Origin of the sequence: Paenibacillus sp. GCM10027630, from assembly GCF_042676305.1 — a bacterium.
In the GTDB taxonomy this organism is placed as follows: domain Bacteria; phylum Bacillota; class Bacilli; order Paenibacillales; family NBRC-103111; genus Paenibacillus_S.
Map to the genome: position 1 here is coordinate 1 of NZ_JBHTGY010000045.1, position 106,993 is coordinate 106,993.

Annotated in this window: 81 protein-coding genes, 1 pseudogene and 1 riboswitch; of the genes and pseudogenes, 23 read left to right on the forward strand and 59 right to left on the reverse strand. The window is 46.3% G+C overall.

What is annotated here, in order from left to right:
• Positions 1-589 precede the first annotated feature (589 nt).
• The 3 genes from ACFQ0C_RS22115 to ACFQ0C_RS22125 form a co-directional block, all read right to left on the reverse strand.
• Complete coding sequence (locus tag ACFQ0C_RS22115; RefSeq protein WP_379369648.1) at positions 590-1,006, reverse strand: hypothetical protein; 417 nt, start codon at positions 1,004-1,006, stop codon at positions 590-592.
• 119 nt (positions 1,007-1,125) lie between these two features.
• Positions 1,126-4,260: an efflux RND transporter permease subunit gene (locus ACFQ0C_RS22120; protein ID WP_379369650.1), complete on the reverse strand. Its 3,135-nt coding sequence runs from the start codon at positions 4,258-4,260 to the stop codon at positions 1,126-1,128.
• Positions 4,257-4,850, reverse strand: coding sequence for a TetR/AcrR family transcriptional regulator (locus tag ACFQ0C_RS22125; RefSeq protein ID WP_379369652.1), 594 nt, complete (start codon positions 4,848-4,850; stop codon positions 4,257-4,259). The genes ACFQ0C_RS22120 and ACFQ0C_RS22125 overlap by 4 nt, the downstream gene beginning before the upstream one ends.
• A gap of 209 nt (positions 4,851-5,059) precedes the next feature.
• Between ACFQ0C_RS22125 and ACFQ0C_RS22130 the strand changes: the two genes are divergently transcribed.
• Positions 5,060-5,563 carry a GNAT family N-acetyltransferase gene (locus tag ACFQ0C_RS22130; protein ID WP_379369654.1) on the forward strand — a complete coding sequence of 168 codons (504 nt, stop codon included), beginning with the start codon at positions 5,060-5,062 and terminating at the stop codon, positions 5,561-5,563.
• A gap of 14 nt (positions 5,564-5,577) precedes the next feature.
• Here ACFQ0C_RS22130 and ACFQ0C_RS22135 read toward each other — a convergent pair whose 3' ends face one another.
• Together ACFQ0C_RS22135 and ACFQ0C_RS22140 are read right to left on the reverse strand one after the other, a co-directional pair.
• On the reverse strand, positions 5,578-5,955 hold the full coding sequence (locus tag ACFQ0C_RS22135; RefSeq protein WP_379369656.1) for a (2Fe-2S) ferredoxin domain-containing protein: 378 nt from the start codon (positions 5,953-5,955) through the stop codon (positions 5,578-5,580).
• Between the two features lie 608 nt (positions 5,956-6,563).
• Positions 6,564-6,755, reverse strand: a riboswitch (cobalamin riboswitch).
• Between the two features lie 143 nt (positions 6,756-6,898).
• Positions 6,899-7,738 carry a helix-turn-helix transcriptional regulator gene (locus ACFQ0C_RS22140; RefSeq protein ID WP_258216238.1) on the reverse strand — a complete coding sequence of 280 codons (840 nt, stop codon included), beginning with the start codon at positions 7,736-7,738 and terminating at the stop codon, positions 6,899-6,901.
• Positions 7,739-7,899: 161 nt separating this feature from the next.
• Here ACFQ0C_RS22140 and ACFQ0C_RS22145 point away from each other — a divergent pair, with 161 nt between their 5' ends.
• The gene (locus ACFQ0C_RS22145) at positions 7,900-9,276 is read left to right on the forward strand and encodes an MFS transporter (protein ID WP_379369778.1); all 1,377 of its coding nucleotides are present in this window, start codon (positions 7,900-7,902) and stop codon (positions 9,274-9,276) included.
• Positions 9,277-9,379: 103 nt separating this feature from the next.
• Here the strand turns inward: ACFQ0C_RS22145 and ACFQ0C_RS22150 are convergent, their stop codons facing one another.
• From ACFQ0C_RS22150 to citZ, 15 genes are all read right to left on the reverse strand, one after another.
• Positions 9,380-10,507, reverse strand: coding sequence for an NADH:flavin oxidoreductase (locus tag ACFQ0C_RS22150; protein WP_379369659.1), 1,128 nt, complete (start codon positions 10,505-10,507; stop codon positions 9,380-9,382).
• A gap of 266 nt (positions 10,508-10,773) precedes the next feature.
• On the reverse strand, positions 10,774-11,241 hold the full coding sequence (locus tag ACFQ0C_RS22155; protein WP_379369661.1) for a DinB family protein: 468 nt from the start codon (positions 11,239-11,241) through the stop codon (positions 10,774-10,776).
• A 41-nt stretch (positions 11,242-11,282) separates the two neighbouring features.
• The gene (locus ACFQ0C_RS22160) at positions 11,283-13,322 is read right to left on the reverse strand and encodes an ABC transporter ATP-binding protein (RefSeq protein ID WP_379369663.1); all 2,040 of its coding nucleotides are present in this window, start codon (positions 13,320-13,322) and stop codon (positions 11,283-11,285) included.
• A gap of 36 nt (positions 13,323-13,358) precedes the next feature.
• The gene (locus ACFQ0C_RS22165) at positions 13,359-14,255 is read right to left on the reverse strand and encodes an ABC transporter permease (protein WP_379369665.1); all 897 of its coding nucleotides are present in this window, start codon (positions 14,253-14,255) and stop codon (positions 13,359-13,361) included.
• 29 nt (positions 14,256-14,284) lie between these two features.
• Positions 14,285-15,211 carry an ABC transporter permease gene (locus ACFQ0C_RS22170; protein WP_258216234.1) on the reverse strand — a complete coding sequence of 309 codons (927 nt, stop codon included), beginning with the start codon at positions 15,209-15,211 and terminating at the stop codon, positions 14,285-14,287.
• 21 nt (positions 15,212-15,232) lie between these two features.
• Entirely contained in the window at positions 15,233-16,891 is a 1,659-nt protein-coding gene (locus ACFQ0C_RS22175; RefSeq protein ID WP_379369667.1) for an ABC transporter substrate-binding protein, read from the reverse strand.
• 68 nt (positions 16,892-16,959) lie between these two features.
• Positions 16,960-18,342 (reverse strand): LLM class flavin-dependent oxidoreductase, encoded by a 1,383-nt coding sequence (locus ACFQ0C_RS22180; protein ID WP_379369780.1) that lies wholly within the window; start codon positions 18,340-18,342, stop codon positions 16,960-16,962.
• A gap of 30 nt (positions 18,343-18,372) precedes the next feature.
• Positions 18,373-19,389, reverse strand: coding sequence for an LLM class flavin-dependent oxidoreductase (locus ACFQ0C_RS22185; RefSeq protein ID WP_379369669.1), 1,017 nt, complete (start codon positions 19,387-19,389; stop codon positions 18,373-18,375).
• Between the two features lie 137 nt (positions 19,390-19,526).
• The gene (locus tag ACFQ0C_RS22190) at positions 19,527-20,417 is read right to left on the reverse strand and encodes a LysR substrate-binding domain-containing protein (protein ID WP_379369671.1); all 891 of its coding nucleotides are present in this window, start codon (positions 20,415-20,417) and stop codon (positions 19,527-19,529) included.
• A gap of 285 nt (positions 20,418-20,702) precedes the next feature.
• A complete protein-coding gene (locus ACFQ0C_RS22195; protein ID WP_379369673.1) occupies positions 20,703-21,779 on the reverse strand; it encodes an LLM class flavin-dependent oxidoreductase in 1,077 nt (358 codons plus the stop codon).
• A gap of 83 nt (positions 21,780-21,862) precedes the next feature.
• Positions 21,863-23,206 carry an LLM class flavin-dependent oxidoreductase gene (locus tag ACFQ0C_RS22200; protein ID WP_379369675.1) on the reverse strand — a complete coding sequence of 448 codons (1,344 nt, stop codon included), beginning with the start codon at positions 23,204-23,206 and terminating at the stop codon, positions 21,863-21,865.
• A gap of 627 nt (positions 23,207-23,833) precedes the next feature.
• Positions 23,834-24,067: a hypothetical protein gene (locus ACFQ0C_RS22205; protein WP_379369677.1), complete on the reverse strand. Its 234-nt coding sequence runs from the start codon at positions 24,065-24,067 to the stop codon at positions 23,834-23,836.
• A 299-nt stretch (positions 24,068-24,366) separates the two neighbouring features.
• Positions 24,367-25,308 carry a malate dehydrogenase gene (mdh, locus tag ACFQ0C_RS22210; protein ID WP_258216227.1) on the reverse strand — a complete coding sequence of 314 codons (942 nt, stop codon included), beginning with the start codon at positions 25,306-25,308 and terminating at the stop codon, positions 24,367-24,369.
• A 459-nt stretch (positions 25,309-25,767) separates the two neighbouring features.
• Positions 25,768-27,066: an NADP-dependent isocitrate dehydrogenase gene (gene icd / locus ACFQ0C_RS22215; RefSeq protein ID WP_258216226.1), complete on the reverse strand. Its 1,299-nt coding sequence runs from the start codon at positions 27,064-27,066 to the stop codon at positions 25,768-25,770.
• Between the two features lie 140 nt (positions 27,067-27,206).
• Positions 27,207-28,319 (reverse strand): citrate synthase, encoded by a 1,113-nt coding sequence (citZ, locus tag ACFQ0C_RS22220; RefSeq protein WP_379369680.1) that lies wholly within the window; start codon positions 28,317-28,319, stop codon positions 27,207-27,209.
• A 699-nt stretch (positions 28,320-29,018) separates the two neighbouring features.
• Between citZ and ACFQ0C_RS22225 the strand changes: the two genes are divergently transcribed.
• Positions 29,019-30,539: a Ppx/GppA phosphatase family protein gene (locus ACFQ0C_RS22225; RefSeq protein ID WP_379369683.1), complete on the forward strand. Its 1,521-nt coding sequence runs from the start codon at positions 29,019-29,021 to the stop codon at positions 30,537-30,539.
• Here the strand turns inward: ACFQ0C_RS22225 and ACFQ0C_RS22230 are convergent.
• From ACFQ0C_RS22230 to ACFQ0C_RS22265, 8 genes are all read right to left on the reverse strand, one after another.
• Positions 30,527-32,626, reverse strand: a complete 2,100-nt coding sequence (locus tag ACFQ0C_RS22230; RefSeq protein WP_379369782.1) for an RNA degradosome polyphosphate kinase — start codon at positions 32,624-32,626, stop codon at positions 30,527-30,529. The genes ACFQ0C_RS22225 and ACFQ0C_RS22230 overlap by 13 nt on opposite strands.
• A 219-nt stretch (positions 32,627-32,845) precedes the next feature.
• A complete protein-coding gene (locus ACFQ0C_RS22235) occupies positions 32,846-33,262 on the reverse strand; it encodes an acyl-CoA thioesterase (protein WP_379369686.1) in 417 nt (138 codons plus the stop codon).
• 118 nt (positions 33,263-33,380) lie between these two features.
• Entirely contained in the window at positions 33,381-35,138 is a 1,758-nt protein-coding gene (gene pyk, locus ACFQ0C_RS22240) for a pyruvate kinase (RefSeq protein ID WP_258216220.1), read from the reverse strand.
• Positions 35,131-36,111, reverse strand: a complete 981-nt coding sequence (gene accA, locus ACFQ0C_RS22245; RefSeq protein ID WP_379369688.1) for an acetyl-CoA carboxylase carboxyl transferase subunit alpha — start codon at positions 36,109-36,111, stop codon at positions 35,131-35,133. Before accA ends, pyk begins: the two co-directional genes overlap by 8 nt.
• Positions 36,101-37,024 (reverse strand): acetyl-CoA carboxylase, carboxyltransferase subunit beta, encoded by a 924-nt coding sequence (gene accD, locus ACFQ0C_RS22250; protein WP_379369690.1) that lies wholly within the window; start codon positions 37,022-37,024, stop codon positions 36,101-36,103. Before accD ends, accA begins: the two co-directional genes overlap by 11 nt.
• A 42-nt stretch (positions 37,025-37,066) precedes the next feature.
• Positions 37,067-37,258: a glutamate decarboxylase gene (locus ACFQ0C_RS22255; RefSeq protein ID WP_133225429.1), complete on the reverse strand. Its 192-nt coding sequence runs from the start codon at positions 37,256-37,258 to the stop codon at positions 37,067-37,069.
• Between the two features lie 143 nt (positions 37,259-37,401).
• Entirely contained in the window at positions 37,402-37,911 is a 510-nt protein-coding gene (locus tag ACFQ0C_RS22260; RefSeq protein ID WP_379369692.1) for a phosphatidylglycerophosphatase A family protein, read from the reverse strand.
• 128 nt (positions 37,912-38,039) lie between these two features.
• Positions 38,040-41,843, reverse strand: a complete 3,804-nt coding sequence (locus ACFQ0C_RS22265; protein ID WP_379369694.1) for a DNA polymerase III subunit alpha — start codon at positions 41,841-41,843, stop codon at positions 38,040-38,042.
• 136 nt (positions 41,844-41,979) lie between these two features.
• Here ACFQ0C_RS22265 and ACFQ0C_RS22270 point away from each other — a divergent pair, with 136 nt between their 5' ends.
• The 3 genes from ACFQ0C_RS22270 to ACFQ0C_RS22280 all read left to right on the forward strand — a co-directional run bounded on the left by ACFQ0C_RS22270 (position 41,980) and on the right by ACFQ0C_RS22280 (position 43,286).
• Complete coding sequence (locus ACFQ0C_RS22270; protein WP_258216215.1) at positions 41,980-42,312, forward strand: YtrH family sporulation protein; 333 nt, start codon at positions 41,980-41,982, stop codon at positions 42,310-42,312.
• Positions 42,309-42,809 carry a sporulation membrane protein YtrI gene (locus tag ACFQ0C_RS22275; protein ID WP_258216214.1) on the forward strand — a complete coding sequence of 167 codons (501 nt, stop codon included), beginning with the start codon at positions 42,309-42,311 and terminating at the stop codon, positions 42,807-42,809. Before ACFQ0C_RS22270 ends, ACFQ0C_RS22275 begins: the two co-directional genes overlap by 4 nt.
• 189 nt (positions 42,810-42,998) lie before the next feature.
• Positions 42,999-43,286, forward strand: a complete 288-nt coding sequence (locus ACFQ0C_RS22280; RefSeq protein ID WP_258216213.1) for a YtpI family protein — start codon at positions 42,999-43,001, stop codon at positions 43,284-43,286.
• Positions 43,287-43,298: 12 nt separating this feature from the next.
• Here ACFQ0C_RS22280 and ACFQ0C_RS22285 read toward each other — a convergent pair whose 3' ends face one another.
• Positions 43,299-44,636 carry a DRTGG domain-containing protein gene (locus ACFQ0C_RS22285; RefSeq protein ID WP_379369697.1) on the reverse strand — a complete coding sequence of 446 codons (1,338 nt, stop codon included), beginning with the start codon at positions 44,634-44,636 and terminating at the stop codon, positions 43,299-43,301.
• 174 nt (positions 44,637-44,810) lie between these two features.
• Between ACFQ0C_RS22285 and ACFQ0C_RS22290 the strand changes: the two genes are divergently transcribed.
• Complete coding sequence (locus ACFQ0C_RS22290) at positions 44,811-45,119, forward strand: hypothetical protein (protein WP_258216211.1); 309 nt, start codon at positions 44,811-44,813, stop codon at positions 45,117-45,119.
• A gap of 1,136 nt (positions 45,120-46,255) precedes the next feature.
• Here ACFQ0C_RS22290 and ACFQ0C_RS22295 read toward each other — a convergent pair.
• Positions 46,256-46,540: a hypothetical protein gene (locus tag ACFQ0C_RS22295; RefSeq protein ID WP_379369699.1), complete on the reverse strand. Its 285-nt coding sequence runs from the start codon at positions 46,538-46,540 to the stop codon at positions 46,256-46,258.
• A gap of 171 nt (positions 46,541-46,711) precedes the next feature.
• Here ACFQ0C_RS22295 and ACFQ0C_RS22300 point away from each other — a divergent pair, with 171 nt between their 5' ends.
• A complete protein-coding gene (locus tag ACFQ0C_RS22300) occupies positions 46,712-47,962 on the forward strand; it encodes a S8 family peptidase (RefSeq protein WP_379369701.1) in 1,251 nt (416 codons plus the stop codon).
• A gap of 24 nt (positions 47,963-47,986) precedes the next feature.
• Here the strand turns inward: ACFQ0C_RS22300 and ACFQ0C_RS22305 are convergent, their stop codons facing one another.
• Positions 47,987-48,874: a helix-turn-helix domain-containing protein gene (locus tag ACFQ0C_RS22305; RefSeq protein WP_379369703.1), complete on the reverse strand. Its 888-nt coding sequence runs from the start codon at positions 48,872-48,874 to the stop codon at positions 47,987-47,989.
• A 145-nt stretch (positions 48,875-49,019) separates the two neighbouring features.
• Here ACFQ0C_RS22305 and ACFQ0C_RS22310 point away from each other — a divergent pair, with 145 nt between their 5' ends.
• Positions 49,020-51,701 (forward strand): family 78 glycoside hydrolase catalytic domain, encoded by a 2,682-nt coding sequence (locus tag ACFQ0C_RS22310; protein WP_379369705.1) that lies wholly within the window; start codon positions 49,020-49,022, stop codon positions 51,699-51,701.
• Positions 51,702-52,783: 1,082 nt separating this feature from the next.
• On the opposite strand, the gene ACFQ0C_RS22315 is transcribed toward ACFQ0C_RS22310, so the two are convergent.
• Positions 52,784-53,878: an acyltransferase gene (locus ACFQ0C_RS22315; RefSeq protein WP_379369707.1), complete on the reverse strand. Its 1,095-nt coding sequence runs from the start codon at positions 53,876-53,878 to the stop codon at positions 52,784-52,786.
• Between the two features lie 315 nt (positions 53,879-54,193).
• Here ACFQ0C_RS22315 and ACFQ0C_RS22320 point away from each other — a divergent pair, with 315 nt between their 5' ends.
• Both ACFQ0C_RS22320 and ACFQ0C_RS22325 read left to right on the forward strand, forming a co-directional pair.
• Positions 54,194-54,973, forward strand: coding sequence for a DeoR/GlpR family DNA-binding transcription regulator (locus tag ACFQ0C_RS22320; RefSeq protein ID WP_379369709.1), 780 nt, complete (start codon positions 54,194-54,196; stop codon positions 54,971-54,973).
• Complete coding sequence (locus ACFQ0C_RS22325) at positions 54,970-55,761, forward strand: HAD family hydrolase (protein ID WP_379369711.1); 792 nt, start codon at positions 54,970-54,972, stop codon at positions 55,759-55,761. The genes ACFQ0C_RS22320 and ACFQ0C_RS22325 overlap by 4 nt, the downstream gene beginning before the upstream one ends.
• A gap of 65 nt (positions 55,762-55,826) precedes the next feature.
• Here ACFQ0C_RS22325 and ACFQ0C_RS22330 read toward each other — a convergent pair whose 3' ends face one another.
• The 13 genes from ACFQ0C_RS22330 to ACFQ0C_RS22390 all read right to left on the reverse strand — a co-directional run bounded on the left by ACFQ0C_RS22330 (position 55,827) and on the right by ACFQ0C_RS22390 (position 79,605).
• Positions 55,827-56,849, reverse strand: coding sequence for a dienelactone hydrolase family protein (locus ACFQ0C_RS22330; RefSeq protein WP_379369713.1), 1,023 nt, complete (start codon positions 56,847-56,849; stop codon positions 55,827-55,829).
• Between the two features lie 21 nt (positions 56,850-56,870).
• On the reverse strand, positions 56,871-58,091 hold the full coding sequence (locus ACFQ0C_RS22335; RefSeq protein WP_258216200.1) for a mandelate racemase/muconate lactonizing enzyme family protein: 1,221 nt from the start codon (positions 58,089-58,091) through the stop codon (positions 56,871-56,873).
• A gap of 57 nt (positions 58,092-58,148) precedes the next feature.
• Entirely contained in the window at positions 58,149-60,443 is a 2,295-nt protein-coding gene (locus ACFQ0C_RS22340; RefSeq protein ID WP_379369715.1) for a helix-turn-helix domain-containing protein, read from the reverse strand.
• Between the two features lie 137 nt (positions 60,444-60,580).
• Positions 60,581-62,083: an extracellular solute-binding protein gene (locus tag ACFQ0C_RS22345; protein ID WP_379369717.1), complete on the reverse strand. Its 1,503-nt coding sequence runs from the start codon at positions 62,081-62,083 to the stop codon at positions 60,581-60,583.
• A 57-nt stretch (positions 62,084-62,140) separates the two neighbouring features.
• Positions 62,141-63,019, reverse strand: a complete 879-nt coding sequence (locus ACFQ0C_RS22350; protein WP_379369719.1) for a carbohydrate ABC transporter permease — start codon at positions 63,017-63,019, stop codon at positions 62,141-62,143.
• Positions 63,020-63,040: 21 nt separating this feature from the next.
• Positions 63,041-63,898 (reverse strand): ABC transporter permease, encoded by an 858-nt coding sequence (locus ACFQ0C_RS22355; RefSeq protein WP_379369784.1) that lies wholly within the window; start codon positions 63,896-63,898, stop codon positions 63,041-63,043.
• Positions 63,899-63,997: 99 nt separating this feature from the next.
• Complete coding sequence (locus ACFQ0C_RS22360; protein WP_379369721.1) at positions 63,998-65,326, reverse strand: Gfo/Idh/MocA family protein; 1,329 nt, start codon at positions 65,324-65,326, stop codon at positions 63,998-64,000.
• 312 nt (positions 65,327-65,638) lie between these two features.
• Complete coding sequence (locus ACFQ0C_RS22365) at positions 65,639-66,922, reverse strand: WD40/YVTN/BNR-like repeat-containing protein (protein ID WP_379369723.1); 1,284 nt, start codon at positions 66,920-66,922, stop codon at positions 65,639-65,641.
• 158 nt (positions 66,923-67,080) lie between these two features.
• A complete protein-coding gene (locus ACFQ0C_RS22370; protein ID WP_379369725.1) occupies positions 67,081-67,383 on the reverse strand; it encodes a YciI family protein in 303 nt (100 codons plus the stop codon).
• Positions 67,384-68,573: 1,190 nt separating this feature from the next.
• Positions 68,574-76,670, reverse strand: a complete 8,097-nt coding sequence (locus ACFQ0C_RS22375) for an S-layer homology domain-containing protein (protein ID WP_379369727.1) — start codon at positions 76,668-76,670, stop codon at positions 68,574-68,576.
• Positions 76,671-77,017: 347 nt separating this feature from the next.
• Positions 77,018-77,584: a pyridoxamine 5'-phosphate oxidase family protein gene (locus ACFQ0C_RS22380; protein ID WP_379369729.1), complete on the reverse strand. Its 567-nt coding sequence runs from the start codon at positions 77,582-77,584 to the stop codon at positions 77,018-77,020.
• A 56-nt stretch (positions 77,585-77,640) separates the two neighbouring features.
• Positions 77,641-78,570, reverse strand: coding sequence for an alpha/beta hydrolase (locus ACFQ0C_RS22385; RefSeq protein ID WP_379369731.1), 930 nt, complete (start codon positions 78,568-78,570; stop codon positions 77,641-77,643).
• Between the two features lie 63 nt (positions 78,571-78,633).
• On the reverse strand, positions 78,634-79,605 hold the full coding sequence (locus ACFQ0C_RS22390) for an LLM class flavin-dependent oxidoreductase (RefSeq protein ID WP_379369733.1): 972 nt from the start codon (positions 79,603-79,605) through the stop codon (positions 78,634-78,636).
• 260 nt (positions 79,606-79,865) lie between these two features.
• Between ACFQ0C_RS22390 and cysK the strand changes: the two genes are divergently transcribed.
• Positions 79,866-80,810, forward strand: a complete 945-nt coding sequence (gene cysK, locus ACFQ0C_RS22395; RefSeq protein WP_379369786.1) for a cysteine synthase A — start codon at positions 79,866-79,868, stop codon at positions 80,808-80,810.
• 178 nt (positions 80,811-80,988) lie between these two features.
• Here cysK and ACFQ0C_RS22400 read toward each other — a convergent pair whose 3' ends face one another.
• Together ACFQ0C_RS22400 and ACFQ0C_RS22405 are read right to left on the reverse strand one after the other, a co-directional pair.
• The gene (locus tag ACFQ0C_RS22400) at positions 80,989-81,624 is read right to left on the reverse strand and encodes a pentapeptide repeat-containing protein (RefSeq protein WP_379369735.1); all 636 of its coding nucleotides are present in this window, start codon (positions 81,622-81,624) and stop codon (positions 80,989-80,991) included.
• Between the two features lie 60 nt (positions 81,625-81,684).
• Positions 81,685-82,023, reverse strand: coding sequence for a YlbF/YmcA family competence regulator (locus ACFQ0C_RS22405; RefSeq protein WP_258216185.1), 339 nt, complete (start codon positions 82,021-82,023; stop codon positions 81,685-81,687).
• A 175-nt stretch (positions 82,024-82,198) separates the two neighbouring features.
• On the opposite strand from ACFQ0C_RS22405, the gene ACFQ0C_RS22410 reads away from it, so the two are divergent.
• The 5 genes from ACFQ0C_RS22410 to ACFQ0C_RS22430 all read left to right on the forward strand — a co-directional run bounded on the left by ACFQ0C_RS22410 (position 82,199) and on the right by ACFQ0C_RS22430 (position 88,637).
• Complete coding sequence (locus ACFQ0C_RS22410; protein WP_379369738.1) at positions 82,199-83,566, forward strand: YheC/YheD family endospore coat-associated protein; 1,368 nt, start codon at positions 82,199-82,201, stop codon at positions 83,564-83,566.
• A 17-nt stretch (positions 83,567-83,583) separates the two neighbouring features.
• Positions 83,584-84,786 carry a YheC/YheD family endospore coat-associated protein gene (locus ACFQ0C_RS22415; RefSeq protein WP_379369740.1) on the forward strand — a complete coding sequence of 401 codons (1,203 nt, stop codon included), beginning with the start codon at positions 83,584-83,586 and terminating at the stop codon, positions 84,784-84,786.
• A 162-nt stretch (positions 84,787-84,948) separates the two neighbouring features.
• Positions 84,949-86,319 (forward strand): YheC/YheD family endospore coat-associated protein, encoded by a 1,371-nt coding sequence (locus ACFQ0C_RS22420; RefSeq protein ID WP_379369742.1) that lies wholly within the window; start codon positions 84,949-84,951, stop codon positions 86,317-86,319.
• Complete coding sequence (locus tag ACFQ0C_RS22425; RefSeq protein ID WP_379369744.1) at positions 86,320-87,492, forward strand: YheC/YheD family endospore coat-associated protein; 1,173 nt, start codon at positions 86,320-86,322, stop codon at positions 87,490-87,492.
• A 35-nt stretch (positions 87,493-87,527) separates the two neighbouring features.
• On the forward strand, positions 87,528-88,637 hold the full coding sequence (locus ACFQ0C_RS22430; RefSeq protein ID WP_379369746.1) for a YheC/YheD family endospore coat-associated protein: 1,110 nt from the start codon (positions 87,528-87,530) through the stop codon (positions 88,635-88,637).
• Positions 88,638-89,103: 466 nt separating this feature from the next.
• Here ACFQ0C_RS22430 and ACFQ0C_RS22435 read toward each other — a convergent pair whose 3' ends face one another.
• Positions 89,104-89,748 (reverse strand): HAD hydrolase-like protein, encoded by a 645-nt coding sequence (locus ACFQ0C_RS22435; protein WP_379369788.1) that lies wholly within the window; start codon positions 89,746-89,748, stop codon positions 89,104-89,106.
• Between the two features lie 232 nt (positions 89,749-89,980).
• Here ACFQ0C_RS22435 and ACFQ0C_RS22440 point away from each other — a divergent pair, with 232 nt between their 5' ends.
• Positions 89,981-90,403: a DUF6526 family protein gene (locus tag ACFQ0C_RS22440; protein WP_379369748.1), complete on the forward strand. Its 423-nt coding sequence runs from the start codon at positions 89,981-89,983 to the stop codon at positions 90,401-90,403.
• 519 nt (positions 90,404-90,922) lie between these two features.
• On the opposite strand, the gene ACFQ0C_RS22445 is transcribed toward ACFQ0C_RS22440, so the two are convergent.
• The 5 genes and pseudogenes from ACFQ0C_RS22445 to ACFQ0C_RS22465 all read right to left on the reverse strand — a co-directional run bounded on the left by ACFQ0C_RS22445 (position 90,923) and on the right by ACFQ0C_RS22465 (position 93,284).
• Positions 90,923-91,651, reverse strand: a complete 729-nt coding sequence (locus ACFQ0C_RS22445) for a stalk domain-containing protein (RefSeq protein WP_379369750.1) — start codon at positions 91,649-91,651, stop codon at positions 90,923-90,925.
• Between the two features lie 45 nt (positions 91,652-91,696).
• Positions 91,697-91,804: pseudogene (locus tag ACFQ0C_RS22450) on the reverse strand (manganese catalase family protein); the annotation flags it as partial.
• A 373-nt stretch (positions 91,805-92,177) separates the two neighbouring features.
• The gene (locus ACFQ0C_RS22455; RefSeq protein ID WP_379369752.1) at positions 92,178-92,747 is read right to left on the reverse strand and encodes a manganese catalase family protein; all 570 of its coding nucleotides are present in this window, start codon (positions 92,745-92,747) and stop codon (positions 92,178-92,180) included.
• A 47-nt stretch (positions 92,748-92,794) separates the two neighbouring features.
• The gene (locus ACFQ0C_RS22460; RefSeq protein ID WP_379369754.1) at positions 92,795-93,058 is read right to left on the reverse strand and encodes a spore coat protein CotJB; all 264 of its coding nucleotides are present in this window, start codon (positions 93,056-93,058) and stop codon (positions 92,795-92,797) included.
• Between the two features lie 19 nt (positions 93,059-93,077).
• Complete coding sequence (locus tag ACFQ0C_RS22465; RefSeq protein ID WP_258216175.1) at positions 93,078-93,284, reverse strand: spore coat associated protein CotJA; 207 nt, start codon at positions 93,282-93,284, stop codon at positions 93,078-93,080.
• Between the two features lie 268 nt (positions 93,285-93,552).
• Between ACFQ0C_RS22465 and ACFQ0C_RS22470 the strand changes: the two genes are divergently transcribed.
• Positions 93,553-94,569, forward strand: coding sequence for a S66 family peptidase (locus ACFQ0C_RS22470; RefSeq protein WP_379369756.1), 1,017 nt, complete (start codon positions 93,553-93,555; stop codon positions 94,567-94,569).
• Between the two features lie 841 nt (positions 94,570-95,410).
• Here ACFQ0C_RS22470 and ytvI read toward each other — a convergent pair.
• The 3 genes from ytvI to ACFQ0C_RS22485 form a co-directional block, all read right to left on the reverse strand.
• Positions 95,411-96,457 carry a sporulation integral membrane protein YtvI gene (gene ytvI / locus ACFQ0C_RS22475; RefSeq protein ID WP_379369758.1) on the reverse strand — a complete coding sequence of 349 codons (1,047 nt, stop codon included), beginning with the start codon at positions 96,455-96,457 and terminating at the stop codon, positions 95,411-95,413.
• Positions 96,458-96,482: 25 nt separating this feature from the next.
• Complete coding sequence (gene yfkAB, locus ACFQ0C_RS22480) at positions 96,483-97,619, reverse strand: radical SAM/CxCxxxxC motif protein YfkAB (RefSeq protein ID WP_379369760.1); 1,137 nt, start codon at positions 97,617-97,619, stop codon at positions 96,483-96,485.
• A gap of 180 nt (positions 97,620-97,799) precedes the next feature.
• On the reverse strand, positions 97,800-98,897 hold the full coding sequence (locus ACFQ0C_RS22485) for an HD-GYP domain-containing protein (protein WP_379369762.1): 1,098 nt from the start codon (positions 98,895-98,897) through the stop codon (positions 97,800-97,802).
• Positions 98,898-99,275: 378 nt separating this feature from the next.
• Here ACFQ0C_RS22485 and ACFQ0C_RS22490 point away from each other — a divergent pair, with 378 nt between their 5' ends.
• Positions 99,276-100,091, forward strand: coding sequence for an undecaprenyl-diphosphate phosphatase (locus ACFQ0C_RS22490; RefSeq protein ID WP_379369764.1), 816 nt, complete (start codon positions 99,276-99,278; stop codon positions 100,089-100,091).
• Positions 100,092-100,193: 102 nt separating this feature from the next.
• Here the strand turns inward: ACFQ0C_RS22490 and ACFQ0C_RS22495 are convergent, their stop codons facing one another.
• Both ACFQ0C_RS22495 and ACFQ0C_RS22500 read right to left on the reverse strand, forming a co-directional pair.
• Positions 100,194-101,636: a bifunctional metallophosphatase/5'-nucleotidase gene (locus ACFQ0C_RS22495; protein ID WP_379369766.1), complete on the reverse strand. Its 1,443-nt coding sequence runs from the start codon at positions 101,634-101,636 to the stop codon at positions 100,194-100,196.
• A 38-nt stretch (positions 101,637-101,674) separates the two neighbouring features.
• Entirely contained in the window at positions 101,675-102,130 is a 456-nt protein-coding gene (locus ACFQ0C_RS22500) for a molybdopterin-dependent oxidoreductase (protein WP_379369768.1), read from the reverse strand.
• Between the two features lie 158 nt (positions 102,131-102,288).
• Here ACFQ0C_RS22500 and ACFQ0C_RS22505 point away from each other — a divergent pair, with 158 nt between their 5' ends.
• From ACFQ0C_RS22505 to ACFQ0C_RS22515, 3 genes are all read left to right on the forward strand, one after another.
• Positions 102,289-102,978 (forward strand): molybdenum cofactor biosynthesis protein, encoded by a 690-nt coding sequence (locus ACFQ0C_RS22505; RefSeq protein ID WP_379369770.1) that lies wholly within the window; start codon positions 102,289-102,291, stop codon positions 102,976-102,978.
• Between the two features lie 55 nt (positions 102,979-103,033).
• Positions 103,034-104,113 carry a ThiF family adenylyltransferase gene (locus ACFQ0C_RS22510; RefSeq protein ID WP_379369772.1) on the forward strand — a complete coding sequence of 360 codons (1,080 nt, stop codon included), beginning with the start codon at positions 103,034-103,036 and terminating at the stop codon, positions 104,111-104,113.
• Between the two features lie 133 nt (positions 104,114-104,246).
• The gene (locus tag ACFQ0C_RS22515; RefSeq protein WP_379369774.1) at positions 104,247-105,314 is read left to right on the forward strand and encodes an HD-GYP domain-containing protein; all 1,068 of its coding nucleotides are present in this window, start codon (positions 104,247-104,249) and stop codon (positions 105,312-105,314) included.
• 141 nt (positions 105,315-105,455) lie between these two features.
• Here the strand turns inward: ACFQ0C_RS22515 and ACFQ0C_RS22520 are convergent, their stop codons facing one another.
• A complete protein-coding gene (locus tag ACFQ0C_RS22520) occupies positions 105,456-106,592 on the reverse strand; it encodes a C40 family peptidase (protein ID WP_379369776.1) in 1,137 nt (378 codons plus the stop codon).
• Positions 106,593-106,993 lie beyond the last annotated feature (401 nt).

The window sequence follows — 106,993 nt, forward strand, 5'->3', positions numbered from 1 at the left end:
GCTATGTTTCACCGGATCAATACGAGGCCATGTATTACAAAAAGGTTGTGTGATATCTCTTATTTGAGTGTCTACTTTCTTGACAGAGATCCAAATGTCACGTTAATTGCTCCGAAAATAGCGTTTCTAGCCCTTTAACTGGAATTTCTCATGCTAATTCTACCTATTTTGGCTGATATTATCCATATCACCCATATTAGCTGGAGTTTTTCCAGTTATATTGATTGCAAACGAAATCCAGGCTGGATTAACGGGAGGATTTCCATCTAATCCTTTCCTACATGTAATTGAATGCTGGACAATCCCCGAACTCCCATTCGATTAACCTGCATTGAAGAAATTGAAGAAAAAGAAAAAGTTCGCAAATACAGCGAACAAGATCTAGCCAAGCTGGGAGAGGTAGAGGAATGTACCGGCGAGATGCTGAAGCAAGCTGTGAAACAATGCTAGCTGATCCTTTCATAAAGTCCACTTTTGGACAGTAAAGGGGATGTCCTAAAAGTAGCTAATGCTACTCATGGACATCCCCTAGCTGCAATTCCTGTATCCATTCATTATGTAAAAAAACATCTGCTGCTTATATCGCAGCTTAAAAAGGGAACTTCATCATCGTTACAAGCAAGAAGAAAATCACGCCAGAGATGACGCTTATTTTCTTGATTTTGCCTATATGAGCCTTAACACTGGAGCCATTGTCATCAGCCAATGCTTTGCGCATCGCACTTCCAAGCACTCCGGTCAATCCGCCAAGCGCCAAGAACAGAACAACGGCTACAATCATCCAAGCCACCGAGAAACCACTCTTGCTTACCAGATATCCCCCTGAAAGCAGTGCGATGACAAGAGCCAACTGTCCTGAACGGTTTGTTGCGTACAAGACGTTCAAGAATCCTACCTGCGCAGCCCCTGACAATGCCTCGATGCGCATGGACAAGAAAGGAAACATCAGATACACACCCATTAAAATAGCTGATAGTACATGTAAATAAACGAACAAGTTATGCATGGGAACCCTCCGTCTCTGAAACACATTTTACGTTCAGTATACCCGATAAAGCGCCATCTAAGCAAATTATGGAAGGGGATTTGCTCATATTTTTCAAGACAATCCCCTCCAATTGTGGACTAACCGTGAACTGCGGTCTCTCCTCGTTTTGCCGCCCGCTTTTCCCTCCACGTTTCGAGGATTACGAATAGCGACGGAACAACAATTAAGGTGAGTAAGGTCGAATAAATTAACCCCGATATGATCGTAATTCCCATAGGTCTCCATAAATTACCGCCCATAATTGTCATCGGCAATAATCCGCCTATCGCTGTAGCCATCGTAAGCAGGATAGGCCGCAGTCTCGCTTTACCCGCCTCAGCCACTGCTTCATGCAAGGCTAATCCGCGTTTTCTTGCCTGCTCAATAAACTCGATTAATATGATGCCGTTCCTTACCACAATCCCTGCCAAGCTGACTAATCCCATCAATGCCATAAAGCCGATAGGGGAATTTGTTAGATACAAGCCGATTACAGCTCCGCCAGCCGCCAAATAAACGGTGGATAGAATCAAGAGAGGTATGGACAAGGAATAAAATTGCATAACCATTAAAATATAAATTAACAAAACAACAATGATGGATAGCTTTCCAATAGCAGCAAAGGCATCGTTTCTTTCTTCATTTTCCCCGCCATATTCCACCGTATATCCAACCGGTATCGGGTAACGGCTCATCTGTTCTTTTACTTCCTTTACGACATCGTCTGGAAGACGATTCTCCGTATAGCTTCTGACAATAACCGTTCGTGTCTGATTGCGGTGATGAATAGATTTAATCATTTGACCGCTGCGGATATCACCAAGCTCGCGTACAGATACGGTACCGCCTTTTTGCATAGGGACGTACATTTTTTTCATCGTTTCCTGAGGGTCGGCACTATGTTCTTTTGCATAAAGAGTTACATCAAGCAGATCCTCCTCTTTTTGCATCGTTGTGACCGTCAGCCCCTCTGTTGCGATGCGTATCGTTTGTGACAAATCCTTCTCGCTAACTCCATAAAGCTGAAGCTTGGCGGGGTCCGGCAGCAATTGGAATGTATTCATATCTGTTCCCACATCATCCGAAACGCTGATTGTCCCTGGAATTCCCTTGAGAATGTCTTGAACATCATGGGACAGCTGTCTTAACTGAAGCAGATCGCCACCACTAATACGAATAGCAATCGGTGCCCCAACCGGAGGCCCCTGCTCAAGCTCCCGTGGCGTTATTTCTACATCCTCTGGAAAAAGTTTTTTTAGCTCCTGTCTCCAGGTGCTTATTACCTTCTGAGTATGTATCACCTTGGGGTCCGTTTTGACGAACAGCTGGCCAATCTCTGTCCCTGTCCGATCTGACTCGGAATAGTAGAAACGTGGCGTAGTTCTGCCCGAATAGCTGGATACGAACACAACGCCAGGCTGCTGCTGCATCCAATCGGCCGCTTTTTGCAGCGTGTATTCCGTTTCGGCGAGAGTACGGCCCGTCGGAAGCTTGAAATCAATCAGCATCTCAGCTTTCTCCGCAGGCGGGAAATACTGTACGCCGAGCAAGGGAAGCAAGCCGAAGCTGCTAGTTCCAATCAATAAGGCTGCTGTGCCTGTCAAAAGCGGGCGTTTGAGGAAGCGATGTATCTGCTTGCCATAAAACACACTCAAACGTTGGATCGGCTTGCCCAGCAGTCCAGGTGTCATTGATGCACCTTGTACATCGCTCTCATGGAGCCTCATATCAGCGGAGGCTGCAAGCCCCGGCTTTTTTTTACGAAGCGCGCGTTCACCTGCCCATTGACGGAAGATGGGGATGATCGTCAAGGACATCGCCATTGAAGCCGCCAGGGTTAGCGATATAACAACAGGCAAGGGCCGAATAAAGCTGCCAATATTACCTTTTAAGAAGAACAGTGGCAGAAATGCTGCCGCAGTAGCAATGGTAGCTGTAAGTATAGAGATGGCTACATCCCGACTGCCTTCAAGTGATGCTACTGCAGGCGAATCGCCCAGCTGCAAACGCCGTTGAATATTGTCATTTACAACAATCGCATCATCCACTAATATGCCAAGCACAATAACAATCGCAACAACCGTAATCTGGTTAAGATCTATCCCCATCAGCTCTACCGGAATAAAACCTACTGTGATAGAAATAGGAATCGCCAGCGCAACAATCCAGGATGTACCAAAGGTGAGCCCCATGGAGCAGACAAGAATAACGGCAGCAATACCAATCAATAACTCCCGTCCCAGCTCCTTGAACAAGTGATCAAGGCTTTCCTTCTGCGAGAACAAGGATTCCATCTGCACTTCACTCGGAAGCTGCTTGCTCAGCTCAGAGGCCTTTGCATCAATCAAATGCTGCAGTGCTGGAATATCGGCTCCTTTTTTCGCATTAATAACTAAATCAAGCGTCGGTTTGCCGTTATGCAAAATGCTGACTTCTGATTCCTTGGGACGCAGCTTCACATTCGCAACATCCCGGATTTTTAAAGCACTGCCTGCCGGAAGCCCCAGAAGCTCCGTATTGGCAATATTCTCAGCCGTCTTCCATTCCCCGGACATATCGACGTAGAAGGATTTAGCACCTTTTTCTACCGTTCCCAAAGGAACCCGATCATGCTTGGTCATGAGCGATTGCGCAACAATCCCCCAAGGCAGCTTGAACGTATCCAGCTTATCTGTATCGAGAATAACGGCTACTTCCTGCTCAGGGAGTCCGATGATATCTACATCGCTAACCCCAGGAACCGCACTAAGCTGAGTTTTCCAAATTTCCATCATTGGCCTCAGAGGCTCCAGTTGCTCCTTCTTATCTACGACAAAGTGAAGTATTTGCTCCGCAATCTTGCTCATATCGTCGTTGACGACAGGCTTTTCCGCCTCAGCTGGAAGCTCGCTCTCCGCGGATTGTACCTTTTGCCTCAACGTATCCCAGGTTCGTTTAATGTCCGTATCCGGCTTGATCTCCACATTGATGACCGAGACATTAGCCATGGAGGTCGAGCTCATAATGGAAATGTCGCTCATTTCCTTAATCTTTTTTTCCAGCGGACGCGTAACCAATTGTTCTACCTTCTCAGGCGAAGCACCCGGATAAATCGTCTTGACAAGCGCAACGGTCACATCAATTTCCGGATTTTCCCTTTGCTTCAGCGTAAGTACATTGACAATTCCCAGAAGCATAGCCATGCAAAAGAACAGGAGCGTCACTTTACGGTACTTTAGCAATTTAGCAATCATTCGCCACCTGCATCCATAGGCCCCAACTCGCATGGCGCATTTATACCCGTGAGAATTTGTGCTAACGATTCGATATGGGTTTCATCATACTTCTGGATAATAAAATATTGATAAGCAACCATCTCTACCATCCCTATTTTCGAAAAGGCCATAACCTCCAGCTGCTGCTCTGAATAGTTTGGAAAAGCTCCCCATTCCATTAACGATTGCTTAATGACCAGCATAATCCTCCGGTAAAAAGCATCCGAAATATCCCCAATTTCTGAGGAAGCCGACCCGTGCTGCTTCAAAATTTTCAAAATGCTTTTATTATAATAATACACACGAAGCGTATCTTGCATCATGCGGTAAAATGCCTCATCCTTGACGTTCCCTGTGCAGTTTTGTTTAATGGTTACAGCGATTTCATCCAGACATGACTCAGCAATGCTGCGGAACAAATCCTCTTTACTCTTGAAATACAAATAAAAGGTCCCCTGGGCAACACCTGCTTCACGTACAATATCCGATACCTTGGTAGTATGATAGCCTTGCTCCTCGAAGAGCTTTAACGCGGCTTCTATAATGCCTTCTTTCTTGTCCTCACCCATGCGCCTAACCCACCATTCCCACTTATTTACTTATGACTGACTGATCAGTCATTTTTATATTAACATCATTATCCAATCCATGCAACTCGTGCTGAGGGTATTATTTTCTACAGAATACTACTCCTTATAAAGCCTTGTTTCATTGACACAGCGGATGTATAATTGTAACAATTTACTTGAATAATCGCTGTTAGAATGGAGCTGCGCCAATGAACATTCGCTGTTTAAATCCCGCAGATGCCGAGATTTATCGGGAGATCCGACTCAAGTCTCTTAAAGAAAATCCTGAAGCTTTTTTAACAACCTATGAAATACAATTAAATAAGCCTATTGAAGAATTCCAGCAAAATCTAGAGCAGACAGAATTAAAGTTTACTCTGGGCTGCTTTAGCAAAGCTAATGAGCTGGCGGGAATCGTTACCTTCGTGCGAGAAAGCAATCCCAAAATTACACATAAAGGTACTATTTATGCCATGTATGTGAGCCCTGAATTCCGTGGTATGCGAGTGGGCTATGCCCTACTGACCGAATTAATACAACGAGCCAAACAATTTCCAGGCTTGGAGCAAATTAAATTAACAGTTGTATCCAACAATCTTGCAGCCAAAAAACTTTATGAGTCCATTGGTTTCACTACGTATGGAACAGAACGAAACGCTATGAAAACGAACGGACAATACTGGGACGATGATATGATGGTCATAACCTTTTAAACCCAGTTGATCCTCTAGTTCTTCGCCTGGCTTCTGGCTTTAGTCACGCCCGTGCTCCCTACTCCGGTTGCTTTGAAGCTCTCACTGTAAGAATATACCATCCTGTCTTGCAGCGGGTTGCCTTCAAGTAAATGCTCCCGAACTATACGTCGTCCAACATCCGGTGTTACGTCTTTATACCAAACCCCTTCGGGATATACCATAACTACGCATGCATCCTCGCAGCGCCCATTGCATCTCGTTCTTGTTGTATGTATTCGTCCGTCCGCATCCAATGCCGCAATTTCTGCACGAATTGCCGTTGTAACCTCCTCCCCGTGCTGTCGCAGGCAGCTGCCTCCATTGCAAATAAATACATGATGCGTTACATCGGATAAATTCCAAGTAGTCATTTTTATTAAGCCTCTCTTTCCTAATTCCCAATCCCAATAAAAAAGCTTCTGATCGAAGTTTCAAATCAGTGCTTAACTCTCCTCCGACCATCTATCCTCACAAATTCCTGCAAATAAGCAGTTATTTTCTAGCGAAATCGCGATTTGGAGAAAAGACCTGCAAATGTACATCAATTCTCATGGAAATCGCTCCGTTTCAGCTAAGGATGAAAAAATAAATGCACATTCGCATGAATTCAAGAATTCGGCCGATATGCAAATCAAATGGATGTATAGATGCAGGTTTTTCGGGAGAAGACAATGGCTCGAATCGAATAATTCAAATAAAGTTGTGTGCGCTGTCGTTGCTGTTCTTTAAGTTGTCTAAAGCTGAGCTGGGCAAAGGAGACGAAATCGAATGACTTCGTCAATCTCTGATTTCAGTTTTGAGCCAAATTTTATACTTGGTACAAGCTTGTAGAAAAGCCTTCTATTCCAAGCCTTTTCGACAAAAACAAAAAAGACATCTAAACCCCTCAGCAAGAAAAATGCATGAAAAGGTAAGATGCCATTAGCTGCTGTGAGCATACGACGGCCGTCTTTAACACTTCCCTATCTCCCGTAGGTTAGCAGTGTTGTCAGAACAGGCAGGTCTCCTGGCTCCGGAATTTAACTCGCAGCTGCCTTCCCAATTCAAGAAACAGAATCAGTGGCATGATAGCAGCGATTATTCCGATACAGTGGCGGGACCGCGTCGGCATTCAACCGAACTTCCCTATTACGCTCCATTGAATGGAGCACCTTGTTCCCACAATTTACAGTTATGATTGAACAACACTGATCATACATGAATATTAAGTTTTTAACAATTAAAATAACTTATAAATAGTAATAATTACTATTTATAAGTTAAAGAATAGTTTATATTCGCAGCAACGTCAAGTGTTCTAGAAAAATTAAATAATTACTCTAATAGAAGCTTGCGCAGCTTGGAGATCGTATCATCATCATTTGACGGTATATTGATCGTGACGGTAAGGTGGGGAGCATCCGATACAAGAAATGAAATTTGATCGAATACGATCAGTCCGACCGTTGGATGATAATTGATTTTCCTTCCTTCAGGTCCGTTCAGAACATCATGCTCCGGCCACCATGTCCTGAATTCCTCGCTTGCTCGATTTAATTCATCGATGAGCTCCATCCACCAAGGATCTCCCGCGAATTTCCCGTAGTTGGCGCGAAACTGAGCTAACCGGTGTCGCGCATGAGTTTCCCATGTTTCCTGGAGTAACTGCCGGATATACGGTGATGTGAACGTCCGCCAGACAGAGTTGCGCTCGCGCATCGACATAACCTCATAATTTCCGTAAATCATGCTTGCAACCTTGTTCCATGCAACAACATTCAGGCGCTGATCAGTAACGATGGCCGGACTCGTACCCTGCAGATCAAGGAAGCTCTGCAACTTTGGGCTAATTATGCTTTCGCTTGGGATCAGATCAGCTGGCAGCTGCTGAAGGGCCAGCAGAAATAAATGTTTGCGCTCATTCGAATCAAGTTGGAGAGCCCGCACAATACTCTCCAGCACTTGAGCGGATACCTGAATGTTTCGCGCTTGCTCCAGCCACGTATACCAATCCACACTGATGCCCGAGAGCGCCGCTACTTCCCCACGCCGAAGTCCTGGCGTCCGCCGCCGACCTCTGTTAGGCAAGCCGGCCTGCTCGGGTGAAATACGGGCGCGCCGCGACTGCAAAAACTTAGCCAGCTCATGTAATCGTTCATTGGCTGATTGTTCCATTGTTCAACACCCGCTTCCCTTGTCGGATTCTTATAGTAGGAGAATTAATCCTATGATAAACTCTCATCTCGTTCTAGTATACGATCTATTCTACACTTACTATTACAGGAAATAGCGAATAATTCAATCTTGTAATGAAAGGGGAATTGAGTTTGGAAAAAGTGATGCAAGTACAGTCTAACAGTTCCGGTAAGCTGACAAAAGCGTTACTGCTTCTAGGACTTTCTCTAGGATACTTTATGGTACTCCTGGATATGACAGTTGTAAGTGTCGCATTACCTGCTATTCGTGCCGATTTGGGCGGAGGGATAGCCGGCCTTCAATGGGTGGTCAACGCCTACACGATCGTTTTTGCGGGCTTGCTGTTGTCGATGGGTACAATTGCCGACAAATTGGGGGCCAAACGAGTCTATATTAGCGGTCTAGTGCTATTTCTCATCGCATCGGCCATTTCGACAGCTGTTCCGTCTCTTGGTGCACTTATCGGCTTGCGGGCGATACTCGGGGTGGGAGGTGCAGCCCTGTTGCCAGCCTCGCTCACCCTCTTTGCCCATACTTTCCCTGAACCAGCCCAACGTGCTCGGGCTCTAGGCATATGGGCAGCGGTAACGGGAATAGCGATGGCCGCAGGACCTGTCATCGGCGGACTGTTGGTCGATTCACTCGGTTGGCGCAGCATTTTTCTTCTCAATGTGCCGCTTGCTGTCATTAGTTTGATCATGACTTCGCAGTTCGTCAACGAAACCATCCGAAATCCGCGGCAAAGCTTTGACCTAGCAGGCCAAGTCTCGGCTATTACCGCCATTGTCGCTTTGTCCTTCGCTCTCATGGAGGGAGAAGCATACGGCTGGAATTCCCCTGTTATTTGGGGGGCATTTAGTTTGGCACTGTTATGCGCCATCGTATTCTTGATGGTGGAGGCAAAAGGCAAAACACCGCTGCTTCCTCTGCGGCTATTCAGAAATCCCACCGTAACGGCGGGGATGATTGCCGGGATGGCGATAAACATCGGCATGTCGGGGATTCTGTTCATACTGCCATTATTCTTTCAACAGCTGCGCGGATTATCGGCTCATATGGCAGGATTAGCACTCCTTCCGATGATGATTCCAATGGCCTTCAATCCGATTTTCGCCGGTCGAATCGTCGGTCGAATCGGAGCAAGAATACCGATGACGATCGGGTTTAGTCTTGCTGCTCTGGGTACACTTCTGCAAGTATGGGTAGATGTGACTACAAGTTATGCACTTACCCTGATTGGTTTGCTCCTCATCGGTTTCGGAATGTCCTTTACGATTCCATCATTGATGGCAGCCGTTATCTCTTCTGTCCCTAAGGAACAGACCGGTGCAGCTTCGGGAGCGCTGAATTCAAGCCGACAGCTTGGCGCGACGCTGGGCGTTGCCATCCTCGGCTCGATTCTAAACGGCAACGAATCTTTTATTGCCGGAATGCATATGTCACTCGTCGTTACAACCGTTATTTTGTTCGGCGGCAGCATACTCTCGTTCGCGTTTATTGGCCGCACAATCCGTTGAAAACTAATAAAGTCTGCTATTATTGCTAATATAAACAAGACCGGAGAACCTTGAATCCAAGGTATTCCGGTCTTGTTTACTGAGTTCATCTTTACTTAAACTATCAAGATAATGTTCCCAAAGCCTGAGGAGTAAATACTTTCAGTTCATCCGTCCGGCCATCGCGAATTTTAGCTGCCCAAGCAGGATCTACGAGCAAAGCGCGACCGACAGCAACCAGGTCAAATTCATTTTTGCTTAGCTTTTCAATTAATGCATCCACGTTGGCCGTACCTGCGCTTTCACCTTTAAAAGAAGATATAAACTCATTGTCCAGTCCAACAGAACCTACAGTAATGGTAGGCTTTCCTGTTAATTTTTTGACCCAGCCGGCAAAGTTAAGGTCTGAGCCTTCAAATTCGGGCTCCCAGAAGCGACGTGTAGAGCAATGAAACACATCAACCCCTGCCTCCACTAAAGGTGAAAGAAACTGGGAGAGCTGCTCCGGATTTTGTGCTAATTTCGCTTGGTAATCACTTGATTTCCATTGCGATATACGTATGATAATAGGGAAATCCGGACCTACCGCACGACGGCATGCTTCCACAATTTCAGCGGCAAACCGAGTTCTTCTCACGAGATCACCGCCGTAATTGTCGTTGCGTTGATTGGTTTTCTCCCAGAAAAATTGGTCGATCAAATAACCATGTGCTCCATGCAGCTCGATTCCGTCAAAACCAATTCGCTTGGCATCTGCCGCTGCCTGTGCGTATGCTGCGATTACGGAAGCGATTCTGGCTTCGCTCATCGGCTCATTTACTTTCTCTCCTGTAGCAATGTCCAGACCAGAAGGACCGATTGGCAATTCTTCAGGATTAGGAATAGCACCAATCTTACGATCCGTACCGATATGCCACAGCTGCGGCATAATAAGTCCACCCGCTTCGTGAACCTGCGAGACAACATTAGCCCAGCCGTTCAATGCATCCTCACCATGGAAATTGGGTATATTAGGATTGTTCGTTGCTGCCGGATCATTAATTAAAGTGCCCTCCGTAATAATGAGGCCTACGCCATTCTCTGCACGGCGGCGATAATAAGCAGCCACATCTGGACCGGGCACTCCTCCAGGAGAGAAGGCTCTGGTCATAGGAGCCATTACGATACGGTTCTTCACCTTCAGGTTCCCTATTGTAAAGGGTTCAAACAACGGCCCTACCTTTGGGGTTGATTGTGTCTCTTGATTGTTCATTCCTTATTACCTCCAATGCAATATTAATATTCCTATAAAACTGCCACATAACGAACTGTCATATTATTTATTACAGTTAACAAAAATAACTATATCACACTTTTTCTTAAACCGCTACTACTGACTTCATGTAAAAAGAAAGAACGTTAACCGAAGTATTAACGTTCTTTTATCCTATAGTAACCTTAATGTCCAATGCCTGCCCAATTGAAATAGCTGCATTACTATCTTTCTCCTTTTACGAGCCATTCAGATGTAATGTAGCTCTACTGATACGCGTTTTTAATCCTGTCAATTTGCAGTAAATGAGTGTCCACATGTTTAATAAACGATTGGAAGGACTGAAGAAGCGTTACCGTCTCTCCTTTAAAATTGATGCCTGTTTTACTCCAAGCCTCTGCAGGCAGCCGATCAAAGAGTAGACTATTATAAGTAAGAAGAACTCCGAATACATCAAGAATGTCGTTCGCCGAGCCCTCGTTCGCCTTGCTCTCGCTGACCCAGGGATCCTGCTGAAACGGCGGCAATTGTACAGCCTCTTCAGAAATAAGCTTTCGGATACGAAATGAAAATACGATGCTGTGATCCGTCAAATGAGACAGAACCTCGGTTACACTCCATTTATCAGGGGCAGCTTTCCATTTCAGCTGATCTTCCGTTAATCCTTCTGTAGCTGACTTCAGCTTATGATACGTGTCCTTATAGCTTTGAATATCAATTGTCGTCTGGCTCATTATACATTCCTCCATTTATAATAATAAAGCTTTCGCTCATGCTAGCATGGATAATGACATGCAGCCCAATGGCCCTGCCGAAGCTCCTGAAGCTCCGGCTGAATTTCCTTGCATCTTGCCGTGGCCGCCGGGCAGCGGGTATGAAACCGGCAGCCTGAAGGCGGGTTGGCCGGAGAGGGAATTTCCCCCTGCAGCTCGGCAAACTCACTTTTACGAGCGGGGTCAGGTAAAGGAATCGAAGCAATTAGCGCCTTTGTATAATGATGCGCCGGATGCAGGAACAACTCCTCGCTTGGAGCGATCTCTACCAGTTTACCAAGATACATAACTCCAATGCGGTTGGAAATATGGCGGACAATTTGCAGCCCATGAGCAATGAACAGGTAAGTAAGCCCCATCCTGCTTTGCAAATCCTGCAGCAGATTGACGATTTGCGATTGAACGGATACGTCGAGTGCAGATACAGCTTCATCAGCCATAATAAATTTGGGATTAAGCGCAATGGCTCTTGCTATTCCAATTCTTTGCCGCTGTCCTCCTGAAAATTCATGAGGATACCGGTTATACCATGACGCGCTTAAACCTACCCATTCAAGCAGCTCCTCGACACGCGCTCTCCTCTCCTTTCCTTTCAACAGGTTATGCACCTCAAGAGGCTCACCTATAATATCTCCGACCTTCCAACGGGGACTAAGAGATCCGTACGGGTCCTGAAATATCATTTGCATGTCTCGCCGTGTTTTACGCAGCTCATCTCCATGTTGGAGAGTTAAATCATTTCCTTGGAACAGCACTTTGCCTGCCGTTGCTTTTTCCAGCTGAAGAAGCACCCGTCCTAGCGTCGATTTCCCGCTCCCGGATTCCCCTACTAGACCGAATACCTCTCCTTGTTGAATAGAAAAAGAAACATCATCCACAGCGCGGATGAACATACTGTTTTTATTGAAAATCCCTTTCTTGGCTTTATAAAACTTTTGCAATCCTCTTACTTCAAATAAATTACGCTGGGCGGCAGCTTCACTCAGATCAGTATCCACTGTATCCTCATTGGTTATAATCGCTTGGGCAGCCGGAAAAGACAGATTACACTGCTGAGCTCCCCGTCGTGTCTCAACCAGCTCTTCGGCATGCCAGCAGGCCACTTCCCGCCCGTTGATCTCTTGCAGCGGAGGATTGAATCTTACGCACTTATCCGTAGCATAGGAGCAGCGCGGATGAAACCGGCAGCCTTCCGGAAGCTCCGTCAGGCTCGGAATCGATCCTTCGATCGAATACAATCTTTTATCCCGGTTGCCTTCCAACGTAAGAATCGATTGCAGCAAAGCTTTCGTATAGGGGTGGTAAGGCTGTCGAAAGAGCTCGATGGCTGCTGCTTGCTCCATGACCCTGCCTGCATACATAACAACAATCCGATCCGCTAATTGTGCGGCAATGCCCATGTCATGCGTAATTAACAAAATAGACATGTTATATTCGGCTTTCAATTCTTGCAGCAGCTGCAAAATTTGCGCCTGAATGGTCACATCCAGTGCCGTAGTAGGCTCATCAGCAATGAGCAGCTCGGGCTCGCAGGACAAAGCCATTGCAATCATTGCACGCTGCAGCATACCGCCGGAAAGCTCGTTTGGATATTGGCGCATCCTCAGCTCAGGCTCCGGTATGCCTACTCTGTACAGCAGTTGGATGGACTGCTGCGCGGCAGCCTGTTTGCTCACTCGTTTATGCTGAACAATATTATCCGCAATCTGGCTGCCTATTGTAAAAACAGGGTCGAAAGCTGCCATAGGCTCCTGAAAGATCATCGCTATCTTTTTGCCACGCAGCACACGTAACTGCTCCTGGGATAAGGCGGCTAGATCGACTCCATCCAGCAGTATGCTGCCTTTGGAGATTACGCCGTTCTCATAATCAATCAACCTCATTATCGACTTGGAAGCTACCGTCTTGCCGCTTCCCGATTCTCCAACCAGGCACACGGTTTCGCCAGCTTTAATGGAAAGTGATACATCCGTAATCGCAGTAAGCAGCCCATGTTTTGTGGCAAAATCGACGGTCAAATGTTGAATATCGAGAAGTGTCAAGTCAATCCCTCCTGGAAAGATATCTTTAAGTGTAAATTAAATTCTTTTTTTCTTAGGGTCCAAGTGATCTCTGAACTTATCGCCGATTAAATTAACAGAAAGAACAAACAAAGTTATGGCCAACCCTGGAAAGCTCGCCATCCACCAAGCAACCGTTAAATACCCTCTTCCCTGGGACAGCAGCGTACCCCAATCCGGTATTTCTCTAAATACACCTAGACCAAGAAAGCTGAGCCCGGAGCCTATGAGAATGGAAGAGCCTACTCCAATCGTCCCCATAACAAGCAAAGGGGATAACGAATTCGGCAATATATGGCGCGTAAATATATGCCAGTGATTGGAGCCTATCGAATAGGAGGCGGTAATAAAAGGACGCCCTTTCATCGCAATCGCTTGACTCCTCATGACTCTGGCATAGCCCGGAATAGCGGAAACACTGACAGCTAACACCACATTGAAAAAGCTTGGACCAAGGGCAGCAGCAATGGCGAGTGCCAGCAAAAGACCGGGAATGGTCATAAGGACATCGACAATCCGCATAAGAACCCCATCGATCCAGCCTCCAATATAGCCGGACAACGCTCCCATGGTGCCTCCGGTTATCCCGCCGATAAGTACGGAGACAACTCCGATAAACAAGGAGTCACGGCTTCCGAATACGACTAAGGAAAATACGTCCCTGCCGTAATAATCGGTACCGAACAGATGCGCCGCACTCGGCGGCTTCAAGATGGCATTAGCCATCATTTGTGTGGGGGCGTAAGGTGCAATCCATTGCGGAAAAAGAGCGCATATACTAATTAGCAGGATGATAAGTCCGGCTATATAGACTAATGAATCCGTAATGGACAGCTTTTTATTGCCAATTTTAAGTAGGGATAGATGCAGCCTTTTTCCAGGCAATACAACTTCTGCTGACGCGGCATGCTTCACAAACCATTCTCCTTTCCTCAAAAAAGCTTCTACGCTGATCGTCTTACCCTGGGATCAATCGCAGAGTATGACACGTCAACCAGTAAATTTACAAGAACATACATAACGGCCGTGAACAAAATAATCCCTTGAACGACGGGCAAATCCTTGGCAGTAATGGCGTCCGCCAGCAACCGGCCGACGCCCTGACGGGAAAACACGGTTTCGATGACAACGGCTCCGGCTAGCAGCTCCCCTATCTGCACACCCAGCATCGTAATGGCGGGAATGAGAGCATTGCGCAGCGCATGACGATACATAATGATGCGTTCAGGCAGCCCTTTGGAACGGAGCGTCACAATGAACTGCTCGTGAATGACATCCAGCATACTGTTTCTTACCATCCGAACGATAAAGCCGGAGGTAACAAATCCAAGCGCCAAGGCAGGAAGCACCAGCGTGCTGAATCCATCCGACCCCATAGCCGGGAACCAATGAAGCTGAACGGAAAATATGAGAATCAACAGGATTCCTGACCAAAACGTTGGCGTCGATATGCCGAATAAGCTGATGATCCTTGCGATAATGTCAATAAACCGGTTATGGTGAACCGCTGAGAGCACTCCCAACAGAACGCCTATTACTATTGACACCAGCGAGCTGGCTAGAGTTAAAGCAACCGTCGATGGAAGCTGCTCCCAAATCTTAGGCAATACCGGATCTCCATTTACGAGCGATTTGCCAAAGTCGCCTCGAATCATATCCCAGAAGTAATGAGCGAATTGTATGCCCAAAGGTTTATCCAAGCCTAGCTGCTGGCGCAGATTTTGCACGGCTTCCGGGCTGGCGCTCACTCCATCTAGCATCGCCAGGACCGGGTCACCGGGAAGCAGGTACAGAATAAAGAAAACGAGCACCAGCGACCCGATAATGACCAGAAGGGAAGTGAAAGCCCTACGGATAATGGCTGAAGCCATAGCGATCCTTCCTTTCGAGGCTTATTTTTTCACCACATATGCATCATAGAACAGCGGATAACCTAGTGCGTCAAATTTCAAGCCTTTGGCCGTTTTTGCCGAGGCCACCGTGTAAGGGAATATATAAATGGGAAATCCGATCGCATTTTCCACTACATAGCTTTGAATTTTTTTGTAAACTTCGCTCCGCTTTTGAGGGTCCTGCTCCTTTAGACCTTCTTCCAACCATTTGTCTAGCTGCGGATCGGACAGATGGGTATGATTATGCCCCCAACGGCCTTCCTTCGGTATCGCATTAGTATGGAAAAAGCTGCGCAGAATATCAGGATCACCTGTCACATTGCTGACTCCGTACAAATCATTAGTTCCTTTGTCCATGACGATTGTTTGGGCATTCGTACTGGTCGTAATTTCAACATTAACTTGGATCCCCACCTGCTTAAGCTGCTGCTGGATCATCGCTGCGATATCATTACGTTTCTCGCGGTTTGGCGTGCTTGTCACGAAATACAGGCTCAACGGCTTTCCATTCTTCGCCCGTATCCCATCAGCTCCGCGCACCCATCCCAACTCGTCAAGCAGCTGATTCGCTTTGGGGATATCCGGCTTAATTGAATTTTCAAGTGAAGTGTTATAACCAAGTACAGACGGCGTGAGAGGCGACCATGCCCGCTTATAAGTACCCAGATAAAGTGTTTTAACGATTGTGTCGACATCTATGGCCAACTGCACCGCTTTCCTCGCTTTCAGCTCATTCCAGGGCGCGTGGTCCTGATTGAGCATCAAAGTGAAAGGAATGCCGGCCGATTCTGCTTCTATTAAAGTAATGTTCGGATCATTTTTGAGCGAAATCAGATTCTGAGGCGGCACCGTTTCTACCGCAGAAATTTGCCCGCTCTGCACGGAACCGATCCTGGTTGCTTCCTCCGGAATGATTTTGAACGTCAGCTTGTCGATGTAGGCGGCACCCTTGTTTTGCGCTATTGGCGGACCCCAGTTGTAATCCGGGTTTCTATCAAGCGTAATTGCTGCATTTTCAACCCAGCTAACGAATTTAAACGGTCCTGTACCGACCGGGTTCTTGGCGAGATTCTCGCCATATTTCTGAGCGGCCGCCGGGGAAACAATACCAAGGAACGCTTGGCTCAAGCTGCTCAAAAAAGCGCTGTACGGCGATTTCAAATTCACCTTTACTGTAAACTCATCTATCACTTCTGAAGATTCATACGGTCCGATTAACGTTACGGCAAACCTCGACTTCGTGTCGGGATTCACAATCCGGTCAAAATTGTATTTAACAGCAGCCGCATTAAACGGGGTTCCGTCATGGAATTTCACGTCTTTACGCAGCTTAAAGGTGTAGCTTTTCGCATCCGGTGAAACGGTCCATTCCGTAGCCAGCCATGGCTTGAATGTCTGATCCGGCATCTGCACGATCAAGCTGTCAAAGATCGACCGCATAATTCGGTAATCCCCGGCACCTGGAAACACATTGGGGTCAAGCCCTCCCGGCGATGCAGCTACGCCAAATGTCAGCTCACCGCCCTTGGTGACGGCCTCCTGCTGATTGGCCCCCTGTACTGCAGTCGGAGCCACATTACTCTTATCTCCTGCGCAGCCTGCCGCAACCAGCATCAGCGTTGTAAATATCGTCAATCTTTTCAATAAATTGCCCCTCATTGGAAGCCCCCCGTCCCTCTATAAATGTTTAAAATGAGTTCTATTCTTCCGCAGGTTCTTCAGCTGCTTTATTTGCCGACTGCATCAGCGATTGCATCAGCTACTGTCTCAACGGCCGTCTCTTTATTCGATCTTGCCAAAGTGTACCGATTTTCCGGGAACGGAAGCCCCAGATTGCCTCGCAAAGTATCATGCTCATAGTCAGTACGGAACAAGCCTCGTTCTTGTAAGATAGGAACGACATGATCAACAAAATCATTTAGCCCCGTTGGAAGTACAGCACTCCCGATCATAAATCCGTCAGCTGCCCCCTCTTCAAACCAACGCTGTATCGTATCCGCTATTTGTACAGGCGTTCCTGTAAAACCGCTTCTCGGTGAAGTGACTCTAAGCGCCAGCTGCCGTAATGTCAGATTTTCTTCTTTTGCCATTTTTTTAATGCGCTCGCTTGTGCTCTTAAAGCCTTCACTTCCCAAATCTCCGAGATCGGGCAAGGGTTCGTCCAGAGGGAACTGTTTAAAATCAAAATGGTCAAAAAACCGCCCCAAGTAATGTAAAGCAACGTCAATATCAACAAGATTGGCAATTTGCTCGTACTTTGCTTTGGCCTCTTCCTCAGTAGAACCTACAATCGGGCTAATGCCCGGGAATATCAATACATCGCCAGCCGCACGTCCGAATTTCACGGCTCTCCTTTTCACATCCTGATAAAAGCTCTTAGCTTCTTCTATCGTTTCGTGCCCGGTAAATACCGCATCCGCTTCTTTGGCTGCCAAATCTTTGCCTGCATCTGACGATCCCGCTTGAAAAATTAGAGGCTGCCCCTGCCTCGATCTTGCAATATTTAGCGGACCCTGAACCGAATAAAACTCGCCCTTATGGTTTAAACGATGCATTTTAGAAGGATCTATAAATTGACCGGATTCCTTATCGCGTACAAAAGCATCATCCTCCCATGAATCCCACAGCCCTTTTGCTATCTGCAAGTACTCTTCGGCGATTCGATACCGCAGTTCATGTGACGGATGCTCTGTTTTGCTGTAGTTTAAAGCCGAGCCCTCCAAAGGAGAAGTTACCGCATTCCAGCCCGCACGACCTCCACTGATCATATCGATCGTTGCGAATTGTCTTGCGACCGTGTACGGTTCGCTGTAAGAGGTGGAAAGTGTCCCGACAAGTCCAATGTGTGAGCTTACTCCAGCCAAAGCCGATAAAACCGCAACCGGTTCAAACCGGTTCAAAAAGTTCGGATGCGAGATTTCGTTAATATACAAGCCGTCTGCCACAAAAACCAAATCAAGCTTACCCGCCTCAGCCTTCTGAACAAGCTGCTTATAAAATTCAAAGTTTACACTGGCATCGGCAACGGCTTCAGGATGTCTCCAGGCCGCCATATGCCCGCCCGCTCCGTGCAGCATCGCGCCAATTTTCAACTTTCTTTGCTGTGTAATGGCAATCCCCTCCCAATGTTATATAGACTACTAAACGGTCAGCTCTGAAAAAGCATCCTGCAGCAGCTCATAAGCATAAAGCCGCTTTGAAAATTCAGGTAATGCAACACTAATAATAAGCTCGTCAATTTGATATTTGTGCTGAATGGCGATCAGCTTCTGACGAACTGTTTCTTTGGAACCGTAAATGATATTGGCCTTCGTTTCCTCAATCGTATAAGGCTCCGTTGTTTGCCGCCCGTATTCCTCTATCTGCTCTATACTTCTCACCGTCAACGTCCGTCCGCTTTCCAACCGAATTTTGAAAATCTTCGAATTAGCTGCGGCTAGCTGCTCCGCTTCTTCGTCTGTATTCGTCAAGATGACAGATAAAGCGAGAATAGCTTGGGGCTGCTTCAAGTTCCCTGGCTGGAACTGCGAACGATAGAGCTCAAATGCTTCGCTTATAGTCCTCTCCTCACCGTTGATCGACTGTGAGAATACATAAGGGATTCCCAAACTAGCCGCCAGCCCAGCGCTCTCTATACTGGCGCCAAGCAAATACAAGTCTGCTGCTTTCTGCGGAAATGGCGTTGCTCTCACACCATGAAGCGGATCATTAACTTCCAGCTCGTTAGCCAGAAATTGCTTCAATTCCACAAGCTTTTCTCCTAGCGACTTGCTGTTCCCATAAGCATTCTGTTGCAGCGCTCTGGTCGAACGCGGCAATCCTCCTGGCGCTCTGCCTATGCCAAGGTCGACACGTCCTGGTTCGAGTGAAGCAAGAACATTAAAGTTCTCTGCCACCTTATAAGGGCTATAATGCTGCAGCATCACACCACCCGATCCTACACGAATCTTTTGGGTTTTGGCCAATAAGTAAGAAATCAGCACCTCCGGCGAGGAACCTGCGAGCCTATCCGAATCGTGATGCTCGGATACCCAGAAACGGTAATAGCCCAGTTCCTCCGCCTTCTGCGCAAGCTTAATCGTATTCTGAAATGCCTCGCTGGCCGTTTCCTTTTCTCCAATCGGGCTTTGGTCCAAGATGCTTAGCCGGAGTCCCATTATTTACACGCTCCCAATTAAATTATTTCCTATAGGTTTTGTTGGTATTAACTCTTATTAAAACTGTAACACTGCCTCTAGACACCGTCAATCGGTCGGATAATAGGTTCTTTCTATCCATTAATTTAATAATTCTATTAGAAGCTTGTTTTGAAATTTATTCCTTTGATCGTTTCCTGAAACAATTTATGCCAATGTAAGCTTTCCCCGTTCAGCGAGATCAGGTTGGTACGAAGTGAGAGGCTATTTAAAGTCGGAAGCTCGATAGGAACCAGCAGGTTATCCTGAACCTCCTTTTGAACACAGAGCTCGGGAAGAAAGCTGATACCTACTCCCTTGAGCACCAGCTTTTTGGCTGTCTCCAGATTATCGATATGGTACACAATATTAGGGGGGAGATGCAGCGAATCGAACAGCCTGTGAATTTTCATCCAATCCAGAGAGCCGCATTCAAAAAATACCAATGGCTCATTAACAACATCCTCTACAGTCACAGCATCCATCCTTGCGAAAGCATGCTCCTGACGTACAAAAAGACGTATAGGATCCTCATAAAACTTAACGGAATGGATATGGGGATGAGCAATGTTACGAACAAGTCCTAAGTCGATCTCTTTGCTTAACAATTTTTCTAATAAAGTTTCGGATGGAGCGGTGGTCAGCTTTATTTGAACATCGGGTACCCGCTCTTTCAGCAAAGGAAGTATTTCGGGAATCAAATAATTCGAAACGGATACCGTACATCCAATTCTCAACTCATCAAGCGAAGTACTCTTATGCTGCAGCTGCTGCTTACCCTTTTTATAAGATTGCAAAATTTGCTGGGCGTAGGGCAAAAACTGTTTTCCTTTATCCGTTAAGCTGAAATGCTTGCCTTCTCTGTCAAAAAGCAGAGCATTTAATTCTCTTTCCAATGATTGAATTCGGGCTGAAATCGATGGTTGGGATAGAAACAAAGCGTCGGCAGCTTTATTGAAGCTGTTGAAATGGATTACATACACGAAAGCTTCCAGATTATCAATATTCATTCCATCATCCCTTTTCTTATAAAAATTTCATCTCCTCAACAATCCTGCTGTTCCCCGAAAACAAACAGAGATACACCCGCCTCAAGTAGAGGAATGATGTATCTCCTGGTAATCCGGTAGATAATTGATTATTCCGATATGTTTAGTATATTTAAAATATAGACCACCACAACTGTTATGTCAATGCATATATTCTTCTGTCATTAACTCAAAAAAGCTGCAGACAGCCGCAGCTTTAATATACCTCTAAAGGCAATCATAGGATAAACAAGCCCTTAATCACCATTAAAAATTGGCAATCAAACCTTGCGTTAAAGCGGATGATTTATTGTCCCACACCGTGCTTGGAATAAACCGCCGCAGTACGGGGGCAACTTCGGAAGCAAACCGTTCGACCTGCTCCAGCTGCTCCGATTCCGTCAACCCATCCACGCTGATACTAAGCACCTGATGCCCATAAGCGGAATGATAATTCAAAATCTTCTCAATCACGCTCTCAGGGCTGCCTACCAGAATGGGGCCGTTCTCTATGTTATCCTCCAGATTTTTGAAAGGCGTATGGTTGTGCTTGGCTGATGCTGTAGATTGAAAAGCGTTGTAGTAAGGCCGGAAGCGATTGATTGCTTCTTCCTTAGTATTAGCCAGGTACAAGCTGCCCGCACCCGATCCGACGAGCGCCTTCGCAGGGTCATGTCCATAATACTCCAAACGTTCCCGATAATGATCGATTAACGCTTTATATTTAGCCTGCGGGTGAAAAGTATTCGATGAGAAGATAGGCTCTCCATATTTGGCAGCCAGCTCGGTTGATAAGGTGCTTGATGCACTGCCGTGCCACACGGGGATAGGCAGCTGAAAAGGCCTTGGCTGCGTCGTTACATTGTCCAGCGGCGAGCGATAACGCCCCTGCCATGTGACATTTTCCTCATTCCACAAGCGTTTGAGAAGAGCGTACCGCTCAGCGAGCGATTCCCACTGCTCCTCCTCTGAAATCCCAAATAGCGGATAGTGACGCGGATCATTTCCTTTGCCAATGATCAGTTCAATGCGTCCGCCTGAGAGATGATCAAGAGTCGCATAGTCCTCAGCAACACGGACAGGGTCCAGCACACTTAAAACTGTAACCGTCGTTAACAGCCGAATCCTGGAGGTTCTCGCGGCAATAGCGCTCAGGACAACCGGTGGCGAGGAAGACAAGAAAGGCTCTCCATGCCGCTCGCCTACACCATATGCCTCAAATCCCAGCCGTTCAGCAAGTATCGCCTGCTTCAGAACGTTCTCAAACTTTTGCTGCGTGGTCAAAGCTTCACCCGTCACAGCATTGGGCAAATTCATCATCAGGCTAAACAATGCGAATTTCATCTTGCATGGGCCCCCTCGTCAAAAGTTCTGTTTTCGGTGAATTCCATATTTGAAGCCGCTCCTATTCATGGGAGGCATTCCCATTATCGCGTAGGCTCTAGTGCTTGTTTCGACTCTGCGGCATAGCGGTTCACCGGAATGGTGAGTCCTAAATTTTCTCGCAAAGTATTATGCTCATATTCCGTTCTAAAGAGGCCGCGTTCTTGCAATATAGGCACGACTAGCTCAACAAAATCAGCTAATCCCCCGGGCACCACGGTGCGAATATTAAAGCCATCGGCGGCTTCCTCCTCGAACCATTGCTGGATCAGGTCAGCGATCTTCTCCGGTGTGCCTATAAACGCGCCCCTTGGCGTTGATGCACGAATGGCAACCTGGCGAAGTGTCAGGTTTTGCTCTTTCGCTTCTTTTTTTATTCGGTCAGTTGTACTGCGAAAGCTGTTGCTTCCGAACTCCCCTAGATCAGGAAACGGCTCATCAAGCGGAAATTGGGAGAAATCGAAATGCTCGAAGTAGCGGCCCAAATAATCAAGTGCACTTTCAATAGTAACTAGCTCTGCCACCTCCTTGTATTTGCGCTCGACCTCCTCTTCCGTACGTCCAACAATCGGTCCGATACCCGGGAAAATAAGGATATCCTCTGCGGAACGCCCATACAATTTAGCTCTGGATTTGACATCCCGGTAAAAAAGCTTCGCTTCCTCAATAGAATCATGTCCCGTATAAACGGCATCTGCCGATTTCGCTGCTAACTCCTTGCCCGATTCAGATGAACCCGCTTGGAAAACGACTGGATAGCCTTGCTTGGAGCGGGTGATATTAAGAGGGCCTTGCACAGAAAAGAATTGCCCTTGATGATTTAACCGATGCATTTTCTCCGGATTAAAAAACACGCCGCTCTTTTTATCTGCTACAAAAGCATCGTCCTCCCAGGAGTCCCACAGCCCTTTTACAACCTCTAGAAATTCCTCCGCTATTTGATAGCGTAAAGCATGAGACGGGTGCTCATCCTTACTGAAATTTTTCGCTGAGCCTTCAAGTGGTGAGGTCACGACGTTCCATCCCGCCCTGCCTCCGCTTAATTTATCAAGTGAACCAAACTGGCGGGCAACCGTAAAGGGCTCGCTATAAGATGAGGAAAGCGTTGCAACAAGACCAATCTTGGAAGTGACTGCGCTTAAAGCAGACAATATAGTAAGCGGCTCGAATCTGTTTAAAAAATGGGGGTTGGATTTTTCATTGATATAGAGGCCATCCGCAATAAAAAGAAGATCGAATTTTCCTGCCTCCGCAATTAATGCCTGCTGTCTATAGAACTCAAAATCAACACTCGCTTCGGTTGACACCTGTGGATGCTTCCAATAGGACATACTATTGCCAACACCATTAATATTTGCACCCAGCTTCAACATTCGTTGTTTAGACATATTCGCACTCCTTAGCTTATAGTTTATTTGTTAATACCAATTATTCTTATAGGAATTAATTAAAATCTTACTTTATCTCTCGCAGTTAGTCTAATAGACAATTTCTATTTAAAAATCTAAAAATCTGATCCATATGACATTTTCAGAACGAAAGCTGTACATCAGCGTGGGGCGTGGGGAGCAGCGTAAGAAGAACCGTCAGTGCTGTGAACGATAATAGCGGAAGTGTTATTCCTTTATCACCCGGAAATCGCAAAAAACAGAGTGATAAGGGAACAGTTAGTTCCGTTATCACTCTGTTTTTATGCAAATTGCGCTTATTTGTCCAAAATAACGGAATCCCGACTTCCGCTATGGTCTCAAATTGGGGGCGGCTGACAAAATAACGGAAATGTCTGTTCCGTTTCGTAACACGCAGCACTCCAGCGCTTGCGCTGTGACAATGCATGGCAGTCGGTCGAACACCACGCAGCATCCCGGAAGCGAACGATAATAGTGGAAGCGTTGTTCCTTTATCGCCCGAATATCCCGAAAAACAGAGTGATAAGGGAACAGCTAGTTCCGTTATCTCTCTGGTTTTGTGCAAATTGCACTTATTTGTTCAGAATAACGGAATACCGACTTCCGCTATGGTCTCAAATTGGGGGCGGCAGACAAAATAACGGAAATGTCTGTTCCGTTTCGTACCATGCAGCACTCCAGCGCTTGCTCTGTGACAATGCATGGCGATCGTCGAACACCACGCAGCATCCTGGAAGCGAACGATAATAGCGGAAGCGTTGTTCCTTTATCGCGCGGAAAGCCCATAAAACAGAGCGACAACGGAACGACTAGTTCCGTTATCTCTCTGTTTTTGTGCATATTGCACCTATTCATCCGAAATAACGGAATCCCGACTTCCGCTATGGGCTCAAATTTCAGGCGGCAGTCAAAATAACGGAAATGTCTGTTCCGTTTCGCACCGCGTGCAGCGATTCAGCACGCGGTGTGGCGCTGCATGACCGTCGATCAGCTGCAACTTTCCTACTGAACTCCAGGTTGCTTCGCGCTTCGCTTCGATGCTATCCACAAACCCCTCTGATCATCGAGCAAGTTAAACACAAAAAAACCAGCTCAGCCTCAAAGGCCTCACTGGTTTATGTAAAGATCTATTTACAGGATTAAGCAGATACCACTTTGATCACGTTGCGAACGGAATCAGCGGATTTATCAAGAGCTGTCTTCTCTTCAGGCAGAAGCTCCAATTCGAAAATTTTCTCGATGCCTTCGCCGCCCAACAATGTAGGTACGCCCATGAACAAGTTGTCATAGCCATATTCGCCTTGAAGCAATGCGATAGCAGGGATAATACGCTTCTTGTCCTTGATGATAGCTTCAGCCATTTGAACAAGGGAAGCTGCAGGTGCATAGTACGCGCTGCCGTTGCCCAACAGGTTAACGATTTCGCCGCCGCCTGTACGAGTCCGTTGTACAATAGCTTCGATACGATCAGCAGGAATCAATTTTTCGATTGGAATACCACCAACATTGGAGTAACGTACCAAAGGAACCATGTCATCACCATGACCGCCCAATACGAAGCCGCGCACATCTTCAACAGATACGTTCAACTCTTGAGCGATAAATGTGCAATAACGTGCTGTATCCAATACGCCGGATTGGCCGATTACGCGTTCTTTTGGGAAACCCAAAGCTTGGTAAGCCACATAAGTCATAGCATCAACCGGGTTGCTCAAAATGATTACGATGGAATTAGGGCTCGTTCTTTTTACGTTTTCGCAAACGGATCTTACGATGCCTGCATTCGTGTTAACGAGATCATCACGGCTCATACCCGGTTTACGAGCGATACCTGCAGTGATGATAACGATATCGGAGTTAGCTGTATCGTCGTAGTTGGAAGTACCAACGATGTTGCTGTCGAAGCCTTGAACAGGCGAAGCTTCCAGCATGTCCAAAGCTTTACCTTTTGTAGGGTTTTCCAGCTGTGGGATGTCCAGCAATACAACGTCTCCCAATTCTTTTTGAGCTGCTAGAAACGCAGTAGTAGCTCCAGTAAAACCAGCTCCGACAACAGTTATCTTCTTACGTGCGATTGCCATGATTAATTACCTCCTGAAATGTAGTTTCTAAAGATTCAAAAAGTGAGCTAACCAGGATTAAGGATGTGCCTCCGGCGCTGTTGAAAGTGTGTTCCTTTTACTAGACTATGCGGGGTGAATACATTTTCAAAGGCGGCACGTAAACTCTCCGACACATTTCCTGAACCCTTATCACTCTTTTTGAAAAATTGTAAAAGCAACCTTTCACTCGGTTGAGTGTGCTCTCGCTGACGTACGCGTTGCTTTCTACTCACAGCTAACTTCGAACCAATTTCACATATACGCTAAAAGCGTGTCAGCGAGACGCTTGGGCGTTAGCCTCAAGCTCTCGCTGACGTACGCGCTCCACGCTCCCCAAGTCCCATCGAAGCTCCTCACTCCCGCCACGGACAACCTTTCGTGGTCCAGGGGGCGAAACCTCTGGGGTCCCCCTTACTAAGGGGGATTTAGGGGGATGTGTTACGCCATATGCTTGATGATTTGGTCAGCGAACTCGGAGCATTTTACTTCAGTAGCGCCTTCCATCAAACGTGCAAAGTCATAAGTAACGGTTTTGTTGTTGATCGATGTTTCCATACCTTTGTAGATCAACTCAACAGCTTCCAACCAGCCCAGGTGTTCAAGCATCATAACGCCGGACAAGATTACGGAACCAGGGTTTACTACGTCCAAGCCAGCATACTTAGGAGCAGTACCATGAGTAGCTTCGAAGATCGCATGTCCAGTTACATAGTTAATATTTGCTCCTGGAGCAATACCAATACCGCCAACTTGTGCAGCCAATGCATCGGACAAGTAGTCGCCGTTCAGGTTCAATGTAGCGATAACGTCGAAATCAGTAGGACGAGTCAAAACTTGCTGCAACGCGATATCCGCGATAGCGTCTTTTACGATAACTTTGCCAGCTGCTTCAGCATCTTTTTGTGCTTGATTTGCAGCATCTGTACCTTGCTCAGCTTTGATTCTATCGTATTGTGCCCAAGTGAAAGTTTTATCGCCGAATTCTCTTTCAGCTAGCTCATAACCCCAGTTCTTGAATGCACCTTCAGTAAATTTCATGATGTTGCCTTTGTGTACCAAAGTCAATGTTTTACGGTTGTGCTTGATTGCGTACTCGATTGCAGCGCGAACCAAACGCTCAGTACCTTCGGAGGAAACAGGCTTAACACCGATACCGGAAGTTTCAGGGAAACGGATTTTCTTAACGCCCATTTCATTTTGCAAGAAATCGATCACTTTCTTAACTTCAGCGGAACCAGCTTCCCACTCGATACCTGCATAGATATCTTCTGTATTTTCACGGAAAATAACCATGTCAACAAGCTCAGGACGTTTAACAGGGGATGGTACGCCGTTGAAATAACGAACTGGACGAGAGCATACATACAGATCAAGCTCTTGACGAAGTGCTACGTTCAAAGAACGGATACCGCCGCCGATTGGAGTTGTCAAAGGACCTTTGATAGCTACGATGTATTCGCGAATAGCTGTCAAAGTGTCATTTGGCAACCAGCTGTTGTATTTATTAAAAGCTTTTTCGCCGGCATATACTTCGTACCATGCGATTTTCTTTTCGCCTTTGTATGCTTTTTCTACAGCTGCATCCAATACGCGTTTGGAAGCTGCCCAGATGTCAGGACCTGTTCCGTCGCCTTCGATAAAAGGAATGATAGGGTTGTTAGGTACGTTTAGCTTGCCGTCCGTGATAGTAATTTTTTCGCCTTCAGTAGGTGCGCTAAAGTTTTCGAATTGAGTCATGATTTCATTTGCCTCCTTAAAATTGGGAAAGTATAAACACAAAATTGAACGGGAGCCACGGCGCTTGTCCAGTTCAAAAGAACCAGACTTGGATCACGCTGTAACAACCCGTTGGTTGCAATAGACTTTATTGAAATCGATTAACGATTATCAATCGGAACATATTTTTGGTTGGAAAGACCTGTGTATTCAGCGCGAGGACGGATCAAACGATTGTTCTCGAACTGCTCAAGAATGTGAGCTGTCCATCCGGATGTACGGCTTACCGCAAAAATCGGTGTGAACAAATCACGAGGAATCTCCAGAGAAGTATAAACGGAAGCGGAGTAAAAGTCCACATTTGGCTTTAAGCCTTTTTGTCCGGTTACGATTTCTTCAATCTTAATTGACATATTATACCAGTTCATATTACCTGTAATTTTGCCCAGCTGTTCGGACATTTTTTGCAAATGCTTGGCACGTGGATCGCCGTTTTTGTATACGCGGTGACCAAAGCCCATAATTTTTTCTTTATTAGCCAGCTTCTCGTTGACATAGGACTCTGCTTTTTCAAAAGTACCGATATCCTCAAGCATAGCCATAACCGCTTCATTCGCACCGCCATGTAGGGGTCCTTTAAGAGCTCCGATAGCAGAAGTTACGCCGGAATAAATGTCGGACAATGTAGCTACGGTAACGCGAGCCGCGAAAGTTGATGCGTTCAATTCATGGTCTGCATGCAGCACCAAAGCTTTATCCAATGCTTCGATTGCCACTTTATCCGGGTCTTTGCCAATCAGCATGTATAGGAAATTCTCGGCAACGGAATCGCTTTGCTTAGGAGCAATCGGCTCTTTGCCTTCACGAATACGAGCAAATGCAGCAATGATAGTAGGAATTTGAGCTTGCAATTTAATCGCTTTGCGCAGGTTGGATTCCGGCGACATGTCGTTGGCTTCTTCGTCATACAAGGCTAGACTGGAAACAGCCGTACGAAGTGCAGCCATCGAATTCGTATCCTTAGGATACGTTCTGATTTGATCGATCACTTGACTTGGTACAGCTGCATATTGATTTAGATCTTTAACCAATTGAGCCAATTCGGAACGGTTAGGCAGCTTGCCATACCATAGTAAATAAGCTACCTCTTCAAATGTCGCATTTTCAGCCAAATCATCAATATCATAGCCGCGGTAAGTTAAAACACCGTCAATAATGGAGCTGATCGAGGACGTTGTAGCAACAATGCCTTCTAAACCTTTAGTAGCAGTCAAAACAATCTCTCCTTTACTTTACATGTTCGTATAATAACTACTATATCATAAATTACTGTTCACAAGAAAAACTCCTGATCGAAGTCCTTTTCGAAGAAATACATTCGTTACGGTATCATTCATTTTACCCAAGGTCGAATGTTTATTACTCTACTATAATTGATTTGGCAAACAATGTGAACAAAACAAGACATAAAAATTCATTATCAGCACAATAAACTTATGCTATCCCTTAGTATTAGGATTGACTCCAAACACTCGATGCTACGGGCTTATTCTTTCCATTATCCGCTTAATGAACCCTAATAAATCATGGTGAATGAATCATATTGCGTGAAAAATGCAGGCGGATCTAATTAGTTATTCGTAAGCCCCAGACAAAAAAAGACTCTCAATCCATAAGGAAAGAGAGCTATGTTCAACAGCAATTGCTCCCCATTCAAACAACACTCGCGTTGGAGCCATCAATAAGATTCAGCTCCAACGATGGTATGACTGGAAAGGACAAATAACACAGAAACCCTAGGTTAATTGAACGTCATTCCTGCAATGATGTTTCCCTCGTGCACAAAACTGTTAAATTATTATTAGAAATTTTGCTCTCACTGAAATAGGTGGTAAAATAGTGCTTATATGCCAAAAAAAATTAATGTTCACTAAAAGCGATATGCTACAATGTGCACACTATGGAGGAGTCTTATGCCAAACAGCCGCAGAATCGGCATCATTGATATCGGTTCCAATTCCATACGTCTTGTTATTTATGAAATAAATCCGCTAAATGCCTATAGAGTTATTGGTGAATTCAAGCAATCCGCCCGGTTAAGCCAAAGAATTGGTCCTGACAATACTTTGCCTACTGACGATGTTCAAGCTATTGTCGGGATTTTATCGCATTTCAAACAAATATGTAATGCTAATCAGGTGACGGAAATTCGTGCAGCGGCGACAGCTGCCATACGTAATGCTGCTAATTCTCAAGCTATCATTCGAACGTTGCATATTCAGTCCGGCATACAAGTTGAGCTTCTATCCGGCGAGGACGAAGCAAGGCTCGGTTTTCTTGGCATGATTCATTCATTGGATATTCCAGATGGTATCGTTATCGATATTGGTGGCGGAAGCACAGAGGTTACGATATTCCGCAACCGCACAAGATTGAAAAGTGTCTCGTTTCCATTTGGAGCGGTAAATACAGGCCGCAGATTTGCTACCAACGGTGATTGCAGCGAAGAGCAATTAAAACTAATTCGCCACATGGTTCAAGAGGCCGTCGCTAACGAGCCATGGATCAAAATGCATCCCGGATTGCCTCTCATAGGGCTAGGTGGAACGATCCGCAGCCTTTGCAAGATCAATCAAAAAAGGCAAAAGTACTCACTTCCGGTTACACATAATTACCCTATTTCCTCCATGGATATGGATGAGTTAATGCAATGGCTGTCCTCCCTTCCAAGTGATAAGAGAAAGAAAGTGGATGGACTATCCAAAGAGCGCTTCGACATCATTGTTCCTGGAATGATCCTTTTGCAAACCTTGTTCGAAGCAACAGGCTCCTCCCATTATGTGATTAGCGGCGCAGGCTTGCGCGACGGGCTGTTCATTGAAACTTTTTTACCTGATCATTTTGCTTCTATGAGCCTTCTGGAGCATAGCACACGCAACCTTCTTGCCCTTCATTCCACAGCCCCTGTCGCCCATCTGGAGCAGGTTACAGCGAATGCTGAAGTGCTGTTTAACGCTCTGCAAAGCATACATGAATTGGACGGTCGCAGCCTGCAAGTTTTGCGTGCTGCCGCCTTATTGCACCGTATCGGCGTGGCCGTAAATTATTATCATTTTGTTAAGCATTCCTTTTATTTAATTGCCCATTCCCGTCTCGACGGACTATCTCACAGAGAAACTCTTGTATGCGCAGCTGCCGCTTCCTATAAAACCAAAAACAAAGCCCAGCAGGTTTGTTTGCAGCATAAGGATATACTGTCCGAGGTCGATTTGGATGTAATTACAAAGCTCGGAACGATTCTCCAACTGGCAATAGCTTTGGATATTTCCGAAACGCAATCAATATCGTCGATCACCGCCGATATTGATCCCAAAAGCTTACTTATCCATGCTCAATTGAAAAAAGACCCCTCTTTCGAATTAAGAGAGGCCGAATCTGTACAAAAGGAATTCAGCAAAATTTGGGGCTTGAAGCCGGTTATTCATACTTCTTGATGCTGCGGCTTCTTTTTCCATGATTTAATTTTCATTGCTTCAAACTGGCTGCGCAGCGGTTTCTTATCATTGACTATCCGTGAATATAAGCCGCTCGGCTGCAGCAGGCGTGCCTTGACGTTATCCCCCAAGCTTAGCTCCAGTATCCGGATCAGCGTTTCCTGAAGATGCTTGTCAAACACTGGACAAATAAGCTCGATTCTCCGAGTTAAATTCCGCGTCATCCAATCCGCACTGGAAATATACACTTCTGGCTCTTGATCGTTTTGGAAATATAAAATACGCGAATGCTCCAAAAACCTGTCGACTATGCTAATAACCTGAATATTTTCGCTTAATCCCGGTACGCCCGGACGCAAGCAGCAAACACCACGTATGATTAAATCTATCTTGACTCCGGCTTTGGAAGCCTCGTACAGCTCCTCCACCATCTGTTGATTCGATAAGGAATTTAGCTTGGCAATAATATGAGCCGGCTTGCCCTCTAAGGCATGCTGGGCTTCACGGCGTATTTTCTCGAACAGCTTATCCTTCAAGTCTGTGGGCGCGACCCCAAATGCCTTCCAATTATGCGGTGCGGAATAACCCGTAACTTCATTAAAGAGCGCAGACGCATCCTCTCCAATGATCATATGGGATGTGAACAGACCTACATCTGTGTACAGCCTCGCAGTGCTGTCATTATAATTGCCTGTCCCTACATGCACATAACGCCGCAATCCGTCCTGTTCCTGACGCACTACCAATGTGATTTTTGCATGTGTTTTCAAGCCAACCAGACCATATACAACATGGCACCCAGCCTGTTCAAGCTTTCTGGCCCAAGCAATATTACGCTCCTCGTCAAACCGCGCCTTCAGCTCAACCACAACCGTAACCTGCTTGCCGGACTCCGCAGCACTTGCCAAAGCTTGAATCAACGGTGAATTTCCGCTGACCCGATACAACGTCATTTTGATAGCCAAAACTTGACTATCGTAGGCCGCTTGGCATATAAAATCAGTTACAGCATCAAAAGATTCATAAGGATGATAGAGCAGAACATCCTGATGCTTCAGCTTATTAAAAATATCTTCCGTATCAGCCAATTCATGAGGATAAGCTGCCTCAACCGGTTTATACCTCAATTGCTCATAACCTTTTAAAGTACCTGCCAGCTTCATAAAATAAGTCAAATCCAAAGGACCATCGATTTCAAAAATATTGTCCATAATTTCGAATTCATCCTGAAGTACATTGAGCGCATACGGATGAATTCCCTTCTGCACCTCCAGACGAACCGGAGAGCCCCAGCGCCGGCGGCGCAGCTCCTTCTCAATTTCCTCCAACAGATCCTCCGCGCCTTCTTCATTCAAGGTTAAATCGGCATTGCGCGTCAATCTGAAGCCATGTACGGAAATAGGTGTGTAGCCGGAAAACAACGTATGGATATGCTGCTCAATTAAATCCTCCAGCAAAACGAATTCGTGCTTCTTGCTGTTGGATCGTGCAGGCACCTCAATACAACGCGACAAATTAGAGGGAACCTGAACAATGGCAAAATAAGGCTCGTCCTCTGGGTCATCGCCTTCCTTCATCAGAACTACCGCTAAATATACAGCTTGAGTATGTACCAAGGGAAATGGACGGCTCTGATCGACTGCCATAGGGGTCAGCACTGGAAATACGATTTCATGATAGTAAGAATCCATCGCTTTGCGCTGATTCATATTGAGGTCTTCGTAATCCGTAAAGAGAATGCCTTCTTTGGCCAGCTGCCTGGTAACATCACGATATGATTTGTATTGTTCCGCTACCATTTTGGCCGACCGCTTCATGATACGTTTGAATAAACCTGCCGGTGTATAGCCGGTGAAATCCTTTTTCACGTACCCGGCTTTAATCTGATCTTTGACCCCAGCAACACGAACGCTCATAAATTCATCCAAATTGGATGAAACGATGGCAAGGAATTTCACCCTTTCCAGCAACGGTGTATCGGCATCCTGAGCTTCCTCAAGCACCCTCCAGTTAAACTCGATCCAGCTCAAGTCGCGATTGATATAGTTTGATGAAGCTTCTCTTTCTCTTTGCGCCATCTCTTTCATATTGTCCTCGTAACCTCCATAGGATTCGACCGTTTTCGCGAATGAAATAAACAAATGCGAGCTTATTATCATTCATCTATCTTCATGGTAGTTCGACAATGTAATCAGAAGATGTGAAGTTTGTAAATTCTATGTAAAGATGAGAAAAGCTTTTTCGATTAAGATACATTCATGTCTTTGTAAGCATTTCTTTCTATAAACAGCTTATCGTTGAATATTTTATTGCATTTGCAGTAATTTATACAGCTCAGGAGCCGTTTTGTCGATACGCGTAGGCTTCCAATCCCGATTCACCCACACATGCCGCGTGCTTCCACTAACGAGCAGCTCCGTTCCGCGTCTAATTTCTGAACTAAAATGCACTCGCAAATGAGTATATTCTTCAATCCTCGTACATATGGTTATCAAATCATCGTATTTAGCCGGAAGCTTGAACTGCATTTGTGCATCCACTAAAGGCAGCAGTAAACCTTGCTCTTCGATTTTATGATAAGGCATGCCAAGGGTGCGAATTAACTCAGTCCTGCCTATTTCAAACCAATTCAAATAATTCGCATGATAAACGACACCCATTTGATCCGTCTCTTGATAACGAACCCTAATCGTATGCTCAAACCATGGTGATGAAGAAGACATAGGAACCCCCTTAGAGATATCGCAAGAAATCTATTGGTCATGAGTAAAAAAAAAGAGTGAAACCGATGTATAGACTCGACTTCACTCTTGGGGGGAAGCTACAACGCCCTAGCTTCTATTATAGGACGCGTGCACGACCCGAATAGATTACGCCTACTTCCGGATAGATCGATACCTCTACACCGTCTCTGATGAGCTCCAAAGCGCCATCAACACCAACAATAACAGGCTTGCTCAAGCTGATTCCGACAACTGCCGCGTGGGAAGTAATGCCGCCTGTCTCTGTAATGATTGCGGAAGCTTTCTCAATGGCAGGGATGTATTCCTTGTCCGTAGTTAAAGTAACAAGAATGCAGCCTTCCACCGCTTTGGCGTTAGCTTCTTGTGCAGTGCGGGCAACGACAACCTTGCCGGTAGCGATTTGTGTTCCAATACCTTGACCCTTGGCGATCATTTCACCAATTTGGTGAACTTTAATTATGTTTGTTGTTCCCGAGCGGCCTACAGGTACGCCTGCCGTAATGACAACTGTATCGCCAAGGCTAACATGGCCGGCTTTTACACTGCTGTCTACTGCATGCTCGAACAGCTCGTCCGTCGTTTTGCAGTCTTCACCTTTAATTGGCACAACACCCCATACCAACGATAAACGGCGCAAAACATGATCAATTGGAGTAACGGCAATGATTGGAGCTTTCGGACGGTATTTGGATACCATACGTGCCGTATATCCGCTCTCCGTAGCTGTCAAAATCGCTCTCGCTTCCAAATCCAAAGCTGAGCTGGCTACCGCTTGACTGATTGCTTCGGTAACTGTTTTTTGCTGTGCATTGCTTTGACGAATGAAAATTTCGCGATGCTCAAGCGCCGCTTCTGCACGCTCAGAAATTTTGGCCATAGTCAAAACGGACTCAATCGGATATTTCCCAGCAGCCGTTTCGCCTGACAGCATAACAGCATCCGTTCCATCAAAAATCGCATTCGCCACGTCACTTGCTTCCGCACGAGTCGGACGCGGGTTGCGCTGCATGGAATCCAACATCATAGTAGCTGTAATAACCGGTTTACCCGCTTGGTTACATTTTTTGATCATTGCCTTTTGTACGATCGGCACATCTTCAGCAGGAATCTCAACTCCAAGGTCTCCACGCGCTACCATCAAACCATCCGAAACCTCAAGGATTTCATCCAAATTATCGACACCCTCTTGGTTTTCGATTTTGGAAATAATCTGAATATGGTTCGCATTGTGACGCTCCAGAATCTCACGAATCTCAATAACGTCACTCGCTTTGCGCACGAATGAAGCAGCGATGAAATCTACCCCCTGCTCAATACCAAACACTATATCATTAGCGTCCTTTTCTGTAATACCAGGCAAATTGATTTTCACGCCAGGTACATTAACGCCCTTCTTACCGCCCAACAGACCCCCGTTAACGATACGGCATTTGATTTCGGTGCTGTTCACATCCGCAACTTCCAAACCGATCAAACCATCGTCAATCAAAATGGTCGCGCCAATTTTAACATCCTTCGGCAAATCTTTATACGTAATATGAACACGCTCAGCGTCCCCAACAATTTCTTCTGTTGTCAGTGTAATAAAGTTGTCTTGAACAAGCTCAACCTTTTGATCATCCTTCAGCTTGCCTGTACGAATCTCCGGTCCCTTGGTATCCAACAGGATGGCTACGATTTTATCCAATTCCTGAGAAGCTTGGCGTACATTCTTGATCCGGTTGCCGTGCTCTTCAAAGTCCCCATGTGAGAAGTTCAGTCTAGCTACGTTCATACCTGCATTTATAAGCTTTTTGAACATGTCCAGTGATTCACTCACCGGACCGATTGTACATACAATTTTCGTTTTACGCATGATTATGATTACCCTCCTGAATGTAAGTAAACCTTCCGATTTGTCTGAACTTTTTATACCGATCTTCGACTAGTTCTTTCTCTGTAAGAGCCGTTAGTTCCTGCAAATGCTTTATTAAGGTTTGTTTAATCTCCAGAGCCAATGATTGGACATCACGGTGGGCTCCTCCGCGCGGTTCCTGGATAATCCCGTCAATAACGCCAAGATTTAAAATATGCTCCGCAGTGATTTTCATTGCATCAGCTGCTTCCCCTGACCTTGAAGCATCTTTATATAGGATCGATGAAGCCGCCTCAGGCGTGCTAACTGAATAAATCGCGTTCTCCAGCATAAAGACCCGGTTGCCTACTCCTAATGCAAGCGCACCTCCGCTTCCGCCTTCCCCGATAACTACACATAGAATTGGAACTCCAAAAGAAGCCATTTCCATTAAATTTCTGGCAATTGCTTCGCTTTGTCCACGCTCTTCAGCTGCGCTGCCGGGATAAGCTCCAGGCGTATCGATAAAAGTAATGATAGGACGTTTAAACTTGTTCGCTTGCTTCATTAATCGCAAGCCTTTACGCAGTCCGTCAGGATGAGGCATACCGAAGTGTCTTGCAATATTATCCTTCGTATCCTTACCCTTTTGATGGCCGACCACCGTTACCGGTATTCCGTTCAAACGCGCCAATCCACCGACGATAGCCAAGTCGTCACCATATAACCTATCGCCATGCAGCTCCATAAAATCTGTAAAAATAAGCTGTATGTAGTCCAAAGTCGTTGGACGCTGAGGATGACGAGCCAGCTGCATTTTCTCGGAGGTCGACATGCTGCTGTATAGCTGAGCAGCCAACTGCTCGTAGCGCTGCTCCAATCGGGCTATTTCATCCGAGAAGTCCATTTGCTTATCAGAGCCGAATTTCCTAAGCTCCTCAATTTTGGACTTTAGCTCAAGAAGCGGCTGCTCAAAGGGCAATTCACCCGCCATTTGCCACATCCCCCTTCACTACGTGCATATCCAATAATCTAACTAGCGTGCCTTTAATTTCCTTACGGGCAACTACCATATCCACATGCCCGTGCTTTAAGTTGAACTCTGCAGTCTGGAAGTTATCCGGAAGCTTCTGACGGATCGTCTGTTCAATAACCCGGCGCCCGGTAAAACCGAAGGCTGCTCCAGGCTCAGCAATAATGTAATCACCTAGCATCGCATAACTAGCCGAAACGCCACCGAAGGTCGGATCTGTAATTACCGAAATAAACAAGCCGCCTTGTTCATTCAACTGAGCTATGGCTGCGCTTGTCTTGGCCATTTGCATCAAGCTGAGTATACTCTCCTGCATGCGGGCTCCCCCGGAGGTGGAGAATACAATCAACGGATATTTCTTCTGAATGGCATGCTCAATAGCTATAGTTACTTTCTCACCGACAACAGAACCAAGGGAGCCGCCCATAAAATCGAAGCTCATTACAGCAACGATGACCGGAAAACCGCCTATAGTTCCTTCGCCTGTAATAACCGCGTCACTCATACCAGTAGCTTCCGTAGCTTTATTGTATTTGTTCACATAATCCGGAAATTCAAGCGGATCCTCTGAAATCATTTCACTATCATATTCAAAAAAACGGCCCTCATCCATAACCAACTGAATGCGCTCGACCGCATTTAATTTGAAATGATAACCACAGGCTGTACAAACCTTAAGGTTTTTGTCCAATTCCTTAGTAAATTGAATGGTGGCGCACTTCGGACATTTATTCATTAAGCCTTCAGGAATTTCCCTTCTTGGCTTGTCCTCAGGAACTATTTCCACACCATCCGCCGCACGCTGAACAGGTCTATCCGAGCCTGGTATTGTGGCGTACTTTCTCTTCTTCTGAAATAAATCTTTAAATTGCACGATCTGCACCTCGCTTGCGGTTGATGTTCAAATGCGGTCCATCTAAGATCTATGCAAAATGGAATTCAGCACATCTTGAACCTCTTCCAGTTCACCTTCAGGGACTACAATTTCAAACTGGTTTTTCGTCATATTAATGGCCCGCACCTGGACAAGAAAGCCCTCTTCTGTCAGTTTCGTCTTGATTCTATCCGCAATTTTCGCTGTCGGAGCTATATAAATAACGGTCCACATGAAAAAAGACCTCCTGAACATAATGCACTAATAATATCATATCTTCTCTTTTTCCCGCAACAAAGGCTTATTGCTAATTAAAATGTGTATGGAAATACCGAGGCCAGCTCCCGTCAGAGCGGCCGCAGGTATATAATATCCCTTTATGTTGGTTCGTCTTTCGTATCCGGCACATCCAGATCCATTTCATCTTGATGCCTGTGAGCTATACGTGCGGATGCTGCAGCGGCAAGGCCGGCAACTAAATCATCAAGAAATACATGAATACCGCTCGGGTGGTCATTGAGCTCCCGTATAATGCCCATCTTTTCTTTATCCAAATAGCCAAAGCTGGTTAGGCCAATCATACCATAGACATGTACAATACCGAGAGCCAACGTCTCATCGACGCCATACAAGGATTCATCACGTTCCATAATGGATTGCAGCGGCTCAGGAAGCAGCTTTTGTTCAGCCAGTTCATCCAAAGCAATGCCTGTATATAAGGTATATTGCACTTCTCGCTTTTTCAAAACGGTAAGGACGCTGTCGATGCAGTCTTCCTTTTGCAGCTGCGGATTGTAAGGAAACTGCAGCTTGTAAACGATATCGGCCACCTTCTCAACGGTGACTCCCCGTCTTCCCAAGCTTTCCACTATGTGCTGATGGGACATGTGACATCGCCTCCTCCATAACTCGGAATGACCTTCCGGGTTACTAAATGTATGCGGAGGAGCAGCGATTTATAATATCATAATTTATTAGTTTATTGCGAAGCTCAACGATTTTGTAAGTAAAAAAATTATTTCACTTTTACGGATTCTTTGCCAAGCAGCTCTTCAATGGCCTGGAACAGCTTCGGTGAAGGCTTCACTTTATATTGATCGCTCAAGCCCAACGTTTTTTGGCTTTTCTCATAATACAGGATAACGGACAAGGGTCCTCCTTGCTCTGCAAGCAGCTGCTTCAGAGCTGTCAATACTTGCGGCTGCTCATGATCAGCCGAGATCTTGACATATACCCGCTGCGGACGCGAGGCCGTCGATGAGGACGTGCCTACCGGAGCGGCCGATCTGGTCGGCTGGGCAGCGGACGCGGGACTTACTGCTCGGCCCGGCGAATTCGGCCGTGCAGCGGAGCCAGACTGAGGCGGGCGCGCCGTCTGGCCGGACGAAGCCACGCGCGGCGCGGCAGCACCTTCGCGGGCCTGTGGCTGCAGCGAAGCTTGCGCTTGGCGGCTGGGAGCCGCAGAGCGGCCCCCAGCGCCGGCAGGAGCTGGGTGATCGCCACCAGTGCGGGCGGAAGCATTATGCCCAGCAGGGCGGCGCACAGCCTTCAGCTGCAGCTGAGGATCACTCAGCGCTACCAGCTGATCGGCAAGCAGCTTAATATCCTCGTCCCCCTGCTGCAGCTTGGCCCGGACCAGAACGGGATTCCCCTTCTGGACGAGTGGCGCGAACTGCTTCCAAGCTTCCGGAAACAATACGACCTCCACCTTGGCTACACGGTCCTCCAGCTCCATGAAAGCCATGGGCTGGCCTTTCTTGGTCACAATCGTCTTGTTGGACAGCACCAACCCCGCTACAATCACCTCGCTGTTGTCAGGCAGCTCCTGCAGCTGATGGAGCATATCAACCTCAATCACCCGCAGCACCGCTTCATAGTCATCCAACGGACTGCCAGAGATGTAAAGTCCCAACAGTTCTCGCTCCAGCTCCAGCTGCTGGGTCATTGTAAAGGGTCGAATCTCCGGATATTCGACCTCCCAGTGAACATCCTCGACGAACCCGAACAAATGGAGCTGCAAATCATCCCGCTCCTTACGCCATTTGACAGCAGCTTCAATCGTCTCTTCGAGCATCGCCAGCTGCTGAGCCCGGTGTCCGGTCAGCGAGTCGGCGGCTCCGCCTTGAATAAGCGACTCAAGCACCCGCTTGTTGCACACTCGCAGATCGACCCGCCGGCACAGGTCGAGCAAGCTCTTGTAGGGGCCGCTGCCGCGCTCCTGCATGATCGACTCGATCGCATGCGTGCCGACGTTCTTGATCGCGGCGAGTCCGAAGCGAATCGCTCCCGCACGCGATTGCGCTGCAGCTGCATCCGCGCCAGCAGCGGCACTGCCGCCAGCGAGGCCCGGCTGCGCCGCAGGCGTAAACACGACGCCGCTCTCATTGACGTCGGGCGGCAGCACGACGATGCCCATGCGGCGGCATTCGTCCACATATTCAGCCACCTTATTGTGGCTGCCCATTACGGCTGTCAGCATAGCAGCCATAAATTGGACCGGATAATGCGCCTTCAAATAAGCGGTCTGAAACGCTAGAACGCCGTAAGCTGTCGCATGAGCTCGGGGGAAGCCATAGTCAGCGAAGCGTACGATCATGTCGTACACCTTGTTCGCCTCCGCTTCACTAAAGCCTTCGCTCACGCTGCCTTTTACGAAATGCGCGCGCTCCTCGTCCAGCACCTCGCGCTTCTTCTTGCTGACCGCACGCCGCAGCAGATCGGCCTCTCCGAGGCTGAACCCCGCCATTTTGGAAGCAATCTGCATGATTTGCTCCTGATACACGATAATCCCGTACGTATCTCCAAGAATCGGCTCCAATAAAGGATGTGGATACTCCACTTCCAGCTCGCCATGCTTGCACCCGATGTACCGTGGAATAAAATCCATTGGACCTGGTCGATATAACGCTACCACTGAAATAATATCCTCGAAATCCGAAGGCCTCAAATCCTTCAGCACCCGGCGTACTCCAGCCGACTCCAGCTGAAATACACCTGTCGTGTCGCCACGGCTTAGCAGCTCATAGGTTGCAGGGTCATCCATGGGAATCTTGTGGAAATCTACAGATTCCCCTGTCTGCTCCTTGATCCATTGGAGCGTACGCTCGATAATAGACAAGGTTCGCAAGCCAAGAAAATCCATTTTGAGCAGTCCAATGGCTTCCAAATGCTCCATTGAATACTGGGTCAATGCAGTCTGCTCATTGCCTTCCTGCAGCGGTACATATTGTGTCAGCGGCTCCCGGGAAATAATTACTCCTGCTGCGTGTGTAGAAGCATGCCGGGGCATCCCCTCAACCTTCATCGCAATCTCAAGCAATTGCGCTGTCTTCGGCTGTCTCGCGGCAAGAGCTTTCAAGTCGGGATTGGCTTCGATAGCCTCCGCCAATGTCATCCCGAGCTGAGACGGTATCATCTTGGCAGCGCGATCCACTTCTCCATAAGGAATATTCAGCACTCTGCCCACATCGCGAACAGCCGCCTTTGCCGCCATAGTTCCGAATGTAATAATTTGGGCTACCCGATCGCGTCCATATTTATCCACCACATAATCTATAACCTCGTCACGGCGCAAATCGCTAAAATCAATATCAATATCGGGCATCGAAATCCGTTCCGGATTAAGGAATCGTTCAAACAATAATTGATAACGGATCGGGTCTACATCCGTGATCTTCAGTACATACGCTACCAGGCTGCCGGCAGAGGAACCCCGGCCCGGCCCTGTTACGATGCCTTGCTGATGAGCAAAACGGATAAAATCCCAAACAATTAAAAAATAATCGGAAAAGCCCATTCGTTCAATTACAGATAACTCATATTGGAGTCTTTCCTCAAGCTGCTTGCGGTAGCTGTTATCCTCTGATTCTAACCACGCTTCGACATTCCCATAACGCTCCTCAAGCCCTGTCCGACACAATTCAGCAAGATAACTGCCTGCTGTCGCATTGGGTGGAATAGGCTCGAACTGCGGCAGGATCGAACGGCCGAATTCGAGCTCCAGCTCACATCGTTCCGCCACGATTCGACTATTTTCTATCGCCTGCGGCACATGAGGGAACAGACGCTTCATCTCTTCTTCGCTTTTCAAATACAGCTGGCTTGAGTGGAAGCGCAACCGTTCCGTATCGTCCACCGTCTTGCCTGTCCCTATGCAAATCAGAATATCCTGGACCGCATGATCCGGCTCACGAACATAGTGAACGTCATTGGTCGCGATCAACGGAATGCCTGTATCCTCGCTCAATTGGAGCATGCTTTGCATCACTTTTTTCTGCTCCATCAACCCATGATCCTGAAGCTCCAAGAAAAAATCATCACCAAAAATGTCCTTGTAACGAAGCGCAGCAAGCTTGGCCTCCTCGTAACGGTCATGAAGCAAGTGCTGGGAAACTTCACTTCCAAGACATGAGCTGGTGCAAATAAGCCCTTCCGAATATTCAGCCAAATGCTTAGGGTCAATCCGGGGCTTGTAATGATGTCCCTCCAAATGTCCTATTGAGCACAGCTTCATCAGGTTTTGATAGCCGGTATGATTCTTGGCGAGCAATATTAAATGATAAATCGGCTGGTCCTTCCGAGCCCCTTTATCCCGAAGCGAGCCTGCCGTGTAGTAAACCTCGCAGCCGATAATCGGCTTGATGCCGCGCTGCTTGCAAGCTTTATAGAAAGGTATGGCTCCATACATGACGCCATGGTCGGTCAACGCCAATGCCTTCATTCCGAGGTCGGCCGCCCGTCCAACCAGATCATCGATGCGCGCCGCACCATCCAGCAAACTATATTCGCTATGTACATGCAGATGGACAAAATCGCTCACCCGCTCCACCCCCTTGTTGGTAATCCTTATGCCGCCAAAAATATTTCTTTTATTTTATCATAATACGAACACTTGTACCATAGATTAGACAAGCAGGACATCATGCGTGGTAATAAAGGAAGGATGGGAACGAGGAATGTCAAGCTTTTTAACAAAATGCGTAGTCGATTTTTTTGTGGCGTTCGGAGTTGTTCTTGGAGGAACTATGCTTGGCGGCATAGCAGCCGTATTTATTATGGAACCGCCTACAACCCGAATGCTGCTAATCTCGGAGCAGATCAAAATCTGGGCGCTGGTAGCTGCAGTAGGCGGGACGATCGACCCCATTCGTGTAATCGAGAGCAACTTGGTTGAAGGCTATATGTCGCCCGCGATCAAACAAATTTTATATATCGTATTTGCTTTTATAGGAGCCCACTCAGGCACGACACTGATTCAATGGATTTGTAAAGGAGGCAGCGGCAATTGAAGGTACCGCCCTTTGAACAGTTTACCGGGCTGATGAAAGCAACGGGCCTGCTTATTGCCGGGGGCATTATCGGCTGCGCTGTATTTACTGCAATTTACCATCACCATCTTAATACGGTACTTATAAAAAATAAAGAGCTCCAGGCTGAGAATGAAAAGCTTATTCAAGACAATAATTCGTATAAAAAAAGCAAAAATCAGCAAAGCACAATCAATCAAATTGATGTCACCGTGGAATCGGGAGATCTCGATCCTCTCGATAAGGTAACCGAGCAAGAAATCGAACGCCGCCTGCGCAATGATCTCAGTGTCGTCAAAGGGCAAAAAATAACTTATTTTGCGGAATCGCCCCATGTGTATCAACGACTGCTGGCCCAGAAAACGTACCATGCCATTCAGGATAAGGATTATACCGTCAATGTTAAAATCATGCTGTTAATCCATACAGAGCTTAAGGTCTGGGTCACGGCAAAGGAATGGAGGCGCACCGTCCCATAGACAATATTGAGAACACAAAAATGAGAACTGCTTTAGCGGGAGTCGCGGATCACTGCAGCCACTCTTTATTAGCCAGCCTCGTTGCATTTCCCAACAAAAATCGTTACATTAATAAAGATCCCGTTTGGACGTCATTTCTGCGCCACACCATGGATACAACTAAGAAATGAATAAAAGGATGTGCCTGTGATGGAAATTCTCCAAGCTTTGTTACCTATATTTATTTTTGTCCCATTAATTTTATCGGTCTATTACAGCTTTCGGTCAAGGAGAAACCAGGATCCCAAGCTTCGCGGGATTTATGCGGCACGCATGAACATCGCGATGGGCGCAATGCTTGTTGTTATCGCTGTTTCCCAGCTGTTTTTCTTTACAGATTCCAACCTGCGCCGCGTTTTTGGCACCATTTGCTTCCTGCTTGGCCTGTTTAACCTGTTCGCGGGTCTGCGCAATCATAGCGCTTATAGCAAGCTGTAGACATTCCCGAGCTTAAACCTGATCGATGAATTGGGCGGTCAGCATCGCTTTGGCTACCAATGTCGGACCGTGATAAATTCCCACATCAATTTTGCCGAATTTGCGGCTGACCTCAATTATTTTGGGATGGATTTCGATTTGGCTGTCGATTTGCACCGGCTTTACAAAATAAGAGGACATGTTGTCCATCACGAGGTCGCCCTTCTTCACATTCTGTACAACATGATAAGCCGCTTGCGTCATCAGAATCGTCAATACCCCCTCTGAGACTGTCCCGAGCTGATTCGTCATCTGAGGCGTAATCAAGCCCCGGTAAACCGTCTGCCCTTCCTTGCTTCGCTCCTCCTCAAACCCGGACCAGATCAAATCCTCAAACGTTTCGCCGTTTTGCGGCTGGCGTTGGATTTGCTGCATCGCTTTAAGCACGTCCTTGCGACTGATAACCGCCATTACTTTGCGATTCGTATCAATCACCGGCAGCAGATCTATACCCTCCCACACCATCATATGGGCAGCAGAGGCTACTGAAGTGTTAAGAGCAGCTGTCAACGGGTTGCGGGTCATCAGCTTATCCATCGTCTGCTCCGGCAGTGCTCCAATCAAATCCTTGGAGGTTATCATCCCTGTCAACCGGTTCCATTCATCAACTACGGGAAATCGGCTATGTCCTGTCTGTTCGTGAAGCTGCTGCCAATCCTTCAGCATATGATGACCCTTAAGAACCATAACCTGCATTTGCGGAGGTACAATATCCTCGATAAGCAGTATTTTTTTCTTGATGAGACGGTCATAAATAGCTCTATTAATCATCGATGCCACTGTATAAGTGTCATAGCTGCTCGATATTATTGGCAGATCCAGCTCGTCCGCCAGCTTTTTCACCTCATCGCTAGTGCCGAAACCTCCTGTAATTAACACACCCGCCCCTTGCTCCAGTGCACATGTATGGGCTTTACTGCGGTTTCCTACAATGAGCAAGCTGCCCGGATCAATATAGCGCATCATAGCATCCTGCTGCATCGCCCCGATAACAAACTTGTTCAATGTCTTTTGCAGTCCATCCAGACCACCGAGCACTTCCCCGTCCACGATATTAACAACCTCAGCAAAGGTTAGCTTGTCTATGTTATCACGCAGTTTTTTTTCTACACGGATGGTTCCGACCCTCTCTTTGGTACTGACTAGACCAAGATTATCCGCTTCCTTTATGGCACGGTAGGCTGTTCCTTCACTAACCTCAAGCTTTTCAGCTATTTTTCGAACCGAGATTTTGGAACCTATCTTAAGACCCTCGATATATTTTAAAATTTGTTCATGCTTGGTAGCTGCTTCCTGCGTTGATTGCTCCAAAACTGTTACACCCCGTTTCACAATACTGTATTATTCTGTATCACTTATTATAAGCTCTATTTAAATGAAACAAAAGCACTTGTAATTATCAAATTGGTCATTTCGTTAAAAATATGAACCAAAACTAGGCATTCGCATAGGATGGAGTAGAAACTTTTGGAGGTGCACGACCGAATGTATAATCAACCAACAGCTGTACAGAATCAACCGTTGTATCAAATGGACCCTACAGTGTGGGAGTCTATGAACAAATTGAAAGATCATGTCCATGGGCTTTGCGCCAAACACATGAACCATCCGGTTCAGGTACAAACGGTTCAAGGGCAAGTGTACCATGGTTATATCATCCATTTCGATGACTCCCACTTATACTTACGGCCACTGGAAGGACATGTGCGCGCATTCGCCAATCCTTACGCTTATAACAACGTAATTCTTCCTCTGGTATTGTACAATCTACTCGCGATCACTTTATTGCTCTGAGAAGAAGCCCTTTCATTATCACAAATAAGAAAAGCTTCTGATCGTAGCCCTTTCGAGAAAGATACACTCGTGTCTAAATTGTAGCTTTTCTTGCAATATCAGGCTTGTTCAGCTCCGCTGAAAACTATAAAGTCTGATATTATAAGAAAAAGCCTTACGGAGTCCTTGGTGTACGACCTACGTTTGTGTGCTTTGGAGAGATGGGTGTGGGATTACGGCCGCTGTTGAAGTCGTATTCCTTTGAATGGAATGCTTGGCATCAGGAGGAACACGAGCTTCAAAGGTAGGTCGCATACCCAGCAGTCACCGGAGGTGACGACCAGAGCGGACACTTACGCTCCTCCACACCCATTCCCTCTTTTGCTCTACTCTGTCCTTTGCGCCGCTCCCTTACTCCCCTAAGCCGGTCTTCGAGCCGTTAATGATAGCCATGAACTTCTCTGCTGGTGTTCCATGTACGGTTAGCTTCGCTATATTTTAGCACAGAGATCAACTGCACATAATCCTAAACAACACGCCAGTACTGCATCCACGGAAGTGAAGGGGAATGCGGAAGTAATTGTTCCTTTATCGCCTGAAAAGTCCAAAAAACAGAGGGATACGGGAACAGCTAGTTCCGTTATTGCTCTGTTTTTGTGCATAAATGCTCCATTCAGCCAACATAACGGAATTCCCACTTCCGCTATCGCCCCAGATTGGCGGCGGCAGATGGAATAACGGAACTTTCAGTTCCGTACAAAATCCTCCAGGGCTTATCGTCTCTATCCATATAAAAATCCCCTTGATCATGGGGTGTATTAAAGATCTTAAGCTCTACTGTAGCTCTAATGTAGCTCTAATGTAGATCTAATTTAGCTCTAATCTAAGCAAGGTAGGAAAGTTACTCGCTCATTCTTCATTCCTTCGAAAAGCTTTCTGATCGAAACTCTTTCATTCAGGATACATTTCAATCTTGAAGGCAGCTTGTCTTGCGAGATACATAGGGTACCCTCGGCAAACTTATATTAGAAGGGCACCTTACTTCAGTGCTCTAAAGCACTTGAACATTCTTGTATGTAAAATAAGCCGTATTCCCGTAAATCCAGGGAAACGGCTTTTTTCCTATGTTCCTATTTGTTGCTTTTGTTGTTTTTCGCTCAGCGCATTTTTTTAAATTGCAGCATTTTGCGTTTTCCTTGAAGCATCTGCTCCAGCTGCCATTTTTTCATATGCCTAACCTTCGCCATCTCCCGTTTGGACTCGTCATCAACTCCAAGAATTTCATGCAGATGCGCAGCAATGATTACAAGGGCAAAAAGCACCCAGACGATTCCGAAAATGGTCGGCAGTGTAAATCCCGAGTGAATATCCAATTTAGGGACGGCAAAAAACAGCATGCCTAACGCCAGCCCCATATACATAATATTTTTCGTTCCATTCAATCGATCATCCCTCCCTTTCATTACAACTTGTACGATACATTGTATGAGAGATCCATACAAAATAGCACCACGGCTCGACGCAACAATTGGGCAGGTCGATCCGGTAATCGGGATAGAACATCACACGCAAGCTGCATATTTTGAAGGCATAAGAAGGAGGATGAATTCACCTTGAAAAAACACCCTGCTATGACACATTCCCTGCATCGTGCAGTTGCTGAGTGCAAAAGATCTAAAACCCGCACCACCATTCCGGTAATCGTTCAATTTGCGGGCACCCATCCGGACTCTCACAGGAAGCATCAGTCCAAGCTTATGAAAAAGCTGTGCCTGCACAAGCATCACTTTCTGGATAAAGGAGGATTATGGCTGGTAGGTGGCTGGTCCGCTCATGTTTCTCCTTCCTGCTTGGATGTTATATGTAACCATAAAGGTGTTTCCAAGGTCGTTTTGGACCGAAAAAACAACACCAGGCTTAACATCGCAGCTCCTGCAGTCGGCGCTACCACCTTGCAGCGAAAACGACTGACCGGCCAAGGGGTAACTATTGCGGTTCTTGATACAGGTGTCGCTCCCCATCCGGATTTGACGAAGCCTTACAACCGGATTAAGGCTTTTAAAGATTTTATTCGCAATAAAAAAAAACCGTATGACGACAACGGCCATGGAACTCATGTAGTTGGAGATGCTGCCGGTAACGGCTATTTAAGCAAAGGGAAGTATAAAGGAACGGCGCCAAAAGCCAAAATCGTCGCTGTAAAGGTACTCGATAATCAAGGCGGCGGCTTCGATTCAACCATCATCAGAGGCATTCAATGGTGCATTGCGAATCGTAAGAAACTTGGTATCCGCGTCCTGAATTTATCTCTTGGTAAGCTGGCTTTGGAGCCATGCAAAAACGACCCGTTATGCCAAGCGATCGAGAAAGCAGTCAAAGCCGGTATCGTTGTTACCGTTGCAGCCGGAAATTCAGGCCCAGGCAAAGGCTCCATCACTTCGCCGGGAACTAGCCCCTTGGCGATAACGGTAGGAGCGGTGGATGATCGGCGTACGGTCAAGCAATCAGATGACCGAATTGCTGGATTTTCAGGCCGCGGACCGGCTAAAGGCGGCTTAATTAAGCCGGATACGGTAGCACCTGGCGTCAATATCGTTTCGCTACGGGCTCCTGGATCTCTCCTCAGTCGATTATCTCCACAAGGAAACCTGCCCAAAGGATATATGCGGCTGACCGGCACCAGCTTTGCTGCACCGATTACGGCGGGAACAGTTGCCCAGCTGCTGCAGAAGAATCCACGGCTTCGCCCGTCACAGATCAAAACATTGATTAAGCGAAATTCATTCTCCTTGAGATTGCCTTCCAACACGCAAGGCACCGGTGAATTAAATATGCGTTTTGCTGCGGGCTCAAGGAAAAGATAAGCTTATCCAGCAGAAATTTCAGCCTCATGGCATAACCGATTGCTTGCGGAATTGCTGCGGCGACATTCCTGTTATCCTCTTGAATAGCGAGTGAAAATATTTCATATCTTGATATCCCACCTGCTCGGCAATTTCACTTATTTTACTATTCGTTCTGTTCAGCAGCTCGCAGCATTTTTGAATTCTAACGTTATGCAAATACTCCGTATAGGTTTGCCCCGTCGCCTGCTTGATCAGTCGGTGGAATTGCCTTGGACCTACGTTAATTTGAGCGGCGATTTCAGGCAGCGACGGCGGGTTATGAAGCTGCTGCTGAATATATCCAAGTGCCTCGTCCATTCTATTGTTCTCCGGCAACGAATCGGACCACGGCCCTGCTGGATGTCTGGAGCGGTATAGCAAAACCAGCAGCTGCATGACATAGGATAGCAGCATGAAGCGCCGCGCCGCCTTGGCCTGTGAGAATTCGATATGCAGGCGGCTCATCAATACTCCGATATCCCCGAACTGCTCTTTTTGCTGGAACCATGTCGTTTCTTTTTGCAATGCAAAAAGAACGTCTCTATCACCCGAAGTCAGAAGCTCCGAATAGTTACGCGACATTTGTTCAAACAACTGCTCATGAAAAAGACAATTATATACAATGAGCCTGTCCTTCGCCGCTGCATGCGCAGGCCTGAATACATGCGAGGTGCCAACAGGAATGAAAAATACATCACCTTTTTGGACAGCAATGATCTCATCCCTTATATAATGAAATCCTTTTCCTTCGCTTACATACGTAATTTCCACAAAATCATGCGAATGCTCCAGCAATTCAAACGACTCGCTTGCCCTGTTCACATACAAGGGAAAGCCGGGTTCGAAAAACATTTGTCCATGCATCGATTCAATCGTTCTACGAATGGTCATCGGCTCATAATCTCCTTAAAAACCCCCAATTTGTAAAGGGTTACAATGTCAGTATAGCCCTATAACTATGTCTATAACAACCCATTAACTTAATCACTTGTCATAATAAAATGAAAGACAAATCCTATCCAAGAGAGGTGTCCTCATGCATGATTTAATTGTTAAGAAGCTTAGATGTGAATATCGCAATAATCCTGTCGGGATCGATGTAGTAAAGCCCAGGCTAAGCTGGCAGCTGGCAGCGAGCGGGAGAAATGTGAAGCAAGCTGCTTACCAAATCCAGGTTTCGACTGATAATACCGGAGCCTTCACAGGGCCTCTCGTATGGGACTCAGGAAAGATAATTTCCGACCGTTCCGTCCATGTGGAGTACGAGGGAGATCAACTGCGCTCCAGCACCCGATATTCGTACCGGGTACGGGTTTGGAGCTCACTCGATGAGGAAAGCCTATGGAGCGAGACTGCATACTGGATAACCGGACTTTTAAGCTCGGACGAATGGAAAGCACAATGGATCTCCGGAATGTACGGTCAACCGACTGAGCAGTCCGAGCCTGCAGACCTGCTGCGTAAAGCATTCGATATTACCGCTGAAGTAAAATCAGCCGTAGCCTATGTCACTTCCTTGGGCTTGTATGAGCTGCAACTCAATGGACAGCGAGTTGGCGATTGGCTGCTTACACCAGGATGGACTAGCTATACGAAAAGGCAGCCCTATCAAACGTATGATGTTACTAAACTGCTGCAAGCAGGCGGCAACGCCATCGGACTGATGCTTGCCGACGGCTGGTACAGAGGCAACCTGGGCTGGAAGGAGCAGCGCAACTCCTTCGGTGAATACCGTGCCGGGCTTCTGCAGCTTCATATCGTGTACGTAGACGGCAGCGAGCAGACCCTATCCACAGATGCCAGTTGGAAAGCATCGGAAGGGCCTATCAGGATGGCAGAGCTGTACCACGGCGAGACGTATGACGCTCGGATGGAGGTAACCGGATGGAGCACCTCCAGCTATGATGACATGAACTGGAAAGCCGTTACTCTTGTGGATTCACCTCTGGAGTTGCTAATCGCACAAGAAAATGAACCTATGAGGATCGCAGAGGAGATTCGTCCGGTTCAAGTGCTGCATACACCAACCGGTGAAACCGTACTTGATATGGGACAAAACATGGTTGGGTGGATGCGATTTACGGTAAAGGGCGAAGCTGGGCAAACGATCACGCTGAAGCATGCGGAGGTGCTGGATAAGGACGGAAACTTTTATACAGGCAATTTGAGATCTGCGAAGCAAACCGTAACCTATATATGCAAAGGTGACGGAACGGAAAGCTACGAGCCCCGCTTCACCTTCCAAGGCTTTCAATACGTCAAGGTGGAGGGCTATCCGGGCGAGGTGCTTCCTGAGCATTTTACAGGCTGCGTCATTCATTCCGACATGGAACAAACAGGCAGCTTTGAATGTTCGCATCCTTTGATTAATCAGCTTCAGCACAACATTCTGTGGGGGCAAAAAGGGAATTTTGTCGATGTCCCGACGGATTGCCCGCAAAGAGACGAACGATTGGGCTGGACTGGCGATGCTCAGGTATTTGTACGCACATCGGCGTTCAATATGAATGTAGCATCTTTTTTCACCAAATGGGTTCGAGATTTGAAAGCGGATCAATTCCCTGATGGAGGGGTTCCCTTTGTAATTCCCGATGTTCTTTCAAAGGATAATCATTCCTCATCCGCATGGGGAGATGCAGCCGTCATATGTCCATGGACGCTGTACTTATGCTATGGAGACACGCGCATTCTTGCTGAGCAATATGACAGCATGAAGGGCTGGGTAGAATACATACGCAGCCAAGGGACCAACTCCTTATTGTGGAATACCGGCTTCCACTTCGGGGATTGGCTCGGTCTGGATGCACGGGAAGACAGCTACACGGGCTCAACGCCCAAAGATTTGATCGCTTCAGCATTTTATTATTATTCCACTAGCTTGCTGAGCCTTGCTGCCGAAGCGCTCGGCAAACGTGAGGATGCGGAAAGCTACCGCAGCTTAGGTGATAAGATTAAAGAGCAGTTCCGCCAAGAATTCATTACTCCTGCAGGCAGGCTTATTGCGCCTACTCAAACCGCTCATGTTCTGGTGCTTATGTTCGGGCTCGTAGAAGGAGAAACGCTCAGCCGCGTGATCCGTACACTGGTGGAATTGATTGAGGAACAGCAGTTCCATCTGACAACCGGTTTTGTCGGAACTCCCTATTTATGCCATGTACTTTCGGAGAACGGTTACCATGACGTAGCGCTTAAACTTGTATTGCAGGAAAGCTATCCTTCCTGGCTGTTCCCTGTAACAAAAGGCGCGACAACGATGTGGGAGCATTGGGATGGAATTAAGACGGACGGAAGCTTCTGGAGCGATGATATGAATTCATTCAATCATTACGCATATGGGGCTATTGGAGATTGGCTGTACCAGGTTGTAGCTGGCATCGATACAGATCACAAGCAAGCGGGCTATAAGCATATTCACATTCGCCCCAAGGCAGGTTACGGGTTCGATTATGTGAAAGCAAGATATGAATCGATTTACGGAGAGATTCGCTCAGAGTGGGCGCTGTCTGAGGATGGCGAGCTGACCATTACTATCACAATACCGCCTAATACATCAGCTACGGTGCAGCTGCCCGATGCGCGGCTGGAATCATTGACGGAAGGAGAAACCTCCGTTCAGTTCGCGGAAGGTATTCATGTTCAAGAGCAAACAGCGGAAGGTGTTACGATGCTGGTCGGATCGGGCAGCTATCGATTTCAATATTTGCAGCAGCGCCGTTGAACAGCCCTTTAAGATAAGCAGCCGCCTAATATCCAACGGCCCTAGGTAAGTTCAGTTCTCGAATGGGGCGGTCGGCAATGGGGTCGGCAGCCTCCAAATATCACCTATCCTATTGTGATGTGCTTCGACAATTTCAAACGCTGATATGGACGCTGCCTTCTGGCTGGTCAATGTCAAGAAAGAACAAGCAAATCGGCAGCAAGAAAAAGTAGTCGCCGATCATAAGCTTGCTATGCTGCAGGATCCGAGCTTCCGCTTATAGCGAATAAAGGGCTGAACCCCCATATGACTATTGGCTATACCGCGCTCTGACCGATGTATAGGCTTCTTTACCCTTTTGAGATAGCCCTTCCTTGGTATTCTCAGTGAATAGCAGAAATGAGGTCACCTTCCAACGAGTGCTAATCGCGGGTATCGGGGTTTCGGGTTTCGGGTTTCGGGTTTCGGGTTTCGGGTTTCGGGTTTCGGGTTTCGGGTTTCGGGTTTCGGGTTTCGGGTTTCGGGTTTCGGGTTTCGGGTTTCGGGTTTCGGGTTTCGGGTTTCGGGTTTCGGGTTTCGGGTTTCGGGTTTCGGGTTTCGGGTTTCGGGTNCGTAACCAGCATGGCATGGCAGCCCAGCGGCCCCCAAGCAATTATCAGGAAAATGTCACGTTATTTTCTACCAAAATAGCGTTTCAAGCCCTATAACTGGAATTCCTCCTGCTAATTGTAAGAATTTTGGCTAATCTCAGCCATACTACCTAAATTAGCAGGAGTTTTTCCAGTTAGCTTACTTTCAAACGATTTCCAGGCTGGATTAACGGGAGGATTTCCATCTATCGTCTTTCTTCCGGCAGCAGTCAGAGTATCCTGGTCTCCTTTACAATGAAAGCAACCTTTGAACATCTGTTCTCACTTCATGACTTAAGCAACGTAAGAGGGGATATTCCCACTTTAGCACTGTAAAGCACTTGATTTTTTATATATCTAAAAAACCTCTAGACCCACATATAGAAGTGGAGGATAGAGGTTTCTTTGCAATGCAATCATCGATAAGAAGGCGAGAGCCCTCATCACTTTTAGGACAGCCCTCTCCTGCTGCTCTTAAGCTGCACCACGCTGCGGCGGGCGATTGCGGGAGGAGCGCAGCGATTTTCGGATTCGCCCATAGACGGAAATGACCACCCAAGGGACAAGCAGGCTGAGCAGAAAAGCACTGATCGTATAGGCATAATAATCCAGCATACTTCCGCTGCCGATCACTGCATGTGTACGCCAATAGGTAAGTACGGCCGGATGCATCAAGTAGATGCCGAACGATACCGCGCCCAGCGAGAGCAGCGACTTACTCACTCTAGGCCAGTGCTGTAGAAGCTTGCGGCCAATCCATATAAAGCTCATAGCTGCGAACATCGGATATATGTTAAACAACAGAGTGTACCAAGTATTATCCAGAACCGCCTTCGTCATTACCTCCAGCAGGAACAAGCCCATAAAGCCCAAGCCAAGCAGAATCGTTAAAGGCAGCACCCACCGAATATGCCTGGAAATCCATGCTGCAAAGGCGTCGTAATTCATGCCAATATATCCGCCCAAAGTAAATAGGCTGAAATAGGTTACACATAGCGATGCCGTATGGTTTAACGGCTCGATCCAATGGTTGTAGCTGTAGAAAGCCACCTGAATCGCAATGCCGATAAAAAACAAGCTTTTACGAAAGCCGCTCCACGCCCTGCAAAGCCAGACCAACAGCGGGAACAACAAGTAAAACTGAACAATAATAACCATAAAATACAGATGGTACGAGGCATCTGCCCACGGCAGCAAGTCAAGAAACTGGCCCCAATCCCAGTGCAGCTGTTTTGGTGTGAACACCCACTGATTATACAAATAATAAAACGCCGACCAAATCAAATAAGGAAATAAAATTTGCTTGACGCGTTTCAAATAAAAGGTAACCGCTTGTTTACCGCTCCAATCATCGATGTAACGGTAAAAGAGCACCAATCCGCTAAGGAGAATAAATAGGGGAACTGCAAAATTGCTCAGCTTATTAACAGCAAGAAATAATGCTTGTGAGCCTGATCCGACAGGCAATTCTACGGTCGCCTCGGATGTGCCATGAATAATAAGCACTGCTAGTATGGCGAAGGCTCTTACGATGTCCAGCTCCACCAGTTTCGATTTCTTTTTGACCAATGCTATTCCAATCCTTCCGTCCTTAATTCATGTTATAAGAGGTTATTCTGTAATTCAGTAAGCCTCCTATGGATTACGAAGTTTCCCAGATGATAAGGTTATCTTCAAGCATTGTACCACATTTAGGTATGCCTGTATCAAGGGTTAAGCAACCGTTTACATTTATGCAAAAATACTTATGATTACTTAAACATATTTTAAAATAACTGATAATTAGCTTATTATTACTTAATTAATATTGCAGATTAGCTGATTACCACTTATAATTCCACTTATACAGTAGATTCGATACCTTATCTTAGGGGGACTGGAACGGTGTATCAAGAAGAACGGCTGATTGAAATCGTACAATATTTAGAGAAACACAAACGGATCAGCACTGAGAACATATGCGGATTGTTCGACGTTTCACGTGATACTGCGCGCCGGGACATTATTAAGCTGGAGGAGCAAGGCCATATATTGCGGACCCGAGGCGGAGCTATATTGTCTACTTTGTCCAAATCGATCGCCAATTACGACGACAGGCTTCTGGACGAAACTACAACCGAATCGAAAAAAGCGATCGGCAAGCTTGCCGCCTCTCTGCTTCATGACGGTGAATATTTGCTGCTGGATGCCTCAACCACCGTACAAAGCGCGGCAGAGCAAATCTATACCAGAGGTCATGTTGTAGTTACGAACTCAATAGACATTGCCGGTATTTTGAATCAAAAAGAAGGTATTTCCGTCCATCTGCTCGGAGGCTTACTCCATCAGGAGCATCGGTTTATTTACGGTTCCCGCGCTATTGAAATGCTCAGTGATTATTATGTGCATAAGCTTTTTTTGGGAGTTTGCGCGATTACAGCCGAGGGCATAACTACACCAAATGAGGAGGACGGCTACATTCTGAGAGAAATGATGCGCCGTGCCGATCAGGTCATTTTGTTGGTTGACCATACGAAGTTCGGCAAACGTCAATTCCACCGTATAGCCGGTTTGGAGATGATCGATATTCTCATTACCGATCAGGAGCCGGATGAACGATTGAAGGAAGCTCTGCTTCTGCATGAAATAGACATCATGATAGCCAAAGGAGAGACTCAACCATGATCAAGCTGATAGTTAGCGACTTGGACGGCACTTTGATGCAAAAGGATCATACCGTTCGGATAGAAGACCAGGAGGCTTTAAGAAAAGCTATCGAAAGCGGCATTATTATTACCTTCGCTTCCGGTCGTATGTATCCTGAAATCCGTCATGTTATGGATTTAATCGACCTGGAGGTACATGCTGTATCGCAGAACGGCGCTTACGTGCACACCTCTGGGAAAAACTTGATCCGGCACGACAGCTTTGAAACGGAGCTGATTCGTCAGCTTGCTGTTGCCGCGCAGGAAACTCCTTTTTATACCGTGATGTGCAGTCCCGATACTTATGTGGTCACCACCCATAGCGCTGAAAATGAAAAGGTCCAACAAAATTTGTTGGCCCCTCTCATAGTAATGCCCCACGCTCTGGAAGCGCTCGGCAGTGAATTGATGTGCTGTAAAATTACTTACTTGGGTGATGTAGAGAAGCTGTTGACGTTCAAAGAACAATTGCTGGCGGTTCATGGTGATAAGATTGATGCCTATATAGCCGACGTCAACTGTCTGGATGTCATGCCGAGGCATGTTTCCAAAGGAGCAGGTCTGCAGGCGCTGCAAGCACATCTAGGCATTCGGCCTGAGGAAACCATCTGTATTGGCGATTCGTTCAATGACGTATCGATGTTCCGAACCACGCCGCACAGCTTCGCCATGAGCTCCAGCCATTCGGATGTGAAGTCACAGGCTGCTTATGTTGTGAATAGTGTCGCCGATGCCATTGATTGGGCATTGAAGGCGGGCCGCAGCTAAGTGAATGATTAAGGGAAAGGCTGCTGCCTGTATTTACTGATGGGCAGCAGCCTTTATCTGTCCCCTCACACGGATAAATGAGCTTTAAGCCAATCAAAGGCTACTCGGCCGGAAACCTCATGCTGCCCTGGATGGATGTCCTTATCAAGCTTATCATCCGCATTTGCTGCATGATAAATTGCTTTCAGTTGATCGATCGCCTTGAACGTACCATGAATCGGAAATCCCTTATCCTCTTGACCGGACTCTATAAGCAGAGGGCGAGGAGCGATCAAACCGAAAACATCGGGCATCTCGGCAGCATTAAAAAGTCCTGGGATATAATTATCCGAGCAATGAGGCTTCGCAAGAATGCTATCCCTGTAAGTATTCGTGTAGCCGCTGATGACGGCTGCACGTATTCTTTCATCGATAGCAGCCGTTAGTGCCATGACCAGCCCGCCCCCGGAGAATCCCATACAACCTATCCGGTCCGATGCCGTATCGCTGCGGGACTGTAAATAGTCTACGCAGCGCATCATCTCATGCACCCGGTATCCGGCAAGTGTCTTTCCGGCCATAAGCAGGTTCGTCGATAACCGGAAGCATGAATTTTCCTTGGGCTCCTTAGCCCTGTCCTGCTCCAGCCTTCTATCCCCTAAGCCGAGTAATTCAGGCACTATCACCATAAATCCACGCTTAGCCAGCTCAATGGGGAAATCCTTGTATATCCCCGCTTCCCCGGGCCGGACACTTCCATCCGGGAGCAGCCCCGTTAACTCCTTATACCCATAGCCATGACCGGGACAAGCCACGATAGCAGGGTAGGGCTGCGAACCGTTCTTGGGGATTAACAAATAAAACGGCATTAACAAATGCGGAGCTGTAGTAAGCTGTATATGCTCCCGAATATAATCTCCGCAATCAACCCTTTCCAAAAGAACCGGATCCAATTCAGTGTCTGATTTAGGCGGTAAAACTAGCGATTGTATAAGCACTTCCTTTAAACGGGTTCTCCATTCAGCCCATTCATCATAGGTTCCCGCTTGAAAGGCGTACGCAGGAGTCTCCTTATACAATTGTGCAAGAAAATCATCCGGATTCCACATGTCAGCTGCATCCCCTTTTCCCTAGACCGTATAAGCTTTGCGGAGCACGCTTGTAACAACCGAGTCGTCCATACCCAGACCCGGGCCTGTAGGAGCATTTATAACCCCATCCTTGACTTCCATTTGCGGCGAAAATAAGAAGCGGGTATCTTTAACTCCCGTTTTGTTTTCCTGGAACTTGCCTATATTAGGAATATAAGAGGCAAAATGAAGCACATAAACGTACCCATATCCGCTGGATATATGCGGTGTTACCGGTATTCCTTTTAGAGCAGCCATCCTTGCAATCCTTGTGTTCCGAATAAAACCGCCGTTATATTGCAAATCCGGTTGTACTACCTGTGCTGCGTCATTAGCGATGATCCATCTGAAGCGCCTCATGCTTGTTTCCTGTTCTCCGAATGCCATAGGAATTCTTAAAGCATCGGCCACTTCCTTCGTATCCTCCAGATGCTCGAAGGGACAAGGCTCTTCATAGAAGAATGCGTTGATTTCCTCCAGCATTTTGCCATATTCGATAGCCATAGGAGGGTCATAGGAGCCGTTGCCGTCCGCATGAATGCTCATCTCATCACCGAAAATTTTGCGCGTCATATAAATAAGGCTCTCGGAACGTCCGTGAATAGAGTCGGTATTTTTACTCATCCGGCCCCCTACCTTGAATTTAATTGCCTTTGCGCCGGTATCGGCTACCTTTTCTTGGAGTACCGCGATTTCCTCTTCAGGCGTTGTTCCTCTGTTACCGCTCGCCACATAAATAGGAACCTCGTTGCGAATAACTCCTCCCAGGAGATCCCCTACCGACTTGCCGCTTATTTGGCCCAGCAGATCAAGCAGGCTTGCTTCTACCCACGAAATGCAACACCATAATGCTAGCCCCGACAGCTTATAGTTATTTTCATAAACATAGACGCCGTCTAAGAGCGCTTCCAAATCCCTTGCATCCTTGCCTATAAAAAACGGGATAATCAGCTGCTTAAGAAGCGGATGCAAATATTCCGCCCTCTCGCTTGCCACTGACACTCCTACAGACCCGTCCTTTGACCTGGTGCGCAGGAAATATAAACCGTTGTTAAACAGAAGCTCCATCGATTCTATAATTACAGGAGATTTAATTTCATCAGCCTGCAGCACCTTGGAAGTAGCCGCGGCCTCTAAATCATCCAGGGTAACATCCTTTTGTGCTTGAGTTAGAGCGCCATTCAAATGCAAATAAGACAGGTCCGAATATTGGTTTCCCATAGTTACAGCTCCTTATTGTTTATAAAATAGTACTTTACACGAACGGTACATAACAGGTTATGCCCCGCTTTCGTTTTTTAACCACATGTCCCGATACTGCCCCGGCGTCATGCCTGTCGTTTTTTTGAAATAACGGATAAAATTTTGCGGGTTATTATATTGGAGCTTCTGAGCCATATCCGAAATTTTCATTTCCGTTTCCACCAGCCATTTCTTGGCAACTTCCATCCGGTACGTAAGCAAATAATCAGTAAAATTAATGTCCAAGCTCTTCTTCAATGCGCGACGGATATAGCTGGAATGATAGTTAAGCCTTGAAGCACATTCCTCGAGCGTTAGCTCGCGGTCATATTCACTCTGAATAATGCGGATAACCTCATTGGATATTTTATTGTACGGCGCTTCATTGCTTTGTTCTCCCGAGCGAATGATGGGCTCAATGATTTGCTGTGTAAACCATTGCTCGATTTCTTGAACGGTATTAAGCCTTTTCAGCTGTACATACAGAGGTATGGCATTCGTATCAAGAGAAGAGAAGGCGGTATCCGGCAGCTCCGGAATGTACAGCAAATCCAGCAAAAGCTTCATCAGCCAGTTCTGCATTTGGTTGTGCGTCAGCTCCCGGTTGGACAAAATCTGCAAAAATTCCTTCAGCAAGGCAGAAGCCCGTCTCTCATCCGAGAACTTTACTGCCTCGACAAGCTGCTTCTCCAAATGCTCGGGAAAATACACCATTTGCGTCTCCGGCTCTTCATTCTCGATAAAAAGAATCGTCTCGGTATCCTTCGTAATACGGTATTTCAAAGCGTCCAGACCTTCAGCATACGCTTTCGGCGTACTATCGTAGTTTGAATACGGGCGGCTAATCCCTGCGCTGACAGGCAGACCAAGAAAGGCCAGCACATTTTCCTGAACCTGCTTGATTGTATCGTACATGAATACCTTGAAAGCTTCAACCGATTCATGATCTCCGCTAAAGACAGTCACCTGCGATTGTTCAATGACAACAGGACTCAAGCGATGCTCCGGCGGAACCGTGTCCTCGACAATGTTACTGATTGCAAACAACAGCAAATCGCGGTCGCTTTCCAAATAACGAGTTTGCTCCAACGTGTCGATCTGAATGGCTACCACGGCAAGCCAGCGAAATTTCCGCGAAAATCCGAATAATTGAAGCTGCTCCTCGATTTCCTTATGCGTCAATTCTCCCTGCACCAGCTTGAATATCATAAACGGTTTCAGCTGCTGCCTCAGCCTCTGCACGTGACTGGTCATATGAATGTAATTCTGCGACATCTTCTCCATTCGCCGCTCGATTGCTTGGAACTCATCCTGCGGCTCCTGAGGATCGGAAGCATCATCTGAACCAGCCGTCTTCTGATACAAGCTGCGCAAGGGGGAATAAAGCTTGTTTGCTCCCTGCATTGACAGCAGAATAATCAGGACAATGATAATGACACTTGCCCAAATGGTAGCCCATCCGATTGATTTCGACTCGCGCGTAATACTGTCTATTGAGACAATAGACAGATAGGTCCAACCGTTATAGGAACTTTTGCGGAAGGTAAAGCCATATTCCTCTGAACCGATTTGACCGATTCGATAGCCGCTGGCTTCCGATGTCTGCTTTACATCGCCAAATAATGGCGAATTTCGCAAGGCCGAATCAAATCCGGACTTCAGACTGTTGGTAATGATCTCCCCATTCTCATCGAGAATGACCAGGGATCCCAGCTCACTGCTTTTCGGCAGCAGCCTAAACAGCTCTTGATTGGACATTTGAGTGACTAATAATGCAGATGGATTGCCCGAATAGCTAGGAAACCGTTTTACCAAGGTTATACTCGTAGCCATGGACTCCCCGTTCCGGTCATCCGATACTTGAGTAACCCATTTGAAGGGCTTGTCCAGCAGCTTGTAAGAAGAGAGTCGGTTCGCATCCGAAAACTCATCCAGCTTAACATAGCCTTTGTTGCTAATGACCCATTGATATTCCAGGTTAATTAACTGAATATCCCTAATCCCAAGCTCGTAGATTTGAATACGCTGCAGCGTTTCAAGCAATTTATCAACCAATGGAAAATCCTTTGCTTGGATCGGCGTTTGAAGAACATCGCTTACTGCCTGTGAGCTCGCCACCTGAAAGATCGAAAAATCAATGATTTTCAAAGTATTTTCAAGCTGGGTTTGTGTTTGCAGCAGCAATTGATCATTCCCCTGCAGCACCTTGCTTTCAATAATGCTGGAGGATTTGAGATACGAAAAAATGCCCAGGACTATAACAGGGATAGCTCCAAACAACAGGCATAAGGTGAATAATTTAATCTGATAGCGGGACAAGCTCAGCTTCATGGCGTTCTCTCTTTCTTATGTCCATAGGGAGATAATTCTGCCACCATTATCGCACAGAGCTTGATGAAATCATATAATCATCAGCGAGACATTTGAAAGAAAAGTGAAGGGGAACCCGCTGCGGCCCCCCTTTACCATTACTTTTTCATCGTTTTCTCATAATCGCTCTTATATTCACTGATCACTTGGTCGCCGCCATTTTTCTGCCAATTCGCCACCGCCTGCTCAAAGCCCTTCTCATCGAGTTCACCTATAATGAATTTAGTTCTGGCATCGGTAATCACCTGATCAAGCTGCTTTCCTTTTTCCATGTACGTTTTGGAGAGGAGAGGCAGAGCCGGATTTGGAACGGCATATTTCTCGTTTTCCTGAATCAGCTTATTGAATTTGGCTACGCTTGGATCGACATTGCCTGCAATAGCCTTGCTGCCATCAAATACCATTAACTGGAATAACGTGTTGTACACCTCATCTGTGAAAACCTTCTCGTCGATACGGACAGCTTTACCATTTTCTACCTTATAGTGTTTGCCTTCAATTCCCCAAGTCATCAAATTTTGTACTTTTTCATCGCCAAGCTTGTCGATAAAGGTTAATACCTGCTTGAGCTCAGCCTCTGTTTTTACACTCGTTTTGGGAATCATGAACACACTATTATAGCCGGTGCCCCCTTGTACCTTGATGCCGTTAGGACCGCTTACGTTCGGGATGGTGTCCAGCTTCGCGTTCGGGTTCGATTTGAATAAATCGGTAAATCTCGCATTCAAATCATCATAAGCCCCGATGTAGACACCTGCTTTACCTTGATTCAGCAGTACCGTACGGTCTTTAACTACAGGGAAATCACTGTTGAATACTTTATCTGCATACATTTGCTTAAGCAGCTTAAGAGTATCCACGTAAGGCTTGGTCATGAAATCCGGCGTCATGCGGCCGTCTTTATACTCCCAAGTGTTAGGTGCCCCCAAAATGGACAGAAAGTGATAAAATTGTGCGCTGTTGGCGTCAAATGCAATGCCGAATGTATCGTTCTTTCCATTCTTGTCCGGATCATTATAAGTGAATGCTTTGAACACATTCAATAATTCCTCTATCGTTTTGGGCTCCTGAAGACCCAGGTTATCCAGCCAATCCTTACGGATAATTAGACCGTTACGTGCAATCGCTCTCCACCGGAATATACCGTAAACTTTGCCGTCAATGGAAATGTTATTCAATCGGGCTGCATCCAGCGTTTTCAAGTTCGGGTAATCCTTCAGATAAGGCCCTACCTCCCAGAATAAGCCAGCCCGCGCCGCCTCGATGATAGCCGGATTGCGATCGTCCTTGACCAGCAGCACCTTCGGCAAATCTCCTGCCACAGCAATGGAAGCCGTAACCTTCTCACTGTAGCTAGCGCTTGGCACCCAAGTCACGTTCAGCTTAGTGTTGGTATATTCCTGCAGCAGCTTCATCGGCTCACTGTCCATTTTGGGCGGCTCAGCAGTCAAATACTGGTTCATCATCGTAATTTCGATCGGACCGGCTGGAGCGGCGCCACTTGGTTTCTTTTCTCCTTCATTTGCACATGCCGAAGTGATGACGAGTGATAAGGCTCCTGCGGTAAGCAGACCCTTTTTGAATAAACGTTTTGTATCCATTTATATGCCTCCTGATATCATTGTATATTAGTAATTCGTTCAAAGAATCGATTCCGCCTAACCTTTGACAGAGCCGAGCAATACTCCTTTGGCAAAATGCTTTTGCAAAAACGGATACACAAGCAAAATCGGCACCGTCGAGACTACGATAACCGCCATCTTGATCACTTCGCCGGGAGGTGCAACATAGTCGCTGCCCATTTGCTGGGAATCCCCAATTCCCCCTTGGGATAAAATGACAATTTGGCGAAGCCATACTTGAATGGGCCATTTTGTATTATCGTTGATGTACAGAATAGCACTAAAAAATGTATTCCAGTGCCCGACTGAATAAAATAAGGCAAAGGTAGCCATTGCTGGTAGCGAAAGCGGCAGCACAATTCGGATTAAAATCTGAAAATCATTGCAGCCATCGATTTTGGCCGATTCCTCCAGCCCGTCTGGAAGCTGCTGAAAGAAATTCCTCAGTATAATCAGGTTAAACGCGCTTATAGCACCCGGAATCAGCAGCGACCAATAACTATTTAGCATCCCAAACGATTTGACGACAAGAAATGTCGGAATCATCCCTCCGCTGAACAGCATCGTAAACAGTACGAGCAGCATGATAGGCCGGCGCCCGACAAATTCATTTCTCGCGAGCGGATAAGCCGTCAAAGTTGTGAAAAAAAGATTGATCAATGTCCCTGTAACGGTGATGAAGATCGTCACGCCTAGACTCCACAAAATTGTTTTTGTTGAAAAAATATACCGGTAACCATCCAGAGAGAATTGAGTCGGAAATAAGACAACTCCGCGCTTGACCAACTCTTCTGAAGCTGTAAGCGAGCCTGACAGTACGAATAAAAATGGAACGACTGCAAATAAAGCAACTGCGATCAGGATACCGGCATTAACTATATCAAAAAAGCGTGAACCGAGCGATTGGCGAACCATGGCAACAGCCTCCTTTCCACATTAGTAAACTCCCTGCTCTCCCATCTTCTTGGCCAATTTGTTAGCTGCAAGCACCATGGCCAAGCCTACTAACGACTTAAACAAGCCGACCGCTGTGCTGAAGCTGAATTGTCCTTGTTGTACACCATTGGAGTATACATAAGTATCAAATACCTCTCCTACTTCCCTATTGGTAGAATTGAGCATCAGGAAGATTTGTTCGAAGCCGGTATCGAGAAAATTGCCGAGACGAAGTATGAATAAGATGACAATAGTGCTGCGAATAGCCGGCAATGTGATATGCCATAGCTGTCTTAAGCGGCTAGCCCCGTCCATCTTGGCAGCTTCATACAGAGTTGGATCCACCCCTGAGAGTGCAGCCAGAAAAATAATCGTTCCCCAACCGGATTCCTTCCATATGACCTCAAGAATGATCATCGGACGGAACCAGTCGTTAGACATCAAGAAATTGATTTTGCCCATTCCGGCATCGACGAGCATATTGGTGATGATGCCCCCCTCTGTTGAGAAGAAGGTATACACCATCCCGACAACGACTACCCACGATACGAAATGCGGAATGTAGATAGCTGTCTGGATCGACCTTTTAAACCATTCCAGCCGAAGCTCATTAAGCATCAACGCAATTACTATCGGGATTGGAAAGAAGAAAGCGATATTATAGATAGCCAGTATAAATGTATTTTTAAACAGCAGCCAGAACACCGGGTCATGGAAAAAACGGTCAAAATGCTTGAAGCCTACCCAAGGGCTGTTCCAAAACCCGCGAAACGGGAGATAATCCTTGAAAGCAATTAAGACCCCCCACATCGGTAAATATTTGAACAAGGCGAAATACAACAAGCCCGGAGTAACCATCACATACAAGTAGCGGCTTTTGACAATCCGGCTCCAGAGGAGGCTTGCCTTACGGCTGTAATTAGTCTGTGCCGCGTTCGTTACCTGAGTTTTCAATCTTCATCCTCCCGTCTTGTTGTTTAACAGTTCATGTGGATTCATACCAAGCACATCTTCAATACGAATCGGGCGGTTCTCCTGGACCGATCTCCAGACGGCTTCACCTGCAGCTACTGAATAAGCGCCATCCATCGATCCTGACAAAATTGGGTACGCCCGCTTCGGATCGGAGCCGAGGAAAATATCCTCCAGCAAGGCCGGATCTCCCCCGCCGTGACCACCTTCCCTATGTACGACATGTATCGTTTCCTTCGATCCGAATAACGGGAAGTAATCGATAGTTTGTTCCGGCACCGGGAACGGTACTCTTCCAGAGGAATGGTATTCCATCGTTTCGATGCGGCCCTTCGTTCCATTAATGGCAAGGCGATAACCTTCGTAAGGAAGCGAGAAATTGACGGAGTAGGACAACAGCGCTCCGCCGTCATATTTGACGTTCGTTGAATAGGTATCTTCGATATTGATTTCCGAATCGAAGATACAGGCATCAGCCCGATAAAGGCTGTACGGTGCTTTAGCATTTGCGTCTGCCGGACCTTCTGTACCGATATGGTCATCTTTCACATGAACTTCCTTGCTTCGGGATGACCAACGCATAAAATAGCTGCAATCCTGTTTGACATCACAGGTTGCACAATAGCGTCCGTCCTCCTTTTTCGGATTCATGGCTCCATCAGTCCCGTAATAGTTGCGCGCTCCATAAGCAAACACTTCTTTCGGCTTCTGGCCAATCCACCAATTCACCAAATCGAAATGATGGGAGCTCTTATGAATGGACAGCCCTCCGGAATGCTCGCGAATACGATTCCACCGTTTAAAGTAGCTGGCTCCATGGTAGGTGTCGATGTACCAATTTAAATCCACAGAGGTCACTCTGCCGACCTTTCCTTCCAGCACCATTTCTTTAATGCGGCTGTGAATCGGAGCGTAACGGTAATTAAATGTAACGGTGACCGTCCCTTTACTCCTTGCTTCCGCCTCCATAATTTTGCGGCAATCATCGCCGGTTGTAGCCATCGGCTTCTCGGACAGCACATCCAGATCATGCTCCAGCGCTTGGATAATGTATCCGGCATGAGTATCGTCCCGTCCGACTACGATTATCACATCCGGCTTTGTCCTTTCAACCATCAAAGCGAATTCGGACGGATTGTATTCAGGTACAGCCGCTAATTCCGGGTATTTGATTTTGCAAACCTCAAACCGTCTGGGATCGCTATCCAGCAATCCAACGATGTCAGCTTGATTCGAAAAGGTTTTGAGCATCGGGCCGATAAACATTTTCATGCTTCGATTACTGACCCCGCATATGGCGTATCTTTTTCTCATGCAGCACCTCATTTGTAATAATGAACTTCAGGTCGACCGTTGAACCTGACTCTATTATTTATTACAGCACTAATAACTGGCTACAATCCTCAAAGCGACAATTGAATGGCTGACATGCGAAAAGCGTGCTGCGGCGGGCATTTAGGACCCGATAATCCTAAGCGCTGCTTTTAGTAATCTTTATAGATACAACGTGTAATTGAGCGTGGAAATTGGGAAATTGAGGAGTTAGGGAGTGGGATGGATAAACAAAGAACCTGAGGCTCAGCCCCAGGTTCTTGTTATCAAGTATGTTGTGTCACCTTTGTTTCCTTATGAGCCGAAGGAGTACAGCTTGCTCCATTGCTTGCCGCCATCCGTTGTTTTATACAAAACGGATGGCTTGGAGTACGCATACGTTAGCAGCCAGCCTTGTTTGTCATCCACGAACGATGCAACGGCATCCTGCCCGGGAAGCTTCTGGCTTCCATTCGTCCAGTTCGTTCCCGCGTCAAGCGTCCAGCCAACGGATACCTCACCCGCATCTCCGCATGCGCGGCAATAACCCAGCATGAAAGCAGCTTGTGGAGATAGCGGCAGCAGCTGTCCCGGACTATTGCCTGGACCTTTAGGTACGTTTTCACTGCCGGATTGATACCCGGGAGCCGGTCCGCCCCCTGCCGTAGAATTGGCCACAACAGGGATCCATTTATTCCCGCCGTCCTTACTATGCAGCAACGAATAAGAGGTCTGTGTCATACCTGAATCTCCAATAAGCTGAATCCAAACATCATCTTTGTTTGTCGATCGGATCACAGCCCCATTCAATATGCTCCCGACGGGTTGGCTATACACGGATTGCCACGTTTTCCCCCCGTCCTTTGTATGTTCAATTTGGAACTTATCCCCATTGTTTACTACAGCCCAGCCAACTGAACTGGAATTAAAGTAAGCTTCGCCGGATATTTCAGCAGGAACAGGAAGCTCCTTCCATGTTTTTCCGCCATCCTGCGTAGTTTTATTTCCGCTGAAGCCTTCTTGCTCGGATATAAAATGAATTTCCTTACCTAATGCAGCCGATGGATTAATGACCGTCCAGCTTGCACCTCCGTCAACCGTATGAAGAAGGTTGCTTTTCTTCGGGCTTCCGGCTGGAGAGCCTGCCCCAGGGCCATTCATTTCGCCTTCATAGGCCCAGCCTACTTTCGGCTTATCGCTTAAAAATGAAAACAAAGCAATATTCCCTGTTCCTGAATATTGTTTATCCCAATGCTGCCCCCCATCTGTTGTATGGGAGATAAAGCCATTGCCGCCTGCCCAGCCTTCGGTTGCACTAACGAAAGCAACCGCTGTTGCAGCGGCCTTGGACTTCGTCTGATCAGAATTCGCCGGATTTCCTTGCGAAGGGTCCTGAGGCTTGGAAGAAGGCACAGAGCCTGTTCCATCCGATGGTTTGGCTGCCGGATCCGTCCCCGGTGCCGGTTGGCTGATTGCCGGTGCTGTCGGTTCTGGCTTCACAGCCGCGCCTCCAGCAGCAGGTTTATCGTCACATCCGGCAGTTATCAAGAGAACGATGGTCGAGAGCAGAGCCAGCTGCGTTATTCGTAAGTATCTCATCTCTATTCCTCCCTGTTCTAATGGATTTAGCGATTTAATTTGCTTGCTTGTGTCCGACCTTATAGACGATACTTAAACAAATTAAGTTACAACTATTTTAGACAAAATAAAGAAGGCTGAATCAGTTCAGCCTCCACATTCATTATTTTTTATATGGTTTAGTCGCGACCTTGCAGCTTCAATACTTTGTATGGATGCAGCTCCGCATCAACCACATCAGCGATAACAACAGGATCATTATCAAAAATACGGCGCGCTTCTTCCTCTGAATCCGCTTTAAAAACAACCATGCCATATGCGCCGTCCGTACATGCCCCCGACATTATGAGAATGCCTTCAGCCTGCAGCCCGTTACAATAATCGAAGTGAGCGCCCATCGCTGTCATTTCTACAAGCGTTAACGTTTGCAGGAAATCCTTACGCCTCGGTTTAAAAATATAAACAAATTCCAACTGTTCCATTGATCCTTATCTCCTTTTGCTAACGCTTCTTTAACGAAAATACTTATAATAGTCATTCACATAGTAATTGAACTTTTGACGATGTGTCAAGCCATTGAGCCAGTAAGACAAGCCATCATCCTATGGATTCGGCTTTTCCTCCAAAATAAACGAGCAGGCATTCTAGCGGGAAAAACTCCTGCTAATTCTAGGCCGCGCGACCCATTCGTCATAAACAACTGGAAAAACTCCTGTTAATTCCATAATTTAGGTCATTTCCCCCTAATGATGGCTATTATAGCTGGAGCTTTTCCCGTTAAGTTCCTTATCCAGGACGTAACGGGAGAAATAGCTCCTTAAATTCCAGTTAAGTTTCTTACCTAGGACGTAACGGGTGATAGCTCCTTAAATTCCAGTTAAGTTCCTTAACCAGGACTTAACGGATGATAGCTCCTCAAATTCCAGTTAAACCATCCGCCGCTAGAGACCTAACCAGCTATCGCCCCTCCACCCCACATCCATACAGGCGACTAATTGTTCCCATAAAGAATTGGTCAAGCATTAGCGGAAGGAAACTTCCTCTATGACATGGAAAGCACAAAAAACAGAGAGATAGCGGAAGACTTATTTCCGTTATATCTCTGTTTTGTACATCATACTCATCATTCGGCCCAAATAGCGGAATTCTGACTTCCGTTATCGTCTTAAATTAGAGACGATAGATTAAATAACGGAATTTCCAGTTCCGTTCAGGACCTTCAGAGCGTATAGCTGCTTCCCCGCTATCCGAATATGATAAAGAAACTTACCTGATTGAATACGTAAAAAATCGTAGATGTTAAGAATTTAGAAAAGGTACCCCTGTAAAAAATTAAACTTTGTAAAATATGAATGAAAAACGGCCGAGGCGTCCTCGTGGGAATGAGCGCGTTTGGCAAGATTGAGCGAAGAAAAGTACAAAAATATATGCGGCTATCTCAAAAGTCATTTTGGAATTTTCATTCCCTATTTTAATCCTTAACCCGATTAATACACGAAAACAAACATCCCATTCCACTTTCATAGCGGTTTGGGATGTTTGTTTACTATGTTTTTAGGACTGAATCATCGGTATTACATTACCCTTTGGGACAGCCCCTTTCGTTTAACCATCAATGGCTTCCAGCTAAACCGGATGCTGCTCCTGTTAATAACGGGGAGCTTCGCGTATCCTACCAGCGGAACGATTGGCAGCCTTTCACCTTAAGGGCAGCTTCAGCCCTTACGGAAATGTTTCCGCCATTGCCTCCATAATCTTTGTTTTTGAACATATCCCGCGTGGATGTGCCAGGCTTTTTCTTCCATGCTGCTTTACTTTTATCCAGCAGGTCTACCTTGGCCGGTCCCAGCTCCGCTTTAAGAATGCCGCCAGCTTCCGGACATCCTCCGTCCCAGCTATTGCTCGCTTTGACCCCGAATGTCAGTGATGCAGGGCCATGTGCTAACTTACCGGTCAGCTCTGCGCTAATTCCATCTTTAGAAAGATCTTCAAATGGGCTGATTTCCAATCCGCCCCCTACACCGAATCCGGCCTCAAGGCAGGAGGAGAAGCCTTCATCCGTTACACAAACCTTGCCGCCGCCGCCAATTCCTTCGTAAGCGGAAGCTCCAACGCAGAACATACCGCATGGATCGCGAAGCAGAACCGGGTTGTTGTTAACATAGGCATACAGATTCGCTTGACCACTCTCGAAGAGCACCGGATCGCGCGCCGTCCATCTTCCTGAGGCAGAATCGTAATCTCTCGCCCCGAAACGGACTAACCCAGTTGCCCTGTCCTCCAAGCCTCCTGCGAACCCGATAAGAAGTTCAAAGGCCGGGTTGGAGTCGGAAAGCAGCACCCCATAGCTGTCATAACGCAGCTTCTTCACTTCGGCGCCTGCCGCGTTGAGCACCAGCTCAGGCGTACCGACATTGTCCGTAATGACATAATAACGTTGTCCGCCTCGTTCAAAGCCAATCAGTAAGGAATCTTCATTATAGTAGTAATTGGTTACCTCACCATTCGTGCCGACCGAAGCGGTAAGCATCTGCAACGAATGAGGATGGCCGTATAAATATTGGATTGTTTTTCCTGTTCCATCATCCCTTGCCGTTCTCCGGCCTAGAGCATCGTACGTGTACGTATACGTCGAGCCGCTCACCGTAGCCTCTAGCAGCTCTCCCCTCACACCGTAACGGAATCTGTCGCTGCCGCGCTGCTTCAAGAAGCCGTCCGCATCAAACACATAGGCTGTTACCCCTGCCTGTTTAAGCAGGTCATTAGCATCATACAGACTCAGCTCCTCAGGCTTGCCCGTTATAGAGCGGCTGGTGCGGTTTTTATTGACATCATAGCTGTAGGTTTCTGTGAATCCCCCGCCAGCCCTCGCAGATGAGAGCAATTGGCCGTCCCGATCGTATTCATAATGGATAAGATCTGCTGCCCCGCCAGCCATTGAAACCGTGCGATCTGTAACAAAACCTCTACTGTCATAGTCATACTCCGCGCCATATACAGACCGGCCATTCAATAGGTACTTCCGCTGCTGCAGCCGGCCAAGATCATCATAGGTGTTTTCCATGCTGAGCGCTCCGTCGCTGACAGTTGCTGCCCGACCTCCAGGACCGCTAAGTGTGAAATTAAAAGGACCAAACCGGGTCATTTGGTTATCCTTATTCCAGCCAATAGCGGTATCATAGACTACATTCGTCACGTTTCCGTATACTTGCTGTGTAACCGACATATGAATATTCGTCAGGTTGGAAAGATTGTCGTACGTATAGTCAAACGTACCGGCTGCCTTTCCTTTATAAGCGATCTTTTTAACATCCGATCCGCTGTACGTATATTCAATCGTTTGCTTTAAAGCGGCATTGCCGGTTTGCTCGCTCACAATACTGCTTACACGGTCCGTTGCATCCGAATAGGTGAAGCTTCGTTTTACATCGGGATCATTCATAGCAGTGATTCGTTTACCACCGCTGGACTCATAGCCATAATCGACATTTCTTCCACTTGGTAGCGAAGCTTTGTTAAGCCGTTCTCCGTTGTCATAATTCAATGTAACCCAAGGAGAAACGCCATCTGGCGCAAAGCTTTTAAATTGCCCCAGCTCATTAAATTGCTGATTGTATTTCATACCGTTCGGCATCGTTAAGCCGGTCAATTGATCGTTACTGTCATAGTTGTAGCTGTATACTTGGCCATTCGGGCTTTTCACAGAAGTGAGCTGATCAGCATCATTGTAAGTAAATTCCTTTTTACTGCCGAATGCATCGGTCATAGAAACGAGCCGGTTACGGTCATCATAAGCATATTGAACCAATTGCTCACCCTGCTTAACTAGCCTCAATCGTCCCTTCGCGTCATATTCGTATTGGACAGGCTGAAGATTTTGGCCGGGATATTCTTCTCTGAACACCCGATCGGCAGCATCCAAATAGGTTTTGACCACTTTACCTTCCGCACTCGTCTCCGTATAGGTTTTAGTTGCCGAATCGAAGGTGACGGTTGAAGTATTGCCGTTTACCTTATACGTGTGCGTCAAAGTTTTGAGGCTGCTATCTTGATTTAACTGGAACGTGCGCGTTTCCGTGACAGTTGTAGTGCGCCCGTCCGGAGTATTAATCTTCAATTCCACCAACATAGGAACATTTTTACCGTACCGCGGATCTTCTCCTATCGTTTTCGTTGTCACTGTCCCGTCCGGCAGCTCCACCTGCTGGCTCCCGTCAAAGCGGAGCGTTGACTTAATCTTTGCGCCTGCAGGGTCTGTTGTGGTGCGAATAATATTTCCGCTGGATTGTTTCACTTCATATACGGTCTTCTTATTCTCTGGGTCTGTAAAGACAACCTGGTAACCATTCTGGATTTTGGTGCGGGCAAGTGTTTTGACGCCTTCAGCAGCATTTTTCGCCTGAATGAGCATTCCTTCGCTGTCATATTCGTATTCGCTCATTTGCTGTTTAGGATCGGTAAACTGGGTCAGCAGCCCGCTTGCATCATAACTCATCTTGTAGCTGTCCCCGGATAGAAGCGTTACATTTTTTAGCTGTCCGGATCCGTCAACTGCAAGTGATGTCCGCTGCCCGCCAGGTGCGACAATCGCCGTCGGCAGCCCTTGAGCATCCCGCTCAATAATCGTTTTGTTCCCGTCCCGATCCTCGATCGATTGCAGGCGTCCCTCTGTATCATATCCGAAGCTCTCCACCACGGTGCCTGTCAATGAATGAAGGGTATCCGTATGACGGCCAGTATCTGCATCGAATTGATATAAAAATACTCCATCATCGCTTGGAACCGTGGTTCTATCGCCAAATAGCGTTGCTTTGTAGAAGCGGTACTCACCATATTTGGCCCCATCCCGCGAGCTTACGATTAAATTCCCCTTTGAATCCACATTCGAGAGATACAAATCGGTCGTCTTGTATTCTTCTTTAACCTTCTTAAGGGTGTATGGATTAACCTGCTCCACAATCCCATTGAACGAAATCTTGTAGAAATCTCCTGTAGGTCCCCCAAATTGATAATAGGTTTGGAAATATATATTGCCAAGTCCATCTATTTCGAAGTTTGTCGTATAGAAGCTCGATTCAAGCGCTAGTTGGCCATTTGCAATTGCCGACTTCGTAGGAGGACCTGCATAAAGCTTCATCGTGCCGTCCGGATAAATGCGACGAATCCAGGCCCTAGCCCCATAAAAATAACCGTAGGTGTCAAGTACATATAAGCTTCCGTCAGGACCGATTTGCATTTTTTCTATAGAACCGATTGTCTGTTTGTTAGCAATTCCGTTATCAGCTCCACTCCCAGGGTGGTTCACCTTAAACTCGTTCATGGCAACAACTCGCCCGTCGCTTCCGACTTTATACAAATCCTCTGAAATCCCTATAAAATATAGATTCCCGTTAGCATCTCCCTTTATATCTGTTACATAATAAATTTCAGCTTCAGTTGCCTTGATTCCATCAGGAATTAAGGCACTCGGTTGTCCTTTGATCCCATTACCTACAACCACAGTCCACTCCGTTTCCGAAATCTTCTTTCTAAATAGTTTATATTGATTACTAAAGAAGACATATACGCTCCCATCTAAGCCTATAGCTAGCCGATTCAGTTCATAATCCATAGGAAAGCTTCCGACTTTATTCAGTTTATTAGTAGGGTCCAGCCTCAAAATCAGAAGCTCTTGGGTTGTATAATTGGATGCCGCATAATACAGTTCACCACCCGCCCCTGTTGCAGTATAGCTTGAGAAAACTCTAGATTGAAGGTGGTTATCCCGTTCATAATTGCCTGGTATACTAGGATCACCGCGCAGATTCAAAGACTTAAGAGGATACGTATTTTTCTGCGATCGGGAGCCATTCCCCATGTACAAGGTATCACTGTCCTTATTAAAAAAATGATGCGTATTCAGGCTCCATCCGGCAATACCCATCGTTTCATACGGATTCGAAGGGCTCGAAATATGTCCGTCCCATACTTTGGAGGAAGTGATATAAGTCGTTTGCCGGCCTCCGCCAATGACGGTGTTGCTGCCTTTCCCTATTCTTCCGAAGCTTTGATAAAAATCTCCATCTGATTCGTAATAGACAGGTGTGTAATGGTAAATCACTGTAACTCGATACGGATATTCACCGCCAGCCAGCATACGCCCATAAACGTCTTTACCATCCCAAAGGTACGTATGCGTTTGGTTCGGGGCCGAATTGAATACTGTGCTGATAGACTTGCCCGCAATCTCAATTTTCACTGTAATGAATTTTAAAGACGAAGGCGTTGTTGCATCGCTTACAGGAATAGTGATCTTCGATTTCTTCACATACCCTGGAGTGCGCTCACTATCATGGTAAAGTGAATATGAGGTTCCTGAAATCGGGATGATCTCACCTAAGCTCTGATTTTCACATCCGATAATGGAACCCTTTTGCTTGCAGGGGTCCTCGTTATCGGTATCGTCTTCGTTAGGCTTCCTGTTCGGAGGATCGGTAGCATCGTCAGGTGGACCGTAAGGCCAGTTGCAATCCCATGGTGTGAAATGCGCAACCGGTGAACGCCACAAGCTATGTCCCGGCTGATACATCCCGGCTAATTTCTTGCGTTCATCCACGGTAAGACCTAGAGCATTCAGCTTGGTATCATCATCCGCCACACCATCACCATCTGTATCAATGGTGGCAATTCCTCCCTGATTGCTGATGATAGCAATAACTTTTCCGTTATCGGATGGAACCCACTGACCCATTTTGCGATCGTAATACCCAACTGGAACGGTCTCACCGACCGGGAAATTCAAATAATTATCCACATAATAATATAAGGGCTTATTAAAAGTAACCTCTGTCGCTCCCGCCTCGATAGCTTCATCCGCTGATAGCTCCACAGCATGGGTATAACCGACGAATGTCGGCAAATCGCCCGGCATGGACTGCTGCCCCTTCTCGCCAACGGTATACTCGGTCGCACGGAAATGAATCTCATTAAGCGGCACCGTCGTGCCATCTGCAAGCTTCATCGTTGCTGTAGTGCCTTGAGGCACTAGGATGGTCGGTGTACGTGTTCCGTCTGCATCGACAACGGCGCTGCCCTGTGCAGCCTGCATCTCCTGGGCATTCATAAGGTTAATCGCCGTCACCTTCGTATCGTAAAGCTTCAATACTACATCTTCCATTGTAGTGTAGTCGCCCCATGTGACGGTATGCTTGCGCTGTACACTCATGTAACCGTCTTTACTTGACACTACGGTCAAGCTGCCAATACCGGTTACTGCCATATCGAACATCCCGTCCGTACGGGTCAGCGTCTGCCCCCACTCGCTATGATTCAAAATAGTAATCTTGACTCCAGACAGCGGATTCCCTGCTTCATCAAGCACTTTCCCCCGAAGCACTGCGGCCCGCTGCGGTTCGATAGCATTCGGTGCAACACCGGTCTGAACCGGATTGCTGCCCTTGTAAAGGAACTCGGTCATGGACGAAAAAGAGGGCTGGCTCGCCAATGATACCGGAGTTGCTACCTGACTCGGATCGGGCGGCAGATTGCCTGTGCCTTGATTTGCAGGCACAACTGAGACCGCAGCCGTTTTCTGCGATTCATTGCCATTTGTATCATAGGCAGTGATTGCCAGATGATACGTGGTTCCGTTCGTCAGCCCAGCCACTGTATAGCTCGTAGCATTACCTACTTGAATAGCAGGATTCCAATGCGCTCCTCCGTCTGAAGACACATACACCTTGTAACCGGCCAGATCGTTTTCATTGTTTGCCGTCCAGCTCAATGCTGCCGCACTGTCACCCGGTGTCGCCGTTAGCCCGCTTGGAACCGCTGGCGGTGTCCGATCAGGCGTCTCGCTGCTGCGCGGTACAGCAGTGACCGCAGCCGTTTTCTGCGATTCATTGCCAGTGGCATCATAGGCAGTGATTGCCAAATGATACGTGGTTCCGTTCGTCAGTCCGGCCACTGTGAAGCTCGTTACGTTTCCCGCGTTAACAGCGGGATTCCAATGGGCTCCTCCGTCTGAAGACACATACACTTTGTAGCCAGCCAAATCTTGCTCATTGTTCGCCGTCCACGTCAGTGCAGCCTTTCCATCACCCGCCACACTCGTTAATCCGGCTGGAATGGCAGGCGGTGTCCGATCAGGCGGCGGGTTCTCACCTGATTCAGGTGTAACGTTTACAGCAGCAGACTTCTGCGATTCATTGCCGTTAGAATCATAAGCTGTCACGGCTATTTTATAGGTTGTGCCGTTAGTCAATCCATCCACCGTATACCCTGTTGCCTTACCTGCATCCGTGCCCAGGCTCCAATTAGCCCCTCCGTCTGCAGAGACATATACCTTATAACCGGCCAAATCGCTTTCGCCATTAGCTGTCCATACTAACACTGCCTTCCCGTTCCCGGCAGTACCAATTAATCCTGCCGGCACTGCAGGCGGAGTGATGTCAGCAGGCGGTGTATTTCCGCTGTTGCTACTGCGTCTCCCGCCTCCACCAACAGGCACTGCAGCACCTACAATGGAATGGGAGCCTGTTTCCAATGACTCACCAGCGGCAGGAGACTTAAACGTCTCCGGTGCATCAAACTTGCTGCAATTGCAGCCGGGGAGCTCTGTCAGTTCGGAGTCAAGCAAAACCACATCCTTCAGCAGATGCTCATTGCGGAATACGGTTTCCGCATTCGTTCCCAATCCCTTCAGTTCTGAGACTTCAAGGTAGGAAAGCCGGTAAGTACGGTCCGGCAGGACATAAGCTTTGTATGAACCGTCCGCTCCTGAAACGGCGTAAAATGTCGGGTTAGTCGTAAAAGACAGAACTACACCTTCAGCCGGCTTATTGTCTTTGTCCACCAATTTGCCTGTAAAAGCCGCTGCTTTCTCAGCGGTAATATGAAGTGATGCCGTGTCACTCTTATATTCCACAGACTGATAAGCGATTACACCGTCACCAACCACATGTATATCGTAAGCACCTAAGGCCAAATCCTTGGTGGAAAATTGTCCTTGTGCATCGGTACGGTCCCAAATGCTGTACGCTCTCTTGCCCTTGATATGTATAAATACAGAAGCGTCTTTGAGCGGGCTGCCATCCGGCGCCGTAACGGAAATGGCTAACGGGTTAGACTTCTGCTCCGCTTTAGCATCGCTCCATCGCTTCCAAACCCGGTGAACCAACACAGCTGCTTCCGCCCGGGTCAGCTTTCTATCCCCATGGAAAGCCCCATCGTTATAACCTTGGATAACACCCGCCTTGTGCAGCGCTGAAACTGCCGGAGAAGCCCATTCGGGAATGAGTCCTTTATCTGTAAAAGACTGATCGTTCGGATCGGCCAGCTTCAGCATGCGGTTCAGCATAACAGCTATTTCGAACCGATTTACGTCGTCATTAGGATGAAAATTTCCATCTGCATAACCTATAATAATTCCGAGGCTTGCGGCCTGGTTCACATCGGGAGCGAACCATTGATCCGAAACGTCGGGGAATATGCTGTTTTTATTGTCCTTGGCATTGCCAGTCAGCCGAGCCAACCATACCGCAGTTTCCGCTCGTGTGACGGCTCTGTCGGGTTGAAATGTCCCGTCCTCGAAGCCTTGAATAATTCCTTCATTCACAAGTCCGTTGATTTCCTGCTCAGCCCATGCAGGCAGCTTATCTGTTAGCTTCAGCCCGCTATTCCCTTTTGAAGCCGCAGGCTGATCAGCCGCGCTCACTGGTGCAACAGCCTGAAGAAGCAAAATAAATATCATGAACTGCAAAAAAACTTTCTTAAAAGAGCGATAGCCCATATTTTAAATCCTCCTTCTTAATCCATGTGACAAATTCGATAAGAATGATACACTTTGTATCTAACCTAATAAAACTCTACCTTCTTTCAGCTAAAGCAGCCCTTTTCCCGAGCCAATTTCCCTCCGTTTCTTTACAGCATTCCCCTCTACTATCTTCCTAGAGAGCAAGAATTTCAGACAGAGCCTATAATCCCTTTTTTCAAAATGACTAAGTAATATATTTAGTGTGAGCAAGTAACAAGTAACTGAAAGTTAACTAACTGTATCTCATTACCCCAATGCCGCTCCTGTAAAAAAGAAAAGACGCACCTCCATATTGGAAGTACGTCCTTGTATAGGTCGAGGATCTAGACTTTTCCCGATGCGGCTTGCCCTAACGTAGTGATAAGTCCGTCCATGCTCGTCGTATTTTTTTCATGCTGATATTGGGCAAGCTCGGACTCTCCTTTTTTCTCAGCCCATTTCTTAAGCGTGTCACGCTCACCTGAATAGGAATAATAAGGAATGCTATAGCCGCAGGAGGTTTTCACTGCATGAAGCTCTGCACATATGATTTGGCGAGTGCCTGGTAGAAGCTCAAATTGTGGCACCCAATGATTCCATTCCTCTGTCCCGGGTAAAATAACGCGCCCCTTACCATACAACCGCAATATCATCGGCGGGCCTTCCAATGCTATGAACATAAAGGTAATTCTTCTGTTCTCCTCAATGTGGGCACTCGTTTCGTTCCCGCTTCCCGTCAAGTCCAAATAAGCGACTTCCGTTGGTGAAAATATCCGAAGCGCATCATACCCTTTTGGCGATATGTTGACATGCCCTTCTTCATGAAGTGGAGCTGTCCCTACAAAAAACATCCTTTGCTTTTGAATAAACTCCCGATGCTCAGGCAGTAGTGCTGTAAACAGTTTCCCCATTTTTCCCCACCCATCCCTTCATCTTAATATTTACTCAATCCGGCTCATTCAGATGCTCAGCTGGTTTTGTCATTTAGCCACAGCACCACGTCCTGCATAACCTCTTCGCGATTTGTTTCGTTCAACATTTCATGTCGGCCGCCAGGATACAGCTTGTAAGAAACCTCCTCCATACCAAGCTTGTTATACATACTTACGAGTTGCATGATGCCTTTGCCCATTCCTCCTACCGGGTCGCGGTCACCTGATAGTATAAGAACCGGCAGATGCTTGGGAATGCGCTCCATATGCTGAAGACGGTGAATATCTACCAGCCCATGAAAAAAATCTCTAAAAAAGCCTGCTGAGAACACTCCCCCGCAAAATGAATCCTGTATATAACGGTCTACCTCTGCTTCATCGCGGCTTAGCCAGTCACTCTCCGTACGATTCGGCTGAAATTTTTTGTTGTAGCTGCCAAAAGATATCGACATCAACAACGAGCTGCGATGATCATCCCCTTTCATAGAGGCTATAAGCTCTGCAAGGACTATCCCTGCTCGTATCGCTTGAGATTGTCTGCCGTTTGTGCCCGACAGCACGACTCCGCTTATTTTTGCAGGGTAACGATACATATATTGCTGCGACAAAAAAGAACCCATGCTGTGGCCGAATAAATAGATGGGCAATCCTGGGTGGCTCTCTGCTATGGTATCCGTCAGTTTGGCCATCGTATTCGTCATCTGGGAGAAGCTGTTCTTCGGTGTCAAACCTACCCGATCAGGCTTCCCTGCCGTCAGACCGTGTCCTATATGATCGTTAGCGTATACTATATAACCCGCATCCGTTAAAACTTTGGCAAACCGTTCATAGCGCTCCGCGTTTTCCGCCATCCCGTGCGAAATCTGTATCGCCGCTCTCGGTGTTCCTGCACCTGCTTTGCTCCAACGATAAACGAAAATCTCTTTTGATTCCGCATCCAAAAAAGTAAAGATTTCTTTATGCAATGAGAACCGCTCCTCACTTTTGCTTCAATCTTATTATCACGATTCCATTCAATAATTCAACTTCTACCGTTCTATAAAACAGGAGCCAAGCAGCTCGTAAGAGCGAAGCCGCTTCTCATAATCAGGAATTACCGAGATGACCAGAAACTCATCCACACCGTATCGAGCGCTCATCTCCTCCAACCGAGCTTTCACCTGTTGCGGAGTACCAGCCACCAGCTTGCGCTGCTGAATAGCTCTCTCTTCTTGCTCTTCTTGCCGCTCCTTCTCTCGCTCCTGCACCGGCTCAGCCTGTCCTTGTGGTCTAAACCATGCTGATGCCTCCGAGGCCAACTGCTTGGCTTCCTCTTGAGTTTCGGCACAAATAACGCCAATGGCTACAATTACGCGAGGCTCCGCTTGAAGCCGTGAAGGCTTAAACTTTTGCCGGTACTCCGTTACTATTTCCAGCCCATCCCTATCGCTCATAAATTGTCCAAACACGTAGCCGGTCCCGAACTGAGCTGCATAAGAAGCACTTTTACTATTTGTTCCAAGCATCCAGACCTCAGGAGGAATAGGCGGGAGAGGACGCGCAATTACCGGTTGGCCTTCTATTTGGTAGTTATGAACCAGCATATCCATTAAAGCCTGCAAGGAATCCGGTAAATAACGAACATTTTCCAGAAAATTGCCGCTCAAAGCCATACTTACGTGTGCAGAGCCGCCCGGAGCACGCCCGATGCCCAGATCGATCCGTCCCGGGCATAAGCTGGCTAGCAGATGAAAGGTCTCGGCTACCTTTATCGGTTTATAATGAGGCAGTAATAAAGCGCCTGTTCCCAGTCGTATCCGTTCTGTACGGGCACCGATATAGGCTAGCAAAACCTCAGGGGATGTGCATGCAAGACCTTCCATATCATGATGCTCGGCAACCCAATACCTGTGATAGCCGTGCTGCTCTGCCATGCGTGCGAGCTGAACAGCCTGTTCCAAAGCGGCTACAGAGCCTGCGTTCTTAAAAACCGGCACAAGATCCAGCACACTTAGCTGCATATCCCGTAACTCCTTTCCTACTGTTATTCATTATTCAGGAAACGTCTGTAGCAAGCAAGCCAATCTATCTAAAGGTGAATTCATAAAATTGTCCTTTTGGCAGAAAAATAAATAAACTGAGGTAAATAATGTAAATATAACATAATGTGCACAGTTTAGATAAGAAGTAATGATTTGTCTCGGGTCAGCCTCTATGGTAGGTTTAAATAAACGACTAAGCTGATAGGATAAATAATAAATAAAGAAGGAGTGTTATAATGATGTCCAAAATTGCCAAAAATCTGACCGAGCTAATCGGCAACACCCCTCTGCTCGAGCTTGCAAACTTCAATCGTATGAATGACCTTGCTGCTACACTCATTGCTAAATTGGAATATCTTAACCCCGCAGGCAGCGTCAAGGACCGCATTGGATATGCCATGATACAGGATGCGGAGGACAAGGGACTTCTGACCAAAGATTCGGTAATCATTGAAGCTACGAGCGGGAATGCAGGCATTGCTCTTGCTTTTGTAGCGGCAGCAAAAGGCTATAAGCTTATCATCGCATTGCCGGATAATTTTAGCTTGGAGCGCAGAAATCTGCTGAACGCACTTGGAGCGGAGCTGGTGCTGACTCCCGGGAATGAGGGAATGCCAGGTGCGATGAGAAAAGCTGAAGAGCTCGCTGCCACGATCCCGAACTCATTCATGCCGCAGCAGTTCGATAATCCCGCTAACCCTCAAATACACCGTCAGACAACGGCAGAGGAAATTTGGCGGGATACCGGCGGTACCGTTGATATCTTCGTCAGCGGTGTAGGGACCGGCGGGACTGTGACCGGTGTCGGAGAAAGATTAAAACAGTTGAAGCCAGACGTACAAATAATCGCTGTGGAACCTTTCGACTCTCCGGTACTTTCAGGAGGGGCCAAAGGACCGCATAAACTCCAAGGTCTTGGCTCAGGCTTTGTTCCGTCTGTATTCAACAGGTCCGTTATTGATGAGATTGTAACAGTAAAAAGCGATGCTGCGTTCAATACGGTTCGAATGCTGGCCAAAGCCGAAGGACTGGTTGCAGGAATCTCATCTGGAGCTGCCCTATCCGCAGCCGTTCAAATTGCTAAACGAGCGGAGAATAAAGGCAAAACTATCGTAGTATTGCTGCCCGACTCAGGTGAACGTTATTTATCGACCTCTCTATTTCAAGACAGTCAGCTGCCGTGACGGTATGTCTTCTTGCAGCATATTGTGTTAGGAAGTTCACAATTGGGGCAAGGGGGAAATGCCTTCTCCATTAACGCTTCTGAAGTGGCAGTTGTCCGAATTCGTCCGGGTCAGCAGTAAATAAAAAACAGGCTGTGGAATCGTCAACTCTATGACGTATCCCCAGCCTATTTTGTTTTCACTCTTTAATGACAAGACCGAAAATATTTGCAAATAAAGAGGCTTGTTCCCGAGAGATGATGCAGCCCCTCAAATCCTCAACCTCCACACCTAATCCTGTAAACCTGCAATCACTTATATCAATACCTTCCAGCTTCGTCCCCGAGAATTGTGCTTGATCGATATTCGAGCTATTCAAGTAAACCTTCTGCAAAGTAGAGTTGTAAAAATCTGCTTTGCATAACGAACAGCCATGGAAATCAACCTGTCTTAGGTTGGCAAAGCGGAAAGTTGCGTAATCACCGAAACAGCTATGAAAGAGCACATTTCTTAAAGTCGCCGCCGTAAAATCTAACCCGACTATTTTACAATTTCTAAATTCCGTCCGATGCAGGGTTGAATCACTGAAGTCCGCATTGGACAAATCGCATTTTTCAAAAATGACATCGGTAAGTTCAAGGTCCTTCAACGATGTTTGTGTAAAAGTTACATTTTGAAAAATGATCTTCTCAAAGGAAACTTTATTTGCATTTTGATTATCCATGCTGCAATCCGCGATTATCCCCATATTGAAATAGTCATTCGATTGCACACCAAATTCCGGAATCTCGATATTGGACAAGCCTGTTGGGATTTTGGGTAATTCTATTTTCAAGTTTTTTTCTTATTGGTCATGAGGGGGGCCTCCCTCTCGAAAGTGAGTTCATCCTACCGATTACGACTTCATTACATCCTGCAGAGGTTCGGAAATGATCCGCTGAACATCCTCCATAATAACGCCCAACCTGCGCTCAGCATCAAATAAACGGCGAAGCGACGGATTTAAATTAATGACTTCATACAGCTTCTCCATCTTTTGCATCTCTTCTTGGGACGGCATTTCTCCGGACATCATTTTTTGCTGCAGCTCCGTTTGGCGTTGACGGAAGTCGTCGAGCATTCTTTTGCTGTCCGCATCACCTTTAATCAGCTCATTAATTTCCTTGATCTCCTTAAGCTCGCTGCTTTCGCGAAGCGCTCTAGCCAATTCATAAGCTTTGTCATACATATTCATGGGTAATTCTCTCCTTTTAAATGATTTAATAGACTATAAAAAATAGACGGATGAGCTAACTTGCTTTTCATGGACGTTTCGCCAGTTTCTTTTCACAAAGGGTAAAACGCCCTCATATGATGAAGTAGTTCACTTGATGATTCATGCAAGTCGGCGCTGGGAAGGAGTTGCAAGAGTGAAAAGAACGAAGGTCAAGATTCAGGTTCAACATGCCGGCATGTACCCTGACGATCGAGTCATTATGCTTAGCGATGCGTTGGTGAAGAAATGGAAAATACCTACAAACACAACGCTTGCACTACGCTTTGGTTCCGCTAAACATGAGGTGAAGGTCGTTCCCATTCAGCAAGCAGGCGCCCTTCGGATCAACGACTCCATAGCAGCCAAATGGGGATTGTCAATCGGCAGTTCACTGTGCCTTCAGTATAAACCAACGAGCCGTGCGCTTCACATCGGGCCGTTAATTGGCGTTATGATCAGTCGTGCATATTCGGGTAAACCGGATAGACCTTTTGGAGCCATAACTACATTTTGCCGAGAACTGGATGAAGCTTGTAAATTGTACGGCGCAGCTGTGTACTACGTTACCCCTGATGATCTTAGCGGGCAAGGCGATACGGTCAAAGGCTGGCATTACGCAGGCAGATGGGTAAAACGAACATTTCCGCTGCCCCATGTCATCTATAACCGGCTGACCTCTCGCAGGCTGGAAAACCGCTCCAATGTTCAGCAATTTCTTCGGCATGCCAAAACACATTATCATTCAGCTCTTTTCAATGAAAAATACTTGAACAAAACTGAAGTTTTCGATGCGCTGCGTAAAGAAAATAGTCTCCAAATTTACCTTCCGGAGTCCTATCTGCTGAAAAATTTGCAGACATTGAAATCGATGTGCACCAAGTATCCCACTGTGTTTTTAAAGCCCATTACAGGAAGCCTCGGAAAAGGGATCATTCGAATTAAACGGCAGGCTGACAACTCATTTACTTGTCATTTTACCAATCTTGGCGGCGTCCGTAAACAGTCTTATGGAAATCTAAGCCAGATGTGTGCAGCCCTATCCGGTAAAATCAAGCAGCAGCGCTATCAGATTCAGCAAGGTCTTACGCTTATTTCTGTCGGAGATCGGCCGGTAGACTTTAGAGCGTTAGTGCAGCGCGATGAGCAGGGACAGTGGAGCATCACTTCCATTGTAGCCCGAATCGCCGGAAGTCATCACTTTGTATCTAATTTAGCCAGAGGAGGCACCTTGTCTACGGTTAAAGAAGCTTTGGCACGTTCCAACTCTACCGCAAGCTCTGGGGGAGCGGTTAAATTACGGCGGGCGGCAATCGCAATTGCCAGAGGCATTGAAACACAAATTCAAGGACATTTTGCCGAATTAGGCGTAGATCTGGCTCTGGATATGCAAGGGCGTGTGTGGCTGATAGAAGTCAATTCCAAACCATCCAAGGATGATAATACTCAGCTAACAGGTGAGAACAAGCTGCGTCCTTCCGTCAAGCAGCTTATTCAATACTCCCGTTACGTAGCCAAATTTTAAATGATTGAGGTGATCTCATGATGACATCGTCGTCTCCTTACGCATTGGGCATCATGACCACGCAAATCGAAGGAAATCCGCCATTCTTAAACCGCGGCTTTTACCGCCGACTAACATTGGCCGGCATCCATGCCGGATTTACGGTTTTTGTGTTTTCACCTCAATCCATCGACTGGCTCACAGGGAAAGTGAGAGGCTACGCTTACGATTCCACAACAAATCAATGGCTATCCCGGTATTCCCCATTTCCCAACGTTGTGTATGACCGCTGCTTCTTCACCAACCGGCAGCAGTACAACGAACATCGTACCGCTGTCCGCAGACTTCGGGAGCAGCACAGGTCTGTTTTTTTCTTAGGCTATGGCCTAAGAGGCAAATGGGAGGTGCAGCACATGCTTGAGCAGGACGGCAGCTTCAACAGCTACCTTCCACGGACCGAAGCGATGCGCAGCTTGCGCTCTGTCGCTGACTGGCTGCGGGCAGACGACGAAGTGCTGCTCAAGCCGCAGAGCGGCTCGCAGGGCCGCGGGGTGCTGCTCGTGCAGCGCTGCGGTACCGGCGCTGCGGACGCGCAGGCAACGGCCGGCGCCGCGGCCCAAGCAGGGGCGTCCGCGCCTGCCGCGGCGCCCGCGTTCACCGTGCGCGGACGCGACGCGCACAACCGCCACGTCGGGCGCAGCTTCGCTGACGCGCCCGCGCTGCTGCGCTGGCTGCGCCGCTTCACGGCGCAGCGAAGCTACCTGCTGCAGCAGTACTTGCTGCTGCAGACCCGCACCGGCGATGCGTACGACGTACGCTCGCTTGTGCAAAAGAACGGCGCCGGCCTCTGGCAGGTGACCGGCATGGCAGTTCGCCGAGGTCAAGGCGGCAGCTTGACCTCGAATCTTCACGGCGGCGGCATCGTAGAATTAGCGGTTCCGTTCCTGACCCGCCAATTCGATCCCGATACAGCGAGCAGCATCGTGAACAAGCTTCACGATCTTTCGTTATTAATACCTGAAGCACTGGAGAAGTATCACGGGCGGCTAGCCGAGCTAGGTATTGACTTCGGTATCGATGTCGAAGGAAAAATATGGATACTGGAAGTTAATTCCAAGCCAGGCCGTTCCATCTTTACTTATCTTCAGGATAACCATGCACGCATTAAAGCTTTAACTCATCCAATCCGTTATGCTCGCTACTTACTTCAAAATGCTCATCAGCGGGCTGTGAAGGAGTAGTTTTATGATAGGCTTAGTCCGGTTCAACCAAAAAAGCTCTTTCTAACTGCTTTTTTAACGAAAAGCTTAGTTTACGCTTACGATACCAGCTTTTCTAGCGAAAAGCTTAGCACATGCTTACGAAGCCAGTTTCGCTGAAGCGAAACTCATAGGAGGAAAACCATGAGTTTGACCACTTGCACGATTCATGTGACGCAGAGACAGGAAAGAGTCATCTACTTGACCAGTGAATTGGCGAGATCCCTCAAGCTGTCAAAGACTAAATCCGTAACCCTGCACCTGGGCAGCAAAAGTGTCACCGCAGGCCTGCGTTTACTGAAAAAAACCGGGAATCATCTACATGTGCCGCTATCTATCATGTCTCAACTGCATATCCCTTATCTGGGTACAAGTACGATAGTGTGCCACAATGGCAAGGACATCCGAATTGGTCCATTGATCGGGGTTCTTACAAGCGTTAATGGGAGCACTTCCGCTCCATTCGGCTCAAGAACCGAATTCATCCGGCAATTTATGCGGGTAGGGGCTGAGAAGTCGTATTACTTTGGCTTTTCCCCACGCGATGTGAACTGGTCCCAGCAGACGGTTACAGGAACCTTTCAGCGCAGAGAGGGTGGCGGATGGTATCGCAAAACGGTACCGTTACCCGATGTTGTATATAATCGATTGCCCAGCCGCCAAGCGGAGAAGCTGGCTTCCATGAATGCATTCAAGCAGCGGTTTGTACGAAAAAATATTCCGCTTTTTAACTGGGCTTTCTTTGATAAATGGGATGTTTATAATTTACTCGAAGGCAGCGATGCTTTTCGCTATGTGCCAGAATCGCATATCAACCCCTCCTCCAGCCAGATCAAGGAAATGCTCGATAGACACAAATTTATTTATCTCAAGCCTACAGGAGGAAGCCTGGGAATTGGCATTTACCGGCTGACCTACAACCCCAAACGCGGCTACTATGCCCGTTTCCGTCGTTCCGGTAAAAATGTTCTGCTCCGTTTCAGCAAGTTCGAATCGTTGATGTCCTTGTTGAACCGCAGCAATGGACGTCTCAACCATTATGTGGCTCAGCAGGGAATTCGCTTGATTGAGCTTGACAGCTGCCCTATCGATTTCCGCTTCCATCTGACTAAGAACATCAACAATAACTGGGTTGTAGCTGGAATAGGCGCTAAAAAAGCCGGGAAAGGCAGTGTAACGACACATGTCCGCTCCGGTGGGCAATTGATGACTCCGGACCAGGTGCTTCGACAAATTTTTGGCTCCAGAGCAGATCAAGTATTAAGCAATGCGAAAGAAACCGCAATTACACTTGCTGAAGCCATAGAACGAAATGATAAGCATCTTTTGGGTGAGCTTGGCTTTGATATTGGAATTGACCAAAATGAGCGCATATGGATGTTCGAAGCAAACTCCAAACCAGGCAGATCTATATTCAAACATCCCGCCCTTAAAGGAGAAGGTAAAGCAGCTTTGCAATATGTATACGACTACTGCTTATACCTCAGCCGATTTCGAGCAAGGAGGGATTCCTAAATGGAACCACTCTTACACCAAAAGCCGCCACGGCCTACACTGGCCATTCTCACATATGCCGATGAAACACGGGTTTTTAGAGGAAATAAAGAAAATTTTGTCGATTTAATTCGCGTCGGTGAAGAAAGAGGTGTTACTGTTTATGTCGTAACTACCTCTGATTTCAAGCTCACCGATCAAACAATGGTCGGATACTCTTATAATTTTCAGACTAAAACGTGGAAAAAAGGGCAGCAGCCCCTGCCGCATGTCGTTTATAATCGTATTCCTTACCGGAAATTCGAGCTGCTCCCCGATGTGCAGCTAATCATTCAAACCTGTATGAGACATGGGCAAATTCGCTTCTTCAATCCTTCATTTTTTAATAAATGGACTCTGTTCGAATGGCTGAACAAATCCAAGGAAACACAGACCTTCATTCCAACAACACAGAAGCTGACTTCCGGAGATGATCTGGAGCAGCTTTTGCAAAAGCATTCCAACCTTTATTTAAAGCCGGTCAAGGGCAAGGCAGGCAAAGGCATTATGAAGGTTAGCAGGCTTTCGGATAAACAAGCCAAATCACGTAAATATCAATTGAGCATACAAGAAAAAACCAAGAGCCACATCTCCCGCTACACGAATGTCCCTCAGCTCTGGACGCAAATAAGGCAGATGGTAGGATCGAAGGACTATATCATGCAGCAGGGTATTGCGCTATCGAATTACAAACAGCGTCCATTTGATCTTCGTGTTCTCGTACAGAAAAACAGCAAGGGGCTGTGGACCGTTGCCGGAGTTGGAGCTCGGCTTGCAGGCAAGTCGAGCATAACGACACATGTCCCCCGGGGAGGGTCCATTGATGACCCCTCCAAGCTGCTTGAAGCAGGCTTCGGATCGCTTACCAGCAAGAAAATTTTGAACCGTACCAAGCAGACGGCTTTGATTCTCGCCAAACAGATTGAGAAAGCAAGCGGAACCTCGCTGGGTGAAATGTCCCTGGATTTAGGAGTAGATACGACAGGCCAGATCTGGTTTTTCGAAGCCAACTCCAAGCCTATGAAATTCGATGAGCCCCATATCCGTAGAAGATCGCTGGATAACCTGATCCGATACTGTATCCATTTATCTAAGTTATCCCCTAGAAAAGAAGTACGGTCTGCTGTTCGCGCCAAGAAAAAAGCTGCCAATTAGACTGACCATAAAGCAAGATAAGCAGGTGACAAGTGATGAGCATTTATCAATTAGGTGTTTTGGCCATGTATTTGCCTGGAAGAAAGCTCGAAGAGCTTTCCTTCTTTCGCAAATTGAGTGTACACGGGCAAAAGCTTGGGATTGAAGTGCTTGTATTTACTCCCGACGATTTGGACGAATCCATGAATAAAATCAATGCTCTGTTCTTTCATTCTCCTACTCAGCAATGGCGCCGCAAATGGATACCGTTTCCTGGTCTGATCTATGACCGTTGCCGCTACCATGGGATCGACAATTTTCACAAAATCAGTAAATTCCGTTCCCAGAACAGCAAGCTTCGTTACCTGAGTAAACCTTTAGCTAACAAATGGACTATGTATCAAATTTTATCGGAAAAACCAGAGATTGCCGCTCATCTTCCGGCAACCGTCCGCTACAATGGGGATAAAGAGTTAATCAAATTTTTGAAGCAGCACCGGCGCGTGTTTTTAAAACCTCGCAATGGTACCGGAGGACGTGGAATCGTTCGACTTCAGAGCATGAGTGATTCATTATTCATTCTCCAGGGACGTGACCCTCAGAGAAGAATCATAAACGCCCAGAAGGTCAATGCGAACCAAATATCTGCAAGGTTAAGCGGTTGGAAGCTGGAAGGACGTTATATCGTTCAGCAAGGCATTCCTCTTACATTGAAGGATGGACGCGTCCATGATTTCCGTATGTTGGTGCAAAAAAATGGCAAGGGCCAATGGCAAATTACCGGTTGCGCCGGTCGGGTGGGACCGAAAAATTCGGTCACCTCAAACCTTCATGGGGGTGGCTCCGCCATTCCTATGGAAGCGCTCCTTAAGAGGCGTTTTGCCGATCATGCCAAGATCAATGCCATTAAAAATGATGCCTATGAGCTAGGGATGCAGGTTGCCCATTTCACCGAAGAAAAATTCGGAATCCAATGTGAGATAGGCATTGACCTGGCGGTTGATCCTAGTGGCAAGGTGTGGCTTTTGGAGGTTAACCCGAAACCATCGCGGGAAGTCTTTTATCGGATAGGCGAGCGTGAAATTTACCGCAATGCCATTGTCCGTCCTCTGGAGTACGCCCTTTGGCTGTTTAAGAAAAAACCGTCAGATAGCAAGGAACAATGAATACAGAAGAGCCCCCTCCGTGTAATTGGAACACGTGAAGGAGCTCTTTTCGTTTGGTCAGGTTCTTAGTATGCTTCATCCGTAGTCTAATTTCAAAAACCCGAATTAAATCCATCCCTAACCGACTTTTACTGGGAGATCAACAGCATCGGGGTTCTGTAAGAATTACAGGAAGCTTTAGTTCCGTTATCTCTTCATTTTGGGCATAAAAAGGCTCGCAACACCCTAATAACGGAATTGCAGCTTCCGCTATCATCTCAAATTAAGCAAGATTGAATAAATAACGGAACTTTCAGCTCCGCTATGGTACTTTGGTAGTTTACAGCCGTTTATCCCGTGTAACACCAGAAGTCTACGGTACTCGCTTAGACCCAAACCCACGTAGTAGCGTTACATGGCGATCGGTCGAACCCACGCGGGTTGTCCAAGTTTATTACTTATACCTTCTGTTCGCCTGATGCCCCTTTTAACGTTCAATCAGTTCCAAAAGCTGGCTAAATTGTTTGATTCGAACATGGGCATCCTCTAATTCTCCACCGCTTTTGAAATCAGCGTAATCGCAGCCAATGACTGTCAAGCCATTCTTCAGTCCGGCTTCCACATCAGAGGAGCGATCGCCAACCATCCAGGCTGTACGAATACCGTAGGTGTCCAGCAGCATCCTGACTAGATCAACCTTGGAGCGCGTTTGAAACTCACCCGCACTGTACAGGCCTTCGAACAACGGTCCGATGCTCTTATGTGCTACGACCTCTTTTACATAAGTCTCCAGGCCGTTACTTGCGACAAACAATCGAACGCCTTGCTGATGGAGCGCAGTTAAGGTTTCCGCCACACCTTCGTACAAGACTCCTTCTCCGCCAGCTAAACCATTTAACTGGTAGTCCAATAGCAGAACATCAGCACGCCTATGCACGGCTTTATCTGAATCAGGCATTACCTTCTGCCAAATATGCTCAAGCAGCATTCCCAGGCTGCCTAGAATCACACTTTCCGGCGGTGTATCGCCGCTATAAAGCTTCTCTGAACGCAGCTGATCGAACGTTGCATGATAGGCTGGCAAAAGAAGCGTTTCCGTTTGAAATAATGTTCCGTCCAAATCAAATATCATGGCTTCCGGCTTTTGAAATGTTGGTAACAAACCCTGATCCCTCCCAATTTGACTAATCACGTTCTATACAACCATGATTCTCTAGTATTGTCAAACAAGACTTGTACCTCACAAACACGGATAGATTAACAAATAGATCAGCTCAAAGTCTTTTTTCTGTTGCCCCCGCTGAATGCAAGTGACATAATAAATTTAAGAAATCATCTCATCCCTTTAGGAGGACTGCCAATTTATGCAGCAGCAAAATTACAGCAATCACCGCAAGATGGATCCGCCTTATCATTATGTCCTGTCTTTTCTATGTCTGCTTATTCTAATTGGCTCCATCTGGTTTTTAATTGCATCAGGCAAAGTTTTTGAAGGCTTGCTCTTCCTTGGAATAGCTCTAGCGCTGCTGATCTTATTTCTTAAAGTCCGAGGCTATGGGTTGAGGGCACAGGACCGCGCTATTCGCGCCGAGGAGAACCTGCGGCATTTCATTCTTACCGGTATGCCTCACGACTCCAGACTAACGATAGGCCAGATCATAGCTCTAAGATTTGCAAGCGATAAGGAATTTCCTCAATTGTCTCGTAAAGCGGCAGAAAATAATATGAAGCCAGACGACATCAAAAAAGCCATTACCAGCTGGCGTGCTGATCATAATCGGCTTTGAAAACTTACACAAAAAACCGTCGCACCTATTCAATCATGCTTGATTGGACAGGTATGGCGGCCTTTTTTTCGTTCAAATTGCTCCTATCTTTTGCAATGGCATCATTTACCACATCACCAAATAGAGAGTTTGCAACAGCCATGTAGAATGTATAGTTTATTGAAACTTTTTTTAGGGGGGCCTACTTATGTTCTTCTTTTTAAACGAGCTTTACTGCAACCGGTACATCAAAAAAATGCTATACATATTTGTGGCTATCGACATTGGTATCCTTGTTGGGCTTATCGGCAAATAATACAACGAATCCCCTAACTACAACCTTGCTACATATAAAAGCCCCTTGACTTTGAAATGACGATTGGGGCTTTTTGGATTTCACATAGCGCCTGTAGATTCAATCTTTTGTTCTGGGGACTACTTTAATTTTCTAACTTTTTCGGCATTGAGATATCTTCACATTCAAATGTCTATCTTAAAAAAGAGGTGATGGATAAGTATCCAGTAGAATTAATTTATTATTTATTCTATAGTAATCTCGATCTCTGTACTTAATGTTTTTGTATCTTTATAAGCATGATTGAGGAAGTAACGGGCTTCTACCCCGATTTTGTAAGTGCCGGCCGGAAGGTTGTTAGGAAGCAATCGCGTATCATGTATTTTATTGTCAGGATTATGATAGTCATAATTATACTGCTGCAGCAGCCACTGAGGGAAGATTCGATGGTATTCATCCCCGGGCTTTACTGTTAAAGGAAAGAGAGCTAAAGTTCCTCCTAGATCTGACCGTTTTCCCTTCTGATCCTCGATATAGAAACCCATAAATTGACCAGAATACTCAAGAGCGAGATTTGAGTCACCCTTGTACCGTAAATCTGCTCGAATATTCATAAATTCATTCTTCTTATAAGATGCTTTCTCTGAAAACAGGAACAGGCTAAATATATCTTTTTCTTTATTTGAGTGTACATCCGATTTAACTTCTAAAAACGATGGAAATTGCACGTTAATTGTTTTGTCCGATTCATCATACGCAATATTGGAACGCATATTTTCAACCAAAAAACGTGTCGGCACATAAGTGTCCCCATCAATATTTAACGTCTTGTAATTCGATGGAAGCGCTCGTTCTTGGCCATTAAACGTATATTTAACTGGAAATAAAATAGCTTTAATAGTTTCCGAAGCATATGCAATGTTACAAATAGATATAAGCAAACCAAAGATTAGACCGACAAAAAACTTTTTCATACAAATCCTCCTGCTTATTAAAAATCTATCTGCCTAGAATCAGGCAGCGTAGTAATCATCCATTCCGGCAGACTTCAATTGCTCCATGTTCGCGTCTTTTGTGAGCTTATAGACCTTAGTCGCTATCATCTCAAGGTGTGCAAATTCTTTAGTACATCATAGATGTAGGTGATAACTGAGCCTTGAATTACTTAATACTGATTTTAGACGATATCCTCTCTTTAAACACAAGACCGTAGAACTTATTTTAACGGGCTTTCTTAAATAATGCGAATATTAAGATATAGACGAAAAATCAATGTGTACTATACATACATTAGGCAGGTAGATCACCCAACAACCTCCTACCCTCAAAAAAATAAATTTTTGAAGACTGAAATTGAGATTGAAGTAAAATAAGCAAGATTGGTTTGGTAGATTCCTATATATAGTATATTATGGAATTTTCGATCTAGTCCCCAACGTTCATAGACAAATTCAAAGTAGAAGCCCTCAATCCCGAAATGAAGGAAAGAGGGCTTATGTTTTAAAATACCTTTTTCACATCCTGCTCCGATTTCAGTATCTCTACCGCCTCACGAAAGCGCAGCGAATGAATAATCTCCCTTTCCCGCAAAAATTTAAGTCCATCCTGCAAATCCACATCATCCGTCAAGTCGATCAACCACTGATATGTAGCCCTCGCCTTCTCTTCCGCAGCGATGTCCTCGTACAAGTCCGCTATTGGGTCTCCCTTCGCTTGAATGTATGCAGCTGTCCAAGGTACTCCGGAAGCATTGTTGTAGAACAATGCCCTATCATGGGCAGCGTAGTGATCATCCATTCCGGCAGCCTTCAACTGCTCCATAGTCGCGTCTTTTGTAAGCTTATAAACCATAGTAGCGATCATCTCAAGATGTGCAAATTCCTCAGTCGAGATATCCGTCAATAATCCAACCACTTTATTAGGGATCGAATAGCGTTGATTCATATAACGAAGTGCGGCTGCAAGCTCTCCGTCAGCCCCTCCGTACTGCTCCATTAACAGCTTAGCCATCCTTGGATCGCATTTGCTGACTCTTACTGGATATTGCAGCTTTTTCTCATAAATCCACATGCTTTTGCTCCTCTCCCTTCGCTAGCAATCTGCATCTTCTAACGGATTTACACCTGCCATGGCCAAGGTGTTTCAACCCACTGCCACGGATGCCGGGAATAACTTCGTCCATAGCTCTGCAAAGGGCCGAATGCCGATTCAAACTCATGCGCGAGCCGCATCCTAGTATGAGCGCATTGATTGTATTGTTTAAGAGCTTGAACGTCGTTCGGATGGGTATCCAAATACAAAGTCAATTCGACCAAAACAAAATCAACCGCCTGCAGCTCTTGCAGCTTCGTATAGTACTGCTCAGGCAACTGTTGTTCCATGAAACCAGCTCCTTTCAAATTAACATTTTGAATCGTACGGGCTGTATAGCATAGGCCATAGCGTACCTAGTTTTAATGCTTCCATCGGAGAAAATTGAGGCAAATTCATTGGCTGAAATTGAATGTACAATTGCGGAGGTGTACTATACGTTTTCATTCTGATGGGCGGACAGGGATCGAACGGACCAATAAACGGATACCATACTTTTTCTTGAGACGGCAACATGGCTGATAACCTCCTTAGAGCTTTAGCGGGACTTGCTTCAACAGCTTGCATTTTGGGGATAAGGAACTGCTATTTATACATACTTATCTGGTTATCTCGTCCTTTATGAGTAGAAATTGAAAAACATATTAGTGAAAGGGTATATCAATGATCGTCAAAAAAGACCCGGTATTATATCTATTTGACTCTATAAAATGCTTGTCAGTGCCGCAATTGTTATAATGTTCATACAGGCTTATAAGAGTATCGGCGGGGGGAGACGAGACGTATGATCATTTATCCGATTTTAGAAGAAGGAGCAACAATAGGAGTAACAGCGCCCTCATCCGGGGTAAAAGCTGAACTGCATGATTTGCTTAAACTTTCATGCAGCCGTATCCAGACCAAAGGATTCAATGTCATTTGTGGAGATACTGCTTGGACTCAAGAAAAGGCCAAATCATCACCTGCCAAAATACGGGCTAAAGAGTTCAATGCTATGATGCGTGATGATAAGATTAATATGATCATTCCTCCTTGGGGTGGAGAGTTGTTAATTGAGATCCTTGAATATATTGATTTTGAAAATTTAAAGTGCAAATGGATACTAGGGTATTCAGATACAAGTGTATTGTTAATGGCAATCACGATAAAGACAGGCATAGCGACTGCTCATGGCACGAATCTTATGGATTTAAGAGGCGAATATTCGGATCACACCACAGCGATGTGGCAAGCTGTCTTATCAACTAAAACTGGCGAGTCAATCCTCCAGCATTCTTCACTAAAATATCAAAAAGAGTGGGATTACACGGCTCCTTCGCCATGCGTCTTCCATTTAACGGAACCAACATATTGGAAAGCTGTTTCAAATATTGATGTGAAAATAAAGGGTCGTCTGCTCGGAGGATGTATTGATGTGATAAGACATTTAATTGGCACACAATATGGCGATGTGCGGCATTTCCAAAAACAATTTATTCATAATGACCCCATATTGTGGTATTTAGAAAATTGTGAGCTGACGACAACAGATTTGCGCAGGTCATTAGTTCAAATGAAATTAGCAGGATGGTTTGAAAATTGTTCAGGTCTTATGTTCGGTAGAAGTAATGCCAATCAGCCTGTTGATAATTATACAGTTGAAGATATTTATAAGGAGCTTTCCGAGGAGCTTCAAATACCAGTTATCTACGATATGGATTGCGGTCATGTTCCTCCACAAATGACGCTCATTAATGGGGCATATGCAGAAATAGAAATAGAAAATGGCAAAGGGTCGGTCATGCAATATTTTCATCCATAGCGACCTTATTGTTGTAACTGCAATAGTTCAAGGGGTACCCCTATAAGAGGCAGTCCCAAAAGGGTATCAGTGAATGAATCAGTCCCAAACTATGTACAAAAACGCCACCAAAACCACCATGTAAGCGGAAATGGAAGCGTCTTTTTTGTAGGAAAATTCACATCAGAGCGGGGGTTCGAAAATCGAAAAATGAGTCCGGCCGCTTTTTGGATGTTACTTAAGTGATGGGGCGAGAAGCGATGTTCAAAGGCTGCTCTCAACCTAGAGGAGAAGATGATTTGTCGGGGCCGCTGCGGAAGGAAAGAAAATAGATGGAAATTGTAACGCTAATCCAGCGTGGATATCGCCTGAAATCAATCTAACTGGAAAAACTAACTCTAATAGAGGTGAAATGGTGGATATCAGCCAAAATACGTAGAATTAGCAGGAGGAATTCCAGCTATAAGACTTGGAACGCTATTTTCGGAGTAACTAACTTGACATTTTCCTGATAATTGCACGGAGTGCGCCAGACTGCCATGCAATGCCGTAACCGAACCACGAGCCACGAACCACGAACCCGATACCCGCGATGAGTACGCGCTGGAAAGCGACCTCATCTTATTCATCACTAAGCATACACAAGAATGTGCAAAAAAGCCTTCAACTATTAAAGTGGAATTGAGGGCTCTTTTGCAACCATCTATTCAGGATAAAATGGTGGAGGGATTGTCTCAAAATGACTTTTGGGACAGCCCCTTTTTCCTAAATAGGTCAATTATCATGTAAATACGTTTTTTCCACCCGAAAGGAGTACACTTGGTAAGCATATCCACTAAATCTTATGTATTTTAAACCTGCTTTAATCCAGCTTAATATTGATTTGCAGAAGCCCTACGCGGCGCAGCGCTTGATATACAATAATCAGTACAGGTCCGAGAAACAACCCTACTACACCGACCAGCTTAAAGCCTAAATACATGCTCATGAGCGCTGCCAACGCATTGATTCCAACGGCATTTCCGATAATTTTGGGTTCAATCAATCTTCGGAATAGCATAATGATCACAAGTAGAATCAAAAGTCCAACACCTAGAAACACATTGCCCACCAGCATACAATATAAAGCCCACGGCACCAAAACAGCGCTCGTACCTAGAACCGGCAGCAAATCAACGACAACTATCAGCAATGCTACCGCCAAAGGGTACTCAACTCTCAAGAACAGCAGACCAATTAATGTAACGATATAGGTAAGCAAGCTGATTAGAAGCTGTGCAAACATAAACCCAAGAAGCGCACGCCGCAGATCAGCCAGCACACTGATAACCTTAGCCTGCGATTTGTTCTCAAATAACTGCAGGAAGGATTTTCTAAGCATGGGCAAACCATAAGAAATCAAATACAAGCCAATCACAAACACCACAAAAAATACGAATAAATTCGGTATCGTCTTTGCAACTCCTAGGAAATAGCCGGATACCGCAGTTACAATGTCTTTAATATTTTCCGTAACCGTATTAACTCCAGTCTCCACCAGACTTTGTAACTGCTCGGCAAGCCCTGACGGAAGTGTGCTGTAAAAAATTCTGGTCTTCTCCGATGTGTCATCTAGAAATCTCTGTGCATTATTCAGATAGTCGGGTGCATCTTTCCAGAATTGGATGAGTTCCGACACTATCTTAAATCCGACTAGATAAAAGAAACCTAGCATGGCTGCTGTAAATAAAGTACATACAGTAGCCGCTGACAGCCCCCTGCCTAAATGAGCATATTTCATGAGCCCCTGAATCAGACGCTCCAGAAAAATCGCAATCACCAATGCCATTAGAAATGGAAAACCAATGGTGAACATCCCATAAATCAGTACCACGCCAATCGCACAAAATAGTATTGTCCTAAGAGACATGAATCGGCAGACCCCCTTAACTATTTTAAGACGCCGACTCTTCAGTTGCTTTGCGTGTTGTAAAATCGACATCCTTATAATATGAATCTACAACCAACAGATTAGGTCCGCAGCATTGAACCGCCGGACAATGACAATTGACGGAACCATGAAGCGGATGTGCTTCCCAGCGCGCAAATACTTGTTCAAGTGTATCTGTATGGATATTACCCAGTGCAGGAACATCCGAAAAGTCAGTCACATACACATCCCCTGTGAACAGATTCACATTCAGACGATTACGTCCATCCGGATCGTTGCGTACAGTTACATTAGGTTCTCTACGGAGTCTTTGGAGCAAACGTTGATCTTCTCCCAGCATGCTGCAGGCATAAAAAGGCAGTGTTCCAAACAGCATCCAAATGCTGGGGTCCCGCTCGTCCAAAAGCTTGTTAATCGATGCCCTGAATTGGTCCAGTGACAGAACAGGCAAATTAGAAGCGAACGAGCTCGGATACATAGGATGAACCTCATGCCGCTTGCAGCCCATCTCCACAATAAGGCGGTGTATATCGGACAGTTTGTCATGCGTACGGTAATTGATCATGGATTCAGCTGAGATTAGCATCCCTCCACGGCTTAAGGCAACCGTATTTTCTATCATTCGTTCATATAGCTTTCCTGACGTTTGCTGCTTAACAGGATGGCTTGACCGGACGAACCCAACCTGATGGAAGTCATCAGCCGATGTATAATTAAATGAAATATGCATAACGTCCAAATAAGGAGCCATCAGTTCATACCGAGCCAAATCCAACGTCAAATTTGAATTAAGCTGAGATCTAATTCCTCGGCTGCGGGCATATTTAAGAATGGGAACGATGTAATCCCGCACCGTTGCCGCGTGGTAGCTTGGCTCTCCACCTGTAATACTAATGGTTTCGAGATGCTCCACCTGATCCAGCTGCTGAAGCACTTTGGACAGTGGAATTTTCGGACCTTCTGTCATTGTTAACGTCTCCCCAACCGCGCAATGCTCACAACGCATATTGCACAGATTGGTTACAGTCAGTTCTACGCTGGTTAAAATATGCTTGCCATGCCTATGAAGGGAACGGATCGGATCCCAGGGGTCATTCTGAGGTGTAATGGCAGAAACCTCGGGATTCAATTTATGTATCATCTTGTATTTCACACCTGACTCATTAATTATTTTACCATCTATTGTATCCTATGATGCCTAAAAATGAAAATGTAACCAAAACCATTTTTTCCAACATAATCATAAATGAAATAAAAATACAATCGCCGCTAAACATCCAATGAAGGCTGTTAGCGGCGATTGATTTGGGTAATAGGGGTCTCAAGCAGATTCAATTTCATTAACTCCTGTTATCATTAACGACAGCCTCTTCGATAAATCTACATCCTGCGGTGCTTGGGACTCCTGCCCGTCCTCATCCGTCAGCACGCGAACGATCGGCCTCTGTGGGACGAGCTTGTTCAAACCGACCACAATGCCAGATTCGCCTGTATTGAGCGTTACCGTAAGTCCAATCGGATAAATCGCAATTTTATCGCGGAACAGCTCAATTTTACTTTTATCATACAATGTTTCGGTACCGGCAAAAATAATTTCCATCGCTTGATGCGGCAGCATCGCTTTTCGATATACCCTGTGGGTAGTCATGGCGTCATAAGAGTCTACCAAGCCTATCCAGCGAGCATAATCGTGAATAGCCGTACCCTCAATACCACGCGGATATCCGCTCCCGTTTAACCGTTCGTGATGCTGGAACGCACAATGTGCCGCCAAAAGTGGAATATTCGGCTCGTCCTTAAGCAGATAGTAGCCGTATTCAGCATGCTTTTTAATACAGGAAAACTCATCATCGGTAAGCTTGGCATTTTTGCGCAGCAGCTCGATTGGAATCTGAGTTTTGCCGATATCGTGAAGCAGAGATCCAAGCCCTAAAGTCATTAATTCATCGCGATTATAGCCATGCGCCATCCCAAGCATCGTCGAATAAATACACACATTCAATGAATGCTGAAACAAATAATCATCCATAACACTCATATTCGTCAGCATAATCATGGCATCCTTATGACCGCTCAAATCATCAATGATCAAATTCATGACATCGCGGAAGGCTCTGCCCATCTGGACAAATCCGACCGATTTGCGCTTCATGGAATCATCCATCAGCTTGCGAAAGGACGTACGAATTTCCGATATGGCTCTCAGCCTTGTGCCATCACTCAAAATTTCAGGAATGATAATATCGTCTGTCCGTGGATCTGCTATATAAAGAAAATCGACTCCATGTTTACCTAATCTATTAATTAAAGTTTGAGTTAATTCGACCTGTTCTGCCAGAAGGACTAACCCTTCTTCGTTGTAAATCTTCTTCCCCAGCTTCATTCCGGGGCGAACCATGCTCAGAGGTAGCAAACGCATATGTACAACCACGTCTTCTTTCTTCAGAAGTTCACATTATCTAGCATAAATGTACTGGATTCAAGTAAAAAGAGCAATACATAATTCCAAATTTCGACATATTTTTTAGCCCCTGCACTTAAAATAAGGCTTCATGCACAAGCAGCAGCTTCTAAAAAGTTCAGTAATACGTTACTTTGCAACTACTTTGTGCCTCATAATTAACCTTGGTTTCAGACAAATTGGAATAGGACTGGTTTTGGGACTTTTGAATCATAGGTTACCTGAAAGCCAGCTTGAAAGTATTAAGTTTTTCTAAACACTAAACAAAGAGTTGTGTGCCATTCCATTACAAGCTAAAATAGAAGGTGGTTTGTACAAAACAACTGGGAGGCTTTTATGTTAAGTTACTGGATTTCGATCGTCTTAGGTGTTGTGGAGGGACTTACTGAATTTTTACCTGTATCTTCAACAGGACATATGATTCTGACGCAAGCGCTTCTGGGAATTCCGGAAGATAATGAAATGTTGAAAATATTTGAGATCGTAATCCAGCTTGGGGCCATTATGGCGATCGTAGTGTTGTATTGGAATCGAATTCTTCGTTTGTTTGGTTTAAAAAAGGATCCTACCCGGGTCGGCAAAAAGAAGCTCAACCTGATCCATATCCTAATTGGTATAGTACCAGCGGGTGTTGTAGGACTTCTACTGAATAAAGTGGTCGACAAATATTTGTTCAATCCAAAAATGGTTGTAATCAGTTTAGTGGTCGGCGGTATTCTCCTTATTGTAGCTGAAAAATCAAGAGCACCAAAAACAGCGGTCGAGCTGGACGATATTACTTACCGGCAGGCGTTTTATATTGGACTGTATCAAATATTATCCGTTATTTGGCCAGGCTTTTCCCGTTCGGGTGCAACGATTGCCGGGGGCATGCTGTCCGGTGTCACCAGAGGTGCCTCAGCGGATTTCACCTTCATTATGGCAGTTCCTCTTATGTTCGCGGCTTCAGGGTTATCCATCTTGAAATCATATAGTATGTTCACTATGGATATTGCCGGCTTTTTCGCCGTTGGTTTCATTGTATCCTTCATTGTAGCTTTACTGGCGGTTGTCACCTTTATCAAGCTCGTTTCAAGTATTAAACTAACTTACTTTGCTTACTATCGCTTCGCCGTTGCCATCTTATTTGCACTTTATTTCTTTATCCTATAGGACGAAATTTCCTTTTGGAGTTCAAAATGAATGGTTGACAAAAAATGACATTCGAACTGAGAACAGTTTGAATGTCATTTTTTTGTGTACGGTTACTGTTCATTAAACTCCAAACCAACGCTGGACGCTGCTCTGCTGGATGGCCTCAGAATCCTGCAGTTCAGTTCGCATGATGTCCCGCAAAAACTCAGGTAGAAAATACTGAACTCCTCTGCCTTTGGATAAAGAATGGTACCCCACGCCAAACGTAAACATATCGATAGTGGCGACCTGGTATTCCTTATCAACCGCTAAGAGCTCAGAGCCGATCCATACCCGCTTGATTTTTGCATAGGCTGGAGCGTTCAAGTCATACTCTATTCTCAAGCCGTCTACATTCAGCATCCCAAGCACCTTTCCACGAAATCCGAAGCCATAGAGCAGCTTCTCCTGAAATTCTGGAAGCAGGGATTCCTCCAAAGCTTGCAAAATGTTCTCGCCGGAAAGCAGCATCAAGCACGGATTAATCGGGGATGGGCATATTTCCAGCAGCCGCCCTACTGTAACGGGGCCATTCGCTAAGCCTTCCAGAAACTGCCCTGCGTTTACTATGCCAATATCGACCCCAACTCTCTTGCGCAAGCCTGCGGCTAGCAGGTTCCCAAGCGGTGCTTCCTTGTACCACTCGGCAGCCAAAGGCTGCTGCAAATAGGCAACTTCACGCGAGAGGACTTGATTGGAGCTTGCTTCATACCGCTCAATTACAGCCTTTACCTCGTCATCCCCAGCCTCTGCATAATCATCAGTTCTTCTTACATAGCCTTCAATCGTTACGGGCTTCTGCGTAAAAGCATCGATATGCACATCCACCACGCCAAAATATTGACCGAACTTACCGGCAGCGCATACTACGGTATTCCCTATCCTCTGTGGAATTTCTAACAAATGGTGGGTATGACCGCCCAGAATAATGTCAATTTCAGGAATTTCTGCTGCCATTTTTTCATCATTTCGTAAACCAAGGTGTGATAATACTACGATCAAATCTACTTGAGCTCGAAGCTCTCGAACCAGATTAGCCGTAGCCCGGATTGGCTCTTGGATATCCCAGCCCAAAAGTGTGTAAAAGTCAGTGAAATAGGCAGTGACACCGATAAGCCCGATCCGGATACCACCTTTCTCCACGATATGATAAGGGACTCCCCAGGACGGCACCTTCCCTGTCTCCGAATCCAGCAAATTACTGCATAATACTTTGAAATTGGCCTTAGAGCTGTATATGTCATTCAAAGCTTCCTTGGTAAACGTCAATCCTTCGTTGTTGCCAAGCGCTACTGCCTCATAGCCGGTTTCATTCATAACTGCCAAATTCGCAGAGCCGCGGCTGCCTTCCGTTTGGGGACGCATACGATCCATATGGTCTCCAATATCGAGCGTCAATGTATGCTCGGCTCCAGCGGAGGCTCGGAGCTCATGGAAGGCGGCTGCTATAGACGGCATCTGTTCAAAATGGCTGTGAATATCATTAGTATGAAGGATTCGAAGCCGCAGCAGTGGTGAGGTCATTTCCGCCACCCTCCTTTTTATGTGTTTAGTAACTATCCTTATTTTTTGAATTTGAGTTCCTCTATGGAAACCTGGTTCTTAAAACCATAAGTAGCCTCAGCAGATGATACTTGATAGGTGAATCTTATCTTCACCACACTTTTAACATTCAAACACTCGCTGCTCCCATCGGGAACGTACAGGCGAATCGGAAAACCTTTCTTCAGCGGCTCCCCATCCTGTTCATATAAAAAAGCGGCTTGACTCAGCTGCTCCAAGGGAATCTTCGCTTGGAACTCATCGATAGCTTCAACTTCCATATGGCTTGGTGTCCGGTCTGAGTCTGCACCTTGCTGCCGCTGCCACGCGCCGTACCAGGTCGGCAGATCGAATGCCCTGCCTGCAATACCTTGCACACGATCCTCCAAAGATAGATGCAGAGGCGCCAAGGCCTTTAATTCATCAACAGTAAACTCAGCATTTCCGCACAATTCATCATATACACTGACTTTCATCCCTATGCCTCCATCATCCCAAACTACTCGCCTCTTACCATTTCAAGTATCCCTCTATTATACCATTAACCCATCAAAATATGGTATGCTATACATCAGAATTATACAGAGCTAGTTTAAAAAGCAAAGTAAATATACAACTATTGGAGTGAACACATATGAAGCTGCACATTTATGTTTTTGCCGGATTGGCCGAACGAATGGGCGGGCCTCTGCTTGAGCTTGAATGGGAGCAAATGGCGCCTCTGACATCCTTACTTTTAAAAGAGCAGCTTATTGCCCGCTATCCGCAAGCAGCCGACACGCTCAGGCATTCTTTCGTAGCTGTCAACCAGAGCTATGCAGACGATAATCACCTCATTCAATCCACGGATGAAATTGCTATAATTCCGCCTGTTTCCGGTGGTCAGCCCCAGCTTGCAGAAATAACTCGAGAGACAATCTCTGTACAATCGGTCAGCAATAAAGTACTGCATCCCAATCATGGCGCCGCTCTTTCCTTTATCGGGACTACCCGCGAGTGGACTCATGGCAAGCGTACCATTCAATTGGATTACGAGGCCTATGAGCCTATGGCTATCAAAACAATGAATCAAATCATTCTAGAAATACAGCAGCGTTGGGAGGGGGCTCTCTGTGCCATCACTCATCGTTTAGGACGGGTCGATATTGGTGAAATCAGTGTTGTAATAGCCGTCTCCGCGCCGCATAGAGATGCAGCCTATGAAGCAAGCCGACATGCGATAGAACGTTTAAAGCAAATTGTACCCATCTGGAAAAAAGAAATTTGGGAGGACGGTTCCGAATGGAAAGGGCATCAACAAGGGCCGTGGAATCCTCTAATATAATCGCTCTTCTTAAAAAAATAGGAATGAAACTACAATAAAGGGGAACAATCGCATCATGAATCCATCCGAACCAAATCATGAGGTGAACGCAACTTCCAATGCCACCTCAACCAACCGTTACTCGCGGCAGCTGCTATTCGCCCCTATAGGCGAGCAAGGACAGGCCAAGCTAATGAAGTCCCGTGTCGCAATTGTTGGCATGGGCGCACTTGGCACGGTGCTGGCTAATCATCTCGTTCGTGCCGGGGTCGGATACATCCGTCTAATAGACCGCGATTTTGTCGAAACCAGCAATCTTCAGCGTCAAATGCTTTACGATGAAGCCGATGCCGCCGCATCGAAACCAAAAGCACTTGCTGCTGCAACTCGCCTGCAGCAAGCTAATTCGCTTGTACATCTTGAGCCCGTTGTGAGTGACTTAAATGCTACAAATGCGGAGGAACTTCTCTCTGATGTTGACCTTATCCTGGATGGCACAGATAATTTCAGTGTGCGCTTCCTGATTAATGATGTAAGCATCAAGCGTGACATACCATGGATATATGGCGGTGCCGTGAGCTCCCGTGGAGTATCCTTGACGATCATTCCTGGCGTAACCCCCTGTCTGCGCTGTTTATTCGGTCAGGCACCTGCGCAAGGAACAACCGAAACATGTGATACGGCCGGTGTAATCGGACCAATTATCCATACGGTTGCTTCTCATCAATCCACTGAGGCGTTTAAACTGCTTGTAGGTGCTCAAGAGCAGCTAAACCGCAAGATGGTACATTGGGATCTTTGGTACAATCAACACTCTGCAGTAGACGTCAGCAAAGCTAGGAAAGCGGATTGTCCCGCTTGCTCGCTTCACCAATACGATTACCTCGATCAGGAGATTGCAGAAGAGACGATTCAAACTCTGTGCGGCCGTAATTCAGTCCAAATCCAACCTATTCTAAAAGCCGTATTCAATTTGAAGGAATGGGCTGTAAAATGGGAGCCTTTGGGACGTATTGAATCGAATCCGTTTCTATTGAAATTGCACCTAAATGATACTATCACTCTTGTGTTATTTCCCGATGGCCGTCTATTGGTTCAGGGCACTGATGACCCTATCACTGCCAAAAGCATATATAGCCGCTATATCGGTATGTAATACTGTAATCATTAGCTTTCACCTCGGTGTTTAATTTTATATCTAAATTATTTTCATGTTGCCAATATTCGACATTCTTGGTACGATAAATAGCAATATGGATTACATACATTAGACCTATACAAAGCCCGAGGTGAGTAGCTTGAAAGTTTCTGTCACAGATTTACATGTAGGTGACCGTACCGGATCTGATGTGTTTAATTGGAACGGATTGCTTGTCGTCTCGGCTCATACTGTATTGAATGGTGAAGATATTGATAAACTGCACCGACATAATATTGATTATGTAGATATAATGCTGCGTTTTGACGGAGGATTACCGGAGCAATCAAATGTTATTACCACTTCGATAGATGAGCTAAGAATAGACCCGATTGCAACCTTCGAGAATGCAGTAGATACAGTAAAGCTGTTATTTTACGAAGTTGAACAACACGGACAGATTAAAGAGGCTCTTATTGATAGCGCTTTCACTCCACTGACAGATCACTTCAAACAAGAAAATGATGTTGTCTCCCTGCTATTAACCATGAACTCGAAGGATGATTACACTTATCAGCACTGTGTTCAGGTTGGCATGCTTTCCTATTATATCGCCAAGTGGATGGGTTATTCAGAGCAAGAAGCTCTTATTGTAGGAAAAGCGGGTTATGTGCATGATATCGGAAAAAGTAGTATAAGCCTTGATATTCTTAACAAACCGGGTCGTTTGACCCATGAAGAATTTGAGGAAGTTAAAAAGCATGCGAAATACGGTTATAATCTAATCAAAACTTCAAAAATGGATGAAGCTATTGCATTAGCCGCACTGCAGCATCATGAACGGTTGGACGGTTCTGGCTACCCTTCCAATCTAAAAGGTGATGACATACATCCGTATGCAAAAATAGTTGCAGTAGCCGATATTTACAGCGCTATGGTATCGAGCAGAGTGTATCAGAAAAAGCAAAGTCTTCTTCAAGTGCTTATAGAATTGCACCGGCTTAGCTTCGGACAGCTGGATCCGCAGGTCGCGCAAGTATTCATCCGAAATATGATTCCTAATTTTATCGGCAAACGGGTTCTGCTCTCGTCCGGTGAAATCGGTCAGGTCATTATGACACATCCTTCGGATTTCTTTAAACCGCTGGTTCAAGTTGATGATCGCTTTATCAATCTGACCGAGCAGCCTGAACTGGAAATACAAGAGATTTATGTTTAAATCACTGTTAAAGCTCAACAAGCCTGTAATCCCTAGTATTATAGGGATTACAGGCTTGTTCATTGGACCATTCGCAGCTTATTAGGCTTTCTCAAAAAGGATTTTATCGATCACTGAATCACGGAACATGTACTTACTCAGCTAATCAGCCATCCTTTTTGCTCTTAAAAATGTTTTTTTCCAGTAAGCTTTATTGATATCAGAAATTTGAACCCCATCCTTGGGCTCGGGAGATGCGTGAATCATTTGGGAATTCCCCATATAAATCCCTACATGCCCCACTGTCTTATTGGTACGGAAACGGCCCGGCACATAGAAAAACAGTAAATCCCCTTTTCTCAAGCTTGATCTGCTAACCGTTATTCCTTGAGTTGATTGTGCGCGAGCCGTCCTTTTCAGCATAACGCCTTGGCGTTTAAATAAATATTGGGAATACGTTGAACAATCAAATTTACTTGAAGTAGGGTAAGGAGCTGCCCCGAATAAATATTTGACTCCAAGATATGCTTTCCCTTTCTGGATCAATGCGTTCATATCGATATTCTTAAGTGCCACAGGTATTGCATTTTCCCCAGGCTCAATATCAATTCTGCTCGCCGCCATCAAGCTTTCGTTGCTTGAATACTCTCCTGTTAAACCTTCCCCCAAATCCTTCCATGTCTCTGTGCCCTTAAACGGATCATTGGGATCATCTGCGAAATCCAGGTCACTTCCCATATTAGGCGCATCCGGACCATCAATCGGATCTGTCACCATATCAGCAGAGGGGAAAATAACAAGCTCCTTCTCAGTAACGCTATAACTCATATCATCCTGAAGAAGTCCTACAGCAGAAACAGGAATATACACTAATGAATTTCTTGAAATTGGAGGATCCGTAAGCTTGACGGGTTCATCTCCCTTCAGTACCTCCAGCCCCCCTACCTTCCATTCATATGTGGCGTCATAATCTCCCATTTGATAAGTGTTATTCGCTGCTTCCCATCTCGTCTTAAAGTTCAACACACGAGCCAGATCGTTTCCCGAAACATAAAATTTTCCATCGAAGCTGACGATGTTTATTACTCCTTCTTTCGCAGTTGATGCTCCTTGGTTTGTATTGAGTATTGAAATACCATTCGTATCTCCAGTGCTTTGAGCTGAACTTCCGTTGCTTGTACCCGTATTGGAAGGCGGCTGAGATTGCTTCTGCGTTGAGTTGCTGCTACAACCGCTTGCCATAAATACAGCCAAGGATAAGAAAACAATCATACTGCGTCCAACAGAACGTCTCATCATGTAGCTCCCACTCCCTCAAATAATAGTATCTTTGGATATTAGGATGAGATAACTAGGTTATCCCTATACATTAGAAACATTGGAAAAATAAGAAAAGCTTCTTATCGAGGACCTTTCGTAGAAGATACATTCGTGTCTTAATTGTAGCTTTTCTTGCAATATCCAATTTGTTAGCTGCGCTAACAAGTCGGATATTATAAGAAAACGCCTTACGGTGTCTTTGGGAAGGGCTGTCCCAAATTCAATTTTGGAACAGCCCTTCACCAATTTATCCTGAATATAGAATTGCAAAGAACTTAGATCTAGAATAAAAAGTGGACACCTCATAAGAGAATGCAGATAATTAAATTACAAAGAGGAAGAGGTGTCCGGTGTGGGTGAGATGAGACAGAGGTTCAGTG

Coding starts and splice junctions, on each gene's coding strand:
- ACFQ0C_RS22445 (WP_379369750.1), bottom strand. CDS start 91,651: ATGAAAAAGTTTTTTGTCGGTCTAATCTTTGGTTTGCTTATATCTATT.
- cysK (WP_379369786.1), top strand. CDS start 79,866: ATGTCCAAAATTGCCAAAAATCTGACCGAGCTAATCGGCAACACCCCT.
- ACFQ0C_RS22200 (WP_379369675.1), bottom strand. CDS start 23,206: ATGTCTAAACAACGAATGTTGAAGCTGGGTGCAAATATTAATGGTGTT.
- ACFQ0C_RS22175 (WP_379369667.1), bottom strand. CDS start 16,891: ATGAGGGGCAATTTATTGAAAAGATTGACGATATTTACAACGCTGATG.
- ACFQ0C_RS22155 (WP_379369661.1), bottom strand. CDS start 11,241: ATGAGCCAGACGACAATTGATATTCAAAGCTATAAGGACACGTATCAT.
- ACFQ0C_RS22350 (WP_379369719.1), bottom strand. CDS start 63,019: ATGGTTCGCCAATCGCTCGGTTCACGCTTTTTTGATATAGTTAATGCC.
- ACFQ0C_RS22310 (WP_379369705.1), top strand. CDS start 49,020: ATGCATGATTTAATTGTTAAGAAGCTTAGATGTGAATATCGCAATAAT.
- ACFQ0C_RS22470 (WP_379369756.1), top strand. CDS start 93,553: ATGATCATTTATCCGATTTTAGAAGAAGGAGCAACAATAGGAGTAACA.
- ACFQ0C_RS22520 (WP_379369776.1), bottom strand. CDS start 106,592: ATGATGAGACGTTCTGTTGGACGCAGTATGATTGTTTTCTTATCCTTG.
- ACFQ0C_RS22260 (WP_379369692.1), bottom strand. CDS start 37,911: ATGTCCCATCAGCACATAGTGGAAAGCTTGGGAAGACGGGGAGTCACC.
- ACFQ0C_RS22510 (WP_379369772.1), top strand. CDS start 103,034: ATGAATCCATCCGAACCAAATCATGAGGTGAACGCAACTTCCAATGCC.
- ACFQ0C_RS22495 (WP_379369766.1), bottom strand. CDS start 101,636: ATGACCTCACCACTGCTGCGGCTTCGAATCCTTCATACTAATGATATT.
- ACFQ0C_RS22440 (WP_379369748.1), top strand. CDS start 89,981: ATGCAGCAGCAAAATTACAGCAATCACCGCAAGATGGATCCGCCTTAT.
- ACFQ0C_RS22225 (WP_379369683.1), top strand. CDS start 29,019: ATGCCAAACAGCCGCAGAATCGGCATCATTGATATCGGTTCCAATTCC.
- ACFQ0C_RS22170 (WP_258216234.1), bottom strand. CDS start 15,211: ATGGCTTCAGCCATTATCCGTAGGGCTTTCACTTCCCTTCTGGTCATT.
- ACFQ0C_RS22490 (WP_379369764.1), top strand. CDS start 99,276: ATGTTAAGTTACTGGATTTCGATCGTCTTAGGTGTTGTGGAGGGACTT.
- mdh (WP_258216227.1), bottom strand. CDS start 25,308: ATGGCAATCGCACGTAAGAAGATAACTGTTGTCGGAGCTGGTTTTACT.
- ACFQ0C_RS22190 (WP_379369671.1), bottom strand. CDS start 20,417: ATGAATATTGATAATCTGGAAGCTTTCGTGTATGTAATCCATTTCAAC.
- ACFQ0C_RS22335 (WP_258216200.1), bottom strand. CDS start 58,091: ATGGGAAACCAATATTCGGACCTGTCTTATTTGCATTTGAATGGCGCT.
- ACFQ0C_RS22140 (WP_258216238.1), bottom strand. CDS start 7,738: ATGGAACAATCAGCCAATGAACGATTACATGAGCTGGCTAAGTTTTTG.
- ACFQ0C_RS22340 (WP_379369715.1), bottom strand. CDS start 60,443: ATGAAGCTGAGCTTGTCCCGCTATCAGATTAAATTATTCACCTTATGC.
- ACFQ0C_RS22205 (WP_379369677.1), bottom strand. CDS start 24,067: ATGCACAAAAACAGAGAGATAACGGAACTAGTCGTTCCGTTGTCGCTC.
- ACFQ0C_RS22150 (WP_379369659.1), bottom strand. CDS start 10,507: ATGAACAATCAAGAGACACAATCAACCCCAAAGGTAGGGCCGTTGTTT.
- ACFQ0C_RS22420 (WP_379369742.1), top strand. CDS start 84,949: ATGAGTTTGACCACTTGCACGATTCATGTGACGCAGAGACAGGAAAGA.
- ACFQ0C_RS22195 (WP_379369673.1), bottom strand. CDS start 21,779: ATGAAATTCGCATTGTTTAGCCTGATGATGAATTTGCCCAATGCTGTG.
- ACFQ0C_RS22425 (WP_379369744.1), top strand. CDS start 86,320: ATGGAACCACTCTTACACCAAAAGCCGCCACGGCCTACACTGGCCATT.
- ACFQ0C_RS22305 (WP_379369703.1), bottom strand. CDS start 48,874: ATGACCATTCGTAGAACGATTGAATCGATGCATGGACAAATGTTTTTC.
- ACFQ0C_RS22355 (WP_379369784.1), bottom strand. CDS start 63,898: ATGGTTACTCCGGGCTTGTTGTATTTCGCCTTGTTCAAATATTTACCG.
- ACFQ0C_RS22390 (WP_379369733.1), bottom strand. CDS start 79,605: ATGCAGCTAAGTGTGCTGGATCTTGTGCCGGTTTTTAAGAACGCAGGC.
- ACFQ0C_RS22370 (WP_379369725.1), bottom strand. CDS start 67,383: ATGGAACAGTTGGAATTTGTTTATATTTTTAAACCGAGGCGTAAGGAT.
- ACFQ0C_RS22500 (WP_379369768.1), bottom strand. CDS start 102,130: ATGAAAGTCAGTGTATATGATGAATTGTGCGGAAATGCTGAGTTTACT.
- ACFQ0C_RS22120 (WP_379369650.1), bottom strand. CDS start 4,260: ATGATTGCTAAATTGCTAAAGTACCGTAAAGTGACGCTCCTGTTCTTT.
- ACFQ0C_RS22130 (WP_379369654.1), top strand. CDS start 5,060: ATGAACATTCGCTGTTTAAATCCCGCAGATGCCGAGATTTATCGGGAG.
- yfkAB (WP_379369760.1), bottom strand. CDS start 97,619: ATGATACATAAATTGAATCCCGAGGTTTCTGCCATTACACCTCAGAAT.
- ACFQ0C_RS22375 (WP_379369727.1), bottom strand. CDS start 76,670: ATGGGCTATCGCTCTTTTAAGAAAGTTTTTTTGCAGTTCATGATATTT.
- ACFQ0C_RS22270 (WP_258216215.1), top strand. CDS start 41,980: ATGTCAAGCTTTTTAACAAAATGCGTAGTCGATTTTTTTGTGGCGTTC.
- ACFQ0C_RS22125 (WP_379369652.1), bottom strand. CDS start 4,850: ATGGGTGAGGACAAGAAAGAAGGCATTATAGAAGCCGCGTTAAAGCTC.
- ACFQ0C_RS22235 (WP_379369686.1), bottom strand. CDS start 33,262: ATGTCTTCTTCATCACCATGGTTTGAGCATACGATTAGGGTTCGTTAT.
- accA (WP_379369688.1), bottom strand. CDS start 36,111: ATGGCGGGTGAATTGCCCTTTGAGCAGCCGCTTCTTGAGCTAAAGTCC.
- ACFQ0C_RS22485 (WP_379369762.1), bottom strand. CDS start 98,897: ATGCGTTTGCTACCTCTGAGCATGGTTCGCCCCGGAATGAAGCTGGGG.
- ytvI (WP_379369758.1), bottom strand. CDS start 96,457: ATGTCTCTTAGGACAATACTATTTTGTGCGATTGGCGTGGTACTGATT.
- ACFQ0C_RS22460 (WP_379369754.1), bottom strand. CDS start 93,058: ATGGAACAACAGTTGCCTGAGCAGTACTATACGAAGCTGCAAGAGCTG.
- ACFQ0C_RS22455 (WP_379369752.1), bottom strand. CDS start 92,747: ATGTGGATTTATGAGAAAAAGCTGCAATATCCAGTAAGAGTCAGCAAA.
- pyk (WP_258216220.1), bottom strand. CDS start 35,138: ATGCGTAAAACGAAAATTGTATGTACAATCGGTCCGGTGAGTGAATCA.
- ACFQ0C_RS22405 (WP_258216185.1), bottom strand. CDS start 82,023: ATGAATATGTATGACAAAGCTTATGAATTGGCTAGAGCGCTTCGCGAA.
- ACFQ0C_RS22115 (WP_379369648.1), bottom strand. CDS start 1,006: ATGCATAACTTGTTCGTTTATTTACATGTACTATCAGCTATTTTAATG.
- ACFQ0C_RS22430 (WP_379369746.1), top strand. CDS start 87,528: ATGAGCATTTATCAATTAGGTGTTTTGGCCATGTATTTGCCTGGAAGA.
- ACFQ0C_RS22325 (WP_379369711.1), top strand. CDS start 54,970: ATGATCAAGCTGATAGTTAGCGACTTGGACGGCACTTTGATGCAAAAG.
- ACFQ0C_RS22135 (WP_379369656.1), bottom strand. CDS start 5,955: ATGACTACTTGGAATTTATCCGATGTAACGCATCATGTATTTATTTGC.
- ACFQ0C_RS22230 (WP_379369782.1), bottom strand. CDS start 32,626: ATGAAAGAGATGGCGCAAAGAGAAAGAGAAGCTTCATCAAACTATATC.
- ACFQ0C_RS22255 (WP_133225429.1), bottom strand. CDS start 37,258: ATGTGGACCGTTATTTATATAGCTCCGACAGCGAAAATTGCGGATAGA.
- ACFQ0C_RS22505 (WP_379369770.1), top strand. CDS start 102,289: ATGAAGCTGCACATTTATGTTTTTGCCGGATTGGCCGAACGAATGGGC.
- icd (WP_258216226.1), bottom strand. CDS start 27,066: ATGACTCAATTCGAAAACTTTAGCGCACCTACTGAAGGCGAAAAAATT.
- ACFQ0C_RS22290 (WP_258216211.1), top strand. CDS start 44,811: ATGTATAATCAACCAACAGCTGTACAGAATCAACCGTTGTATCAAATG.
- ACFQ0C_RS22380 (WP_379369729.1), bottom strand. CDS start 77,584: ATGGGGAAACTGTTTACAGCACTACTGCCTGAGCATCGGGAGTTTATT.
- ACFQ0C_RS22330 (WP_379369713.1), bottom strand. CDS start 56,849: ATGTGGAATCCGGATGATTTTCTTGCACAATTGTATAAGGAGACTCCT.
- ACFQ0C_RS22415 (WP_379369740.1), top strand. CDS start 83,584: ATGATGACATCGTCGTCTCCTTACGCATTGGGCATCATGACCACGCAA.
- ACFQ0C_RS22360 (WP_379369721.1), bottom strand. CDS start 65,326: ATGAGAAAAAGATACGCCATATGCGGGGTCAGTAATCGAAGCATGAAA.
- ACFQ0C_RS22345 (WP_379369717.1), bottom strand. CDS start 62,083: ATGGATACAAAACGTTTATTCAAAAAGGGTCTGCTTACCGCAGGAGCC.
- ACFQ0C_RS22435 (WP_379369788.1), bottom strand. CDS start 89,748: ATGATATTTGATTTGGACGGAACATTATTTCAAACGGAAACGCTTCTT.
- ACFQ0C_RS22185 (WP_379369669.1), bottom strand. CDS start 19,389: ATGGGACTCCGGCTAAGCATCTTGGACCAAAGCCCGATTGGAGAAAAG.
- ACFQ0C_RS22280 (WP_258216213.1), top strand. CDS start 42,999: ATGGAAATTCTCCAAGCTTTGTTACCTATATTTATTTTTGTCCCATTA.
- ACFQ0C_RS22365 (WP_379369723.1), bottom strand. CDS start 66,922: ATGAGATACTTACGAATAACGCAGCTGGCTCTGCTCTCGACCATCGTT.
- ACFQ0C_RS22465 (WP_258216175.1), bottom strand. CDS start 93,284: ATGTTGCCGTCTCAAGAAAAAGTATGGTATCCGTTTATTGGTCCGTTC.